The sequence below is a fragment of the Blastococcus brunescens genome (assembly GCF_035320885.1).
Classification (GTDB): Bacteria; Actinomycetota; Actinomycetes; order Mycobacteriales; family Geodermatophilaceae; genus Blastococcus_B; species Blastococcus_B brunescens.
This window is the reverse complement of the sequence record NZ_CP141261.1, coordinates 1,590,463-1,698,892: the sequence shown is the minus strand read 5'-3', so window position 1 is coordinate 1,698,892 and position 108,430 is coordinate 1,590,463. Positions and strand designations below refer to the sequence as shown.

The 108,430-nt window shown below is 73.1% G+C and carries 123 protein-coding genes, 19 pseudogenes and 2 riboswitches (2 of these 144 running past the window's edge); of the genes and pseudogenes, 83 read left to right on the top strand and 59 right to left on the bottom strand.

What is annotated here, in order from left to right; genetic code table 11:
* Window positions 1–208 carry the 5' portion of a hypothetical protein gene (locus tag U6N30_RS11260; protein WP_324277377.1) on the bottom strand. It extends 29 nt beyond the left edge of the window, so 208 of the gene's 237 nt are visible here — the first part of the coding sequence; it begins with the start codon at window positions 206–208; the stop codon falls past the left edge of the window.
* A gap of 126 nt (window positions 209–334) precedes the next feature.
* Entirely contained in the window at window positions 335–457 is a 123-nt protein-coding gene (locus U6N30_RS11255; RefSeq protein ID WP_324277376.1) for a hypothetical protein, read from the bottom strand.
* A 168-nt stretch (window positions 458–625) separates the two neighbouring features.
* Between U6N30_RS11255 and U6N30_RS11250 the strand changes: the two genes are divergently transcribed.
* From U6N30_RS11250 to U6N30_RS11235, 4 genes are all read left to right on the top strand, one after another.
* Entirely contained in the window at window positions 626–1,105 is a 480-nt protein-coding gene (locus U6N30_RS11250) for a YbaK/EbsC family protein (protein WP_324277375.1), read from the top strand.
* Window positions 1,106–1,246: 141 nt separating this feature from the next.
* Window positions 1,247–3,481: a GNAT family N-acetyltransferase gene (locus tag U6N30_RS11245; RefSeq protein WP_324277374.1), complete on the top strand. Its 2,235-nt coding sequence runs from the start codon at window positions 1,247–1,249 to the stop codon at window positions 3,479–3,481.
* Window positions 3,478–4,176, top strand: a complete 699-nt coding sequence (locus tag U6N30_RS11240) for a carotenoid biosynthesis protein (RefSeq protein ID WP_324277373.1) — start codon at window positions 3,478–3,480, stop codon at window positions 4,174–4,176. The genes U6N30_RS11245 and U6N30_RS11240 overlap by 4 nt, the downstream gene beginning before the upstream one ends.
* Window positions 4,177–5,050: 874 nt before the next feature.
* Window positions 5,051–5,401 carry a hypothetical protein gene (locus U6N30_RS11235; RefSeq protein ID WP_324277372.1) on the top strand — a complete coding sequence of 117 codons (351 nt, stop codon included), beginning with the start codon at window positions 5,051–5,053 and terminating at the stop codon, window positions 5,399–5,401.
* Here the strand turns inward: U6N30_RS11235 and U6N30_RS11230 are convergent.
* Window positions 5,376–6,296, bottom strand: a complete 921-nt coding sequence (locus U6N30_RS11230; protein ID WP_324277371.1) for an alpha/beta hydrolase — start codon at window positions 6,294–6,296, stop codon at window positions 5,376–5,378. The genes U6N30_RS11235 and U6N30_RS11230 overlap by 26 nt on opposite strands.
* Window positions 6,297–6,509: 213 nt before the next feature.
* Between U6N30_RS11230 and U6N30_RS11225 the strand changes: the two are divergent.
* A pseudogene (locus tag U6N30_RS11225) lies at window positions 6,510–6,836 on the top strand (flavin reductase family protein); the annotation flags it as partial.
* A gap of 268 nt (window positions 6,837–7,104) precedes the next feature.
* Here U6N30_RS11225 and U6N30_RS11220 read toward each other — a convergent pair.
* The 3 genes from U6N30_RS11220 to U6N30_RS11210 form a co-directional block, all read right to left on the bottom strand.
* Window positions 7,105–7,542 carry a PfkB family carbohydrate kinase gene (locus U6N30_RS11220; RefSeq protein ID WP_324277370.1) on the bottom strand — a complete coding sequence of 146 codons (438 nt, stop codon included), beginning with the start codon at window positions 7,540–7,542 and terminating at the stop codon, window positions 7,105–7,107.
* Window positions 7,539–8,081, bottom strand: a complete 543-nt coding sequence (locus U6N30_RS11215; RefSeq protein ID WP_324277369.1) for a PfkB family carbohydrate kinase — start codon at window positions 8,079–8,081, stop codon at window positions 7,539–7,541. Before U6N30_RS11215 ends, U6N30_RS11220 begins: the two co-directional genes overlap by 4 nt.
* Before the next feature lie 115 nt (window positions 8,082–8,196).
* The gene (locus U6N30_RS11210; RefSeq protein ID WP_324277368.1) at window positions 8,197–8,850 is read right to left on the bottom strand and encodes a CDP-alcohol phosphatidyltransferase family protein; all 654 of its coding nucleotides are present in this window, start codon (window positions 8,848–8,850) and stop codon (window positions 8,197–8,199) included.
* 157 nt (window positions 8,851–9,007) lie between these two features.
* Between U6N30_RS11210 and U6N30_RS11205 the strand changes: the two genes are divergently transcribed.
* Window positions 9,008–9,841: a lipase family alpha/beta hydrolase gene (locus U6N30_RS11205; RefSeq protein WP_324277367.1), complete on the top strand. Its 834-nt coding sequence runs from the start codon at window positions 9,008–9,010 to the stop codon at window positions 9,839–9,841.
* Here the strand turns inward: U6N30_RS11205 and U6N30_RS11200 are convergent.
* The 5 genes and pseudogenes from U6N30_RS11200 to U6N30_RS11180 all read right to left on the bottom strand — a co-directional run bounded on the left by U6N30_RS11200 (window position 9,816) and on the right by U6N30_RS11180 (window position 13,111).
* On the bottom strand, window positions 9,816–10,427 hold the full coding sequence (locus tag U6N30_RS11200) for an ABC transporter permease (protein ID WP_324277366.1): 612 nt from the start codon (window positions 10,425–10,427) through the stop codon (window positions 9,816–9,818). The genes U6N30_RS11205 and U6N30_RS11200 overlap by 26 nt on opposite strands.
* Before the next feature lie 193 nt (window positions 10,428–10,620).
* Window positions 10,621–11,430 (bottom strand): AAA family ATPase, encoded by an 810-nt coding sequence (locus U6N30_RS11195; protein WP_324278247.1) that lies wholly within the window; start codon window positions 11,428–11,430, stop codon window positions 10,621–10,623.
* Window positions 11,396–11,539, bottom strand: a pseudogene (locus U6N30_RS11190) (ATP-binding cassette domain-containing protein); the annotation flags it as partial. The pseudogene U6N30_RS11190 and the gene U6N30_RS11195, both read right to left, overlap by 35 nt.
* Window positions 11,536–12,657, bottom strand: a complete 1,122-nt coding sequence (locus tag U6N30_RS11185) for a transcriptional regulator (RefSeq protein ID WP_324277365.1) — start codon at window positions 12,655–12,657, stop codon at window positions 11,536–11,538. The gene U6N30_RS11185 and the pseudogene U6N30_RS11190, both read right to left, overlap by 4 nt.
* Before the next feature lie 76 nt (window positions 12,658–12,733).
* Window positions 12,734–13,111 carry a hypothetical protein gene (locus U6N30_RS11180; protein ID WP_324277364.1) on the bottom strand — a complete coding sequence of 126 codons (378 nt, stop codon included), beginning with the start codon at window positions 13,109–13,111 and terminating at the stop codon, window positions 12,734–12,736.
* 99 nt (window positions 13,112–13,210) lie between these two features.
* On the opposite strand from U6N30_RS11180, the gene U6N30_RS11175 reads away from it, so the two are divergent.
* Complete coding sequence (locus U6N30_RS11175) at window positions 13,211–13,573, top strand: hypothetical protein (protein WP_324277363.1); 363 nt, start codon at window positions 13,211–13,213, stop codon at window positions 13,571–13,573.
* The gene (locus U6N30_RS11170; protein ID WP_324277362.1) at window positions 13,552–13,878 is read left to right on the top strand and encodes a hypothetical protein; all 327 of its coding nucleotides are present in this window, start codon (window positions 13,552–13,554) and stop codon (window positions 13,876–13,878) included. The genes U6N30_RS11175 and U6N30_RS11170 overlap by 22 nt, the downstream gene beginning before the upstream one ends.
* Here the strand turns inward: U6N30_RS11170 and metF are convergent.
* Window positions 13,868–14,724 (bottom strand): annotated as a pseudogene (gene metF / locus U6N30_RS11165) (methylenetetrahydrofolate reductase [NAD(P)H]). The gene U6N30_RS11170 and the pseudogene metF sit on opposite strands and share 11 nt — an antisense overlap.
* Before the next feature lie 438 nt (window positions 14,725–15,162).
* On the opposite strand from metF, the pseudogene U6N30_RS11160 reads away from it, so the two are divergent.
* The 6 genes and pseudogenes from U6N30_RS11160 to U6N30_RS11135 all read left to right on the top strand — a co-directional run.
* A pseudogene (locus U6N30_RS11160) lies at window positions 15,163–15,854 on the top strand (polyprenyl synthetase family protein); the annotation flags it as partial.
* Between the two features lie 289 nt (window positions 15,855–16,143).
* Window positions 16,144–16,341: pseudogene (locus U6N30_RS11155) on the top strand (FAD-dependent oxidoreductase); the annotation flags it as partial.
* Window positions 16,342–16,403: 62 nt separating this feature from the next.
* On the top strand, window positions 16,404–17,156 hold the full coding sequence (locus U6N30_RS11150) for an FAD-dependent oxidoreductase (protein ID WP_324278246.1): 753 nt from the start codon (window positions 16,404–16,406) through the stop codon (window positions 17,154–17,156).
* Between the two features lie 17 nt (window positions 17,157–17,173).
* A complete protein-coding gene (locus U6N30_RS11145; RefSeq protein ID WP_324277360.1) occupies window positions 17,174–17,383 on the top strand; it encodes a hypothetical protein in 210 nt (69 codons plus the stop codon).
* Window positions 17,344–17,586, top strand: a complete 243-nt coding sequence (locus tag U6N30_RS11140; protein WP_324277359.1) for a hypothetical protein — start codon at window positions 17,344–17,346, stop codon at window positions 17,584–17,586. Before U6N30_RS11145 ends, U6N30_RS11140 begins: the two co-directional genes overlap by 40 nt.
* Window positions 17,587–17,631: 45 nt before the next feature.
* Window positions 17,632–18,513, top strand: a complete 882-nt coding sequence (locus U6N30_RS11135) for a phytoene/squalene synthase family protein (RefSeq protein ID WP_324277358.1) — start codon at window positions 17,632–17,634, stop codon at window positions 18,511–18,513.
* Here the strand turns inward: U6N30_RS11135 and U6N30_RS11130 are convergent.
* From U6N30_RS11130 to U6N30_RS11120, 3 genes are read right to left on the bottom strand one after another with little or no spacing between them, the layout of a single operon-like run.
* A complete protein-coding gene (locus U6N30_RS11130) occupies window positions 18,443–18,790 on the bottom strand; it encodes a lycopene cyclase domain-containing protein (protein ID WP_324277357.1) in 348 nt (115 codons plus the stop codon). The two genes, U6N30_RS11135 and U6N30_RS11130, sit on opposite strands and share 71 nt — an antisense overlap.
* The gene (locus tag U6N30_RS11125; protein ID WP_324277356.1) at window positions 18,787–19,137 is read right to left on the bottom strand and encodes a lycopene cyclase domain-containing protein; all 351 of its coding nucleotides are present in this window, start codon (window positions 19,135–19,137) and stop codon (window positions 18,787–18,789) included. Before U6N30_RS11125 ends, U6N30_RS11130 begins: the two co-directional genes overlap by 4 nt.
* A 43-nt stretch (window positions 19,138–19,180) precedes the next feature.
* Window positions 19,181–19,504 (bottom strand): Rv2175c family DNA-binding protein, encoded by a 324-nt coding sequence (locus U6N30_RS11120; RefSeq protein WP_324277355.1) that lies wholly within the window; start codon window positions 19,502–19,504, stop codon window positions 19,181–19,183.
* A 111-nt stretch (window positions 19,505–19,615) separates the two neighbouring features.
* A riboswitch (ZMP/ZTP riboswitch) is annotated at window positions 19,616–19,699 on the top strand.
* Between the two features lie 22 nt (window positions 19,700–19,721).
* On the opposite strand from U6N30_RS11120, the gene U6N30_RS11115 reads away from it, so the two are divergent.
* From U6N30_RS11115 to U6N30_RS11085, 7 genes are all read left to right on the top strand, one after another.
* A complete protein-coding gene (locus tag U6N30_RS11115) occupies window positions 19,722–20,168 on the top strand; it encodes a hypothetical protein (protein ID WP_324277354.1) in 447 nt (148 codons plus the stop codon).
* Window positions 20,117–20,674, top strand: a complete 558-nt coding sequence (locus U6N30_RS11110; RefSeq protein WP_324277353.1) for a PLP-dependent aminotransferase family protein — start codon at window positions 20,117–20,119, stop codon at window positions 20,672–20,674. Before U6N30_RS11115 ends, U6N30_RS11110 begins: the two co-directional genes overlap by 52 nt.
* Window positions 20,674–21,186 carry a PLP-dependent aminotransferase family protein gene (locus tag U6N30_RS11105; RefSeq protein ID WP_324278245.1) on the top strand — a complete coding sequence of 171 codons (513 nt, stop codon included), beginning with the start codon at window positions 20,674–20,676 and terminating at the stop codon, window positions 21,184–21,186. The genes U6N30_RS11110 and U6N30_RS11105 overlap by 1 nt, the downstream gene beginning before the upstream one ends.
* A 147-nt stretch (window positions 21,187–21,333) precedes the next feature.
* Window positions 21,334–21,786: a protein kinase domain-containing protein gene (locus U6N30_RS11100; RefSeq protein ID WP_324277352.1), complete on the top strand. Its 453-nt coding sequence runs from the start codon at window positions 21,334–21,336 to the stop codon at window positions 21,784–21,786.
* On the top strand, window positions 21,732–22,355 hold the full coding sequence (locus U6N30_RS11095) for a protein kinase domain-containing protein (protein ID WP_324277351.1): 624 nt from the start codon (window positions 21,732–21,734) through the stop codon (window positions 22,353–22,355). The genes U6N30_RS11100 and U6N30_RS11095 overlap by 55 nt, the downstream gene beginning before the upstream one ends.
* A gap of 277 nt (window positions 22,356–22,632) precedes the next feature.
* Window positions 22,633–23,301, top strand: a complete 669-nt coding sequence (locus U6N30_RS11090) for a PASTA domain-containing protein (RefSeq protein ID WP_324277350.1) — start codon at window positions 22,633–22,635, stop codon at window positions 23,299–23,301.
* A gap of 138 nt (window positions 23,302–23,439) precedes the next feature.
* Entirely contained in the window at window positions 23,440–24,192 is a 753-nt protein-coding gene (locus tag U6N30_RS11085) for a deoxyribonuclease IV (protein ID WP_324278244.1), read from the top strand.
* Window positions 24,193–24,240: 48 nt separating this feature from the next.
* On the opposite strand, the gene U6N30_RS11080 is transcribed toward U6N30_RS11085, so the two are convergent.
* Window positions 24,241–24,441: a DUF559 domain-containing protein gene (locus U6N30_RS11080; protein WP_324278243.1), complete on the bottom strand. Its 201-nt coding sequence runs from the start codon at window positions 24,439–24,441 to the stop codon at window positions 24,241–24,243.
* 90 nt (window positions 24,442–24,531) lie between these two features.
* Here U6N30_RS11080 and U6N30_RS11075 point away from each other — a divergent pair, with 90 nt between their 5' ends.
* Window positions 24,532–24,948, top strand: coding sequence for a hypothetical protein (locus tag U6N30_RS11075; RefSeq protein WP_324277349.1), 417 nt, complete (start codon window positions 24,532–24,534; stop codon window positions 24,946–24,948).
* Here U6N30_RS11075 and U6N30_RS11070 read toward each other — a convergent pair.
* The 5 genes and pseudogenes from U6N30_RS11070 to U6N30_RS11050 all read right to left on the bottom strand — a co-directional run bounded on the left by U6N30_RS11070 (window position 24,941) and on the right by U6N30_RS11050 (window position 28,821).
* Window positions 24,941–25,111: a hypothetical protein gene (locus tag U6N30_RS11070; RefSeq protein ID WP_324277348.1), complete on the bottom strand. Its 171-nt coding sequence runs from the start codon at window positions 25,109–25,111 to the stop codon at window positions 24,941–24,943. The genes U6N30_RS11075 and U6N30_RS11070 overlap by 8 nt on opposite strands.
* Window positions 25,112–25,290: 179 nt before the next feature.
* Window positions 25,291–26,292: a threonine aldolase family protein gene (locus U6N30_RS11065; RefSeq protein ID WP_324277347.1), complete on the bottom strand. Its 1,002-nt coding sequence runs from the start codon at window positions 26,290–26,292 to the stop codon at window positions 25,291–25,293.
* Between the two features lie 65 nt (window positions 26,293–26,357).
* Window positions 26,358–27,694 (bottom strand): annotated as a pseudogene (locus U6N30_RS11060) (class II 3-deoxy-7-phosphoheptulonate synthase).
* Window positions 27,695–27,798: 104 nt separating this feature from the next.
* On the bottom strand, window positions 27,799–28,098 hold the full coding sequence (locus tag U6N30_RS11055; RefSeq protein WP_324277346.1) for a 6-phosphofructokinase: 300 nt from the start codon (window positions 28,096–28,098) through the stop codon (window positions 27,799–27,801).
* Window positions 28,099–28,132: 34 nt separating this feature from the next.
* Window positions 28,133–28,821 (bottom strand): annotated as a pseudogene (locus tag U6N30_RS11050) (ATP-dependent 6-phosphofructokinase).
* 86 nt (window positions 28,822–28,907) lie between these two features.
* Between U6N30_RS11050 and U6N30_RS11045 the strand changes: the two are divergent.
* Entirely contained in the window at window positions 28,908–29,783 is an 876-nt protein-coding gene (locus tag U6N30_RS11045; protein WP_324277345.1) for an SDR family oxidoreductase, read from the top strand.
* Here the strand turns inward: U6N30_RS11045 and U6N30_RS11040 are convergent.
* Window positions 29,780–30,286, bottom strand: a complete 507-nt coding sequence (locus U6N30_RS11040; RefSeq protein ID WP_324277344.1) for a DinB family protein — start codon at window positions 30,284–30,286, stop codon at window positions 29,780–29,782. The two genes, U6N30_RS11045 and U6N30_RS11040, sit on opposite strands and share 4 nt — an antisense overlap.
* 140 nt (window positions 30,287–30,426) lie before the next feature.
* Between U6N30_RS11040 and U6N30_RS11035 the strand changes: the two genes are divergently transcribed.
* On the top strand, window positions 30,427–30,825 hold the full coding sequence (locus U6N30_RS11035) for a Cache 3/Cache 2 fusion domain-containing protein (protein ID WP_324277343.1): 399 nt from the start codon (window positions 30,427–30,429) through the stop codon (window positions 30,823–30,825).
* Window positions 30,765–32,576 (top strand): methyl-accepting chemotaxis protein, encoded by a 1,812-nt coding sequence (locus U6N30_RS11030; protein ID WP_324277342.1) that lies wholly within the window; start codon window positions 30,765–30,767, stop codon window positions 32,574–32,576. The genes U6N30_RS11035 and U6N30_RS11030 overlap by 61 nt, the downstream gene beginning before the upstream one ends.
* Before the next feature lie 79 nt (window positions 32,577–32,655).
* Here the strand turns inward: U6N30_RS11030 and U6N30_RS11025 are convergent, their stop codons facing one another.
* Window positions 32,656–33,240, bottom strand: coding sequence for a GNAT family N-acetyltransferase (locus tag U6N30_RS11025; protein ID WP_324277341.1), 585 nt, complete (start codon window positions 33,238–33,240; stop codon window positions 32,656–32,658).
* Between the two features lie 51 nt (window positions 33,241–33,291).
* Entirely contained in the window at window positions 33,292–33,777 is a 486-nt protein-coding gene (locus tag U6N30_RS11020; RefSeq protein ID WP_324277340.1) for a polyadenylate-specific 3'-exoribonuclease AS, read from the bottom strand.
* Between the two features lie 34 nt (window positions 33,778–33,811).
* Here U6N30_RS11020 and U6N30_RS11015 point away from each other — a divergent pair.
* From U6N30_RS11015 to U6N30_RS10985, 6 genes and pseudogenes are all read left to right on the top strand, one after another.
* Window positions 33,812–34,566, top strand: a pseudogene (locus U6N30_RS11015) (FGGY family carbohydrate kinase).
* Window positions 34,563–37,046 carry an FGGY-family carbohydrate kinase gene (locus U6N30_RS11005; RefSeq protein ID WP_324277338.1) on the top strand — a complete coding sequence of 828 codons (2,484 nt, stop codon included), beginning with the start codon at window positions 34,563–34,565 and terminating at the stop codon, window positions 37,044–37,046. The pseudogene U6N30_RS11015 and the gene U6N30_RS11005 overlap by 4 nt, the downstream one beginning before the upstream one ends.
* Window positions 37,043–37,696, top strand: coding sequence for a response regulator transcription factor (locus U6N30_RS11000; RefSeq protein WP_324277337.1), 654 nt, complete (start codon window positions 37,043–37,045; stop codon window positions 37,694–37,696). The genes U6N30_RS11005 and U6N30_RS11000 overlap by 4 nt, the downstream gene beginning before the upstream one ends.
* 97 nt (window positions 37,697–37,793) lie before the next feature.
* Window positions 37,794–37,925 carry a hypothetical protein gene (locus U6N30_RS10995; protein WP_324277336.1) on the top strand — a complete coding sequence of 44 codons (132 nt, stop codon included), beginning with the start codon at window positions 37,794–37,796 and terminating at the stop codon, window positions 37,923–37,925.
* A 157-nt stretch (window positions 37,926–38,082) separates the two neighbouring features.
* Window positions 38,083–38,280 (top strand): hypothetical protein, encoded by a 198-nt coding sequence (locus U6N30_RS10990; protein WP_324277335.1) that lies wholly within the window; start codon window positions 38,083–38,085, stop codon window positions 38,278–38,280.
* A gap of 15 nt (window positions 38,281–38,295) precedes the next feature.
* The gene (locus U6N30_RS10985) at window positions 38,296–38,757 is read left to right on the top strand and encodes a DUF421 domain-containing protein (RefSeq protein ID WP_324277334.1); all 462 of its coding nucleotides are present in this window, start codon (window positions 38,296–38,298) and stop codon (window positions 38,755–38,757) included.
* A 119-nt stretch (window positions 38,758–38,876) separates the two neighbouring features.
* On the opposite strand, the gene U6N30_RS10980 is transcribed toward U6N30_RS10985, so the two are convergent.
* A complete protein-coding gene (locus U6N30_RS10980) occupies window positions 38,877–39,674 on the bottom strand; it encodes a short-chain dehydrogenase/reductase (RefSeq protein ID WP_324277333.1) in 798 nt (265 codons plus the stop codon).
* 237 nt (window positions 39,675–39,911) lie between these two features.
* Between U6N30_RS10980 and U6N30_RS10975 the strand changes: the two genes are divergently transcribed.
* The 4 genes from U6N30_RS10975 to U6N30_RS10960 all read left to right on the top strand — a co-directional run bounded on the left by U6N30_RS10975 (window position 39,912) and on the right by U6N30_RS10960 (window position 42,986).
* Complete coding sequence (locus U6N30_RS10975) at window positions 39,912–41,435, top strand: flavin-containing monooxygenase (protein WP_324277332.1); 1,524 nt, start codon at window positions 39,912–39,914, stop codon at window positions 41,433–41,435.
* On the top strand, window positions 41,432–42,382 hold the full coding sequence (locus U6N30_RS10970) for an alpha/beta fold hydrolase (RefSeq protein ID WP_324277331.1): 951 nt from the start codon (window positions 41,432–41,434) through the stop codon (window positions 42,380–42,382). Before U6N30_RS10975 ends, U6N30_RS10970 begins: the two co-directional genes overlap by 4 nt.
* A gap of 83 nt (window positions 42,383–42,465) precedes the next feature.
* On the top strand, window positions 42,466–42,819 hold the full coding sequence (locus tag U6N30_RS10965) for a TetR/AcrR family transcriptional regulator (protein WP_324277330.1): 354 nt from the start codon (window positions 42,466–42,468) through the stop codon (window positions 42,817–42,819).
* Window positions 42,810–42,986, top strand: coding sequence for a hypothetical protein (locus U6N30_RS10960; RefSeq protein WP_324277329.1), 177 nt, complete (start codon window positions 42,810–42,812; stop codon window positions 42,984–42,986). The genes U6N30_RS10965 and U6N30_RS10960 overlap by 10 nt, the downstream gene beginning before the upstream one ends.
* Window positions 42,987–43,087: 101 nt before the next feature.
* Here U6N30_RS10960 and U6N30_RS10955 read toward each other — a convergent pair whose 3' ends face one another.
* Window positions 43,088–43,561 carry a hypothetical protein gene (locus U6N30_RS10955; RefSeq protein ID WP_324277328.1) on the bottom strand — a complete coding sequence of 158 codons (474 nt, stop codon included), beginning with the start codon at window positions 43,559–43,561 and terminating at the stop codon, window positions 43,088–43,090.
* A gap of 1,836 nt (window positions 43,562–45,397) precedes the next feature.
* On the opposite strand from U6N30_RS10955, the gene U6N30_RS10950 reads away from it, so the two are divergent.
* The gene (locus U6N30_RS10950; RefSeq protein WP_324277327.1) at window positions 45,398–45,547 is read left to right on the top strand and encodes a hypothetical protein; all 150 of its coding nucleotides are present in this window, start codon (window positions 45,398–45,400) and stop codon (window positions 45,545–45,547) included.
* A gap of 113 nt (window positions 45,548–45,660) precedes the next feature.
* Here the strand turns inward: U6N30_RS10950 and U6N30_RS10945 are convergent, their stop codons facing one another.
* The 3 genes and pseudogenes from U6N30_RS10945 to U6N30_RS10935 form a co-directional block, all read right to left on the bottom strand.
* On the bottom strand, window positions 45,661–45,969 hold the full coding sequence (locus U6N30_RS10945) for a hypothetical protein (RefSeq protein WP_324277326.1): 309 nt from the start codon (window positions 45,967–45,969) through the stop codon (window positions 45,661–45,663).
* Window positions 45,970–46,026: 57 nt separating this feature from the next.
* A pseudogene (locus tag U6N30_RS10940) lies at window positions 46,027–46,281 on the bottom strand (hypothetical protein); the annotation flags it as partial.
* Window positions 46,224–46,490 (bottom strand): annotated as a pseudogene (locus U6N30_RS10935) (lysophospholipid acyltransferase family protein); the annotation flags it as partial. The pseudogenes U6N30_RS10940 and U6N30_RS10935, both read right to left, overlap by 58 nt.
* 54 nt (window positions 46,491–46,544) lie before the next feature.
* Between U6N30_RS10935 and U6N30_RS10930 the strand changes: the two are divergent.
* From U6N30_RS10930 to U6N30_RS10910, 5 genes are read left to right on the top strand one after another with little or no spacing between them, the layout of a single operon-like run.
* Complete coding sequence (locus tag U6N30_RS10930) at window positions 46,545–47,036, top strand: alpha/beta hydrolase (protein ID WP_324277325.1); 492 nt, start codon at window positions 46,545–46,547, stop codon at window positions 47,034–47,036.
* Window positions 47,033–47,371, top strand: a complete 339-nt coding sequence (locus tag U6N30_RS10925) for an alpha/beta hydrolase (protein WP_324277324.1) — start codon at window positions 47,033–47,035, stop codon at window positions 47,369–47,371. Before U6N30_RS10930 ends, U6N30_RS10925 begins: the two co-directional genes overlap by 4 nt.
* The gene (locus tag U6N30_RS10920) at window positions 47,368–47,886 is read left to right on the top strand and encodes a hypothetical protein (RefSeq protein ID WP_324277323.1); all 519 of its coding nucleotides are present in this window, start codon (window positions 47,368–47,370) and stop codon (window positions 47,884–47,886) included. Before U6N30_RS10925 ends, U6N30_RS10920 begins: the two co-directional genes overlap by 4 nt.
* Before the next feature lie 2 nt (window positions 47,887–47,888).
* Window positions 47,889–48,050 (top strand): hypothetical protein, encoded by a 162-nt coding sequence (locus U6N30_RS10915; RefSeq protein WP_324277322.1) that lies wholly within the window; start codon window positions 47,889–47,891, stop codon window positions 48,048–48,050.
* A gap of 15 nt (window positions 48,051–48,065) precedes the next feature.
* Window positions 48,066–49,304 carry an ornithine cyclodeaminase, nickel-pincer nucleotide-dependent gene (locus tag U6N30_RS10910; protein WP_324277321.1) on the top strand — a complete coding sequence of 413 codons (1,239 nt, stop codon included), beginning with the start codon at window positions 48,066–48,068 and terminating at the stop codon, window positions 49,302–49,304.
* A gap of 103 nt (window positions 49,305–49,407) precedes the next feature.
* Here the strand turns inward: U6N30_RS10910 and U6N30_RS10905 are convergent.
* The 4 genes and pseudogenes from U6N30_RS10905 to U6N30_RS10890 all read right to left on the bottom strand — a co-directional run bounded on the left by U6N30_RS10905 (window position 49,408) and on the right by U6N30_RS10890 (window position 52,315).
* A pseudogene (locus tag U6N30_RS10905) lies at window positions 49,408–50,321 on the bottom strand (ROK family protein).
* A gap of 70 nt (window positions 50,322–50,391) precedes the next feature.
* Window positions 50,392–50,721, bottom strand: a complete 330-nt coding sequence (locus U6N30_RS10900) for a hypothetical protein (RefSeq protein ID WP_324277320.1) — start codon at window positions 50,719–50,721, stop codon at window positions 50,392–50,394.
* Window positions 50,718–51,863 (bottom strand): ArsA family ATPase, encoded by a 1,146-nt coding sequence (locus U6N30_RS10895; RefSeq protein WP_324277319.1) that lies wholly within the window; start codon window positions 51,861–51,863, stop codon window positions 50,718–50,720. The genes U6N30_RS10900 and U6N30_RS10895 overlap by 4 nt, the downstream gene beginning before the upstream one ends.
* A 20-nt stretch (window positions 51,864–51,883) precedes the next feature.
* Window positions 51,884–52,315, bottom strand: a complete 432-nt coding sequence (locus U6N30_RS10890) for an SRPBCC family protein (RefSeq protein ID WP_324277318.1) — start codon at window positions 52,313–52,315, stop codon at window positions 51,884–51,886.
* Between the two features lie 154 nt (window positions 52,316–52,469).
* On the opposite strand from U6N30_RS10890, the gene U6N30_RS10885 reads away from it, so the two are divergent.
* Both U6N30_RS10885 and U6N30_RS10880 read left to right on the top strand, forming a co-directional pair.
* On the top strand, window positions 52,470–53,972 hold the full coding sequence (locus U6N30_RS10885; RefSeq protein WP_324277317.1) for an AMP-dependent synthetase/ligase: 1,503 nt from the start codon (window positions 52,470–52,472) through the stop codon (window positions 53,970–53,972).
* Window positions 53,888–54,259 (top strand): hypothetical protein, encoded by a 372-nt coding sequence (locus U6N30_RS10880; protein ID WP_324277316.1) that lies wholly within the window; start codon window positions 53,888–53,890, stop codon window positions 54,257–54,259. Before U6N30_RS10885 ends, U6N30_RS10880 begins: the two co-directional genes overlap by 85 nt.
* Here the strand turns inward: U6N30_RS10880 and U6N30_RS10875 are convergent.
* The 6 genes from U6N30_RS10875 to U6N30_RS10850 all read right to left on the bottom strand — a co-directional run bounded on the left by U6N30_RS10875 (window position 54,247) and on the right by U6N30_RS10850 (window position 60,538).
* A complete protein-coding gene (locus U6N30_RS10875) occupies window positions 54,247–55,128 on the bottom strand; it encodes a glycosyltransferase family 4 protein (protein WP_324277315.1) in 882 nt (293 codons plus the stop codon). The two genes, U6N30_RS10880 and U6N30_RS10875, sit on opposite strands and share 13 nt — an antisense overlap.
* A 569-nt stretch (window positions 55,129–55,697) precedes the next feature.
* A complete protein-coding gene (locus tag U6N30_RS10870; RefSeq protein ID WP_324277314.1) occupies window positions 55,698–56,171 on the bottom strand; it encodes a M48 family metalloprotease in 474 nt (157 codons plus the stop codon).
* Complete coding sequence (locus U6N30_RS10865) at window positions 56,111–56,605, bottom strand: M48 family metalloprotease (protein ID WP_324277313.1); 495 nt, start codon at window positions 56,603–56,605, stop codon at window positions 56,111–56,113. Before U6N30_RS10865 ends, U6N30_RS10870 begins: the two co-directional genes overlap by 61 nt.
* Before the next feature lie 408 nt (window positions 56,606–57,013).
* Window positions 57,014–57,310, bottom strand: a complete 297-nt coding sequence (locus tag U6N30_RS10860; RefSeq protein WP_324278241.1) for a C40 family peptidase — start codon at window positions 57,308–57,310, stop codon at window positions 57,014–57,016.
* A gap of 798 nt (window positions 57,311–58,108) precedes the next feature.
* Window positions 58,109–58,290: riboswitch (cyclic di-AMP (ydaO/yuaA leader) on the bottom strand.
* 188 nt (window positions 58,291–58,478) lie between these two features.
* Complete coding sequence (locus U6N30_RS10855) at window positions 58,479–58,805, bottom strand: hypothetical protein (RefSeq protein WP_324277312.1); 327 nt, start codon at window positions 58,803–58,805, stop codon at window positions 58,479–58,481.
* A gap of 176 nt (window positions 58,806–58,981) precedes the next feature.
* Window positions 58,982–60,538: an NlpC/P60 family protein gene (locus U6N30_RS10850; RefSeq protein ID WP_324277311.1), complete on the bottom strand. Its 1,557-nt coding sequence runs from the start codon at window positions 60,536–60,538 to the stop codon at window positions 58,982–58,984.
* A gap of 339 nt (window positions 60,539–60,877) precedes the next feature.
* On the opposite strand from U6N30_RS10850, the pseudogene U6N30_RS33735 reads away from it, so the two are divergent.
* From U6N30_RS33735 to U6N30_RS10830, 3 genes and pseudogenes are all read left to right on the top strand, one after another.
* A pseudogene (locus tag U6N30_RS33735) lies at window positions 60,878–61,332 on the top strand (exonuclease domain-containing protein); the annotation flags it as partial.
* Window positions 61,333–61,523: 191 nt separating this feature from the next.
* Complete coding sequence (locus U6N30_RS10835; RefSeq protein WP_324277310.1) at window positions 61,524–62,636, top strand: hypothetical protein; 1,113 nt, start codon at window positions 61,524–61,526, stop codon at window positions 62,634–62,636.
* 137 nt (window positions 62,637–62,773) lie between these two features.
* Window positions 62,774–62,932 (top strand): hypothetical protein, encoded by a 159-nt coding sequence (locus U6N30_RS10830; RefSeq protein ID WP_324277309.1) that lies wholly within the window; start codon window positions 62,774–62,776, stop codon window positions 62,930–62,932.
* Window positions 62,933–63,150: 218 nt separating this feature from the next.
* On the opposite strand, the pseudogene trpD reads toward U6N30_RS10830, so the two are convergent.
* Both trpD and U6N30_RS10820 read right to left on the bottom strand, forming a co-directional pair.
* Window positions 63,151–64,045: pseudogene (gene trpD, locus U6N30_RS10825) on the bottom strand (anthranilate phosphoribosyltransferase).
* Between the two features lie 7 nt (window positions 64,046–64,052).
* The gene (locus U6N30_RS10820; RefSeq protein ID WP_324277308.1) at window positions 64,053–64,250 is read right to left on the bottom strand and encodes a hypothetical protein; all 198 of its coding nucleotides are present in this window, start codon (window positions 64,248–64,250) and stop codon (window positions 64,053–64,055) included.
* Between the two features lie 442 nt (window positions 64,251–64,692).
* Here U6N30_RS10820 and ctaE point away from each other — a divergent pair, with 442 nt between their 5' ends.
* The 5 genes from ctaE to qcrB all read left to right on the top strand — a co-directional run bounded on the left by ctaE (window position 64,693) and on the right by qcrB (window position 68,895).
* A complete protein-coding gene (ctaE, locus tag U6N30_RS10815) occupies window positions 64,693–65,238 on the top strand; it encodes an aa3-type cytochrome oxidase subunit III (protein WP_324277307.1) in 546 nt (181 codons plus the stop codon).
* A gap of 7 nt (window positions 65,239–65,245) precedes the next feature.
* On the top strand, window positions 65,246–65,893 hold the full coding sequence (gene qcrC, locus U6N30_RS10810) for a cytochrome bc1 complex diheme cytochrome c subunit (RefSeq protein ID WP_324277306.1): 648 nt from the start codon (window positions 65,246–65,248) through the stop codon (window positions 65,891–65,893).
* Complete coding sequence (locus U6N30_RS10805) at window positions 65,887–66,108, top strand: hypothetical protein (RefSeq protein WP_324277305.1); 222 nt, start codon at window positions 65,887–65,889, stop codon at window positions 66,106–66,108. The genes qcrC and U6N30_RS10805 overlap by 7 nt, the downstream gene beginning before the upstream one ends.
* Window positions 66,105–67,214 carry a (2Fe-2S)-binding protein gene (locus U6N30_RS33730; RefSeq protein WP_422678064.1) on the top strand — a complete coding sequence of 370 codons (1,110 nt, stop codon included), beginning with the start codon at window positions 66,105–66,107 and terminating at the stop codon, window positions 67,212–67,214. Before U6N30_RS10805 ends, U6N30_RS33730 begins: the two co-directional genes overlap by 4 nt.
* A 103-nt stretch (window positions 67,215–67,317) precedes the next feature.
* Entirely contained in the window at window positions 67,318–68,895 is a 1,578-nt protein-coding gene (gene qcrB, locus U6N30_RS10790; protein WP_324277304.1) for a cytochrome bc1 complex cytochrome b subunit, read from the top strand.
* 230 nt (window positions 68,896–69,125) lie between these two features.
* On the opposite strand, the gene U6N30_RS10785 is transcribed toward qcrB, so the two are convergent.
* The 4 genes from U6N30_RS10785 to ctaC form a co-directional block, all read right to left on the bottom strand.
* Window positions 69,126–69,278: a BBE domain-containing protein gene (locus tag U6N30_RS10785; RefSeq protein ID WP_324277303.1), complete on the bottom strand. Its 153-nt coding sequence runs from the start codon at window positions 69,276–69,278 to the stop codon at window positions 69,126–69,128.
* Complete coding sequence (locus U6N30_RS10780) at window positions 69,212–70,456, bottom strand: FAD-binding oxidoreductase (protein WP_324277302.1); 1,245 nt, start codon at window positions 70,454–70,456, stop codon at window positions 69,212–69,214. Before U6N30_RS10780 ends, U6N30_RS10785 begins: the two co-directional genes overlap by 67 nt.
* Window positions 70,457–70,626: 170 nt before the next feature.
* On the bottom strand, window positions 70,627–71,031 hold the full coding sequence (locus U6N30_RS10775) for a cytochrome c oxidase subunit 4 (protein ID WP_324277301.1): 405 nt from the start codon (window positions 71,029–71,031) through the stop codon (window positions 70,627–70,629).
* Between the two features lie 51 nt (window positions 71,032–71,082).
* Complete coding sequence (gene ctaC / locus U6N30_RS10770; protein WP_479690593.1) at window positions 71,083–71,967, bottom strand: aa3-type cytochrome oxidase subunit II; 885 nt, start codon at window positions 71,965–71,967, stop codon at window positions 71,083–71,085.
* 313 nt (window positions 71,968–72,280) lie between these two features.
* Between ctaC and U6N30_RS10765 the strand changes: the two genes are divergently transcribed.
* The 4 genes from U6N30_RS10765 to U6N30_RS10750 are packed head-to-tail and all read left to right on the top strand — an operon-like array spanning window position 72,281 to window position 74,927.
* A complete protein-coding gene (locus U6N30_RS10765; RefSeq protein ID WP_324277299.1) occupies window positions 72,281–72,601 on the top strand; it encodes a metalloprotease in 321 nt (106 codons plus the stop codon).
* Window positions 72,591–72,941 carry a DUF3817 domain-containing protein gene (locus U6N30_RS10760; protein WP_324277298.1) on the top strand — a complete coding sequence of 117 codons (351 nt, stop codon included), beginning with the start codon at window positions 72,591–72,593 and terminating at the stop codon, window positions 72,939–72,941. Before U6N30_RS10765 ends, U6N30_RS10760 begins: the two co-directional genes overlap by 11 nt.
* A gap of 55 nt (window positions 72,942–72,996) precedes the next feature.
* On the top strand, window positions 72,997–74,484 hold the full coding sequence (gene asnB, locus U6N30_RS10755) for an asparagine synthase (glutamine-hydrolyzing) (protein ID WP_324277297.1): 1,488 nt from the start codon (window positions 72,997–72,999) through the stop codon (window positions 74,482–74,484).
* Window positions 74,421–74,927 carry an asparagine synthase C-terminal domain-containing protein gene (locus U6N30_RS10750; protein WP_324277296.1) on the top strand — a complete coding sequence of 169 codons (507 nt, stop codon included), beginning with the start codon at window positions 74,421–74,423 and terminating at the stop codon, window positions 74,925–74,927. The genes asnB and U6N30_RS10750 overlap by 64 nt, the downstream gene beginning before the upstream one ends.
* Before the next feature lie 67 nt (window positions 74,928–74,994).
* On the opposite strand, the gene U6N30_RS10745 is transcribed toward U6N30_RS10750, so the two are convergent.
* On the bottom strand, window positions 74,995–75,363 hold the full coding sequence (locus U6N30_RS10745; protein ID WP_324277295.1) for a HesB/IscA family protein: 369 nt from the start codon (window positions 75,361–75,363) through the stop codon (window positions 74,995–74,997).
* A 68-nt stretch (window positions 75,364–75,431) separates the two neighbouring features.
* Between U6N30_RS10745 and U6N30_RS10740 the strand changes: the two genes are divergently transcribed.
* Genes U6N30_RS10740 through U6N30_RS10725 form a run of 4 tightly spaced genes read left to right on the top strand, consistent with a single transcriptional unit; the run spans window position 75,432 to window position 77,949 of the window.
* The gene (locus U6N30_RS10740) at window positions 75,432–76,124 is read left to right on the top strand and encodes a DUF3043 domain-containing protein (protein WP_324277294.1); all 693 of its coding nucleotides are present in this window, start codon (window positions 75,432–75,434) and stop codon (window positions 76,122–76,124) included.
* 21 nt (window positions 76,125–76,145) lie between these two features.
* On the top strand, window positions 76,146–76,490 hold the full coding sequence (locus U6N30_RS10735) for an MBL fold metallo-hydrolase (protein ID WP_324277293.1): 345 nt from the start codon (window positions 76,146–76,148) through the stop codon (window positions 76,488–76,490).
* Window positions 76,487–76,954 (top strand): MBL fold metallo-hydrolase, encoded by a 468-nt coding sequence (locus U6N30_RS10730; protein WP_324277292.1) that lies wholly within the window; start codon window positions 76,487–76,489, stop codon window positions 76,952–76,954. Before U6N30_RS10735 ends, U6N30_RS10730 begins: the two co-directional genes overlap by 4 nt.
* Before the next feature lie 11 nt (window positions 76,955–76,965).
* Complete coding sequence (locus U6N30_RS10725) at window positions 76,966–77,949, top strand: aldo/keto reductase family protein (protein WP_324277291.1); 984 nt, start codon at window positions 76,966–76,968, stop codon at window positions 77,947–77,949.
* 26 nt (window positions 77,950–77,975) lie between these two features.
* Here the strand turns inward: U6N30_RS10725 and U6N30_RS10720 are convergent, their stop codons facing one another.
* Entirely contained in the window at window positions 77,976–78,188 is a 213-nt protein-coding gene (locus U6N30_RS10720) for a hypothetical protein (protein WP_324277290.1), read from the bottom strand.
* 110 nt (window positions 78,189–78,298) lie between these two features.
* Between U6N30_RS10720 and U6N30_RS10715 the strand changes: the two genes are divergently transcribed.
* The 4 genes from U6N30_RS10715 (at window position 78,299) to U6N30_RS10700 (ending at window position 80,735) form a co-directional block, all read left to right on the top strand.
* A complete protein-coding gene (locus U6N30_RS10715; protein WP_324277289.1) occupies window positions 78,299–78,745 on the top strand; it encodes a phage holin family protein in 447 nt (148 codons plus the stop codon).
* Window positions 78,742–79,203, top strand: coding sequence for a DUF3618 domain-containing protein (locus U6N30_RS10710; RefSeq protein ID WP_324277288.1), 462 nt, complete (start codon window positions 78,742–78,744; stop codon window positions 79,201–79,203). The genes U6N30_RS10715 and U6N30_RS10710 overlap by 4 nt, the downstream gene beginning before the upstream one ends.
* Entirely contained in the window at window positions 79,200–79,502 is a 303-nt protein-coding gene (locus U6N30_RS10705) for a DUF4235 domain-containing protein (RefSeq protein WP_324277287.1), read from the top strand. Before U6N30_RS10710 ends, U6N30_RS10705 begins: the two co-directional genes overlap by 4 nt.
* A 345-nt stretch (window positions 79,503–79,847) precedes the next feature.
* The gene (locus U6N30_RS10700; RefSeq protein WP_324277286.1) at window positions 79,848–80,735 is read left to right on the top strand and encodes a YihY/virulence factor BrkB family protein; all 888 of its coding nucleotides are present in this window, start codon (window positions 79,848–79,850) and stop codon (window positions 80,733–80,735) included.
* An 89-nt stretch (window positions 80,736–80,824) separates the two neighbouring features.
* Here U6N30_RS10700 and U6N30_RS10695 read toward each other — a convergent pair whose 3' ends face one another.
* From U6N30_RS10695 to U6N30_RS10685, 3 genes and pseudogenes are all read right to left on the bottom strand, one after another.
* Window positions 80,825–81,043, bottom strand: coding sequence for a glycine cleavage T C-terminal barrel domain-containing protein (locus U6N30_RS10695; RefSeq protein WP_324277285.1), 219 nt, complete (start codon window positions 81,041–81,043; stop codon window positions 80,825–80,827).
* A 125-nt stretch (window positions 81,044–81,168) separates the two neighbouring features.
* Window positions 81,169–81,557: pseudogene (locus U6N30_RS33725) on the bottom strand (glycine cleavage system aminomethyltransferase GcvT); the annotation flags it as partial.
* Window positions 81,558–81,592: 35 nt separating this feature from the next.
* Window positions 81,593–81,910 carry an aminomethyltransferase family protein gene (locus U6N30_RS10685; RefSeq protein WP_324277283.1) on the bottom strand — a complete coding sequence of 106 codons (318 nt, stop codon included), beginning with the start codon at window positions 81,908–81,910 and terminating at the stop codon, window positions 81,593–81,595.
* A gap of 366 nt (window positions 81,911–82,276) precedes the next feature.
* On the opposite strand from U6N30_RS10685, the pseudogene U6N30_RS10680 reads away from it, so the two are divergent.
* Window positions 82,277–82,372, top strand: a pseudogene (locus U6N30_RS10680) (hypothetical protein); the annotation flags it as partial.
* Window positions 82,373–82,464: 92 nt separating this feature from the next.
* A pseudogene (locus U6N30_RS10675) lies at window positions 82,465–83,588 on the top strand (leucyl aminopeptidase).
* A 72-nt stretch (window positions 83,589–83,660) separates the two neighbouring features.
* On the opposite strand, the gene U6N30_RS10670 reads toward U6N30_RS10675, so the two are convergent.
* Window positions 83,661–83,831, bottom strand: coding sequence for a hypothetical protein (locus tag U6N30_RS10670; protein WP_324277282.1), 171 nt, complete (start codon window positions 83,829–83,831; stop codon window positions 83,661–83,663).
* A gap of 368 nt (window positions 83,832–84,199) precedes the next feature.
* Between U6N30_RS10670 and lpdA the strand changes: the two genes are divergently transcribed.
* The 4 genes and pseudogenes from lpdA (at window position 84,200) to U6N30_RS10645 (ending at window position 88,468) form a co-directional block, all read left to right on the top strand.
* Window positions 84,200–85,552 carry a dihydrolipoyl dehydrogenase gene (gene lpdA, locus U6N30_RS10665; protein WP_324278239.1) on the top strand — a complete coding sequence of 451 codons (1,353 nt, stop codon included), beginning with the start codon at window positions 84,200–84,202 and terminating at the stop codon, window positions 85,550–85,552.
* A 47-nt stretch (window positions 85,553–85,599) separates the two neighbouring features.
* Window positions 85,600–86,253, top strand: coding sequence for a biotin/lipoyl-containing protein (locus tag U6N30_RS10660; RefSeq protein ID WP_324277281.1), 654 nt, complete (start codon window positions 85,600–85,602; stop codon window positions 86,251–86,253).
* Window positions 86,250–87,481, top strand: a pseudogene (gene sucB / locus U6N30_RS33720) (2-oxoglutarate dehydrogenase, E2 component, dihydrolipoamide succinyltransferase). Before U6N30_RS10660 ends, sucB begins: the two are co-directional and overlap by 4 nt.
* A gap of 207 nt (window positions 87,482–87,688) precedes the next feature.
* Window positions 87,689–88,468, top strand: coding sequence for a TIGR01777 family oxidoreductase (locus tag U6N30_RS10645; protein ID WP_324278238.1), 780 nt, complete (start codon window positions 87,689–87,691; stop codon window positions 88,466–88,468).
* A 9-nt stretch (window positions 88,469–88,477) separates the two neighbouring features.
* Here the strand turns inward: U6N30_RS10645 and U6N30_RS10640 are convergent, their stop codons facing one another.
* Window positions 88,478–88,711, bottom strand: coding sequence for a hypothetical protein (locus U6N30_RS10640; RefSeq protein WP_324278672.1), 234 nt, complete (start codon window positions 88,709–88,711; stop codon window positions 88,478–88,480).
* 1,048 nt (window positions 88,712–89,759) lie between these two features.
* Window positions 89,760–90,140, bottom strand: a pseudogene (locus U6N30_RS10635) (protein kinase domain-containing protein); the annotation flags it as partial.
* 108 nt (window positions 90,141–90,248) lie between these two features.
* Between U6N30_RS10635 and U6N30_RS10630 the strand changes: the two are divergent.
* From U6N30_RS10630 to U6N30_RS10610, 5 genes are all read left to right on the top strand, one after another.
* Complete coding sequence (locus U6N30_RS10630; RefSeq protein WP_324277278.1) at window positions 90,249–91,133, top strand: protoporphyrinogen/coproporphyrinogen oxidase; 885 nt, start codon at window positions 90,249–90,251, stop codon at window positions 91,131–91,133.
* Window positions 91,130–91,498 carry a hypothetical protein gene (locus U6N30_RS10625; RefSeq protein WP_324277277.1) on the top strand — a complete coding sequence of 123 codons (369 nt, stop codon included), beginning with the start codon at window positions 91,130–91,132 and terminating at the stop codon, window positions 91,496–91,498. Before U6N30_RS10630 ends, U6N30_RS10625 begins: the two co-directional genes overlap by 4 nt.
* A complete protein-coding gene (locus U6N30_RS10620; RefSeq protein ID WP_324277276.1) occupies window positions 91,498–92,232 on the top strand; it encodes a Type 1 glutamine amidotransferase-like domain-containing protein in 735 nt (244 codons plus the stop codon). Before U6N30_RS10625 ends, U6N30_RS10620 begins: the two co-directional genes overlap by 1 nt.
* Before the next feature lie 72 nt (window positions 92,233–92,304).
* Window positions 92,305–92,967: a lipoyl(octanoyl) transferase LipB gene (lipB, locus tag U6N30_RS10615; RefSeq protein ID WP_324277275.1), complete on the top strand. Its 663-nt coding sequence runs from the start codon at window positions 92,305–92,307 to the stop codon at window positions 92,965–92,967.
* Window positions 92,964–93,347, top strand: coding sequence for a PPOX class F420-dependent oxidoreductase (locus tag U6N30_RS10610; protein WP_324277274.1), 384 nt, complete (start codon window positions 92,964–92,966; stop codon window positions 93,345–93,347). The genes lipB and U6N30_RS10610 overlap by 4 nt, the downstream gene beginning before the upstream one ends.
* Window positions 93,348–93,460: 113 nt before the next feature.
* On the opposite strand, the gene U6N30_RS33715 is transcribed toward U6N30_RS10610, so the two are convergent.
* Complete coding sequence (locus U6N30_RS33715; RefSeq protein ID WP_422678104.1) at window positions 93,461–95,224, bottom strand: class I tRNA ligase family protein; 1,764 nt, start codon at window positions 95,222–95,224, stop codon at window positions 93,461–93,463.
* Window positions 95,125–96,378, bottom strand: coding sequence for a class I tRNA ligase family protein (locus U6N30_RS33710; protein ID WP_422678063.1), 1,254 nt, complete (start codon window positions 96,376–96,378; stop codon window positions 95,125–95,127). Before U6N30_RS33710 ends, U6N30_RS33715 begins: the two co-directional genes overlap by 100 nt.
* A 305-nt stretch (window positions 96,379–96,683) precedes the next feature.
* Here U6N30_RS33710 and U6N30_RS10600 point away from each other — a divergent pair.
* From U6N30_RS10600 to U6N30_RS10580, 4 genes and pseudogenes are all read left to right on the top strand, one after another.
* Window positions 96,684–98,983: pseudogene (locus U6N30_RS10600) on the top strand (putative bifunctional diguanylate cyclase/phosphodiesterase).
* Between the two features lie 116 nt (window positions 98,984–99,099).
* Complete coding sequence (locus tag U6N30_RS10590; RefSeq protein WP_324277272.1) at window positions 99,100–99,411, top strand: hypothetical protein; 312 nt, start codon at window positions 99,100–99,102, stop codon at window positions 99,409–99,411.
* Between the two features lie 20 nt (window positions 99,412–99,431).
* The gene (locus U6N30_RS10585; protein WP_324277271.1) at window positions 99,432–100,055 is read left to right on the top strand and encodes a hypothetical protein; all 624 of its coding nucleotides are present in this window, start codon (window positions 99,432–99,434) and stop codon (window positions 100,053–100,055) included.
* The gene (locus U6N30_RS10580; protein WP_324277270.1) at window positions 99,947–101,323 is read left to right on the top strand and encodes a putative bifunctional diguanylate cyclase/phosphodiesterase; all 1,377 of its coding nucleotides are present in this window, start codon (window positions 99,947–99,949) and stop codon (window positions 101,321–101,323) included. Before U6N30_RS10585 ends, U6N30_RS10580 begins: the two co-directional genes overlap by 109 nt.
* Before the next feature lie 6 nt (window positions 101,324–101,329).
* Here the strand turns inward: U6N30_RS10580 and U6N30_RS10575 are convergent, their stop codons facing one another.
* Together U6N30_RS10575 and U6N30_RS10570 are read right to left on the bottom strand one after the other, a co-directional pair.
* Window positions 101,330–101,524: a hypothetical protein gene (locus tag U6N30_RS10575; RefSeq protein ID WP_324277269.1), complete on the bottom strand. Its 195-nt coding sequence runs from the start codon at window positions 101,522–101,524 to the stop codon at window positions 101,330–101,332.
* On the bottom strand, window positions 101,521–102,024 hold the full coding sequence (locus tag U6N30_RS10570; protein ID WP_324277268.1) for a winged helix-turn-helix transcriptional regulator: 504 nt from the start codon (window positions 102,022–102,024) through the stop codon (window positions 101,521–101,523). Before U6N30_RS10570 ends, U6N30_RS10575 begins: the two co-directional genes overlap by 4 nt.
* Before the next feature lie 233 nt (window positions 102,025–102,257).
* Here U6N30_RS10570 and U6N30_RS10565 point away from each other — a divergent pair, with 233 nt between their 5' ends.
* The gene (locus U6N30_RS10565) at window positions 102,258–103,238 is read left to right on the top strand and encodes a class I SAM-dependent methyltransferase (protein ID WP_324277267.1); all 981 of its coding nucleotides are present in this window, start codon (window positions 102,258–102,260) and stop codon (window positions 103,236–103,238) included.
* Window positions 103,239–103,256: 18 nt separating this feature from the next.
* On the opposite strand, the gene U6N30_RS10560 is transcribed toward U6N30_RS10565, so the two are convergent.
* The gene (locus U6N30_RS10560) at window positions 103,257–104,186 is read right to left on the bottom strand and encodes an LLM class F420-dependent oxidoreductase (protein WP_324277266.1); all 930 of its coding nucleotides are present in this window, start codon (window positions 104,184–104,186) and stop codon (window positions 103,257–103,259) included.
* Between the two features lie 103 nt (window positions 104,187–104,289).
* Between U6N30_RS10560 and U6N30_RS10555 the strand changes: the two genes are divergently transcribed.
* The 3 genes from U6N30_RS10555 (at window position 104,290) to U6N30_RS10545 (ending at window position 107,398) form a co-directional block, all read left to right on the top strand.
* Window positions 104,290–105,405: a hypothetical protein gene (locus U6N30_RS10555; RefSeq protein WP_324277265.1), complete on the top strand. Its 1,116-nt coding sequence runs from the start codon at window positions 104,290–104,292 to the stop codon at window positions 105,403–105,405.
* Between the two features lie 75 nt (window positions 105,406–105,480).
* A complete protein-coding gene (lipA, locus tag U6N30_RS10550) occupies window positions 105,481–106,455 on the top strand; it encodes a lipoyl synthase (protein ID WP_324277264.1) in 975 nt (324 codons plus the stop codon).
* A gap of 61 nt (window positions 106,456–106,516) precedes the next feature.
* A complete protein-coding gene (locus U6N30_RS10545; RefSeq protein ID WP_324277263.1) occupies window positions 106,517–107,398 on the top strand; it encodes a DUF4191 domain-containing protein in 882 nt (293 codons plus the stop codon).
* A gap of 96 nt (window positions 107,399–107,494) precedes the next feature.
* Here the strand turns inward: U6N30_RS10545 and U6N30_RS10540 are convergent, their stop codons facing one another.
* Window positions 107,495–107,914, bottom strand: a complete 420-nt coding sequence (locus U6N30_RS10540) for an RDD family protein (protein ID WP_324277262.1) — start codon at window positions 107,912–107,914, stop codon at window positions 107,495–107,497.
* Between the two features lie 162 nt (window positions 107,915–108,076).
* Here U6N30_RS10540 and glnA point away from each other — a divergent pair, with 162 nt between their 5' ends.
* On the top strand, window positions 108,077–108,430 hold the beginning of the coding sequence (glnA, locus tag U6N30_RS10535) for a type I glutamate--ammonia ligase (RefSeq protein WP_324277261.1). Its footprint extends 1,080 nt past the window's final position; the window shows 354 of its 1,434 coding nt (coding positions 1–354); it begins with the start codon at window positions 108,077–108,079; its stop codon lies beyond the right edge, outside the window.

Sequence of the window (108,430 nt, the reverse complement as noted above, 5' to 3'; positions counted from 1 at the left end):
CCTGGATGGCTCGCACCTCGGCGAGGTCGAGCGGGTCCTCCCTGAGGGCGCGGGCTTCTGTGGCCGCGACCTGTCGGCGCTCGTCGCGCCTCATCGCCTCGAGAGCGGCCCGGATGACCTGGTCGGCGCTCTGACGTCGGGAAGCACCCAACTGCAGGAGCATGTCGCGCGTACTGGTCTGAACTTTGACGGTGGTGGTGTCACCCATGTCCATAGTCTACTCACAGTAGACCGACGATCGGGATCGGACGCTCCGCCGAGCAGGGGTACGACGGTGATATCCGCATCGGCTCCCGAAGGGAACGTGGTCAGCTCGGACCACCCGCAAGAAACGTCAGCGCTCGTCCTCGCCGTCCTCGACCCACACCGCCTGGAAGTTGTCCGGGTCGGTCACGGCGGTGGACCCGTGCAGCTCCACCCGGCCGTCCTCGTACACCGCGTACACGTCGATGCTCAACCGGGACCGCTCGTGCGCGAAGGACGGCCGAGCACGAGCGGGCTGCTCCTCGCACGTCGGTAAGCGCAGCATCGACGTCATTGCGCCTCGGTGGGACCGCACGGGGTGCAGCCGTCGCATCGCTGACGCGTCTGGTCGGACGACCACGGCGGCAGGCTCCCTGGCCCGGTGGCAGGATCGGCCCATGCCTCCGCCGACCCCGCCGACCGAGCCGGAACACCCCGGGTCGCCGAGGTCGCGCGCCTCCTGCGCGCTGCCGGTGCCACCGGCACGGTCCGCCACCTGCCCGACAGCGCGCCGACCGCGGCTGCCGCGGCGGCGCAGCTCGGCGTCCCCGTCGGCGCGATCGCCAACAGCCTCGTCTTCGACGTCGACGGCAACCCGCTGCTGGTCCTGACCAGCGGCGCGCACCGCGTGGACGAGGCCGTGGTCGCCACCCTCCTCGGCGTCCCCCGGATCAGTCGCGCGACACCGGAGTTCGTCCGCCGGCACACCGGGCAGGCCATCGGCGGTGTCGCCCCCTCGGCCACCCGGAGCCGATCGGCACCCTCGTCGACGTCGAACTGGCCCGCTACGACCAGGTCTGGGCGGCTGCCGGGCACTCGCACACCGTGTTCCCCACGACCTACGACGAGCTGCTCCGACTGACCGGCGGCACGGCGGCCGAGGTCGGCACCGGACCGGGCGCGGCGCCGACCACCCACCCCACCACCCCGGCAGCCCTCCGATGACCGACACCCGGCCCACCACCCGCATCATCGAGCTGCCGACCCCCGGCTGCGCGAGCACATGCACGAGGCGCTCACCATCTACGGCCTGGCGATGGGGTACGACTCCGCCGTCGTCGCCGGTCGCTACGGCTACGCCGTCCAGCACACCGAGCGGCCGGGGTTCCGGGCCGTCGGTGCCTTCGCCGAGACCGGGGCGGGTGGGGGCGAGACAGCCGAACGGCTCGTCGGCTTCGGCTACGGGTACGTCGTGGCCCCCGGCCAGTGGTGGCACGACCAGGTGCGCGCCGCCCTCGACCGGCGCACGGCGAAGAGGTGGCTGCCCGACGCCTTCGAGGTCTGCGAGCTGCACGTCCACCCCGACCACCAGAGCCGCGGTCTGGGCCGCCGGCTCCTGCACGCCCTGGTGACCGACATCCCCCATCCGGCCGCGCTGCTCTCCACCCCCGACGCCGACACCAAGGCGTTCCGGCTGTACCACGCCGACGGCTTCGTGGACCTGGCCCGCGGCTACCACTTCCCCGGCGACTCGCGCCCCTTCGCCATCCTCGGCGCCCGGCTCCCCTCCGTCCCCGCGAACCGCTGCATCCGGACGACCAGGACCGGGCGAACAGCTGAGCGTGAGCGCTCCCCTGCCGACACCCGCGTCGACGTCGTGGTGATCGGCTCCGGCCACAACGGACTCGTCGCCGCCTGCTACCTGGCGCGCGCAGGGCTGTCGGTGGAGGTCGTGGAGTCCGACGCGGTCCTCGGCGGGGCGGTCTCGACCGTCGAACGCTGGCCCGGCGTCCTGGTCGACCGCGGCTCCAGCGCGCACGTGATCATCCGGCAGAGCGGCATCGTCGAGGAGCTGGACCTGGCCGCCCACGGCCTGCGCTACATCGACTGCGACCCGTGGGGCTTCGCGCCCGCGCCGTCCCCCGGCACGGACGGGCCCGACGGACGCCCGCTGGTGTTCTCCGTCGACCTCGATGCCACCTGCGCGTCGATCGCCGAGGCCTGCGGCTCCGAGGACGCGGAGGCCTACCGCCGTTTCGTCGAGGTCTGGGGCCCGCGCAGCCGCGCGGTCGCCGCGTCCTTCGGCAGGTCCCCCACAGCGGCGGGGCTGCTCCGGTCGTTCTGGCCGCTCGGGGCGCCGGCGGACGGCCGGCCGCGCACTCCCGGCGGCGAGCTCGCCGTCGACTTCCTGGGCTCCGGCGACGCGCTGCTGGACCGCTGGTTCGGCAGCGAGCGGCTCAAGGCGGCCCTGGCCTGGTTCGGTGCGCAGTCCGGGCCTCCGATGTCCGAGCCCGGCACGGCCGCGATGGTCGCCTGGTTCGCGCTGCTGCACGACGTCCCGCCCGGCCACCCCGTCGGCGGCTCGGGCGGGCTGACCGCGGCGCTGCGCCACCGGCTGGAGTCCGACGGCGGGCGGGTGGTGCTCGGCGACGGCGCCGCCCAGCTGCTGACCGCGGACGACGGTGCCGGCGGACGGCGGATCACGGGGGTGCGGACCGTCGGCGGGCGGCGCATCGAGGCCGACGCCGTCGTCGCCGCCTGCCACGTCCTCGTGACGCGGAGCTGGCCGGGATCCACGCACCACCGGCCCTCGCCGACGCCGACCCGCCGGTCGGCAACGGCTTCGGGCTGGTCGTCCGCGCGCTCACCGACGCACCCCGGCCTACCCCGGCGTCGCCCCCGAACAGGCGCTCCAGGGGCTCCAGCTGCTCTGCACCGACCGCGCGGAGCTCGCCTCCGCGCACGGCGACTGGGCCGCCGGGCAGCTCCCGCGCTCCCCGTGCCCCTGGCGATGTGCTTCTCGGCCAGTGACGACACCCTGGCGCCACCCGGTCAGCACGTCGTCACGATCTGGGGCCAGTGGTACCCGTACGCGCTGGCGGACGGCGCCGACTGGGACACCCTGGCCGAGAGCGAGGCCCAGCGGCTGGTGGCCGCGGTCGACCGGTACGCCCCTGGCTTCGCCGACTCGGTCCAGCGGCTGCACGTCCAGACGCCCCTGGCGCTCGAGCGGGAACTGTCCCTGCTCCGTGGCAACGTCATGCACGTGGAGATGGGCCTGGCCAGCATGTTCGCCTTCCGGCCGACGCCGGCACTGTCGGGCTACGCGGTCCCGGGGCTGTCCGGCCTCTACCTGGCCGGCGCCTCGACGCATCCCGGCGGGGGCGTCTCGGGCAACTCCGGCCGGACGTCGGCCCGCGTGCTGCTGGCCGATCGGCGCGCGCTCCCGCGGGCCCGTGCCACGACCGGCCGGGCCCTGCGCCGCGCGGTGACCAGGATGCGGCGGACGTCGTCGTGATCCCGTCGGTCGCCGCGCCGCCGGTGCCGCGCTCGTGGAGGTCCCGCGGGGTCGTGCCGCTGGGCATCGCGGTCGCCCTGGTGCTCACCGCCATCGCCTATCCCCTGAGCTCGGGGACCACCCGCGACGCGATCAGCTGGGCGATCGTCGTCCTCGGCTCGCTGCTGTCAGTGGTGCACGCCTGGCTCAGCCGGGGGCCGCGGACGGCCGTCGGACTGCTCCTCCTGGTCGTAGTCGCCGCTGTCGCCTTCGAGTCGATCGGCCTCGCCACGGGCTTTCCGTACGGCACCTACGAGTACGCCGACGTGCTGGGCCCGACCCTCCTGGGCGTGCCCTTCCTCGTCCCGCTGGCCTGGCTGATGATGGCCTGGCCGAGCTGGGTGCTGGCCGACCGGCTCGCCCGCCCGGTCCGGCCCGGCCGGCGACCGCTCGCCCGCCTCGCGTGGGCCGCCGGGATCTTCGCCGCCTGGGACGTCGTCCTCGACCCGCAGATGGTCCAGGCCGGCTACTGGACCTGGACCCATCCCGAGCCCGGGCTGCCCGGCATCGACACGGTGCCGCTGACCAACCTCGCCGGTTGGCTGTTCGCCGGCCTGGTGCTCATGGCTCTGCTCGGTCTGCTGGTCGCCGGCACCTCCCTGCCGACGCACCCCGGATCGGCGACGCGGCGCCGCTGCTGGCCCTCGGCTGGATGACGCTCGGGGTGCGCTGGCGCACGCCGGATGGCTGGAGCTGCCCGGGTCGGCGGCGTGGGGCGCCGCGCTCGCGGTCCCCGTCCTCGTCGTGCTCGCCGTCCAGCAGCGCCGGGCCGCCGCGGGCCGCCGGTGAGCGGGCGTCTGGTCCGCGTCCTCGCGGGAGTCTCCGTGCTGGGCGCTCTCCATGCGGCGCTCAACGTCGCGCTGCTCCGCCGTCCGCCGGTCGATCCCCGGAGGTCTCCCGACCGGTCACGGTCGTCGTGCCGGCGCGCAACGAGGAGCGGCACATCGGTGGCTGCCTCACCGCCCTGCTCGACCAGCGGGGGTGCCCTCCCTCCGCGTGGTGGTGGTGGACGACGGTTCCACCGACGCGACGGCGGCCGTCGTCGGCTCCGTGGCCGACCCCGCGTCCGGCTGGTCCGGGCGGCCCCTCCCCCGCCCGGCTGGCTGGGCAAGCCGCACGCGTGCGCCACCGGGGCGGCCGCCTCGGGCGACGACGGCGGCGTGCTGGTCTTCGTCGACGCCGACGTCCGGCTCTTCCCGGACGCGATCGCCGGTGCCGTCGCCGTCCTGGAGCGGCACGGCCTGGACCTGGTCTCGCCCTGGCCGCGCCCTCTGGCGCACGGCCCGGCCGAGCGGCTCGTGCAGCCGCTGGCTCCGTGGCTCTGGGCGACGACCCTCCCCTGCGGCTCGCCGAACGCTCCGGCCGGCCGTCGCTGGCCGCCGCGAACGGCCAGTTCCTGGTGCTCGACCGGCGTGGGTACGACCGGGCCGGTGGCCACGGGGCCGTCCGGGGCGAGGTGCTGGAGGACATCGCCCTGCTGCGTGCGGTCAAGCGGTCCGGCGGGCGGGGGTCCCGATCGACGGGTCGCGGTTGGCGGCCTGCCGGATGTACGACGGCTGGCCGTCGCTCCGGGACGGCTATGCGAAATCCCTGTGGGCGGCGGTCGGCGGTCGGCCGGCGGGCAGTGTCGCGGCGGCGGCCGCCCTCACCGCGGTGTGGGTGGTCCCGCCCGTCGCCGCGCTCCGCGGCTCGCGGGCCGGGCTCGTCGGGTGGCTGGCGGGCGCGGCCGGTCGTGCCGTCGTCGCCTCGGTGACCGGTGGCCGCAGCTGGCCGGATGCCCTGGCGCACCCGCTGTCGATCCTGGTGTTCGACGCACTGATGGCCCGGTCGGTCGTCGGCCACCGCCGCGGCACGCTCACCTGGCGGGATCGGCCCCTGTAGGTCGGCCCAGCGGCGTTCCGGCCACCGTCGCGACGATCTCGCGGGCCGCGGCCCGGCCTTCCGGCGCCGGGACCAGCGGGTAGACGTGCACGGCTCCCTCGCAGACCACGAGGCGGAGTGCGGCGCCCGCCGCCTCGGCGCGGTCGCGCAGGAGGTGCGCGTCGGGCAGGCAGATGTCGCGGGTGCCGACGTACAGGTCCGTCGGCGGGAGCCCGGCGAGAGATCCGTTGATCGGGCTGAGCCGCGGGTCGGTCGGATCGTCACCGTCGGCCCACGCCTTCGCCGCCTCGTGCAGGCCGGCCGAGCTCAGCCAGGGGTCGCGGGCCTCGACCGCCGGAAGACCCGGGTTGCCCAGGGTCAGGTCCAGCCACGGGGCGACGAGGACCACCCGGCCCGGCTGTGGCAGCCCGGCCGCGCCGAGGAGCTGCACGAGTCCCAGTGCCAGGCCGCCGCCGGCCGAGTCGCCCACCACGCTCACCTGGGATGCCGGTACGTCGGCGACGAGCTCCCGGTAGACGTCGGTCAGGAAGGGATAGGCGTCCCGGTAGGTGTACTGCGGCGCCAGGCCGTAGCTGGGCACCTCCACGCGGACGCCGGCGTCGGCCATCCGGGAGATCAGCGTCCAGTGCTGCGGGGAGATCTCGCTGATGTAGGCGCCGCCGTGGAGGTAGATCGCGGCGCGTCCGGCCTCCCCACCCCTCGGTGCCACGGTGTGGCAGTCGAAGCCGCCGACGCGCCGGGTGCTCACGTCGTGCCGCGTACGCAGCGACCGGGGCGGCCCGGACGGGCCCTTCGGCGCCGCCACCCGGCGGCGACCCCTCTCGGCCGTCGCCATGCCGCGCTTGCGGGTCAGTCGCAGGACCGCCACGATCACGCGCATCTGCAGGCTGGTCATGTCCGCGCGCGCACCTCTCCGCCACCGGCTCTCGGCGGCACCGACACCCTAGGCGCCCCCACTCTCACGCCCCGGCTGCGCACCCGGGCGGGAGTCCGGCGACGATGGCGCGGTGACCGATGCCGACGAGCGCGTGCAGTTCGACCCCACCGAGATGGAGACGCGCGCGTTCTACCGCGTGCTGAACTCCGTCGTCGTCCCCCGCCCGATCGCGTGGGTGTGCAGCCGTTCGGCCGAGGGGTCCTCAACCTGGCGCCGCATTCGTTCTACACGGTGGCCTGCGTCGACCCGCCGGTCGTCCAGTTCACCTCGGTCGGGCGCAAGGACTCGTTGCGCAACGTCGAGGCGACCGGCGAGTTCACGATCAGCCTGACGCCCGAGGCGCTCTTCGAGCAGATCAACGCCACGGGCACCGACTTCCCCGCCGGTGTGAGTGAGGCAGAGCAGTGCGGCGTCCGGCTGGAGCCGAGCGAGCGGGTCTCCGTCCCCCGGGTCGCCGACTCCCCGGTGTCGGTCGAGTGCACCCTGCACTCGACCGTCCGGCTGGGCGACAGCACGGTGGTGTTCGGCCGCGTGCGGCTGATCAGCGTGGCTGCGGGCGCCGTGCGCGACGGCCGGCCGCGCATCGAGCACCTCCGGCCGCTGGCCCGGCTGGGCGGGAACGAGTGGTCGACGATCGGCGAGGTGAAGGAGATCCCCGGATCCCCTTCACCCGCTGGGCCGAGGACCCGACGATCGGCGAGGCCATCCGCGGCGACTGATGGGGCTCACCGGGCTCTGACGAGGGGTGTCGAGGCGCCGGTCGCGCTCACCCGGGCAGGTGCGGGGCCACCTCGCCGGCGGCGTCGGCGCCGAACGCCTCGGCGAACCGCGCCAGGAAGCTCTCGCGCGGCAGGTCGTACTCCTGGGTGCCGATCACCTCGACGGCAGCGGTCGCGACGGCGGACCCGAGCTGGGTGGCCCGCTCGAGACCCAGGCCCCACATGCGGCCGGCGATGAACCCGGCGCGCAGCGCGTCGCCGCCGCCGGTCGGCTCGACCGGCTTGGTCTCCGGGACGGCGATCACCGAGATCGGCTCCGCGTCTGCCTGCCGGACCAGCACCCCGTCGGCGGCGCGGGTGGTGACCCAGGTGCCCACCCGAGCGAGCACCTCGGTCTCGTTCCACCCCGTCTTCTGCTGGAGCAGGTGCGACTCGTACTCGTTGGTGAACAGGAGGTCTGCGCCGTCGACCAGGGTGCGGATCATGTCGCCGTCGGCCCACGCCAGCTGCTGGCTCGGGTCGGCGGCGAACGGAGGCCGCGCTGCCGGCACTCCTGGGTGTGCCGCACCATCGCGGTGGGGTCGTTCGGGCCGACGACCACGAGGTCGGGGACACCGACGCGGTCCACGACGGGGCCGAGCTCGATGGTGCCCGCTTCCGACATGGCGCCGGAGTAGAAGGACGCGATCTGGTTGTTGGCGGCGTCGGTCGTGCACACGAATCGGGCCGTGTGCTTCAGCTCCGACCAGTGCACGCTGCGGGTGTCCACCCCGTGCCGGGTCAGCCAGGCGTCGTACTCGGCGAAGTCGCTGCCGACCGACCCCACCAGGACCGGCTGCAGGCCGAGCAGACCCAGCCCGTAGGCCATGTTCGCGCCCGCACCTCCACGGTGCTGCACGAGGTCGTCCACGAGGAAGGAGAGCGAGACGTTCTCCATCTGGCCCTCGACGAACTGCTCGACGAACTTCCCCGGGAAGGTCATCAGGTGGTCGGTGGCGATGGAGCCGGTGACGGCGACGGGCACGGAGCGCTCCCTGACTGCTGGATCGGCGGAACGGCCGCACGATGCCGGGTGCCCTGGCGCGGTCCAGAGCACCCGCACACCTTAGGAGCCTGGCCGGCGCTCGGCTCGCCGGGAGTCAGTCGCCGAGCATCCGCCGGAGCGAGATGCCCAGCTGCACGACCGCCACGGCGCCGAGCAGCGCACCGACGCCCGCTCCGGCCGTGACCACCAGCTCGCCGGCTCCCGTGCCGGCGACCACACCGGCGCCACCGAGCGTCATCCCCGTCATGGCGACGCGGGTGGGGCGCTCCCACACCGACAGCGCCCCGGTCTCGTCGACGCCTGCCTGGCCGGCCCGCGCCCGCAGGTAGTCGGGGAGCCAGCACAGCGCCCCGAAGACGACCGCCAGCCAGCCCGGTGCCCCGGCTACCCACAGCGCACCGGCGTAGGCGGCCTCGCTCACCCGGTCGACGGCGGAGTCGAGGACGAAGCCACGGCGGGAGGCGCGGCCGGTCCCGATGGCGATCGCGCCGTCCAGGGAATCCAGGAGGCCCGACAACCCGACGAGGACGCCCGCAGCGATCAGCCACGTGCCGCCGGCTGCCGCCGGGAGGAGCGCGGCGGCAGCGACGAGCAGGCCGAACGCCGTGGCCACCAGCGGGGGCAGACCGGCCAGCGGCCGCGCCAGGGTCCAGGCGGCGGTCAGCCAGCCGCGTACGAGGGGACGGTCGGTCGGGGTGTCACCGTGCCACCGGGACCACTCGGCCAGGTACTCGTCCCTGCTCAGCACGCCCGCACCTCCACCTGCGCAGTCCACCAAACGGAGCCGCGCGCGCCGACGGCAGGGCTCGCGCCCGGGACCGGTGGAGGGCAGCGCAGCCGGGGCGTCCGGCGCCGATTGCCGGCCCGCCCGCCCCCGGAGCGGCGCCACCAGGGACAGTAGGACCGTGCTGGCCGGCCTCGCTCCCGCGCGGCGCCGTGTCGTCCTGGCTCTGCTGACGCTCGTGGTGGCGGCCGCGGCGGCGCTGACCGCCGTGGTGCTGGCGCGGTCGTCGGACCTGCAGACCGGCCCGGTGGCCCAGGACCGCCCCGGCCCGGTGCTGCTGATCCCCGGGTACGGCGGCGGAACGGGCACCCTCCGGCCGCTGGCCGACCAGCTGAGCGCGGCGGGACGCGACGTCACCGTCGTGCGGCTGCCCGGGGACGGCACCGACGACCTGACCGCCTCCGCCGACGCCCTCGACGCAGCCGTGGCCGCCGTCCTCGAGCGGACCGGCGCGGAGACGGTGGACCTCGTGGGCTACTCCGCCGGTGGGCTGGTCGCCCGGCTCTGGGTGGCCGACGGCCATGCCGGCTCGGTGCGCCGGGTGCTGACCCTCGGCACGCCGCACCACGGGACGTCGCTCGCCGACCTGGCGGGGGCGCTCGCGCCGGGCGAGTGCCCCGCGGGTTGCCGGCAGCTGGCCACCGGCAGCGAGCTGCTGGCGCAGCTCAACGCGGGCGACGAGACACCGGAGGGCCCGACGTGGGTCTCGATCTGGACCACTCAGGACGAGACGGTCACCCCGCCCGACTCGGCCCGGCTGGACGGCGCACTGAACCTCCCGGTGCAGTCCGTCTGCGCCTCGGCGCGCGTCGGCCACGGCGACCTCCCGCGCGACGCGCTGGTCCGCGCCCTGGTGCTGGCCGAGCTCGCTGCAGGCGAGCCGGTGCCCTCGGGCCCGAGGACTGCGCACGGCTCGGCGGCTGAACCGCTCAGCTGGTCACGTCCTTGGTGGTGAAGTTGGCCCACGCCGCGGCGAGCAGGACCCCGACGTAGACACCCTGCAGGGCCACGCCGCGCACGACGTCACGCCAGAGGATCGGGTCGCGGAAGAAGTCGACGAAGGCCAGCCAGTAGCGGGTCGGCAGGTACGGGGCGATCGGCGACGCGGCGTCGAGGGTGAACAGCAGGGACGACGCGACCAGCACCGCGAGCGCGCCCATCGTCGCGCCCAGCGGGGAGTCGGTGAGCGTCGAGAAGAACAGCGCGAAGGCGGCCACCCCGAGCATCGACACCGCCACGTAGCCGATGGCCAGCATCGTCCGCCCGGCGATCTGGGTCGGTGTCAGCGCCGTCCCGGAGACCGAGGTGCCCGCGATCGGCTCGGCGTCGAAGAGCGTCGTCCCGATGACGTAGCCGACTCCCGCGACGACCAGGACGGTCACCAGCACGAAGGCCATCACCGCGAGGAGCTTGGCGACGAGCAATCTCGTCCGCCCGGCCGGACGGGCCAGGAGGTAGCGCAGCGTGCCGGCCTGGGCCTCACCCGCGACAGCGTCCCCCGCGACCACGGCGACCGCGATCGGGAGGAACAGCGGCAGCACGATGGCGAGGGCGGCCAGCGGGTACAGCGTGCCGTTGCGCAGGACGGCGGAGAGGAACGGCGGCCCCTCCCCGGCCGGGGCGCCAGGTCGGTCAGGACCAGCAGGACGGCGACCAGGATCGGCAGTGCGTTGAGGACGGCGATCGTCGCCCAGGTCCGCGGGCGCCGGAACATCTTGCGCAGCTCGACGACGATCACCGGATCGCGTCCACCCGGTCGGGGCTGGCCCCGGCGGCGGCCAGGACCACCTCCTCGAGCGTCGGCCGCTCCAGGGCGAGCCCGGACACCGGCACCCCGGCGGCGACCAACCGGGCGTTGACGGCCACCGGGTCGTCCCCGCGGACCACCAGCCGGTGCCCGTCCACCGCGACCACCCGCCCGTCGAGCACCGCCCGCACGCGCTCCGGTTCGGGGCTGTGCACGACGGTGGCCCCGGTCGGTGCGGTCAGGGTCGCCAGCCGGTCCTGGAGCACCAGCCGGCCCCGGTCGAGCACGCCGACGCGGGTGCACAGCTGCTCGACCTCGGCCAGCAGGTGGCTGGAGAGGAAGACCGTCGTCCCGCCGCGGTTGAGGTCCAGGAGCAGCTCCCGGATCTCGGTGATGCCTTGGGGGTCCAGGCCGTTCGTCGGCTCGTCGAGCACGAGCAGCTCCGGGCGGCGCAGCAGCGCACCGGCCAGGCCCAGCCGCTGCCGCATGCCGAGCGAGTAGTTCTTCACCGGGCGGCGTCCCACGCCGCCGAGGCCCACCTGGCCGAGCACGTCGGTCACCCGCTGCTTCCGGGTGCGCCAGGAACCGCCCCGGCCGGAGGCGTCGAGCAGCGCGAGGTTCTCCCGGCCCGAAAGGTGCCCGTAGTGCGCGGGCCCTCGATGAGGGCACCCACGCGGGGCAGCACCCGCCGGCCGGCCCGCGGCATGCGCTCCCCAGCAGCTCGATCTCGCCGCTCGTGGGCAGCACCAGGCCCAGCACCATGCGGACCGTGGTCGTCTTGCCCGACCCGTTGGCACCGAGGAAGCCGTAGACGTCACCGGCCTGCACGTCGAGGTCGATGCCGTCGACCGCGCGCAACCGGCCGTACTGCTTGACCAGGCCGCGCGTCGCGAGGACGGCGCTCACCGCTGGTCCCCGAGGTCGGGCAGCTCCGCGGCGGCCGACGCGAGGGCGTCCAGGCTGACCGTGCCGGTGAGCAGGTAGGACCCGCTGCCCGGTTGCCGGACCACCATGAGGCCGACCGGGCCCGCGGCGGCCCGCAGGCCGGCGTCGTCGTCGACGGCGTCCGGGCTGGCCGACAGCGTGTTCTCCAGGGCGGCCGCCAGCCGGCGCGGAACGGGCGCGACCGCCAGCAGGGTGATCCCGCGCCCGTACAGGCCGATCCCCGCGGGGACGCCGTCACCGGTGCGGCGAGGGAGACCATCGAGGGTGGCGGGGAGCGCGGTCGGGCGCAGCCGCTCGGCGGCCTCCCGGGCGATGTCGGCCTCCTGCGCCTCCCGCACCCGGGCGCCCTCGGGCGGGCGGAACGCGATGACCCCTGCCTCGGGTCCGGCGATCTCGAGGTCGAGGAACCGCGTGTCGACCGCCGGGATCCCACCGTCGTCCCCGACGATCTGCACCTGGAGCGGCAGGCCGCTGTCGGCGTCCACCCAGACGTCGGCCCGGGCGACGGAGCTCGCCTCCTCGGCCGGCGTCACCCGCAGCCCGAGGGCCGGCCGGCCGGACACCCGCCGGGCGCCGATGCGGCTGAGCTCCGCGTCGGTCGCCTCCGACACCAGGCGCCGGCCCAGCGTGTTCGGCAGCAGGTCGGGCGGACCGGGGAGCGCGAACGGCTCGCCTGCGGCAGCGGCGTCGGCCCGGGTGGCGGTCGCGGACTCGTACTCCCAGATCCACTGCCCCGCCGGGTCGCGGTGGTACCCGGTCTCCCCAGCGGCACCGAGCACGTCGACGCGGTGATCGGCCCCACCGCGCCACCACACGCGCATCGTCGTCCGGTCGCTGAACAGGTCGGCGACCGCCGGGAGCTGGTCGCCGACCGGGAGGGCGAGCCCACCGGCGGACTCCGCGTGCCCCGAGAACCCGATCCCGTCGGCGGCCAGGACGGCGTCGCGGAGGTCGGCGGCCGACACGTCGGAGTCCTCGGCAGGCAGGGCGCCGAGGAACGGGGGCAGCGCGAGGAGCACGGCGACCAGGACGCCCACCCCGGCCCAGCGCGGCGCCGCCGCCCGTCGCCCTGACGCCATGGCGGTCACGGTACGTGCGGCGCGGCGTCCCGGCCCGATTCCTCGGACCTTCACAGCCGCTTTCCAGCGTGGCGGCCTACTGCAGCGCGAGCACCAGGCAGCAGAGGGCGAGGAGCAGGGCGATCGGGGTCATCACCAGCCGCTCGGGCCGGCTGCGGGAGATCCCGTTCATCAGCACGCCGAGGGCGAAGTAGCCGGTCAGCACCCACATCCCGACGTCGACGACGGCATCCGGCAACAGCGTCAGCGCGCCGGCCGCCTGCAGGACCACCACGGCGACGACCGCGTAGACGACGACGGAGACCGCGCTGCCGATCCGCAGCCCCCTCGGCAGGACGTCGTGCTGCCCGCCCCAGGCGAACCGCCCCAGCGGCCGGCCCGCGACGAGCAGCAACTGGAAGACGGCGAGCCCGGCCAGGAGGAGGCAGGCGACGACGCCCGCGGTGACGACCACGCCGCGGAGAGTAGCGAGCAGCGCGGTTCGCCCCGTCCAGCTCACGGGACCTCGAGGACCGCGCCCCTCCCGCGGCGGGGGCGCAACGAGGACCTGGGGGTGAACGCGCTCGTCCCGGGGCACTCCGGCCCCATGGCACCGATCAGTGACGCCGTCGTCGTCGACGTCCTCCGCCGGGTCGACCGGCTGACCCGGCCCCTGGTGCGGCGGCTCGGCCGCCCACCGGTCCTCCCCCAGGAGGAGCGCGACGCCTGGTGGGCCGACCGCGTCTCCCGGGTGGCGGCCGGCGTCTCCGCGGTTCCGCGGTTCGCCGGGAAGCTCGCCGACCTCCTCCCCTGCAGAACACCGTCGGCACCGCGGTCCAGTCCGTCGTCGTCCTCGGAGTGGCGTCCGAGCACGACGTCGAGGAACCGGCCGCGCGGATCTCGCTGCTCACGAAGGTGCTGCTGCGTCGCGACCTGACCGCCGAGCAGGTCGAGCCGCTGCTGGAACACGCTCGCGGCACCTACCGGGAGGAGGCCCTGGGCGCTCGGGAGCAGCGCGGCGGGGTGCGCGGGAACCTGCGCACCCTGTGGCGGGTCGCCGGCCTGCTGGGCCGGATCGACGACGCGCTCGACGCCCGGCCGAAGGGCAAGCTGCGTCACCGCGCCCTGTCGAACCTGCCGGTGGTCGGTGTCCTCGGCGGTTACGCCGCCGAGCGCGAGGGACTGCGCCGGGCCGCCGCCGACGCCGCGGCGGTGCTGGAAGGCCGCCCGCTCACGAGGTGACGGGCAGCTGCGCCAGGTTCGTGTAGACCTCGCGCGTCGCGGTCGAGCGGTTCATCGTGATGAAGTGGATGCCGGGAACACCCTCGGACAGCAGCGTCCGGCACAGCTCCGTGGCCACCTCGACCCCGAAGGCGCGGACCGCGGCCTTGTCCTCCGGCCGGTCGCCGTCCAGGGCGGCGAACCGATCGGCGAGGTCGGCCGGGAACGCCTGACCGGACAGCTCCACGATCCGGCTGATCTGGCCTGCACTGGTGACCGGCATGACCCCGGCGATGATCGGGACGTCACAGCCGTGGCGGGCCACCCGGTCGCGCAGCCGCAGGTAGTCCTCGGCCCGGAAGAACATCTGGGTGATGGCGAAGTCGGCACCGGACCGGCACTTGTCGACGAACCGGGCGATGTCGGTCTCGAAGTCCGGGGAGCGCGGGTGCTGCTCCGGGAAGGCGGCGACCCCACGGAGAAGTCGCCCATCGACTTGATCAGCTCGACCAGCTCGGCGGCGTAGTTCAGCCCCTCCGGGTGCGCCCGCCACTCCGCCTGCGGGTCGAGGCCGGGCGGATCGCCGCGCAGCGCCAGCAGGTTGCGCACCCCGGCGGCGGCCAGCCGGCTGACGACGTGCCGCAGCTCGGCGACGCTGTGGTCGACCGCGGTCAGATGGGCCATCGGCGTCATCGTCGTCTCGGCGGCGATGCGCTCGGTGATCGCGACCGTGCCCTCGCGGGTGGAGCCACCGGCCCCGTAGGTGACGGACACGAAGGACGGCTGGAGGCGCTCCAGCTCGCGCAGGGCCGTCCAGAGCTGCGGCTCGGCCTCGGGCGTCTTCGGGGGAAGAACTCGAACGACCACGTGGGCCGCTCGGCGGCGAGGAGCTCACTCACGGTCCGGGTCACGGCCTCTCAGCGTACGGACGATCGCCGGACGGGCAGAGGCCGACGACCTACGACATTTCTCACGCCCGCGCATCCAGGCGGACGATGCCGGCGGAAGAAGGGGTCGGCGGCGGCTTCGGTCGTTCCCGCCGGGGGTGCCGCCCGTCGCTCCCGACCTACCGTCGCGTGCTGCGCGAGAAGGGTGGACAACCATGAGCCGGAGTCCGGGCCCTGCCCTGCTGCCGAGGTCGCGCACCATCGGGTTGGGCAATACTGGGCCCGTGACCGCAGCCCGGACCCAGCACCTCGAGGCCGCGGCTCCCCGCTGGGTGCGGCCGACGTCGACGGGCTCCGGAACGCGGTCAGCGCGGCCCTGACCGAGTTCCTCGACCGCCAGCGGGAGACCCTCGCCGCGATGGACGCCAGTCTGGCGCCGGTCGTCGACGAGGTCTGCGCCCTGGCCGAGGGCGGCAAGCGGTTGCGTCCCGCCTTCGCCTACTGGGGCTGGCGCGGCGCCCGCGACGCAGCGACCGGCGAGGACGACGCGGCCGTGCTCCGCGCCGTCGCCGCGCTGGAGTTCGTCCACGCCAGCGCCCTCGTGCACGACGACGTGATGGACGGCGCGACCACCCGGCGCGGCCGGCCCGCCACCCACATCGGCTTCGCGTCCCGCCACGTCTCCGAGGATCTCGACGGTGACCGGGACCTGTTCGGCACCGGTGCGGCGATCCTCGTCGGCGATCTGGCCCTCGTCTGGTCCGACGAGCTGCTGCGGCGTTCCGGCATCTCCGTCCCGGCACTCATCCGTGCACGGGCGGTCTGGGACACGATGCGCACGGAGGTCACCGCGGGGCAGTACCTGGATCTGCTGCGGGCCGCTGGGGGCCTGCCCGGGCCGGACGGCGCCATGAAGGTCGCCCGCTACAAGAGCGCCGGCTACACCGTCCAGCGCCCGCTGCAGCTCGGTGCCGCGCTCGCCGGCGCCGGACCGGAGACCGCCGAGGCCTACACATCGATCGGGCTCCCCTCGGGGAGGCCTTTCAGCTGCGCGACGACGTCCTCGGCGTGTTCGGCGACCCCACCGTGACCGGCAAGTCCGCCGACGACGACCTGCGCGAGGGCAAGCAGACCCTGCTCATCGCCCTCGCCGAGGAGGGGCGGACGCCGACGGCCGGCGCCTGCTCGACGACCTGCTGGGCAATGCCGAGGCCGGTCCGGAGGAGTTCGACGCGCTGCGCGGGCTGCTGGAGTCCACCGGCGCACGTGCCCGTGTCGAGGAGCGGATCACCGAGCAGACCGCGCTGGCCCGCCGGGCCATCACGCGCGCCCCGATCGCCGACGACGCCCGCGCCGCCCTCGACGCCCTCGCGGTGGCCGCCACGTCCCGCACCGCCTGATGGTCCGCACCGTCCCCGGGCGCACCGAGCGCGTCGTCGTCGTCGGGGCCGGCCTCGCCGGCCTGGCCACCGCGCTGCGCCTGCGCGGCGCCGGACGCGAGGTCACGGTCGTGGAGCGCGCCGCGGGCCCGGGCGGCCGGGCCGGCCGGGTCGACCGGGACGGCTACTCCCTCGACACCGGGCCGTCGGTCTTCACCGCACCCGAGATCGTGGCCGACACGCTGGCCGCGGTCGGCGAGAAGCTGGAGGACCGGCTTCCCTGGTCCCGCTGGAGACCACCTACCGCGCGCAGTACGCCGACGGCTCCCATCTCGACGTCCACGCGGACCCCGACGCGTTCGCGGCCGAGGTGGCGGCCCTGTGCGGTCCGGCCGAGGCGGTCGCCCTGCGCCGGTACCTGGCCGACCTCGCCGAGCTGTACCGGCTGCAGCTGACCACCTTCATCGACCGCAACCTCGACTCCCCGCTGGACCTGCTCGGTCCCGAGCTCGTCGCCCTGGCGCGCCGCGGCGGCTTCGGCCGGCTGTCCCGGCACGTCGAGAGTTACTTCGCCGACGACCGGCTGCGCCGCCTCTTCAGCTTCCAGGCGCTCTACGCCGGCGTCTCCCCGTTCCGGGCCATCGCCGCCTACGCGGTGATCGCCCAGCTCGACATCGGCGCCGGCGTCTGGCATCCCGTGGGCGGGATCGCCGCCGTCCCGAACGCTCTCGCCGCCGCCGCGGCCGCCGCCGGTGTCGCCTTCCGCTACGGCGCGACCGTCGAGGAGCTCGAGACGTCCGGGCGGCGGATCTCCGCCGTCCGGCTGGCCGACGGCGACCGGCTGCCCGCCGACGCCGTGGTCGTCACCACCGACCAGCCGTGGCAGCTCGTGCCGGGGCTCCGGCCGCCTCGGCGCCCGGTGTACTCCCCGTCCTGCGTCGCCCTGCACGTCGGGGTCCGCACCGAGCTGCCCGGTCAGGCGCACCACACCATCAGCTTCGGCGGGTCCTGGCGGGGGTGTTCGACGAGCTGACCCGCGACGGGCGCCCGATGACCGACCCGAGCCTGCTGGTCAGCATGCCTTCGCGCACCGACCGCAGCCTCGCCCCCGACGGCGGCCAGGTGCTGAGCATCGTGGCTCCGACGCCCAATCTCGACCGGCGCAGCGGCGGCAACCCCGACCTGGACTGGACGACGCTCGGCCCCGCTACCGCGACGAGGTGCTGGCCACCCTGGAGGCCCGTGGCTGGACGGGGCTGACCGGCGCCATCGAGGTGGAGGAGATGGCGACGCCGGTGGACTGGGCGGCGCAGGGCATGGCCGCGGGCACCCCGTTCGCGCTGGCCCACACCTTCGGCCAGACCGGGCCCTTCCGCCCCTCCACGCTCCCCGCCGCGGTCCGGAGAACGTCGTCCTCGCCGGCTCCTCGGTGCAGCCGGGCGTGGGCGTGCCCATGGTGCTGATCAGCGGGCGGCTGGCCGCCGAGCGCATCACCGGGGTGCTCCCCGATGACGAACCTGCGGATGCCGCCGACCCAGGCCGCGCGGCAGGCCACCCTGGACGCGGCCTACCGGCACTGCGCCGCGATCGCCGCCCGGCACGGGAAGAGCTACCACCTGGCGACCCGGCTGCTCACCCCCGACCGGCGGCCCGCAGTGCACGCGCTGTACGCCGCCGCCCGCACCGCCGACGACCTCGTTGACCTGCCCGGGCCCGATCCCGAGGGCGACCTCGCCGAGTGGTCCCGGGCGGCGCTGGCCGAGCTGGAGGCCGGCTGGTCCGACGACCCGGTCCGCCTCGCGCTGGTGCACACCTACCGCCGGTACGACATCCCCGTCGAGCACCTGGTCGACTTCCTCGCCGCGATGACCAGCGACCTCGACGTCGACGCCTATCCCGACATGGCGGCGCTCGACCGGTACATGTGGGGCTCGGCGTCGGTCATCGGCCTGCAGGTGCTGCCGGTCCTCGGCACCGCGCCCGGGGTGGCCCGCGAGGAGGCCGCGCCGCACGCCATCGCCCTGGGCGAGGCCTTCCAGCTGACCAACTTCCTGCGCGACGTCGCCGAGGACGTCGACCGCGGCCGGGTCTACCTGCCCGAGGACGCGATGGCCGCCCACGGCGTCACCCGCGAGCAGCTCACCGAGAAGCGGCACGACGAGCGGTTCGCGGACCTCATGCGCGAGATGGTCGCCGTCGTCCGCCGCCGGTACGACGACGCCGCGCCCGGCACTCCCTGCTCGCGCCCGAGTCCCGCGACTGCGTGCGGGCGGCGACGGCGCTCTACGGCGGGATCCTCGACGAGATCGAGCGGGCCGACTACCGGGTGCTCGACGGGCGGGTGTCGGTGTCCAAGCCGCGCCGGCTGGCGGTGTTCGCCCGCCGGTTGACCGCGGCCCAGCTCGCCAGGGTCAGGGTGACCATGGCGAAGCCGAAGAGCAGGTCCTCGACCGGCGCGTAGGCGATGCGCGGGCCCCAGATCGTGTCGGGGTCGTAGGTGACGACGTCCAGGCCGGTGAGGACCCCGTTCATCAGCAGCTGGAAGAACACGATGATCGCGTAGGCGGTCCAGAAGAGCTTCCGGGTGACCATGCGGGTGCGGTAGACGGCGAGGTCGACGACGAGGACGCCGATCACCGCGAGGACCGCCAGCGTGGAGTAGCTCATCGCGTCCGCTCCGCCTCCTCGGCCGGGTACCCGGCGTCCCACCCGGTCACCCGGCGCACCGCCTCCAGGGCCAGCACCGAGCACAGCGGGACGACGAGGAAGAACAGCACCTCCTCGACCGGGATGCCGCCCGGGAACCGCACGCCGAGGGTGAGCTCGTCGCTGTAGGCCCAGTGCTCCTGAGCGATCGCGTAGAGCACCCAGACGACGAAGACGACGAACTCCGGCAGGACCGCCAGCAGGAGGCGGCGCCAGCGGGCGTAGACGCGCACCCGCAGGACGATCTCCAGCGGCGCGGTGACCACGAGGCAGCCGACGAGCAGCGCCAGGTACGTCAGGGAGCCCACGGGATCAGCTTCTCCCGCGTGCCACCGTCCGGATGCATCCGGCTCAGAACGCCAGGGCCTGTGCCCGCCGGGTGACCTCGGTGTGCCGGTCGTCGCGCAGCGCCTGCACCGGCGTGCCCGGCAGCGTGTCGTCGTCCCGGAACAGCCAGTCGAAGGCCTCCTCGTCGGTGTAGCCGCCGTCCTTGAGGACGGTGAGCAGGCCCGGCAGGTGCTTGAGGATCACGCCGTCCTGCACGAAGTCGGCGGGGATCTTGCTGTTGCCGCTGCCGGGGACGGCCATCAGCTTCCGGTCGCGCAGCAGCTGGCGGACCCGGTTGGGCGAGGTGCCCAGGAGCTGGGCGACCTCCGTGGGGGTGAGCGTGTCCATAGATCGCCAGCCTATGGGCACCCGCCACAGCGCACGCAGCGCGGCCGGCGCCAGGGGTGCCCGACGTCCGGTCGGTGCCGCGCGACGCGGTCCCGCCCGCGCGATAACCTTCTGGCAGGCCGTGACTGGCGCGTCGAGGTGGGCCACCACCGGGGAGCGGCCCGGAGGACCCCGCCGTGCGCCTGGGCACCTTCCCGACGTCTCGCGAGGAGCCCCGATGACCCAGCCGCCCGCAGGAACCCACTCGTTCGACGGCGCCGCCGCCTCGACCGCCTATCGCAGCGCCCTCCAGGTGATCGGCGCCGTGGAGCCACGGATCGCCCAGGCGATCGGCGCCGAGCTGACCGACCAGCGCGCCTCGCTCAAGCTCATCGCCAGCGAGAACTACGCCAGCCCGGCCGTGCTGCTCACGATGGGCAACTGGTTCAGCGACAAGTACGCCGAGGGCACCGTCGGGCACCGCTTCTACGCCGGCTGCCAGAACGTCGACACCGTCGAGGCGCTCGCCGCCGAGCACGCCCGCGAGCTGTTCGGCGCCCCCACGCCTACGTCCAGCCGCACTCCGGCATCGACGCCAACCTGGTCGCCTTCTGGGCCGTCCTCGCCCAGAAGGTGGAGCTGCCGGCGCTGGAGAAGGCCGGCGCGAAGCACGTCAACGACCTGACCGACGACGACTGGGCGCAGCTGCGCCGGGCCGTGGGCGACCAGCGGATGCTGGGCATGTCCCTGGACTCCGGTGGTCACCTCACGCACGGCTTCCGGCCCAACATCAGCGGCAAGATGTTCGAGCAGTCCTCCTACGGCACCGACCCGGCCACCGGACTGCTCGACTACGCCGCCGTCCGCGCGCGGGCCAAGGAGTTCCGCCCGCTGATCATGATGGCCGGCTACTCCGCCTTCCCGCGTCGCGTCGATTTCGCGACGATGCGCGAGATCGCCGACGAGGTCGGCGCGACGCTCGTCGTCGACATGGCGCACTTCGCCGGCCTGGTCGCGGGCAAGGTGCTCACCGGGGACTTCGACCCGGTCCCGCACGCCCACGTCGTCACCAGCACCAGCCACAAGTCGCTGCGCGGACCGCGCGGCGGTTTCGTGCTCGCCCAGCCGGAGTTCGCCGACGCCGTCGACCGCGGCTGCCCCATGGTGCTCGGCGGACCGCTCCCCACGTGATGGCCGCCAAGGCCGTGGCCTTCGCCGAGGCCCGGCAGCCGGCGTTCGCGACGTACGCCCAGAACATCGTCGACAACGCCGTGACGCTGGCCGACGGCCTGCGCAAGCGAGGCGTGCGCCTGGTCACCGACGGCACCGACAACCACCTCGTGCTGCTCGACGTCACCTCGTTCGGGCTGACGGGACGGCAGGCGGAGTCCGCCCTGCTGGACGCCGGCATCGTCACCAACCGGAACTCCGTGCCGGCCGATCCGAACGGCGCCTGGTACACCTCCGGCGTCCGGATCGGCACGCCGGCCCTCACCACCCGCGGCTTCGGCGCCGACGAGTTCGACCAGGTCGCGGAGCTCATCGCCGGTGTCCTGGACGGGACGACGCCGACGACGACGTCCTCGGGCGAGCCGTCGCGCGCCAAGTACACGCTGACCGACGGACTCGTGGAGCGCACCCGCGACACCGCGGCGGAGCTGCTGAGTGCGCATCCGCTCTACGCCGGCCTCGACCTCGGCTGAACGGGGGCCGGCCGCCGGGGCCGGGTGACGAAGCGCACCCTGCCCCGCGGCGGACCATTGGCACCAGCCGCCACGGCGGCCCCTGTACCGCGTGGTTGGCCGACCCTCGCCCAACTCCTACCTACACTCGCTCGAGTGGACACTGCCGTGACCGACCCCGTCGTGGGACTGGTCCTCGAGGGGCGCTACCGCCTCGAGGAGCGTCTCGCGCGTGGCGGCATGTCCACCGTCTACGCCGCCACCGACCTCCGCCTGCACAAGACGGTCGCGGTCAAGGTGATGGCCGAGCACCTGGCCCACGACCCGACGTTCGTCGACCGGTTCACCCGCGAGGCACGGGCCGCCGCGATGCTCAGCCACCCCAACGTGGTGGGCGTCAGCGACCAGGGCAGCGACCAGGGCCTGGTGTTCCTGGTCATGGAGCTCGTCCGGGGCCGCACGCTCCGCGACCTGCTCACCGCGCGGGGCCGGCTGACCGTCGCCGAGGCGTTCGCCGTGCTCGAGCCGACCTCGCCGGGCTCACCGCCGCCCACCGGGCCGGCATCGTGCACCGCGACATCAAGCCGGAGAACGTCCTCATCGGCGTCGACGGCGTCGTGAAGGTGGCCGACTTCGGTCTGGCCCGTGCCGTCGTCGGCACCGGCCAGACCAGCCAGACCGGTGGCGTGCTCATCGGCACCGTCGCCTACCTGTCCCCCGAGCAGCTCGAGCGGGGCCGCGCGGACGCCCGCAGCGACATCTACGCCGCCGGCATCGTGCTCTACGAGATGCTCACCGGCCATCCGCCCTTCGGCGGCGACACGCCGCTGGCCGTGGCCTACCAGCACGTGCACCACGACGTCCCCGCCCCGTCGGCGGAGGTCCCGGGCCTGCCGTGGGCGGTCGACGAGCTCGTCGCCCGCACCACCCGCCGCGATCCGGCCGGCCGCCCCTGGACGCCGGCGCCTTCCTCGCCGAGCTCGGTCACGTCCGCAAGGACCTCGGCATCGAGCCGGTGCCGGTGCCCACCGGCCGCAGCACCGCCGGCCCGGACACCCTCCGGCCGACCAACCGGCCCACCCGGCCGCGGCACCCCAGCGACCCGGGCACCGCCGTCCTCGGCAGCCAGCGCACCGACCGGGCGGGACGCACCAGCATGCTCCCGGCCGTGGGCGCCGGCCCGACGATGAACGTCAACGGCCGCCGCCCGGCCGGGCTGGAGCGGCCGCGCCCCGGCGTTCCGCAGCACATCCGACGCCGCCGGGCCCGCTTCGCGGTCGCACTCGTCCTGCTGCTCGTCATCACCATCGGCGCCGTCGGCTGGTGGCTGGGCAGCGGGCGCTGGACGCAGATCCCGGAGCTGGTCGGGCAGGACCAGGCCGCCGCGATCGACCTCCTGCAGGGGCGGGGCTCGACCCCGACTGCTGCGAGGAGGTCTGGAGCGAGGAGTTCGCGGCGGGCATGGTCATGTCCACCGAACCGGAGCCGGGCGAGGCCATCCGCGGGACCGACGTCCGACTCACCGTCTCCAGGGGTCCGGAGCGTTTCGAGGTCCCGACGGACCTGGTCGGCCGGCCCTACGACGAGGTCGTCGCCCAGCTGCAGGAGACGGTGCCGGTCCAGCTCACCCGGGTCGACGCGCACGACGACGCCGTCGGCGCGGGACTCGTCATCGGCTTCACCCCGGCCGCGGGCACCGAGCTGCGCCGCGACGAGGTCGTCACGGTGACGGTCAGCCTCGGGCACGCGCCGGTGGCCGTGCCGGACGTGACCGGGCAGAGCCCCGAGCAGGCGCAGGCCAACCTCGAGGCGCTCGGCTTCAGCGTGGTGCGCGGAGAGGACGGCCGCAGCGCCGCCGTCGACGCCGGCGAGGTCATGGCCGTGAGCCCTGGACCCGGCGACGGTCCCGCGGCCTACGGCAGCGCGGTGACCATCGTCGTCTCCGCCGGGGTGCCGCTCGTGGCCGTCCCGGACGTCGTCGGGATGAAGGAGGAGGAGGCGGCCGCCGCGCTCCAGGCCGCCGGTCTCACCGTCGACTCCACCAAGTTCTTCGGCAACAAGGTGCGCCAGCAGCAGCCCGCCGCGGGCGAGAGCGTCGAGCAGGGGACGTCGGTCAAGATCCTGGTGGCCTTCTAGCGGTGCTGTCGCGGTCCGCGCCCCGGTCGGGGCGCACATCCAGATCAAGGGCGGCCTCGCCAAGGGCGGGCTCGCCTACACCGACGCGGTCGGCGCCCGCGCCGTCCAGGTGTTCGTCGGCAACCCCGGGGCTGGAAGCTGACCGACGGCGACCCGGCGCAGGACGCGCTGTTCGTCGAGGGCTGCGCCGAGCGGGCGGTGCCCTCCTTCATCCACACGCCGTTCCTCGTGAACGTCGGCTCCCCCACCGAGGCGACGGTGGAGCAGTCGATCGCCTCCATCGCGCACAACCTGCGGCGCGGGGCGGACCTCGGCTGCGCCGGCGTGGTGGTCCACGCCGGTTCGGCCGTGGGCGAGGACCGCTACGAGGCGGCGCTGCGCCAGCTGCACGAACGGCTGCTCCCGGTGCTCGACGCGGCGCCCGCCTCCGGTCCACGGCTGCTCATCGAGCCGACGGCCGGGGGCGGCAGGGCGCTCGCGGCCACCGTCGAGGACCTCGGCCCCTACTTCGCGGCGCTGGAGGACCACCCGCTGGTCGGCGTCTGCTTCGACACCTGCCACGCCTGGGCCGCCGGGCACGACCTGGTCACCCCGGGCGGGATGACGGCGACGCTGGACGCGCTGACGGCGACCGTGGGGCCGGGACGGCTCGGTCTGGTGCACGCCAACGACTCGCTCGACGACTGCGGCTCCAAGCGCGACCGGCACACCACGATCGGCGAGGGCTCGATCGGGGTCGCGCCGTTCGCCGAGCTGCTGGCCCACCCGTCGACGTCCGGCGTCCCGGTGGTCGTGGAGACGCCCAGCGAGCGCGACGGGTCGCCGTCGCTGGGCCACAAGGCTGACATCGCCCTGCTCAACTCGCTCGTGGCGATCCCAGCCGCCGCCTGAGTCCAGCGCTGTGCGCTGATGCGCAGTTCCTCGGCCCGAAAGTGTGCATCAGCGCACAGCGCCTCCCCGAAGGAGGCGGAGCCGGGCGGTGTGGACGGCGAGGATCTCGCGGCGGCACGTCTCCGGTGAGCGCGTCAGGCGGGCGAAGCTGAAGCGCAGAGTCTGCCAGCCCGCCGTCGCCACGAGAGCGTCCCGCCGGATGTCCGCCTCCCGCTGGGCGCGCGATCCGTGCCAGGCGGCGCCGTCCATCTCCACGGCGAGCATGGACTCCTCGCACGCGGCGTCGAGCACGAAGGTCTCCCTCCCACCGCCACGCGGCGCTGCTGCACGAAGGTGGGCATGCCGGGCGCCCGCAGGACGTGCAGGCACGCCCAGATCTCCAGCTCGCTCTGGCACCCGTCGGCCAGCAGGTCGACGAGGCGGGACAGCTCGGCGCGACCGCGAAGGGCAGGGTTCCTCGACAGCTCGTACCGCAGCTCGCGAGCCGAGCAGATGCGACGGCGGACGCCGGTGATCGCCGCCGCGCGGATGCCCGCGATCGCCCCTGGCGGGGTGATCGCCCAGGCATCCAACACGGCCCGCTCGGCGGAGCTGACCGCGAGTCCTTCGACCCGACGCCTGTCCGCCCAGGCCCGGGCGGCGCGGTGCACCACCACTCCCGCCGGACCGCGACCGCTGCGCTGCGGGTCCACGCTGATGTGGACGGGACCGGGCGGGTGCTGCGTCAGCTCCCACAGGGCCAGCGCCGTCACGTGACTCGCGACGGCGTCGCGACCGTGGAGTGCCGAGGCCAGCCGGGTCCGCCAGTCCCCGCGGCGCCGGGGAGCGCAAGGACGCCCGGCTGCAGGCGCACGAGCTTTCCGGCGGCCACCCAGTTGCGCAGCGTGCTCCGGCTGACGTGCGCGAGCAGCTCAGGCACCGTGGCCCAGCCGGTCTCTCCCACCAGTCGCCGAAGGTCCCGCGCCACGCCCTCAGCCTGGCGAGCGGCCGGCTCCCGTGGCTGGCTCGTGCGACATCTGTGGACGGCGGTCAGCACTGTGCGCTGATGCGCAGTTCCGAACCGGGGAAGTGCGCATCAGCGCACGATGCGGCCGCGGATCAGCGGGCGAGGAGCTCCGCGAGGACGTCGGCGGCGCGGTCGATGCCTGCACGGTCGACGTCCAGGTGCGTGACCAGGCGGATCTTGCGCGCGCTGACCTGCGACACCAGCACGCCCTGCGCCTTGGCGGCCTCGGCGAGCATGGGCGCGGGGACGTCGTCCAGCACGACCATGTTGGTCTCCACCGTCGACGGGTCGACCCCGAGCCGCTTGGCCAGCAGCTGGGCGTGCTCGTGGTCCTCGGCCAGCCGGGGCAGGTTGTTCTCCAGCGCGTAGGTGCAGGCGGCGGCGAGGACGCCGACCTGGCGCATGCCGCCACCGAGCCGCTTGCGCCAGAGCCGCGCGGTCGCGATCCGCTCCGCCGACGACACCAGCACCGAGCCGACCGGCGTCCCGAGGCCCTTGGAGAAGCAGACCGATGCGGTGTCGGCCAGCCGGCCGTAGGTCGACAGCTCCGTCCCCGAGGCGACGGCGGCGTTCCAGATGCGGGCGCCGTCCAGGTGCACGGCGACACCGGCCTCGCGCGACCAGTTCCAGAGCTCCTGCAGCTCGCCGAGCGGCTGGACCAGCCCGCCGCCGCGGTTGTGCGAGTTCTCGACGGCGACCGCGGCGGTCGCCGTCAGGTGCCAGTTGTCCTTCGGGCGCACCTGGTCGATCAGCTGCTGCGCGTCCAGCCGGCCGCCGGCCGAGACGACCGTGCGCGTCGAGATCCCGAAGATCGCCGCGGCCGCGCCCATCTCGTAGGTGACGACGTGCGCGTCGGCGTCGCAGAGGATCTCCTGGCCCGGCTCGCAGACCAGCCGCATGCCGATCTGGTTGCCCATCGTCCCCGACGGCACGAACAGCGCGGCCTCGTGCCCGAACAGCTCCGCCACCCGCTCCTCGAGCGCGCGGACCGAGGGGTCCTCCTCGTAGACGTCGTCGCCGACCTCCGCCTCGGCCATGGCCCGGCGCATCGCCTCGGACGGCCGGGTGACGGTGTCGGAGCGCAGGTCGACCACGTTGTCACGGCCCCTTGCAGGGACCCGCCGCGAGCCTGCGAGTGGTGGGGGAAAGGGGTCCTTACTCATCCCCGCAGCATCTCCGCCACGAGGAACGCCAGCTCCAGCGACTGCCCGGTGTTCAGCCGCGGGTCGCAGGCCGTCTCGTACCGGCTGTTCAGGTCCTCGTCGCTGATCTCCATCGCGCCGCCGAGGCACTCGGTGACGTCCTCACCGGTCAGCTCGACGTGGATGCCGCCCGGCCACGTGCCCAGCGCCCGGTGGACGTCGAAGAACCCCAGCACCTCGTCGACGACGCGGTCGAAGTGCCGGGTCTTGTAGCCGGTGGAGGACTCGTGGGTGTTGCCGTGCATCGGGTCGCACTGCCACACCACCTGGTGACCGCTGGCGGTCACCTTCTCCACGATCGCCGGCAGGACGTCGCGGATCTTGCCGTTGCCCATCCGGCTGATCAGCGTGAGCTTGCCGGGCAGGCCCTCGGGGTCGAGGCGCTCGACCAGCTCGGTCGCCTGCTCCGGCGTGGTCGTGGGGCCGATCTTCACGCCGATCGGGTTGGCCAGCTTGGAGGCGAACTCGATGTGCGCGCCGTCCATCTGGCGGGTGCGCTCCCCACCCACACGAAGTGCGCCGACGAGGCGTAGGCCCGGCCGTCGTGCACCCGCAGCAACGCGCGCTCGTAGTCGAGGATGAGCGCCTCGTGCGAGTTGTAGAGCTCGACACCGCGCAGGGCGTCGGAGTCGATGCCGCAGGCCTTCATGAACGCCAGGGCACGGTCGATCTCACGGGCGATGACCTCGTACCGGACACCGGCAGGCGAATTCGCGACGAAGTCCTTGTTCCAGTCGTGGACGGCGTGCAGGTCGGCCAGGCCGCCGCGGGCGTAGGCGCGGATCATGTTCATCGCCGCGGCCGAGTTGGCGTACGCGCGGACCAGGCGGTGCGGATCGGGGATCCGCTTCTCCAGCACCGGCTCGAGGTCGTTGACCATGTCGCCCCGGTAGGAGGGCAGGCCGAGGGCGTCGGTGTCCGACGAGCGCGGCTTGGCGTACTGCCCGGCCACCCGCCCGACCTTGACCACCGGCACGCTGGCGCCGTAGGTCAGGACTACGGCCATCTGCAGCAGCGTGCGCGTGGTGCTCTGCAGGTGCGGCTCGGTGTTGAGGTCGAAGGTCTCGGCGCAGTCGCCGCCCTGCAGCAGGAACGCCTTGCCCTGGGCGACGTCGGCCAGCTGCGCGCGCAGACCGTCGATCTCGGCGGGGGCGACGATCGGCGGCACGGTCGACAACGTGCCGAGGACGGCGTCCAGGGCGGCACGGTCGGGCCACTGCGGCTGCTGAGCGGCGGGAAGGTCCTTCCACCGGTCGAGACCGGGTACCAGCTCAGCAGGTTCGGGGAGACTCACACGGCCCAGAGTACGGCGCGGGCGGCCCCGTCCCTGCGGAGCCGGCTCGGCCCCTGCAGGGGCTCGCCGCGAGCGTGCGGGCGGTGGGGGCAGGCGGTCCTTCCTCAGCCGAAGAACACCCCGGCCTCGGCGTACCGCTCCGCCGGGACCAGCTTGAGCTGCGCCGTCGCGGCGCTCAGCGGCACGCGCACGATGTCGGTCCCCTTCAGCGCGACCATCACCCCGGACTGCCCGTCGTGCACGGCGTCGACGGCGGCCAGCCCGAACCGGGTGGCCAGCACCCGGTCGAACGGCGACGGCGTGCCACCTCGCTGGATGTGGCCGAGGACCACGGCCCGCGCCTCGCGACCCGTGCGCTCCTCGATCAGCGCCGCGAGGGCCGCGCCGATCCCGCCCAGGCGCACGTGGCCGAAGGCGTCCTTCTCCCCGTGGACAGCATCAGGTCGCCGTTCCTGGGCTTGGCCCCTCGGACACGACGACGATCGGCGAGTACCCGGACTCGAAGCGGTGCAGGCAGTGGGCGACCACGCCGTCGACGTCGAAGGGGTTCTCCGGGATGAGGATGACGGTGGCCCCGCCCGCCATGCCGGCGTGCAGGGCGATCCAGCCGGCGTGCCGGCCCATGACCTCGACGACCAGCGTGCGGTGGTGGCTGTCGCCGGTGGTGTGCAGCCGGTCGATCGCCTCCATGGCGACGCCGACGGCGGTGTCGAAGCCGAACGTGTAGTCGGTGGAGTCCAGGTCGTTGTCGATGGTCTTGGGGACGCCGACGACAGGGATGCCCGCGTCGGCGAGGCGGGTCGCCACCCCCAGGGTGTCCTCCCCGCCGATCGGCACGAGCGCCTCGATGCCCAGGCGCTCGATCGTCGCCATCACGCGCTCGGGGCCGCCCTCGACGGCGTAGGGATTGGTCCGGGACGTGCCGAGCACCGTGCCGCCGCGCGGCAGGATCCCCGGACGGCGGCCAGGTCCATCGCGACCGTGTCGCCGTCGAGGACGCCGCGCCAGCCGTCGCGGAACCCGACGATCTCGTCGCCGTGCTCGCCGATGCCCTTGCGGACCACGGCCCGGATCACCGCGTTGAGCCCCGGGCAGTCACCGCCGCCGGTCAGGATGCCGATCCGCATGTGCGTTCCTCCGGGAAGGAGTCGAGGTGGCGCGAGGTTGTCGGCGTCATGATGCCGCAGGTCACGGCCGTACAGGCGGGTTCAGCATGATCGCTCTCACCGGAGTCACCGGGACCCTGGGCGGCCGGGTCGCCGCCCGGCTCGCCGCGAGCGGCGCCGGCCCGCTCCGGCTGGTGGTCCGTGACGCCGCCCGGGCGCCTCGCCTGCCGGGCGCCGAGGTCGCTGAGGTTCCTCGTGGATACGCGGACGGTGAGGGTCTCCGGGACGCGCTCCAGGGTGTGGACACCCTCTACCTCGTCTCCGCGGCGGAAGCGGAAGACCGGCTGCTGCAGCACGTCATGGCCGTCACGGGCGCAGCCGCAGCCGGGGTGCAGCGGATCGTCTACACGTCCTTCCTGGCAGCGTCGCCCGACGCGGTCTTCACCCTGGCACGCCAGCACTACTGGACCGAACAGGAGCTCGCAGACACCGGCGTCCGCTGGACCGCCTTGCGGCACTCCATGTATGCCGACTTCGTCCCGTTCTTCGCGACGCCCACACCCGACGGCGCCGTGATCGCAGCGCCGGCACGGGACGGCCGCGCGAGCTTCGTCTCGCGCGACGATCTGGCGGACGTCGCCGCGTCCGTCCTGATGGACACATCCACGGAGCTCGACGGGCAGTGCGTCGACGTGACCGGACCGGAGGCTCTGACGATGGCCGAGGCGGCCTCCGTGCTGGGCGACATCATCGGGCGCCCGGTCCGGTACGAGCACCAGACGGTCGAGGAGGCGTGGGCGACCCGCCGTCCCTCCGGGCATCCGGACTGGGAGATCGAGGGCTGGGTGACCAGCTACCTGGCCATCGCCGCCGGCGAGCTCGCCCCGGTCTCCGACGTCGTCCCCCGGCTGACCGGACGGCCGGCCCGCACCGTCGCCGAGCACCTACGGGGCCACCCGGAGGACTGGGCGCACCTGCGCTAGACGCCGACCACGCCGTCGATGCCCTCGCGGAGCAGGTCCGCGTGCCCGTTGTGGCGGGCGTACTCCTGGATCAGGTGCAGCATCACCAGCCGGAGGGAGTAGGCCGTCCCGTCGCGCCGGTCGACCCCGGTCACGTCGAGGGACGGCGCCGCCTGCTCGATCCGTCGGGCGTGCGCCATCTCCTCCTCCCAGGCGTCGAAGGCCTGCGCCCGATCGGCACCGTCGGCGTCGAAGGCGGCCTGGAAGTCACCGTCGGCCGACCACACCAGCGGGACGTCCTCACCGGCGATCACACGGCGGAACCACGAGCGCTCCACCTCGGCCATGTGCCGCACGAGGCCGAGGAGGGAGAGGGTCGACGGCGGCCTGGAACGGCGTCGTAGCTCCTCGTCGGACAGCCCGGCGCACGTCAGCACCAGCGTCGCCCGGTGCCAGTCGAGGTAGCCGCGCAGCGTCTCCCGCTCGTCACCGGTGAGCGGTGGCTCTATCCGTTCGTCGGTCACGTCCCCATCCTGGCGGGCCGGCCGCGCCGGGTGTCGGTCCGGTCACGAATCGCTCGCTCCGTACGGGCGCTGCTCGCGGCTGCCGAGAGACGGAACGACAGCAGAACAACCGCGGCAATGACACGAAGGACGAACGCGACATGCGCAGGACCGCGATGCCGGGCTGGGCCGACCCCACAGGCTGGGGCATCAGGACGAAGGTGGTGGCGCTCGCCGTGGCCAGCGTCGCCGTGACGGGCGTCGCCATGGGCGGGGTCAGTGCCTGGCAGAGCGGCATGTTCGCCGACGACGCCGAGACCGACGTCCGGGCGCTCGTCGAGCAGGACATCTCCCGCACTGCCGCCGGGGTCTACGACGTCGTCTCCACCCAGGGCGCGTCCACCGCGGCGAAGGTCGACTCCGACCTCGCCGCCGCGCAGTACGTGCTGCAGCAGGCCGGCGGCTTCTCCATCGACGACCCCGACGAGGGGCTGGTCACGTGGGAGGCGAAGAACCAGATGAGCGGCGAGGTGACGCCGGTGGCCCTCCCCGCGTCCTGATCGGCGACGCGTGGCTCGGCCAGAACAGCGACGTCGCCGTCCCGACGCCGGTGGTCGACACGATCAAGTCCATGGTCGGCGCGACCGTGACCATCTTCCAGAAGACCCCGGAAGGCAACTTCCTCAGGGTGGCCACCAATGTGCAGGCAGCCTCCGGCGCCCGCGCGATCGGCACCTTCATCCCCGCGGTCAACCCTGACGGCACACCCAACCCGGTCGCGGCCGCCGTGAGCAGCGGGCAGACCTTCCGCGGCAACGCGTTCGTGGTCAACGCCTGGCTCGTGTCCGCCTACGCCCCGCTGACCAACCCGGCCGGCGAGGTGATCGGCGTGCTCTACGTCGGCGTCAAGCAGGAGAACCTGCCCGCCCTGCGGGAGAGCCTCGACGAGACCGTCGTCGGCGACACCGGGCACATCGAGGTCTACGGCGGCACCGGCTCGATCGCCGGCAGCGTGCTGATCAGCCCCGACGGCGTGCGGGACGGCGAGAACATGCTGGCGGCCACCGATGCCGAGGGCACGCCCTACGTGCAGCAGATGGTCGAGGCGGCCGTCGGCCTGGCGGACGGTGAGCAGGCGACCGTCCGGTACCTCGACCCCGACGCCGGGCCGACGACGGTGCGCCTCAGCTACTACGCCCCGTGGGACTGGGTGATCGCCGCCGTCGCGCGCGACGGTGACTTCTCCGGCCCGGTGGACTCGCTGGCGGACGGCCGGTCGTCGATGCTGATGGCCCTGCTCGTGGCCGGCCTGGCGATCGCCGCCCTGGGCGCTGCGGTCGCCTACTGGATCGGTCGCCGGCTCACCGGCCCGCTGCACCACCTGCGCGACCGGATGGCCGAGATCGCCGACGGCGAGGGTGACCTGACCCAGCGGATGGACGACTCGCGCTCCGACGAGGTCGGCCAGCTCTCGGCGGCGTTCAACCGGTTCGTCGACAAGGTCGCCGGGACGGTGCGCGACATCGGCCGGTGCGCCCAGGACGTCGCCGCCTCGGCGGCGGGGGTGTCCACGGTCGCCGACGGCCTGGCCCAGCGTGCGGCCCGCAGCCGCGACCAGGCGCAGGGCGCGCACTCGTCGGCCGCCGAGATCAGCACGAGCGTCTCCGCCGCCGCGGCGGGCGCCCAGGAGATGGGTGCCTCGATCTCCGAGATCGCCCGCAGCGCGGCCGAGGCCGCAGACGTGGGCCGTCAGGCCGCCGACCTGGCGCAGCAGACCGAGGCCACCATCGCCGCCCTCGGGGCCAGCTCGGCCGAGATCGGCGACGTGGTCAAGGTGATCTCGGGCGTGGCCGAGCAGACCAACCTGCTCGCGCTCAACGCGACCATCGAGGCCGCGCGGGCCGGTGACGCGGGCAAGGGCTTCGCCGTCGTCGCCAACGAGGTCAAGGAGCTGGCCCAGGAGGCCGGCAAGGCCAGCGAGGAGATCGCCCAGCGGGTGCAGGGCATCCAGGGCGAGACCACCGCCGCGGTGCGCGCGATCGCCCAGATCGCCGAGGTCGTGCGGGCGATCAACGACCACCAGACGACGATCGCCAGCGCCGTCGAGGAGCAGACCGCGACCACCAGCGAGCTGACCCGCAGCGTGGCGGCCGCGGCCGACGGGGCCGGCTCCGTGACGACGACGCTGACCTCGGTGAGCCAGGACGCCGACGACAGCGCCGCCGACGTGGAGCGGGCGCGCACGGCCGCGCAGGAGCTGGACGGCCTGTCCCGCGAGCTCAACCGCCTGCTCGGGGTCTTCACCGTCTGAACCCGGGAGCGGCCGCCGTCGTGCGCCGGTCCACCTCATCGCTCGCCGATGACGTGGACCGGCGCACGGTCGCGGCGCCTCAGCCGGTCGCCATGGACCAGACGGTGGGCCCGTCGCCGGCGAGGCGGACCTCGTGCCGCACCGACAGCCCGTGCGCCTCGTAGAACGGCACGTTGGCCGGGTTCATGGTGTCCAGGCACGCCACGAGGCCCTCGCCCCGGGCCGCAGCGACGCCCTCGTCGAGCAGTCGCCCGCCGAGCCCTTCACCCCGGCACGCGGGATCGACCCCCAGCAGGTGGAGGTAGGCGTGCGGCTCGGCCGGCCGCAGCTCCCCGAGCACCGCCATGGCGCCGCCGATCTCCGCCGCGCGGCCGGCACCCATCACTGCCGTCATGAGCCCGCCGAGCGTGGGCAGCTGCTCCGGCTCTGCCGCGCCGCCGTCCTCCTGGCCGGGCCGCTGCCACATGGCGACGGCGACCGGATGGTCGCGCCGGACGACGTCGACCCGGCCGACGGCCAGGTAGTGCTCGGCGAACAGACCGAACATGACGGCGCAGGCGTGCGGTCGCACCTCGTCGTCCGGGAAGAACCAGACCATCAACGGGTCCTGGACGAACGCCCGGGCGAGGAGGGTGCGCGCCTCGACGGCGCTGAGCTCGGCCACGGCGGGCAGCCTGTCGGAGGTCCCTCCCGCCGCCAAGGCCTCCGGCCGCGGTCAGCGGCGGGCCGCCTCCATCGCGTTCCAGCGCTCGAGGTTGTAGCGGGCGTCGACCAGCGCGTCGTGCGTGCCGGTGGGCTTGGGCGGCAGGACCGGCTGCCCGACGTCGTCCCACCGCTGGCGCAGCTCGCGGGTGAACCGCGGGATCGGCCGGGGCAGCGCCGGCATCGCGCCCCACAGCTGGCACAGCGCGACGTGGTCGTAGGCGCCGAACCAGGCCCAGAGCTCGATCTCCTCGCCCGGTCCGGTGAGGAAGGCGAGCAGGTCCTCGCGGATGCGCTCGCGGCTGCGCCAGGCGTTGTCGGCCGGGGGTGGCAGCTGGTCCAGGACGTTGCGCCGCACCCACGGGATGGCCTTGTCCGGGTCGAACTGGGTGCTGACGGCGTAGAACTCCCGGCCCGCCTCGTCGACGACGCCGATGGAGACGAGGTCGATGGTGGTGCCGTCCTCGATGAACTCGGTGTCGTAGAAGAAGCGCCGCACGACACCCACCGTAGGTGGCGTTAGGTTCGCCCCCATGCCGGTTCTCGCCATCGACGCAGGTACGACCGGGGTGACCGCGCTGGTCGTGGGCGAGCAGGGCGACGTCCTGGCCCGCGGCTACCGCGAGTTCGCGCAGCTGTTCCCCCGCCCCGGCTGGGTCGAGCACGAGCCCGACGACATCTGGACGGCGACGGTCGCGGCGTGCCGGGAGGCGCTGGCCGCCACCGACCTGGAGCCGACCTGCATCGGGCTCACCGACCAGCGGGAGACCGCCGTCGTCTGGGACCGCCGCACCCTGCACTCCCCGCGGCCGGCGATCGTCTGGCAGGACCGCCGCACCACCGGCATCTGCGACCGGCTGCGCGCGGACGAGGAACGGGTCTCCCAGCTGACCGGCCTGCGCCTGGACCCCTACTTCACGGGCACGAAGTTCGCCTGGCTGGCCGAGCACGAGCCCCGGGTGTGGTCCGGCGTCCGCGACGGCTCGCTCGCCCTGGGCACCGTCGACTCCTACGTCATCGCCCGGCTCACCGGCGGGGCGGCGCACGTCACCGACCCGAGCAATGCCAGCCGCACGCTGCTCTACGACCTGGAGAAAGGGGCTGGTCCGACGAGCTGTGCGACCTGTTCGACGTCCCCCGGGCCGCCCTGCCGGACCTCGTGCCGAGCTCGGGCGTCGTCGGCACCACCGACCCCGACGCCTTCCTCGGGCTGACGCTGCCGATCGCCGGGATCGCCGGTGACCAGCAGGCCGCGCTGTTCGGGCAGGCCTGCTACTCCCCGGCATGAGCAAGTGCACCTACGGCACGGGTTCGTTCGTGCTCACCAACACCGGATCCGAGGTCATCCGCTCGGATGCCGGCCTGCTCACCACCGTCGCCTGGGATCTCGGCGACGGGCTGGTCTACGCCCTCGAGGGCGCGATCTTCGTGACCGGCGCCGCGGTCCAGTGGCTGCGCGACGGGCTGGGCCTCATCGACTCCGCGAACGAGATCGAGGGGCTGGCGCGCACGGTGCCCGACTCCGGCGACGTCGTCTTCGTGCCGGCGCTGACCGGCATGGGTGCCCCGCACTGGGATCCGCACGCCCGCGGCGCGATCCTCGGCATCACCCGCGGCACCACGCGGGCGCACCTCGCCCGGGCCACCCTCGAGGCGATCGCGTTCGAGGTGCGCGACGTCGTCGACGTGATGGTCGACGAGGCCGGGCTGGAGGTACCGGAGCTCTCGGCCGACGGCGGGGCGAGCGCCAACGACCTGCTCCTGCAGTTGCAGGCCGACCAGCTCGGCGTGCCCGTCCGCCGTCCGAAGGTCACCGAGACGACGGCGCTCGGCGCGGCCTTCCTCGCCGGCCTGGGCACGGGCGTGTGGGGCAGCACCGACGAGCTGGCGCAGACCTGGGCGCTGGACCGCCGGTTCGAGCCCGAGGACGGCCGCCGCGACGACGGCCGGCACGCCCGCTGGCGTGCCGCCGTCCCCGTGCCGGCGGCTGGACCAGCTGAGCCCGCCCGGCCGGGGGCCGGGGCTCGGCGATCAGCAGTTCTCCTCCTCGAACGCCAGGATCCGCTGCTCGGCCGCGGACGCGGCCCCGGCGTCGGTGCTCTGCCCGGTCGAGGCCCGTGCCCGCATGTCGTCGAGGAACACCGGGACGTCGTCGGCGATCGCGTCGGGGGCCACCTCGACCAGTTCCTCGAGCTGCGCCGACCCCTGGTCCAGGAGCTGCTGCTCCCGGCGCATGTACTCCTCCGGCGGAGCATCCTGCGGCACGTCGGCGAAGACCTGCTCGCCGAGCGCCTCCAGCTCGGCGACCAGCTCGCAGTAGCGCTCGGCGTCCCCTCCCTCCGGGGCCGAGGGGCCGCCGAGGTCGACGGGTCCTCCGCCGAGGCGGTCGCTGCAGGTTCGTCGTCGCCACAGCCGGCCAGGGCGAGCGCGAGGCCGGCGGAGAGGACGACGGGGGCGAGGCGGGACAGGTTCACGGTGGTCCTCCGGGTGCTCTGGTGGGTGCACCGAGAGTGGGTCCGGCGCAGGCCCCGCGTCGTCGGCCGCGGGAACCGTTCCGGGGTCGTTCCCGGGGAGGACGTGCACCGGCCCGCAGGACGATGTGCGGGATGGCCCGCGCTCGGTACGTTCCGCGCCGTGAGCGCCGTCGAGCAACGCTGGCCGCGGTGGGCCGACCCCGCGATCGCCGCGGCCGTCGCGGTGATCGCGGTGGTGGAGCTCGGCGTGATGGATCCTCCGCCGCCCCTCTGGCAGTACCCGCTCGCTCTGCTGATGGCAGGGGCGCTGGCCGTGCGACGGCGCATTCCGAACATCGTGCTCGTGGCGGTGCTGGGAGCCATCCTGGTCATGCAGTGGAACCGCCTCGATCTGGACGGCGCGTACGTACCGCTCACCCTCTACCCGGCCTTCTACTCCGTGGGCGCCCACCGGCCGCTGCGTCCGGCCGTGGCGGGGCTCGTGGCCGGGCTCGCGCTCCTCGCGATCGGCGCCCGGCTCGAGGACGTGCCGATCGGTGACTACGTCTTCATCGGGGTCATCGGCCTGGCCTTCTGGGGCGCCGGGGCGGCGATCCGCGCCCGCATCGCCGCCGCGGTCGAGGCGCAGAAGCGGGCCACGCTGGCAGAGGAACGGCAGCAGCACACGGCCGCGGAGGCCGTCGTCGCCGAACGCGCCCGGATCGCCCGCGAGCTGCACGACGTGGTGGCGCACTCGGTGAGCGTGATGGTCATGCAGGCCGGTGCGCTGCGGCGGATGCTGCCGGCCGAGCAGCTCCGAGAGCTCGGCGTCGCCGCGACGGTGGAGCGCACCGGGCGGGAGGCGCTGGTCGAGCTGCGCCGGATGCTGGGGCTGCTGCGCGACGACGACGACCGGGTTCCGCTGGCGCCCCAGCCGGGGCTGGCGCGGGTCCCAGAGCTGGTGGAGAGCACCGAGGCCGCAGGGGTGCCAGTGACGCTGCGGATGGACGACCCGCCCACGGTCCTCAGCCCGGGCGTGGACCTGTGCGCCTTCCGCATCGTGCAGGAGTCGCTGACCAACGTGATCAAGCACGCCGGGCCGGCCTCGGTGCGCGTCGACGTCCGGTTCCCGGCCGGGGAGGTGACCGTCGACGTGGTCGACGACGGGCGCGGAGGGACGCCGGCCGCCGACGGCGGGCACGGCCTGCTGGGCATGCGGGAGCGCGTGGCGGTGTTCGGCGGCCTGCTCTCGGCCGGCCCGGAGCCGACCGGCGGGTTCGGCGTCCGGGCGACGCTGCCCCTGGAGCCCCGGTGACCCGGGTGCTCCTGGCCGACGACCAGGCGGTCATCCGCTACGGGCTGCGGCTGATCCTCGAGGGCGAGCCGGACCTGGAGGTCGCCGGCGAGGCCGCCGACGGGGAGGCGGCCGTCGCCGCGGTGCAGCGGTTGCGGCCGGACGTCGTCCTCATGGACATCCGCATGCCCCGGCTGGACGGGATCGGGGCGGTCCGCCGCATCGTCGCCTCGGGGGTGCCGACGCGCGCGCTGATGCTGACGACCTTCGACCTGGACGACTACGTCTTCGACGCCCTCCGCGCCGGCGCGAGCGGATTCCTGCTCAAGGACGCACCTCCGGAGGAGCTCGTCACCGCCGTCCGGCTCGTCGCCGCCGGCGAGGCACTGCTGGCGCCCTCGGTGACCCGGCGGGTGATCGAGGAGTTCGCCCGCCGTCCGGCGCCGGCCAGGGACGGCGGCACCCACGAGACCCTGACCGCCCGGGAGCTGGAGGTGCTCCGGCTGGTCGCCCGGGGATTGACCAACGACGAGATCGCCGCCGAGCTCTTCCTCAGCCGCACGACCGTGAAGACCCACGTCGCCCGCGTCCTGGCCAAGCTGGGCCTGCGCGACCGGGTGCAGGCGGTCGTGCACGCCTACGAGCACGGCCTGGCGTCCGGCGATCGCTGACGGCGCAGTGGGACCGCCACGCCGATGGGTGACCCGCTCCCGTCCACTGGTGTGATCGACTGCTGCCGGGTGAGGCTGCCCGGAGGAGGTGCTCCCCATGGGCCTGCAGGTCGCTGATCACGACGCGTTCCAGCGCCGCGAATGGAAGGCCGAACGCATCGGCTGGGTGCTGATGGTGCTCCTCGTCGTCGCGGCACTCGTCGGCCTGCTCGGGGGCCAGGACTGCTGAGCTGGGCCACGACGACGGGGACCGACGGCCTGGTGCAGGTGGACTACCAGCGCTTCGGCCATCACGAGGCCGACGACTCGGTGACGGTCACCGTGGCACCGGGGGCGTCACCAGCGACTCTGTCGACGTCGAGCTGGCCGGGAGCTGGGTCCAGGCGATGGACGTCACCGGCATCAGCCCAGAGCCCCAGGAGCAGGTCATGACCCCGTACGGGCTGCGCCTCACCTTCGCGACCGAACCCGGTACCGAGCTGTCGGCCGAGATCGCCTTCCGCGCCCATGCGTACGGCAGCGTCGAGGGCGGCGTGCGGTTCGACGGCCGGACGGTGTCGTTCGACCAGTTCGTCTACCCCTGACCCGAGGAGCCTCCTGTGGATGCGGTCCTGCGCGCGCTGGCCATCTATCTGATCCTCATGCTGCTCTTCCGTCTGTCGGGCAAACGGACGCTGGGACAGGTCACGACCTTCGACTTCGTGTTGCTGCTGGTCGTCGGCGAGGCCACCCAGCAGGCCCTGCTGGGCGAGGACTTCTCCATCACCCAGGCCGCCGTGGTGATCGCCACCCTCATCGGTCTGGACCGGGCGTCGGACTACTTCTCCTGGCGGTTCGGACCGTTCAAGCGGGTCACCGAGAGCGTGCCGGTCGTCCTGGTGAACAAGGGCAAGCTGCTGCACGACGTTCTGCGGCGGGAGCACATCTCCGAGGACGACATCATGTCGTCGGCGCGCGCCACCCAGGGCCTGGAGAACCTCGACCAGGTCAAGTACGCGATCATGGAGACCTCCGGCGGCATCAGCATCGTGCCGACCGACGAGGCACGGCGCGGTTCCTGACCAGCCCGTCGCGGCCCCCTGCAGGGTCCCGCCACCGGCCCCGTCCAGAGGCTCGCCCCGAGCGTGCGAGGGCTGAGGAGGACGAGGTCCTTCCACGGTGGGGGGCAGGGGGTCCTTGCTCAGGCGGCGGGCCTGTCCTTGCGCTGGGCACCGACGGAGTTCGTGCCGAACTCCTGGCCGTTCAGCGCCGCGATGTCCCGCTCGAGCTGGGGCACCCGCTTGGCCGACACGGCCAACGCCACCTTCTCGGCGACGACGCCCGTCACCAGCTGGCGCAGCGCCGAGACGACGCCGACCGAGCCGGGGACGAAGACCCGCCGCCCGCGGGTCTCCAGGTTCTCCACGAGCGCGTCGGCGCAGGCCTCGACCGAGGTGAAGGCGCCCAGCGGGCCGGGCAGCTGCTTGCGGGTGGCCTTGAACGTCGGCAGCGCCGCCTCGGTGTCGCGCACCATGTCGGTGTCGATCCATGTCGGGTGGGCGCTGGCCACGGTGACACCGCGGTAGGCGACCTCCAGGCGGAGCGCGTCGCCGAACCGCTCGACCCCGGCCTTGGATGCGCAGTACGCGCTCATGCCCGGCAGCACGGTGAAGGCGGCCGCGGAGCTGATCAGCTGCACGTGGCCCTTGCGCTTCGCGATCTCCGGCAGCGCCGCGTGCGCCGTGAGCATCGTGCCGATCAGGTTCACCTCGATGGTGCGCGCGAGCGCGTGCGCCGACGACGTCATCACGGTGGTCAGCGGGGCGATGCCGGCATTGGCGACGACGATGTCCAGCCCGCCGAAGGTGTCCACGGCGCGCTGGACGGCCGCCTTCAGCGCGTCGGGGTCGGTGACGTCGGCCTCCACCCACAGGTGCTCGGGGCCGAGCTCGTCGGCGACCTTCGCCAGTTGCTCCGGCTCCAGCCCGACGAGCGCCACGCGCGCCCCCGCGCGGCGGCGCGCCGCGCCAGCTCCGCACCGATGCCGCGGGCCGCTCCGGTGATCAGCACCGCCTTGCCGACCAGGGGGTGCGGGGACGCTGCCTGCGGAATGACGCCATGGGTGCTCCTCGATCGGGACGGCCGGTTGCCGGGCTCGAGATTGAGCCTGCTCAGAGGCCGTTGTAGCTTGTTGAGCGTTGCTCAGCAAGCCGGGGGACAGCGAAGGAGCCGATCGGTGACCAGCACGCTCGAGACCCAGTCCGCCGCAGCGGCCGGAGCCGTCCGGGAGGTGGGCATCGCGATCATCGGGTCGGGGTTCGCCGGCCTGGGCATGGCGATCGCGCTGAGGCGCCGCGGGGAGACGGACTTCGTCGTCCTGGAGCGGGCCGACGACGTCGGTGGCACCTGGCGGGACAACACCTATCCCGGTGCGGCGTGCGACGTGCAGTCCAACCTGTACTCCTTCTCCTTCGCGCAGAACCCCGACTGGGGCCGCTCCTACTCCGAGCAGCCGGAGATCCAGGCCTACCTCCAGCGGACGGCGGACCGTTTCGACGTGCGCCGGCACTGCGTCTTCGGCGCCGACGTCAGCTCCGCGCGCTGGGACGACGCGGCGCAGCGGTGGCTGGTCTCGACCTCCGCCGGTGAGTTCCGGTCCCGCGTCCTGGTCTCGGCCGCCGGCGCCCTGGCCGATCCGACCTACCCCGACATCCCGGGGCTGGACTCGTTCGCCGGCACGGTCATGCACTCGGCCCGCTGGGACCACATGCACGACCTCGCCGGTCAGCGGGTGGCCGTCGTCGGCACCGGCGCCTCGGCGATCCAGGTGGTGCCGGCGATCCAGCCGGTCGTCGGCAGCATCGCCGTCTACCAGCGCACACCGGCCTGGGTGGTCCCGCGCACCGACCACCCGGTCAGGCCCCTGCTGCGCCGGCTCTACCGGCTGGTGCCCGGTCTGCAGAACGCGATCCGCGCCGTCCTCTACCTCTTCCGCGAGTTCCTGGTCATCGGCATGGCCAAGAACCGGCGCTTCCTCAAGCCTGTCGGCAAGCTCGCCCGGGCCCATCTGCACCGCCAGGTCCGCGACCCCAAGCTGCGCAAGGCCCTGACGCCGGACTACACGATCGGCTGCAAGCGGATCCTGATCAGCAACGACTACTTCCCGGCGATCGCGGCGCCCAACGCCGAGCTGGTCACCGCCGGGATCGCCGAGATCCGACCGACGTCGGTCGTGACCACGGACGGCGTCGAGCGCCCCACCGACACCATCGTGCTGGCCACCGGCTTCCACGTGACCGACCTGCCGATCGCCGAGAAGATCTGCGGCCGCGACGGGCGTTCGCTGGCCCAGGTCTGGGCGGACGGCATGGTGAGCAACCGCAGCGCCGCGGTCGCCGGATTCCCCAACATGTTCCTGCTTGTCGGCCCCAACGTGGGGGTCGGCCACACGTCGATGGTCTACATGATCGAGTCGCAGGTGGCCTACGTCGACGACGCGCTGCAGACCATGGACGCCGAGGGGCTCGCCGTCCTGGAGACGACCCCGGAGGCGCAGGAGACCTGGCGCTCGCTGATCGCCGAGAAGTCGAAGGGCACCGTGTGGCTGGCCGGCGGCTGCGCCAGCTGGTACCTCGACAAGCACGGGCACAACACCACGCTGTGGCCGGACTTCACCTTCCGGTTCCGGAAGCTGACGAAGAAGCTGGATCGGGAGAACTACGTCGGCGTCCCGGCGGAGCGCCCGGAGGTGGCGGCATGAGCGCCGGAACCGTGCTCCGCCAGGTGGCCGCCGTCCGGACGACCGACGGCGCCGTCCTGCACGCCGTCGTCGACGGCGCCGAGAACGCCCCGGTCACCCTGGTCCTCGCCCACGGCTGGACCCTCGCGCAGGCGGCCTGGGACGACGTCGCCGAGCTCCTCGCTCCCCGGGTGGCCGCCGGTGAGCTCCGGCTGATCCGCTACGACCAGCGCGGCCACGGGCGCTCGACGTGGGGCCGCTACGCCGACGACGTCGCCGAGCTCTCCATCGACCAGCTCGGCGCCGACCTCGGCGAGCTGATCGACGAGCTGGCCCCCGACGGTCCGGTGGTCCTGGCAGGCCACTCCATGGGCGGCATGACCATCATGTGCCTGGCCGCGGCCCGGCCGGAGCTGTTCGGCGACCGGGTGCGCGGCGTCGCGCTGGTCTCGACGTCGGCCGGCGACCTCGCGCCTGCGGGCGCGACGCTGACCGAGCGGCTGCAGCTGAAGCTGGCCCCCGGCATGGTCTCCGTCGCCATCGGTGGTGCGCGCGCGTTCGAGCGGGTCCGCCAGCTGCTGCCGCCGACGCACCCGCGCCACCGGAAGATCGTCCGCGAGCTGCTCTACGGCGCGGACGCGACCGACGACATGGTGGTGACCGGCGCGGAGATCATGCATGCCACGACGGTGCGGGCCTTCGCCGCCTTCTACCCCGCCCTCGGCGAGCACGACAAGCGCCAGGAGCTGACGGCGCTGAACAGCGTGCCGGTCGAGATCCTCGTCGGCGACAGCGACAAGCTCACGCCGAAGCGGCACAGCCGGCAGCTGGCCGAGGCCATCCCCGACGCGGCCCTGCACGTGGCCGAGCGGACGGGACACATGCTGCCCCAGGAGCGGGCGCAGCTGGCGGCCGACGCCATCGAGCGGCTGCTCGCCCGGGCCACCGCCGACCGGCTCGCGGCCTGAGCGGATCGCCAGCGGTGACGGCGTCCTCCCGCCCCGGCCCGCCCCGCCTGCGGCGTTCTGCCGGTGACCGGCGGGCGCAGCTGGTGCAGATCGGGCTGGAGCTCCTGCCGACGACACCGGTGCAGGAGCTGACCATCGACGAGGTGGCCCGGCGGGCCGGGATCAGCCGCAGCCTGCTGTTCCACTACTTCGCGAACAAGCGGGAGTACTACACCGCCGTCACGCGGGCGGCGGCCGATCTGCTCCTCGAGCACCTCCTCCCCGCACCCGGCACCCCGGCCGAGCAGCAGGTCACGGGCATGCTCGACCGCTACGTCGGCTGGGTGGAGACGTTCCCGGAGAGTCACCTGGCGTTCGTGCGCGGCGCCGGCGGGGCGACCCGTGGGTGTCGGAGGTCTACGAGGAGACCCGCGGCCGGCTCGTCGAGGTGGCACTGACCACCTTGGACCTGCCCGACGACGCGCTGCGCCGTCAGCTCGTGCTGGCGTGGTTCGCGTTCACCGAGGACCTGGTCGGCTCCTGGGTCCAGGAGCCGACGATGACGCGCGACGAGCTGCTGCGGCTCCTTCGCGACGTGCTGGACCGCCTCGTCGCGCACAGCTAGGCAGCCGGGCCCGCACTCCGCACTGCCATGACGTGTCCCTGAAGGCGGCCTATGGGACAGCACCGCACGGTAGCGATCACACCTCAGCTGCGCCGCAAACCTCAGTGGTCCTTGCCCCGTCGCATACCCCGCAGGCTGAACCAACGAGGCGTCTGGGATGGCCTGCGCTCCTGTGGCGACGCTGGCGGGGATGGGAGCGCGGCGACCATGCCCGGAAGTCGAGGAATTCGGCCAGGATGGGATTCAGCGGTTCCCATAACGGAGTCGTAGATCTCGCGTTCCCGTGTGACCTCATGAAGCCGTTGCCCGATCTCCGGCATGAGGTCTTCCAGGCCGTACGCGTCGGCAACCTCCAGAGCTGCGTACACCCCTCCCTCTATTCGGGGCCAGTAATGCACGGGCTGGAACCTCCCGCGCAGCAAGGCTCGGCCTAGCTCGGCCGGATCGGTCAGGTCGAGCAGCGGGACCGTCACAGCGAAGAAATCACGCTCGCACAGCTCCTGGGCCTCCTCGGGCTTGCTGAAGTCGTAGTGCATTTGCCCACCGGCCGACAGGCGCTGGCCGACAGTGACCACGCCGCCCTCATCCCTGGCGAGCCGTTCCCCCGGCCCCCAAGACTGACCCCAGGCCGAACCATGGACCCCAGGGATTCTTGTCCTGGTAAATGACGGCAGGCAGCACTGGCCGATCGAGTCTCCGCACGTTGCCGTCGCGGATGAAGCCGCGCTCCTTAAGCGCCTGCTCCATCCGAGGCGTGAGCGTCTTCATGCCGGACAGTCTTTCGACGGGCGCCACCCGCCGCCACGGCTGCCCAGACCGGCATGGGCGGACTGTCCCGTAGTGGGCCGCTCTGGGACACCGGCCGGCTCGCCGTGAAGGCGGCTTTAGAGACGGACCTAGTGACAACCCGCGGACGTCACGGACGCTTCTTCCTCCTCTTCGCAAGCTTCGTGATCAGCCCGTACTTGGCGAAGATCAGAACCATGACCAGGAGCCCCAGTCCGACCACCAGCAGCGTCTCCATCGGTGCAGGCGCTCCAGCGGCGTTGGGGGATACGGTGCGACCCGTTCCAATAACGGCGAATCAGCGTGAGCCGTGCTCGTCGCTTACCCGCTGAACCGCTTCGGCGTGCCGCCCTCGCCCCAGGTACATGGTGCGGAAGTTCAAGGCTTCGATGGCAACGATGCCCAGAGTCCAGAGGACGAGAAATGCCAGCCCCCTCCGGTAGACCCCGTCCCTACTCGCGTCCATCCGAACCAGATGAGGCACGCCGCTACGGGGAGGCTGACCAGCCACATGACCCTGCTAAACCGACTACCAGGGCGCATCCACTTCCGCCCTACCCAGACCCACATCGCGGCCTCCCGCAGTCACCGCTCAAGATCGTTCCCGTAACGGAGACCTCAGCAGACGGCATCCATCTGCGCCATCGCGACGAGCCACTCCACCCACGTGGGTGTCCCCGAGTGGGCCGCTCTGGGACACAGGGCGGTTTGAGGGACAGTCGAGGGAGAGTGCTTGTCCGACGTCTAGGGACTCGCGGACCCGTCCGAGTCCCGTCCGAACCGCCGCCTCTCCTGTAGGTAACGGAAGGCGATCACTAGCGTGGAAGCGGTCATGAATACGGCGATCCACCAGCTCAGCCCGGTCACCAGCGCCAGGACGACGACCGTCACGGTTGCGAGTCCGGCTGCGCCAGCGGAAACAAGCAACGTGTCCTTCACGCGGGGGTCGGCCACGCCGCCAAGGTAACCGTTGAGAACCGCCGGGGGTGTCCCTAAATGGGCCGCTCAGTGACAGGATCGAATCGCGGGCAAGCCTGAAGGGACCAGGTCTTACATGCCGCGCTTGCGTTCCCGTCGACTTGGATGCCGGTGCTGCGCCTCGTCGGGCTCCTTCAACCATTCGCTCCGGCACAGTGCCTCGACATCGCCCGCCGTCGGACACCGCAGCCCGTCGGCCTTCTCGGCACGTCGCCGCGCAGCAAAGAGATCGCGGTAGCGCATGTGAGTCGCTCGCGAGTGCTCGAGGTCGTTCAGGGCGCGAAGCAGCTCCTGCTCTGTCCACCGACGCGTGCTCTTGGTACCGAGTCTCTCGTTGAGGTGCTCCAACGTGCCTTGGAAGCCGAACGGAGCATGGTGATTGGCCACGAGGGAACGCAGTGCCCGAATTCGCTGATGCAGTGGTACGTCTGCGTCGCGCGCTCGACGCGCCAATGCCGACCAGCTCACCTGCGGACCGTATCTCGCCTCGGTATGGCGAGGCTTGTGGCGAACGTAGATGTCCCGTAGTGGGCCGCTTGGAGACCGACACCTTTTGCGCGGTGAGATGTTCTCGCCGGTCGCCTCGGGGTAGTCGCATCGCCTTGGCCGACCGGACTCCCGAAGGCGGCCCTCGACGGAAGGTCAGCATGGCCAAGGAGAGCGGTAAGGGCAGCGCCACGGCCAAGAAGGCGAACGCCAAGGCGAAGAAGGAGGGCGAGAAGAACCCGCGGAAGAGCTCGGCCGCCCAGAGCGAACTCGGGAAGAAGGGCGGCAAGACGAAGGGCAAGAAGTCCTGACCGTGCAGATCTGTCGACAGCGGGCGGTGGTCGATACGGCACCCGGTCAGGAACGGGACGAACCGTGCGGGCGACCGATGACGAGCGGATGAGACCGGTGACGGTCCCGCGGGTCAGCCGGCGAGAGACGTGGGGGCGCGGTCGGCGGCCTCGTCCGGCGGCGGCTGCAGCCGGGCGACGACGTCGGGCGCACTGGCGCCGGTCGCGTCCATCGACTTCTTGACCGTCGCGCCGTACACGTCGACGTACTCCTGACCCGACAGCGTCATGATCTCGTACATGATCTCGTCGGTGATCGACCGCTCCACGAAGCGGTCCCCCGACATGCCCTCGTAGCGGGAGAAGTCCAGCGGCTCGCCGATCCGCACGGTCACCCGGGTGATCTTCTTGCCGAACGGCAGCTTCCTCTTGCGGTAGACCATCGCGACCGGGATGACCGGGGCGCCGGTCTCCAGCGCCATGCGGGCGACGCCGGTCTTGCCGCGGAAGAGCCGCCCGTCCGGCGAGCGCGTGCCCTCCGGGTAGATGCCGAGGACCTTCCCTCGCGCAGGGTGCGGATCCCGGTCTGGATGGCGTTCTCGGCGGCGGAGGCGCTGGACCGGTCGATGGGCACCTGCCCGGCGCCGGAGAAGAAGGCGCGCTGGGCCGCTCCCTTGATGCCCGTGCCGGTGAAGTACTCGGCCTTGGCGAGGAAGGTGACGCGACGCTTGAGCTGGAGGGGCATGAAGATCCAGTCGGCGGCGGACAGGTGGTTGCTCGCCAGGATCGCGGCACCCGTCGCCGGAACACTCTCCGTACCCTCGATGCGCGGGCGGAAGACGGCGTGGACCACCGGACCGATCGCGACGAACTTGAGGAACCAGTAGAACAACACGCCTCCACTCGTGGGCTGCCAGACTAAGGAGCCTGACGGCCGAATCACAATCGGCCGGAGATGTGACATGTTCCGAGCACCCCTGCCGGTCGGCACCGCCACCGGACGCCGAGGAGGATCCCTGTGTCTGGACCGACCGCGCCGCCCGACGTCATGCCCGGCGCCGAGCCGTTCACCTTCCCCGGCGCGGACGGTCCCGACGGCCGGACCGGTGTCCTCCTGGTGCACGGCTTCACCAGCACCCCGATGAGCATGCGGCCGTGGGGCGAGCACCTCGCGGCCGAGGGCTTCGCCGTGCGCTGCCCGTTGCTGCCGGGCCACGGCACCCGCTGGCAGGACTGCAACGCCAGCACCCACGACCAGTGGACGACGACGGTCGAGCAGGCGTTCGACGAGCTGTCCGCCGAGTGCGACCGGGTGTTCGTCGCGGGGCTGTCCATGGGCGGCACGCTGGCCACCAGGCTGGCCCAGGTGCGCCCGGACGACGTCGCCGGGCTCCTGCTGGTCAACCCCGCGCTGCTGACCCAGCGGGTGGATGCCAAGCTGCTGCCGCTGATCGCCCGGGTCACCCCAGCTGGGCGCCGATCGCCAGTGACATCAAGAAGCCCGGCGTGACCGAGCTGGCCTACCCGAAGCTGCCGACCCGCGCCATGATGCAGCTGCGCGGGCTGTGGGCGGCCACCCGCGCGGACCTGGGCACGGTCACGGCGCCCGTCATCGTGTTCCACAGCACGGAGGACCACGTGGTCGAGCCGATCAACAGCACGATCCTGCTGGCCGGTGTGGGCAGCACCGACACGACCGAGGTGCTGCTCGAAGACAGCTACCACGTCGCCACGCTGGACAACGACGCCCCGAGGATCTTCACGGGCTCCGTCGACTGGATCCGTGCGCACGTGCAGGCCGGGGAGACCCCGGGGACCGGCACGTCCACGGCGGAGACACCGTGAATCTCCGCCGCGGGCGCGGCCGGCGCGACAACGGCCTGGAGGCGACGCTCTGGAGCCCGTTGCGCGACGTCGATCCGCGCGTCGGCGAGCACCTGCTGGACCTGCTGCAGGCGGTCGGCATCGCCGCCTACCTCGAGCCGTCGGCCGACGTGGAGCCCTACACGCGAACCGTGAGCCTGCCCAGCCCGCCGTCGGACCGGCTGTTCGTCGACCGGTCCCGCCGGGCCGAGGCGCGCGCGGTCGTGGACCAGCACGTGCCCGCCGCGGAGGTGCCGCCCGCGCCCGAGCCGGTCACCGCGCGCAGGGAGGTCGACGAGGACGCCGAGTGGGCGCGGATCGTGTCGGCGTTCGAAGCCGAGCACGGCCGGGCCGTCGCCCAGGACGAGCCCGCGGACCTGCCTTCGCCTCCCCGCACGAGCTGCCCGTGCTCGACCGGCCGGACGAGCACTTCGAGCCACCGCCGGCTCCTCCGATCCCGGCGCCCGCTCCGGCCTCGCTCTACGCGGTGCTGCTGATCGTGGCCGGCGTGCTGCTCATCGGCGTACCGGGGATCCTGAACCTGTCCGCCGATCTGGGTCTGGTCATCGGCGTCGCGGGCATCGCCGGCGGCGTCGCCCTGCTGGTGTCGCGGATGCACGACCGCTCCGATGACGACGGCGACGACGGCGCGGTCGTCTGAGCTAGGTTGCGGCGGGTGACCTCCTCCGCTGCGCACTCCGCCACCGTCACCGTCACGGGCCACCTCCTCGACACCGGCATCCTCGCCCGGATCCTCGACGACGTCCTCGAGTACGGCGGGGACTACCGCATCGAGACACTCGACCTCGGCCGCCAGCACGAGGACGAGTCCCGCGCGCTCATCGAGATCAGGGCCGCCGACAGCGACCTGCTCGACCGCATCCTGATGCGCGTCCAGATCCACGGGGCGAACGCCGTGGACCCGGGCACGGCGCTCACCCGCCCCGCGCCGGCCGACGGCGTCTTCCCCGAGGACTTCTACTCGACCACGAACCTGGAGACCCTCGTCCGGCTGGACCGGGAGTGGCTGCGGGTGCGGCAGCCGGAGATGGACTGCGGCCTCGTCGTCACCGAGGCGGGCGGGCAGGTCGTCGTCCGGACCGTCCCGGTGAGCGACGTGCATGCCGGCGACGCCGTCGTCTGCGGCGCCCACGGGGTGCGGGTGGAGCTGCCGGTGCAGGCGCCGCGCGGCGAGGAGGACGACTTCGGGTTCATGTCCTCGGCGGTGTCCAGCGAGAAGCCGCAGGCGTTGCTGGTCCGCCAGATCGCCGAGCGGATGCGCGAGGTGAAGGCCGAGGGCAAGCGGATCCTCTGGGTCGGGGGTCCGGCGGTCGTGCACACCGGGGCGGCACCGGCGATGGTCCGGCTGGTCCGCGCCGGCTTCGTCGACGTCCTGTTCGCCGGCAACGCCCTGGCCACGCACGACATCGAGTCCGCGTTGTTCGGCACCTCCCTCGGCGTGGACCTGGCGAAGGGATCGGGTGTCCCGCACGGCCATGAGCACCACATCCGCGCCATCAACACCATCCGGGCCGCGGGTTCGATCGCGGCCGCCGTGGAGTCCGGCGTCCTCACCGGTGGCGTCATGCACGCGATGGTGGAGGCGGGCAAGCCCTTCGTCCTGGTCGGCTCGGTGCGCGACGACGGCCCGCTGCCCGACGTCCACACCGACGTGATCGAGGGTCAGCGCGCCATGCGGGCCGAGCTGCCGGACGTCGGCTTCGCGATCATGGTCGCGACGATGCTGCACTCCATCGCGACCGGCAACCTCCTCCCGGCGTCCATCCCGCTGGTGAGCGTGGACATCAACCCGGCGACGGTCACCAAGCTCGCGGACCGCGGCAGCGCCCAGGCGATGGGCATCATCACCGACATCGGCCTGTTCCTCGAGCAGCTCGCCCGGGAGCTCTGCTGATCGTCGGCCTCCGGCCGACACCGCGGCCACGAGCCGTCCCGATTCGCGTCGAGCCGCTGCGTCGCGCCTGCGCGAACCCCTCCGGGGCCCACTCGGCGCGACCTCAGGCGTCGCCTTCTCGGACGGACTGACGGACGAGGTCGGCCGCCCCGACGATGCCCGCCTGCGGGCCCAGCTCGGCGACCACCACGCGTGGGCCGGGTCGGAAGCCGCGGCCGGGCAGCGCCCGGTCCAGCCGGTCCCGCGCGGGGCCGAGCACCATCTCGCCGAGCTTGCTCACGCCACCGCCGATGACGACGACGTCGGGGTCGAGCACGGCGGACAGGTCGGCGATGCCCTGGCCGAGCCAGACGCCGACCTCGGTGATCAGCTCCAGGGCCAGCGGGTCGCCGTCGGCGGCGGCCCGGGCGACGTCCTCGCCGGTGAGCCGATCGGGCTCGCAGTCGACCCGCTCCAGCAGCCGCGCCGCGGCTGCCGGCGAGGTCCGGGCCACCTCGCGGGCCGTCTGGCCGAGCGCCGTGCCGCTGGCGTACTGCTCCCAGCAGCCGCGGTTGCCGCAGGCGCAGAGCCGGCCGTCGGGGACGACGCGCATGTGCCCCCACTCCCCCGCCACCCCGTGCGAGCCGCGCCGCAGGCGCCACCCAGGACGATGCCGCCGCCGATGCCGGTCCCGAGCGTGATCATCAGCGCCAGGTCCGCGCCCCGGGCCGCGCCATAGCGGTACTCGGCCCACGCCGCGGCGTCGGCGTCGTTGCCCACCCAGAGCGGCCGCTGCAGCCGGGCGGCGAGTTCCTTGCGCAGGGACGCGTTGCGCCAGGCCAGGTGCGGGCTGAACAGCACCGTGTCGCCGGTGCGGTCGAACCACCCCGCGGCACCGACGCCGACGCCGACCAGTTCGCCGCCGTGTCCCTCGGCGAGCTCCTCCACCACGGCGGCGATCGCGTCCTCGGTGTCGGAGACCGATGCCCCTGGCGTCGCGCGCCGGGCGGTGGCGACGATCGTCCCGTCGGCCGCCACCACTCCCCGGCGACCTTGGTGCCGCCGATGTCGATGCCGAGCGCGGCGAGCCCCGCCGCTGCCGGGTCGGTCACGCGATGTCGATCTGCTGCACCGGCGCGGGCGGCTCGTCCTCCTGCCGGGTCTCCGCTTCCGGCTCCGCCGGCCGTCCGGTGGCGGCCACGGTGCGCAGCGCCGTCGCGGCCGCGGTGAGCAGATCGGCGAGGGCCTCGTTCACCTCCGGACGCTCCCCGCGCACGACAGCGGCCGCCTGGCAGATCGGGCACCACCGGCAGTCGGCGGAGTGCGCGCCGGCGGCGGGATCGTCGGTGTGAGCCGCATCGGTCACGGAGGCGAGACCACCGCGCAGGGCCTCGACGAGGCGCTGCGCCTGGTCGATCCAGTCGGTTCCGGGAGTCATGAAGGCCTTTCCACGGCGCTGAGGAGATCGGCGGGCCAGAGTTGGGGGTCGGGACGGAAGCCCACCTCGAGGCGGGCGTCGGCGGTGCCGGGATCGGCGAGCCGGCCGCCGGTCACCTCGCACCGGCGGAGCAGCGCGTCGAGCCGGACCGACCGCCGGATGCCCCCGACGGTGAGCACGAGGTCGTCGACCCACCGCGTCAGCGTGACGGCGTCGCGCGCGGCGAAGGGCAGTGGGAGGGTGAGCCGCCATGCGCCGTCGTGACGCTCGGGAGCAGGTACCGGGACGCCGGCGCTCTCCGGCAACTCGTCGTCCAGGAGCGCGCACACCCCGTCCACGTCAGCGGGAGCCACGGACAGCTCCGGTACGCGCAGCACCGGGGCGACGGCGACGAGCGCGGTCAGTGCCGCCTCCTGCTCGGCGGCGCGGGCCGTCGTCCACTCGTCGTCCCCGGGAAGCGGGAGCACCCGGCTGAGGACGGCGCCGGCACGGAGCCCGTGCAGGCCCAGGACGGTCGCCGCGGCGCGCAACGCCGACACCGACGACGCCCGCGGCGCCGCGACGAGGTGCACCCCCGTACCGGCCGGGTCGGCCAGCCGGTCGCGGGCGAGGAGCGCCTCCACGACCGGGACGGCGGCCAGCGCGGCGTCCACCGGCCCGCGGCGGGCCGCGCCCGAGGCGACCGCGGCGGTCCGGACCGCCCCGAGGGCGCGCATGCCCGGCGGCATCAACTGCTCCAGCCACCACCGCAGGGTCACGGGCAGGGTGACCAGGGCCAGCGCGGACTCGATCGGGCCGGCGTCGACGACCACGAGGTCGGCGTCGGCTCCGGCCAGCGCGGCGAACAGGGCGAGATCCGCGGCGCCCGGGAGCGGGACGACGGAGGTCGCCGGCGGAAGGGTCAGCTGCGGCAGGACCGCGCCGGCCGCACGGGCCGCCCCGGCCCACAGGCCCTCGACCGCCGTCTGCGGGTCGACCGTCGTGACGGTCAGTCCCGGTTCGGCGTCCAGCTCGGGGACGGCGGGTGCCTGACGCGAGAGCAGGACGGCGCGGCGCCCGTTCCGGGCGGCACGGATCGCCGCGGCCGCAGCCAGGGAGGAGGTCCCGGCCCCGCCCGGGCCGGTGAGGAGCAGCGTGCGCACGGCTGGGCTCGTTCCTGGCATCAGCCCTCGACGCGCTTCTTGAGCTCCTTGAGAGCCGTGTCCAGGATGACCTTCTCGGCCTTGCGCTTGATCATCCCGAGCATCGGGATGGACAGGTCGATGGTGATCGCGTAGGTGACCTCGGTGCTGCCGTCCCGCTCGGTGAGCGTGTAGGAGCCCTCCTGGCGCTTCTGCATCTGGCCCTTCACGAGGGTCCAGGACACCTTGCGGTCGTCGTCCCAGGTGTAGTCGAGGACGTAGTCGTCCTTGACCGCCCCGGCGTCGAGCACGAAGTGCACCCGCTTCGCCCGGCCGTCGGGACCGGCCTCGACGACCTCGACCTTCTTCGCGGAGGCGACCCACTGGGGGTAGGCGGGAAAATCGGCGATGACCGCCATGACGTCGGACGCGGGAGCGTCGACGACGATCGACTGGGTGGACTGGTCAGCCATGGGCAGCAGGCTAGCCGTTCCTCGCCGTCCGGCGAGCCGTCGGCCCGGCTCTCTGCTACTCACGGGTAGCCACAACAGCTAGATTCCTTCCGACGTCCCTGGCCGGGGCCGTGGGCGACGGTGCCCTCGGGCGGCAGGGAAGAGAGGACCAGGCGTGCGCGAGTTCAGCGTTCCTGCGACCAGCGAGGTGGGTCCGGACGAGGCCCTGACCGACATGCTCGCCACCAACGTCGCCGAGCACGGCGCCGAGGTCGGCCTGCGGGCACGGCGGAACGGCCAATGGCAGGACGTCACCTGGAAGGAGTTCGGCGCCCAGGTCGACGGGGTCGCCAAGGGGCTCATCGCCGCCGGTGTCGCCGCGGGTGACCGGGTGGCCCTGCAGGCGAAGACCCGCTACGAGTGGACCGTCTTCGACTTCGCCATCTGGACCGCAGGCGCTGCGGTCGTCCCGATCTACGAGACCTCCAGCCCCGACCAGGTGGCCTGGATCCTCTCCGACTCCGGCGCGACGGCGATCGTCGTCGAGAAGGACGAGCACGCCTCGGCCGTCGAGTCCGTCCGCGACCAGGCCCCTGACCTCCGGTCGGTCCACGTGATCGACGACGGCGCGGTCGACCAGCTCATCCAGGCCGGCAAGGACGTCCCCGACAGCGAGCTCGCGGCGCGCCGGGCGACCCTCACGGCCGACAGCCTGGCGACGCTGATCTACACCAGCGGCACCACCGGTCGCCCCAAGGGCTGCGAGCTCACGCACGGCAACTTCCTGTTCGAGATCAACAACGGGATGAGCCTGCTGGGCCGGTTCATGAACGTGCAGGGCTCGCTCCTGCTGTTCATCCCCTGGCACACGTGCTCGCCCGCGTCCTGCAGGTCGGCGCCGTCAAGACCCGCACGGTCATCGGGCACACCCCCGACGTCTCGAACCTGGTGGAGGACCTCGGCGAGTTCCGGCCGACCTTCGTCCTCGCCGTCCCGCGGGTGTTCGAGAAGGTCTTCAACAGCGCCAAGGCCAAGGCCGAGGGCGACGGCAAGGGCAAGATCTTCGACAAGGCCGCCCAGGTGGCCATCGACTGGTCCCGCGCCCAGGACACCGGCGGCGCCGGTTTCGGCCTCAAGGCCCAGCACGCGCTGTTCGACAAGCTCGTCTACGGCAAACTCCGGGCCGCCCTCGGTGGCCGGTGCCTCGGCGCCATCTCCGGCGGCGCTCCCTGGGCGAGCGACTGGGCCACTTCTTCCGCGGCATCGGCGTCACGGTCTACGAGGGCTACGGCCTCACCGAGACCACCGCCGCGGCGTCGGTCAACCACGACGACGCCCTGCGCATCGGCACCGTGGGCCGCCCCTGCCCGGGGTCGAGTTCCGCATCGCCGACGACGGCGAGGTGCTCATCCGCGGCGGCATCGTGATGCGCGGCTACTGGCGCAACGAGGACGCCACGAAGGAGGCCATCGACGCCGAGGGCTTCTTCCACACCGGCGACCTCGGCGAACTCGACGGCGACGGCTTCCTCAAGATCACCGGGCGCAAGAAGGAGATCCTGGTGACCGCCGGCGGGAAGAACGTCGCCCCGCGGTGCTGGAGGACCGGCTGCGCTCGCACCGTCTGGTCAGCCAGTGCATCGTCGTCGGCGACCAGCGCCCGTTCATCGGCGCGCTGATCACGCTGGACGAGGAGGCCCTGCCGCAGTGGCTGGAGTCCAAGGGCAAGCCCGCGGACCAGACGGCCGAGCAGGTGCGGGAGGACCCGGAGCTCAAGGCGGAGATCGACGCGGCGGTGAAGGACGCCAACAAGGCGGTGTCGCAGGCCGAGGCGATCAAGAAGTTCACGATCCTCGGCACCGACTTCACCGAGGACAACGGCATGCTCACCCCGAGCCTGAAGCTCAAGCGCGCCGTCGTCATGAAGGAGTTCGGCAACGAGGTCGACGGGCTCTACGCCCGCTGAAAAACCCGCCCGCTGAGCCCCGACCCGCCGCGCGCGGGACGGGGCTCAGTGCCGAGCGGGGGTGGTTCGAGGAGCTCGGCGAAGGCCGCCGCGATGTGCGTCCAGGACCAGCGCTCCTCCACCCACCTGCGCCCCGCGGCCCCCATGGCGTGGGCGCGGTCGGGATCGGCGAGCAGGTCGCCGAGGATCTCGGCCACGGCCGCCGGTGACCGCGGGTCCACCACGTGCCCGGTGACGCCCTCCCGGACCGTTTCAGGAGCCCCGCCCGACGTGCCGGCGACCACGGGCCGGGCGCAGGCGGCCGCCTCGAGGAAGACCATCCCCAGCCCCTCGACGTCCAGGCCGGCCCGCCGGGTCCGGCACGGCATGGCGAAGACGTCCCCGGCGGCGTAGTGCCCTGGCAGCTCCGCCGGGTCGACCGGGCCGGTGAAGACCACGGAGCCGGTCAGCCCGCGCGCGGCCACGGACCGACGCAGCGCGGCCTCCGCCGGACCGGCTCCCACGAGCAGCAGCCGGGCGTCCGGGTGGCGGGCCAGCACCCGCGGCCACCCGGCCACCAGCACGTCCTGGCCCTTCCGCGCGACGAGCCGGGAGACGCACACCACGACCGGCGCCGCCCCGAGGCCGTAGCGCTCGCGGACGGCCGCACCGTCGGCGTCCGGCGTGAACCGCTCCACGTCCACACCCGGGGAGAGCTGGGCGAGGCGGGTGCGCCCGCCCAGGGCGGGAGCCAGCCGGCCGCGGGTGTAGTCGCTGATGCAGGTGACCACGTCGAGCCCCGAGGCGATCCGCTGCATGAGCTGCCGGCCGCCCGGGACCGCCACCCACCCCGTCTCGTGCCCGTGGGTGGCCCCGACCAGGTGCCGCACGCCCGCCGCGCGCAGGGCCGGCGCCAGCAGGCCCAGGGCGCGGCGGCGCCGAAGAAGGCGGTGTCGCAGCCGTGCCGACGGACCAGGTCGACGGCGGCACGGGCGGCGGAGCGGGTGGGCAGCAGCATGCCGGTCGGCAACCGGACCACCGGGTACGGCAGCGCTGCGTCGTGGTCCTCCCACCCGGGCGAGCGGGAGGCGAGGACCACGACCGAGTCCGGTGGCCGCCGCGCCAGCAGCGCGGCCACGAACGTCTGGATGCCGCCCTGCCGCGGCGGGAAGTCGTTGGTGACGACGAGGGTCCGGCCCGCCGCCCTCACGGCCGCTCCAGCCGGGCCCAGTCCTCGGCCATGGCCAGGCGCTGGGCGACGGTCGGGTGGGAGCCGAAGAACCAGTGCCACGCGTCCGGGGGGCGGGGTCGCTGAGGTTGGCGCCGGCGAGGTCGCGCTGCAGGTCGATGAACGCCTCGGGGTCCTCGGTGAGGTCGAGGGCGTGCACGTCCGCCCGCTGCTCGACCTGCCGGGACACCAGGTTCTGCACCGGAGTGGAGAGCAGCGTGCCCACGGCCATCAGGAACAACAGCAGCGGGACGACGCGGGGATCGCCCGCGGAGTCCGCGCCCGCCCGACGCAGCAGTCGCGGCGACGTGAGCAGCCAGCCCAGGGCCGCCACGCCGCCCCCGCCCCCAGGGCGCCGATCAGGGTTCCGGAGAGGACGTCGTCGGTGGCCACGTGCCCCAGCTCGTGGGCGACGATCGACTCGATCTGCGGATCGGGCAGCCGGTCCAGGACGGTGTCGTAGAGGACGATCCGGCGGGTGGAGCCGAAGCCGGAGACGTAGGCGTTCAACGCCGTCGTCCGCCGGGAGGCATCCGACACGAGCACGTCCTGCACCGGCGTGCCGTTCTCGTCGGCCAGTTCCAGCAGGTCGGTGCGCAGCTGCCCCGCAGCGAGCGGCTCGAACCGGTTGAAGGCGGGCTCCATCAGGACGGGCCACAGGAACGACCCGACGACCACCAGCGCGGCGGCGCCGGCCCTGCCCACGCCCACCACGTCCTCGGCAGGCGTCGGGCCAGCAGGACCAGGGCGAGCACCCCGGCGGCGGTGAGTCCGGCGTCGATGGCGGTGGAGACGCCGACGTCGCGCAGCCAGAGCCCCCAGCTGCGCGTGGACAGCCCGTACCGGTGCCGCACCACCTCGCCGAATGCCGAGATCGGGAGCGTGGCCAGCCGGCCCACCACGGCGAGTGCGAGGACGCCGAGCAGCACCTGCCAGATCCAGCCGCCACCGAGCGGCGCGGCGACCGCCCGCACCAGGCGGCCACCGGCCCGGGTGAGGCCCAGGAACGCCGAGACGGTGAGCCCGAGCAGCAGCGACGCCAGCGACGCCGGCCGCAGCGCCGCCACGAACGCCTCCGCGCGATCCACCTGCGCCGGCGACAGTCCTGCGGTGGGGTCGACCGGGGTGCGCCCGCCCACCGGTTCGGGCAGCGGCGTCCAGGGGTGGTGACGGCGATGACGACGGCGAGCGCGAAGAGGAGGACCACCGCGGTGACCAGGGCGGCTCGGGCACCGTCCCGACGCACCGCGCTCCCCGCCCACCCATCTGCCGGATCCTATGCGGCAGCCTGCACCCCGCCGGTCGACGCCGGTCGACGAGCCATACGAACTCGTGGCGATCAGGCACTGATGGCCACGAGTTCGTATGACTCGGCGTCGCGAGCCCCTGTTCTCGGCCTGTGGGGCAGACAGTCGGGCTGACGATCAATGCGCAGGCCCCGCCCGACGACGAGGGCCGGTGACCCGTTCGGGGTCACCGGCCCTGGCCGCGGCCCCTCCCGGGTCCCGCCCTGAGCTTACGAAGGGTGGGGAGGAGGGGGTCCTTTCTCAGCCGGCGATGCGACGGGCGTGGGTGAAGCCGCTCATCGAGTTGAAGTCCACGACCATGACCGGCTTGCTGGAGGTCGAGGCGTGAACCATCTTGCCGTTGCCCACGTACATGGCCACGTGGCTGGTCGGGCTGTAGTAGAAGAGCAGGTCACCGGGCTGCAGGTTGCCGACGGACACCGGCGAGCCCATCTGGGACTGGCTGCGGCTCGAGTGCGGCAGGCTCACGCCGGCCGCGGAGTAGGCGTACTGCGTGAGACCTGAGCAGTCGAAGGCGTTCGGCCCACCGGCCCCCAGACGTAGGCGTCGCCGACCTGCGCCAGCGCCGTGTCGACCGCGACCTGCGCCGCGCCGCTCGGAGCGACGACACCGCTGGGGACCGCCTGCGCCTCCGTGCCCCCGTGGGCCCGAGCGACCTCCTCCTGCTGGGGGCGCTCAGCGCCGCGTACTGGGCCTGGAAGTCGGCGATCTGCGCCTCGAGGTCCTCCTGCTGGGTGGCGATCTCGTCGACGGCGCGCTGCGCCTCGGCCTCCGCCTCGTCGGCGGCGGCCTGGGCCTGCTCTGCCGCAGCGGCTGCCTCGGCCACCTCGGCGAGCTGCTGGTTGGTGTGCCCGGCGATGGCGTCGAGCGTGCCGAGCTGGTGCATCAGCTCGTCGGCCGAGTCGCTGGTGAGGATGACGTCGAGCCGGGAGAAGCCCTCGCTGGTGTACGCGGAGCGAGCCAGCTGGCGGACCTGGCCGTCGAGGGATTCCAGCTGCGCCTGCGCGTCAGCTGCGGCCTGCTCGGCGGCGGCGACGGCTGCGTGCTGCTCCTCGAGCTGGACCTTCGCCTCGTTGAGCTCCTCGGTGACCACCTCGAGCTCGTGCTCGGCCTCGGCGACGAGCTGGGCGGCCTGGGCGGCGCTGGTAGCGTCGGTCGGGTCGGCGGAGGCGGTGCCCGGCAGGACGGTGAAGGTCAGCGCCGCGGTCACTCCGAGCAGGAGGCCGGACCGGAGCCAGCCGACGTGCCCCGCACCTGCGGGACGGGCGGTGGCGGACTGATCAAGGGCGTGCGGCAGTACGGCGTGTGGGGTCGCCACGAGCGGCGGCTCTCCGTTTCTTCCTCGACTACCGCCTACCGAGTTAGCTGACGGGTTCGGGCTGGGAAGACTGGCCCTATCCCCTGCGAACCGGCGAACCGGCCCAGCAGGAGAACTCACCCCAGGACTGCGGTGGGTCCCCGGCTCGCCGTCGGAACACCTTCGTAGGCGCCGTCAGGCGATTAGGCGGTGCCCGTCCGAGGTCACCCTCTGCGGGCGACGACCACTCGGTCGGACCGGGAGACCCTACGACCGTGACGATCATGTGACAACTGGAACGTCCTGTGACGAGTGTGACGACGGCCGGTCCTGGGAGCGTCGACGCAGGTCAGCACCCGCGCCGGGTGCCCATGTGACATGGAGCGGACCGTTCCGTCCGGACCGCCCTCAGCCCGTCCTGCGGCTGCTGTTCCCCGCCTGGTCCGAGGGGTTCCGGTGACGCAGCGGTGGCACCAGGCCGACCTCCGCGAGCGCGCGGACGGCCCGCCGCTCGACCTCGTCGAACTCCACGACGACCCCGGGCGGCGGCACGACGACGTCCTCGGCCGAGATCTCCGGCGCGGACGCGTCGCCCACCGGCGCACTCCGTGCGGTCATCGGGATGACGACCGGATCGGTGCCCTGCCAGCCCGGTGGCGCTCCGAGCAGGACGGTGACGACGCAGTCGGCGCAACCCGTCGGGCGCGCGGTGCAGGTGTCGCAATCGATCAGCATGGCTCTCTCCTCCGTGAGTCATCCGCACGGTAGGAGCGGCCACCGACAATTCCGCCGCGTGCTGGGCCGGGCGTCGCCTCAGGTGCCGGCGAACTCCCAGTGCCAGGGCTCCTCGCGCCCTCTCCCGGGTTCCGCCCAGTCCGGGTGGAGGAAGCCGAACCGGCCGGCGTTGGCCTTCATCCAGGCGTACTGCGCGGTGCCGAACCGCTCGATCCCCCGCAGAGGTCCACCGCCAGGCCCCACCCGTGATTGCTGGTGCCCGGCACCGCCGCCAGGGCGGGCTTGCGCCCGTACAGGTTCACCTGGCTGGCGTAGGTCCGGTAGGAGTCGGTGATGCAGATCGGCCCACCGAAGGCGCCGGCGTACGCGGCCGACATCGCCCGGTAGGCCGCCGCGGCGTCACAGCGCAGCGTGTGGGATCCCGCTCCGACGGGGCACATCGCGCTCGGTGGGATCAGGCCGTTGGGGTAACCGCCCCAGGCGCGGGCCCCGTCGTAACTGGGCGGGTAGATGCTGTTCCCGCACTCCACCCGCAGGGCTCCGCCGGTGAGACCGGGAGCGGCGACCGGCGACCGCTGGCCGAGGCTCGGGCGCCCGATCCCGAGCACCTGGTCCGCCGGGAGGGTGCGGACCACGACCGCCCCAGCTCGCGCGTCGGCGGCCAGCATCGTTTTCGGGTCGAGGGCGATGCCGACATGGCCGAGCCCTGCCTCCGCGGTGCCCAGGAACACCAGGTCGCCGGGGAGCACGTCGGCCGGCGCCACCGGTGCGGCGACGGCGAAGAGGTCGGCCTGGCTGCCGGGGAGCGGCACGCCGGCCGATCCGTAGACCGACTGGACCAGCGAACCGCAGTCCCACGAGTCGGGCCCCGCGGTCCCGGGCGCGTAGGGGCGTCCCAGGGCGTCCATCGCCGCGGTGACGGCGGCCAGCGTCTCGGCCGGCAGGACCAGCAGGGAGGCCGGCTGCCGGGGCAGCTGAGCCGCGCCGCGCTGGGCGCCACCCTCGCTCGCCCCCACCGGGACGAGTCCGGCCGGGAGCCCGGCTCCCGGGTCCAGGAGCGCGGCGGCGGGCGGCGGAGCGACACCCGCCGCCGTCAGCTGCTCGACGTAGGCACGCCAGTTGGCCGCTGTCCGCGCGTTGACGGCGAGCTGCTCCTGCTGGAGCTGTGCCAGCTGCCGGTCGACGACGCTGAGCGCCTCGTCCAGCTCGTCGGTGACCGCCGCGGCGGCGGCCTCGAGCTCGGCCACCTTCGCGGCGACCGCGTCGGCACGCTCGCGGGCCTGCGCCAGCGCGGTCGTCGCCCGCTGCCGTTCGGCGAGAGCTCCCTGGCGGAGTTCCTCAGCAGCGCCGATGACCTGGGCCGCGTGCGCGTCCACGACCTCGAGGAAGCCCAGGGCCGCCACGACGTCGCCGGGGTCACCGCCGGACAGCAGGAGCGTCAGTGGGCTGATCGCCCCACCGTCCCGGTAGACCGCGGCCGCGTACCGGGCGACCGCTCGCTGGTGCACCGCCAGCTCGCTCTCGGCGTCGGACACCACCGCCTCGGCGGCCGCGACGGCTTCCTGGGCGCGCGCCTGCTCCTCCCGGGCGGCGGCCACCTCGGCCTGCTGCTCCTGGAGCCCGGTCTGCACGTCGGCGGCCCGCTGCTGCAACTGGTCCAGCGCCCGGCTGTCGAGCACCGCCGTGGTGCCGCCGGGCTGGTCGCTCGGTGCTGCCGAGGCCGGCGCGGCCACGGCGGTCGTGAGGCGGCGAGGACCGCCACCGCGAAGGCCGCCCGCGCCGCCGTCCCACCTGTGCGCCACCGGCAGCGCGGGAGCATCGGACCACCTCTACGTGACGGGGCCGCACTCCTCCACGGGTGCGACCGACCGGGGAGATGTTGTCCTGATCACCCGCCTTCCGCCAGGTGAAACGGCCCGGAACGCCCGCTCGGGCGACACCTGGCACCCCGACGCCCGGCGCGGCAATCACAGGAGTGTCATTACCCCGATCTACCGTCCGCCCGTGCCCTTCTCCCCCGCGCTCCCCGCACCGCCTCCCGGCGGCAGGATCCCCAGCGGTACGAGCAGGTCATGATCGAGGAGCTCGGCACGCCGCTGGCCGACGTCACGTTCGTGGTGGTGGACCTCGAGACGACGGGCGGCTCACCCAAGGACAGCGCGATCACCGAGATCGGCGCGGTGAAGATCCGTGGCGGCGCCATCCTGGGCGAGTTCCAGACACTGGTGGACCCGGGTCGGGAGATCCCGCCCTACATCAGCGTCCTGACCGGCATCACCTCGATGATGGTCGCCGCGGCCCCCGGATCGGCGGCGTCCTCCCCGGTTTCCTCGAGTTCGCCCACGGGGCCGTCCTGGTCGCCCACAACGCGCCGTTCGACCTGGGCTTCCTCAAGGCGGCGTGCGCCGAGAACGGCATCGCCTGGCCGGCGGCGGCGTCGGTGGACACCGCCGTGCTGGCCCGCCGGCTGCTCACCCGCGACGAGGTGCCCAACTGCAAGCTGGCCACGCTCGCGCCCTACTTCTCCGCCACCACCTCGCCCACCCACCGGGCCCTGGACGACGCACGCGCCACCGTGGACGTCCTGCACGGGCTCTTCGAACGGCTCGGCCCGCTGGGCATCACCTCCCTGGAGGAGCTGACCGGGCTGACCCGCCAGGTCGACCCCGAGCGGCTGCGCAAGCGGCACCTCGCCGACGACGTCCCCGGGGGCCGGGCGTGTACCTGTTCCGCGGCCCGCGCGACGAGCCCCTGTACGTCGGGACGTCGAACGATCTCCGCAGCCGGGTGCGCAGCTACTTCTCGGCGAGTGAGCAGCGCAGCCGGATCACCGAGATGGTGGCGCTGTCCCGACGGGTCGACGCGATCCCCTGCGCCCACGACCTCGAGGCCGCGGTCCGCGAACTGCGGCTGATCGCCGAGCACAAGCCCCGCTACAACCGTCGCTCCCGCTTTCCCGAGCGGGCCCTGTGGATCCGGCTGACCGAGGAGCCGTTCCCCCGGTTGTCGGTCGTGCGCCGGGTGCGCCCCGGCGCGGGCGTCTTCCTCGGCCCCTTTCCCGATCGTCGGGCGGCCGACGCGGCTGTCGCCGCCGTCCACGAGGCCCTGCCCCTGCGGCAGTGCACCACCCGGATCTCACCCCGCGTTCCCACCTCGGCCTGCGTGCTCTTCGGCATGGGCCGTTGCGGCGGCCCCTGCACCGGCGCCCAGTCGGTCGAGGAGTACGCCTCGATCGCGGCGGTGTTCCGGGCAGCCGTCGACCACGATCCCCGTGACCTCGTCGCCCCGCTGCTCGCCCGCGTCGACCGGCTGGCCGCCGACGAGCGCTACGAGGACGCCGCCGTCCTGCGGGACCGGGCGGCGGTCCTGGTGCGGGCCGTGCGCCGGCGGCAGCGCCTGGAGTCGCTCGCGGCGGTGCCCGAGCTGGTCCTCGCCCGGGCGGACGGCTCCGGCGGATGGCACCTCTCCGTCGTCCGGCGCGGGCGCCTGGTCTCCGCGGGCGGCGCCCCGCGGGGCACGTCGGTGCGCGCCACGCTGCCCGGCCTGCTGGCGACGGCCGAGACGCCCGTGGGACCGGACGACGAGCTCGCGGCGACCGTGGACGAGACGGAGCTGGTCCTGCGGTGGATGGAGAAGCCAGGGACCCGCCTCGTCGAGCTCACCGGCACGCTGGCCTGCGCGGCGCCGGGCACGGGGGCGTTCTCCACGTTCCTGACCCGGGTGGAGACCGGACACACCGGTCGCGATCCCTTTGCCGACGACCGGTCGCTCGGCACCCGAGCCCGCCCGGATCGGGTCGCGGCCGGGGCGGGCGGACGTGGTCCCCGCTAGGCTCCCCGCGTGATCACCGCCATCGTGATGATCGACGCAGCCACCGACGCGATCCCCGAGGTGGCGGCGGCGATCGCCGACCTCGAGGGGTCAGCGAGGTCTACTCGACCGCCGGCGAGGTCGACCTGATCGCCATCGTGCGAGTCCGCGAGTTCGAGCACATCGCCGAGGTGATCGCCGGGCGGATCAACAAGGTGCCCGGCGTGCTCGAGACCGAGACGCACATCGCCTTCCGCGCCTACTCGCGCCACGACCTCGACGCCGCGTTCTCGATCGGCTTCGAGACGGCCGACTGAATAAGGACCCCGCTGCCCCCACCGCTCGCACGCTCGCGGCGGGCCCCCGCAGCGGGGCCATCAGGAACGGGCGGCTCGGCTGACCTGCACCCAGCGGTCGAGCTGAGCCTTGGCGCGGCCGTCGTCGATGGCGGCCGACGCCCGTTCCATGCCGGCCCCGATGGCGTCGTGCAGCCGGGCGGATCGCTCGTCGAAGGCCGCCAGCGCCGCGGCCGCGTTCAGGACGACCGCATCCCGGACCGCCCCTTCTCCCCGTCGAGCACACGGCGGAACACGTCGGCGTTGACCTGTGCGGAGCCGCCTCGGAGCGCGTCCGGCGTGGACGCGGGGATCCCGAGCGCCGCGGGGTCCAGGCGGTCGGGCTCGACCTCGCCGTTCCGCACGACCCACACCGACGACGTCGTCGCCGTCGTCAGCTCGTCCAGCCCGTCGTCCCCCGGAAGACCAGCGCACGCCCTCCGCGAGCGGCCAGCACGTCGGCCATCACCGGTGCCATGCGTGCGTCGGCGCAGCCGATCGCAGCCGCGACGGGCCGGGCAGGGTTGGTGAGCGGACCGAGGAAGTTGAAGACGGTGGCGATGCCCATCTCCCGGCGCGCCGGACCGGCGTGCCGCATGCCGGGGTGGAAGACCGGCGCGAAGAAGAAGCCGATCCCGGCTTCGTCGACGCACCGGGCGACGCCATCCGCGGAGAGGTCGATGACCACTCCGAGCGCCTCGAGCACGTCGGCGGACCCGGACGACGACGACGCCGCGCGGCCACCGTGCTTGGCGACCGGCGCCCCGCGGCGGCGGCGAGCACCGCCGCCATGGTGGAGATGTTCACGGTGTGCGCACCGTCTCCACCGGTGCCGACGATGTCGACGCAGTCCCGGGAGAGGTGCACGGGAGTGGCCTGCGCGATCATCTCGGCGGCGAGACCGGCCACCTCCTCGGCCGACTCGCCCTTGGCCCGCAGGGCGACGGCGAACGCCGCCACCTGCACCGGCGTGGCCTCGCCGGTCATGATCTCGCGCATCGCCCACGCGGTGTCCGACGACGACAGGTCCGCCCGCGCGAGCAGCCGGTTGACCAGCTGCGGCCACGACAGCGATCCGGCCGCGGGCGCGCTCATCGGCGGCTCACCGACGGACGACGGGGCGCTGCGCATGGGCGCGCAGCAGGTCCGCGACCACCCCGGGAGCGGTGAGCGGGTCGACCGGCAGGGGCAGCGTCCCCTCGGCGCGGGACCAGTGCGCCAGCCAGCGGTCGGGCTGCCGGGCGATGAGCACGCACACCGCCGGCCGATCGACGACCTCCTGGTCCAACTGGCGGGCCACCGCCAGACCGCCCGTCGGCTGCGCCTCGCCGTCGAGGATGCAGAGGTCGACACCCCGGCGTCGACCGTGGCGACGACGTCGTCGCCGGTCTCGCACTCCAGCCAGGTCACGGGTCCGACGTCGGAGGCCGGACGGCGTCCGACAGCGGTGCGCACGGCGGCGCGAACCTCTGGCCGGTGGCTGTAGACCACCACGGTGGCGGGCATCGCGGCGGTACGGGTGGCGTCGGAGACGGAACTCACCCGACTGAGCCTAGTGCCAGACCGGGACAAATCCTGAGCGGGCAGCCGTATCGGTAAAGAGCTGATCACTTTGCCGCCACGCCCATCGCACCCGCAGTCGTGACGGCCCTCGGCGATGCCATGATGACCCTCGTGACAACGGCCCCCGTCGCGAGCAGCACCTTCGACACATCGCGGGTGCACTCCTGACCCGACCGAACATGGTCAGCGTCGGCACGATCATCTGGCTCTCCAGCGAGCTGATGTTCTTCGCCGGTCTGTTCGCCATGTACTTCACGGCGCGAGCCCGGGCCACCGAGGGGTGGCCGCCGGAGCCGACCGAGCTGAACCTGCCCTACGCCACCGTCTTCACGGTCATCCTGGTGCTCTCCTCGGTGACCTGCCAGTTCGGTGTGTTCGCGGCGGAGAACGGCAACGTCTACGGCCTCCGGCGCTGGTTCACCATCACCTTCGTCATGGGGTTGGTGTTCGTGCTGGCCCAGGCCAACGAGTACCGCGTCCTGGTCATGGACCACGGGACGACGATCTCGTCGTCGACGTACGGGTCGGTCTTCTACATCACGACCGGTTTCCACGCCCTGCACGTCATCGGTGGCCTCGTCGCCTTCGTCTATCTGCTCATCCGGTCCACCATGGGCCGGTTCACGCCCGCACAGGCGACCGCCGCCATCGTGGTCTCCTACTACTGGCACTTCGTCGACGTCGTGTGGGTCGGGCTCTTCGCCACGATCTACCTGATCCGCTAGGGAACCGGTGTCCACCACGAACCCGCAGTCCGAGGCCCCGTCCCCCGAGGACCGGCCGTCCGCAGCCGGGCCCGACGGCAACCCTGCCGGCCGGGCCCGCGCCCGGCGCCGCTCCAAGCACCGCCGGCGGCTGGCCAACGTCGCCGGTCTGCTGACCGCTCTGGTCCTCACCGGCGCGCTGTACTCCGTCTTCGCTCCGGCGCAGGCCGCCGACGAGACCACGGAGTCCGCCGCCGAGGCCGCCGGGCGCGAGCTGTACTCGCGCAGCTGCATCACCTGTCACGGCGAGAACCTCGAAGGCGTGCCCGACCGCGGCCCGTCCCTGATCGGGGTCGGCGAGGCAGCCGTCTACTTCCAGGTGCACACCGGCCGCATGCCGCTGGCCCGCCAGGAGGCCGATGCCGCCGACAAGCCGGCTGTCTTCTCCGACGAGGAGATCGACCAGCTCATGGCCTACGTCCAGGCCAACGGCGGCGGGCCCACCCTCCCGTCGGGCGACCTGCGCGACGGCGATCTCGCCGAGGGCGGTGAGCTCTTCCGGCTCAACTGCGCCTCGTGCCACAACTTCGTCGGCGAGGGCGGCGCGCTCTCCTCGGGGAAGGCGGCGCCGAGCCTCGATGACTCCAACGACCTCGAGATCTCACGGCGATGCTGACCGGCCCCGAGAACATGCCGGTGTTCGGTGACAACCAGCTGACGCCGGAAGAGAAGCGCTCGATCATCAACTACGTCCAGACCATCAACGCGCAGGCCGACCCCGGCGGCGCCGGCATCGGCCGAACCGGCCCGGTCGCGGAGGGTCTGGTGATCTGGGTGGTCGGCATCGGCGCCCTGATGTTCGGCATCTTCTGGATGGGGAGCAAGGCGTGAACACCCGCGACACCCGCCCCGGTTCCACCGGCGGCGCCGACGTCCCCGACACGCTGTACGGCGGGCCGGACGACGACTACACCCCCGAGCAGCTCGCGGCGATGAACCGCCAGGAGCTGGACCGCCTCGGTGCGCGGTACGACGGCGTGGAGATCATGCACGTCGACCCCGGCCCCGAGCCGGGCTCCGCCATGGAGCAGCGCGCCGTCCGCCAGGTCGGCATGGTGTTCGGCCTCGCGGGCCTGTTCGCCTTCCTCTTCATCGTCGTCTACGTCGGCTCCGGCTGGTTCCTGCCCGACTGGCAGTGGGACGTCACCGAGGGCGGCTGGAGCGCGCTCTTCACGCCGATGCTGGGCCTCTTCATGGGCCTGTCGCTGCTCTGCGTCGGCGTCGGCCTGGTGCTGTTCACCAAGAAGCTCCTGCCGCACGAGACGGCCGTCCAGGACAAGCACGACGGCTCGCACTTCGACCGCGTGACCGCCGGGGCGACGCTCGTCGGCGGCTGGCACAACAGTGGACTGGCCCGGCGCAAGCTGATCACCCGCTCCCTCGCCCTCATGGGCGGAGGCGTGGGCCTGATGCTGATCATGCCGCTCGGCGGCCTGATCAAGAACCCGAACAGGGGTGACCCCTCGGCACCACGGCCTGGGCCGAGGGTGTCCGGCTGCTCCGGGACGACGGCACGCCGGTCCGCCCCGGCGACCAGGAGCCGGGCTCGCTGGAGACCGTCTTCCCGGCCGTTCCGGGTGGGAACCGCCAGGCCGACGCCGCCACGATGCTCATCCGGCTCCGGCCCGAGCAGGTCGACAACCTGGAACCCCGCGAGGGGCAGGCCGACTTCGCGTACGGCGAGTACGTCGCCTACTCGAAGATCTGCACGCACGCCGGCTGTCCGGTCTCGCTCTACGAGCAGGAGACCAGCCGGATCCTCTGCCCGTGCCACCAGTCGCAGTTCGACGTCACGCAGGGGCCAAGCCGGTGTTCGGTCCCGCCACCCGTGCGCTCCCCAGCTGCCCCTCGGTGTCGACGACGAGGGCTTCTTCGTCGCGCGCAGCGACTACATTGAGGCCGTAGGGCCGACCTACTGGAACCGGGAGCGCATCTGATGGCTCGTACCGCCACCGCACCGGGTGCCCCCACGACGAGGCTGGGCAAGGCGGGTCACGCCGTCGACGAGCAGCTGACCTCGCGCCGTGGCTGCGCCGGACGATGAACAAGGTCTACCCCGACCACTGGTCGTTCCTGCTCGGGGAGATCGCGCTCTACTCGTTCCTCATCCTGCTGCTGTCGGGCACCTACCTGACGTTCTTCTTCGACGCCTCCATGCGCGAGGTCGTCTACGAGGGTTCCTACGCGCCACTGCGGGGCGTGGAGATGTCGGCGGCCTACAACTCGGCGCTCAACCTCTCCTTCGACGTTCGCGGCGGCCTCTTCATGCGGCAGTTGCACCACTGGGCGGCCCTGCTGTTCGTGGCGTCGATCGTCGTCCACCTGCTGCGCATCTTCTTCACCGGCGCCTTCCGCCGCCCGCGGGAGACGAACTGGCTGATCGGCGTGGTCATGCTCGTGCTCGCCCTGTTGATGGGCGTGACCGGCTACACCCTCCCGGACGACCTGCTGTCGGGCACCGGGCTCCGCATCATCAGCGCGATCCTGCTCTCGATCCCGGTCATCGGTACGTGGGCGCACTTCGCGGTGTTCAACGGCGACTTCGTCGGCACGGAGATCATCGGTCGCTTCTACATCCTCCACGTCCTGCTGATCCCGGCGATCCTGCTCGCGCTGATCGCGCTGCACCTGATCATCCTGGTCAAGCAGAAGCACACCCAGTTCCCCGGCGCCGGCCGGACCGAGCACAACGTCGTCGGCAACCGGCTCTTCCCGACCTTCGCGGCCAAGGCCACCGGGCTCATCTTCATCGTGTTCGGCGTGTGTGCCGCGCTCGGTGGGCTGGTCCAGATCAACCCGATCTGGCTGTGGGGTCCGTACAACCCGGCGCAGGTCTCCGCCGGGTCGCAGCCCGACTGGTACATCGGCTTCCTCGACGGGTCGACGCGCATCTTCCCGCCGTGGGACATCAACCTGCCGGGCGACTACAACATCCCGGCCCTCTTCTGGCCGACGGTCGTCATCGCCGGCCTCATGTTCACAGTGCTGGCGCTGTACCCGTTGATCGAACGCAAGATGACCGGGGACACGGCCCCGCACCACCTGCTGCAGCGCCCGCGCGACGTCCCGGTGCGCACGTCGCTCGGTGCGATGGCGCTGGCGTTCTACCTGTGGTTGATGGTGGCCGGCGGGAACGACGTCATCGCGGACAAGTTCGACATCAGCCTGAACGCGATGACGTGGGTCGGCCGTATCGGCGTGATCATCCTTCCGGCCATCGCCTACGTGGTCACCTACCGGATCTGCCTCGGCCTCCAGCAGCACGACCGCGAGGTGCTCGAGCACGGCATCGAGACCGGTGTCATCCGCCGGCTGCCGAGCGGCGAGTTCATCGAGGTCCACCAGCCCCTGGGCCCGGTGGACGAGCACGGCCACGGCCAGCTCGCCTACGGGGGCGCCCCGGTGCCGAAGCGGATGAACCACGTGGGTGGCGCCCGACGGGCCGTCCGCGGCTTCTTCTCCCCGATCGAGGAGCCCACCCAGGTGGAGCTCGAGCAGCGCGGTGAAGGCCGGGGCCTGGCCGCCGGCGAGGCAGACCGCGAGCTCACGTCGTCCGGTCGGCCCTCCGAGGGTGGGCGCCCCTCAGAGGGTGGCCGTCCGCAGGAGCCGCGCGACTGAGATCGGGCCCCTGCAGGGCTGCGCAGAAGGGCCCCGGTGGATTCCACCGGGGCCCTTCTGCATGCCGGGCGATGCCGCCGCGGTGCGCGGCCACGGTGCCGACCGGCCGCTCATCCCGCAGGGTCCCGGTCGCGCCGGCCGCCTCCAGGGTCCAGCGGCGGACCGGGTGGCGACGGTAACCGGCCGGCGCGCCCGTTCTGGCTCACCGGGGCGCCCTGCGGGCAGCGTTCTCACCTGGTAGCCCCCGCTCGGCTCGGCGGGATGTTCTGGTTGAGGTGGAAGACGTTGGCGGGATCGACCGCATCCTTGAGGGCGGTCAACCGGGCCAGCGTGGCGGGTGGGTAGGCGCGTCGTACACCGGCGGCGCCGTCGTTCCCCAGCACGTTGACATACGCGCCGCTGGCGAACGGCTCCAGCATGGCGGCGCTCGCCCGGGCCGTGGCGATCTGGTCCTGGTCCTCGCCCGGGTCCGTCCACCGCGCAGCACCGACGTACTCGAGGACGGTCCGGCGCTGGCTGAACGCGGACGCCTCGTCCGGCACCTCGGCGATCGCGCCGCCATAGGCCTGCAGGCTGGCGGCCACGGCGGGATGGTGCTCGAGCAGCGCCTCGATCGCGGTGCCGGGCATGTTCCGCAAGTAGTGGCCCTTCCAGTAGCGGCGCACCTCGTGCCCCTGGAGCGTGTCCTCGCGTCGCTGGAGTGCGAGGTAGGACATCTCCTCCACGCGTCGTGCGACGGGTCGCCCGAGAGAGGTGAGGGCCCGGGCATGCGCCCGCCCTCGTCCGGGTCGCCGACCCAGACGAAGCCCAGGGTCGCCACGCCGCCGAGGACGGTTGCGGTGTACGTCGCCTGCCGCGGCGCGGACGCGCTGACGTCGCGCCAACGGGCTACCACCGGCGAGGCGTCCGCGGCGCGGAAGTCCAACCCGATGCTGAGGGCCCGGGTCCCGGCGGGATGGAGCCGGAACTCGAACTCGGTCACCACTCCGAAGTTGCCGCCGCCGCCCCGCAGGCCCCAGAACAGCTCGGTGTTCTCCCCGGCGGAAGCGCGGACGACATCGCCGTCAGCGGTGACCAGCTCGCACGACAGCAGGTTGTCGCACGTCAGGCCGTACTGGCGAGCCAGCCACCCCATGCCCCCGCCCAGAGTGAGGCCGCCGACGCCGGTGTGCGAGACGTTGCCGGCGGTCGTGGCCAGTCCGTGCCTCTGGGCGACGAGGTCGAGCGCGCCGAGCAGGGCACCGCCCCGGGCCCACGCCTTCCGCTGGTCCGGGTCGACCCGCACCCCGTTCATGGGCGTCAGGTCGATCATCAGCCCGCCGTGAGGCACCGCGAGCCCGACGACGCTGTGCCCGCCGCACCGGACCCCGATCTCCAGGCCTTCCCGACGGGCCAGGCCGACGGCGGCGACGACGTCGGAGGTCTGCCGGCAGCGGGCGATCAGGGCCGGTCGGTGGTCCACGGCGGCGTTCCACACCCGGCGCGCGTGGTCGTACCCCGGGTCCCCGGGGCGCAGCAGATCGATGGCCGGCGTCGTGGTCGGGCGCGACAGGTCGGCCATCGGCTCCTCCTCGTTCTCGCGTGGTCCTGACCGGTGGACCGGCCGCCACGGCGGAACTCATCGCCACCACCTCCTCAGGCGGCGGGGAACACCCACGGGGAGCATCCGGCCGTCGACGACCGAGGGCCCCTCCGCGTGGTGCGGAGGGGCCCTCGGTGACGCGGGGTGGGTCAGCTCTGGGTGGCGTTCTGTCCCACGTAGTACTCGAACAGCAGCCCGCCGATGGTGATCAGCAGCGCCGCGGCGGCGATGAGGATCAGCCAGGAGTAGAAGAACGCCAGGCCCAGCCCCATGAGGGCGGCCGACAGCGCCAGGGCGAACGGCCAGTAGCTGGCGGGCGGGAAGAAGCCGAGCTCCCCGGCCCCGTCGGCGATGTCGGCGTCCTTGCGGTCCTCCGGGCGGGCGTCGATGCGGCGGGACACGAACCAGAAGAACCCGCCGATGAGGCCCGTCAGGCCGCCCGACAGCGCCAACGCCGTGGTCCCGATCGGCTCGCGGGCCCAGAAGCCGTAGACGACCGCGGCGATGACGCAGAACAACGCGATGATGTTGAAGATCAGCGCCTCGACCTTCACGGCCGCGCCTCCTCGTTCCTCGGTCCGATCAGGGGCTGGAGGGTAGGCACGTCAGCCACCGGCCGTCGTCTGGTCGACGTTCTTGTTCTGCAGGTAGTCGAACGGTGTCGTCGTGGACGACAGCCCCGGCTGCCCGATCTCCTCGAGCGCCTCGTAGGTGTCCAGACCGGATTCCCGCGCCTCGAGGTAGGCGTCGTACTCCTCACCGGAGACGGCGCGGACCTCGAAGTTCATGTACGCGTGGTACGTGCCGCACAGCTCGGCGCAGCGCCCGACGTAGGCACCCTCCTCCTGGACGGTCACCTCGAAGACGTTGTCCCGGCCGTTCTCGTTGCCGGGGATGACGTCGAGCTTGAAGAGGAACTCGGGCACCCAGAACGAGTGGATGACGTCGGCCGAGGCGAGCTCGAACCGGATGGTGCGCTCGGTCGGCAGCACGAGGATCGGGATCTCGGCCGTCGTCCCGATCGTGTCCACCGGCTCGCCGTCGGGCCCGGCGGTCTCGGGGTAGACGAACTGCCAGTTCCACTTGAAGGCGTTGACCGCGATCGTCTCGTCGGGATCCTCGCTGCGTTCCATCACGCTGTTCTGCACGACGATCGTGTAGAAGAACAGGCCGGCGATGATCAGGAACGGGACGATCGTGTAGACGATCTCCAGCGGCAGGTTGTACGCCGTCTGCTTGGGAAGTTCGTCGCTGCGCTTGCGGTGCCGGACGACCGACCAGCCGATCAGCGCCCAGACCGCGAAGCCGACGATGAGCGCCGCGATCACCGAACCGGTCCAGAGTTCGCGCATCTCCTGGGACTGCTCGGTGATGCCCTCCGGCCAGCCGAACCGCCAGAACTCGTTGTTCGGCATGGAACATCCGGTGAGGGTCACGACCCCCAGGAGACCGAGCGCGGCCAGCCGCGCGAGCCTGCTGCGTCGAGCCACTGCTCGCTGCCTCCTCGTTCTCCGTCCAGGGTGTCCGGACGGTCCTCCCAGCGCGACGTCCACCGGCGTGCGGCGGACGGCATCCTGCCGATCACAGTGTGGGGCGAGACTAGCCGACCGCGCTCGGCGGCTGACCACCGGAGACACCCCACCGGCGCGTCCCCGGGACCTCGGCCGGTCTACCCGGGCGTCCCGGACCCCGGCACCGGATCGGGGGCGCCCCGACGTCGCCCGGCGCCGCCGGGCCGACGGTTAGAGTCAGGAGCGTGTTCTCCCGGCTGCTGACCCCAAGTGGCTGCTGCTGCACCTGCTGGTGGCCGCCCTGTTCGTGGCCACGTTCTTCCTCGGCTACTGGCAGCTCACCAAGGCCGAGGCCGGCGGCGGCGCCGTCAACTGGAGCTACGCGCTCCAGTGGCCGCTCTACGGCTTCATGGGCCTGTGGTTCTACGTGCGCATGCTCAAAGTGGAACTGAGCCGCGACCCGGACGAGGGCGCCCCGAGCGCCGCCGTGGTGCTGTACCAGCGCCCCCGCATCGACACGTCAGGAGACCCCGAGCTGGCCGCCTACAACGCCTACCTGGCCGAGCTCAACGAGCGCGCCCTCGGTCAGCGGAGCGCCGGCGATGGCCGCTGACCGCACCGCTCCGGCCCGCGACTCCGAGCAGGCGATCGCGGCGGCCCTGCAGCGCTACCGCGTGATGGCCACGGTGGTCGGCGTCCTCCTCGTCCTGCTGTTCGCCGTGGCCGTGCCCCTGAAGCACCTGGCCGGCATCCCGGAGCCCGTCACGGTGCTCGGGACGGCGCACGGCTGGCTGTACGCGTTGTTCTTCCTGTCCACCGTCGACCTCGCGCTACGGGCCAGGTGGACCCTGAAGGGCGCGGTGGTCGCCCTGGTCCTGGGCACCATCCCGTTCCTCTCCTTCTACGGCGAGCGCACCGTGACGCGGAAGATGCGCGCCGGCGAGCGCGTGTGACCGCCGCACCGCCCTCCTCCTCCGACCCCTCCCCCACCCCGAGGACCTGCGCCTGATGTGTGGCCTGCTCGCCTACTTCTCCTCCGACGCCGACCGGGTCGACGACGCGACCGTCGACGCGGTACGCGGCGCCCAGCACTGCCTGCGCCACCGCGGCCCCGACGAGAACGAGGCGTGGTGGGACGACCGGGCGGTGTTCGGCTTCAACCGGCTGTCCTTCATCGACATCGAGCACAGCCACCAGCCGATGCCCTACGCCGACGGCCGCTACCGGATCGTCTTCAACGGCGAGATCTACAACTACCTCGAGCTGCGGGCGGAGCTGGCCGCCCAGGGCGCGCAGTTCGCGACCGAGGGCGACACCGAGGCCATCGTCGCCGGCTACCACCTCTGGGGCGAGGACGTGGTGCACCGCCTCCGCGGCATGTTCGCGTTCCTCATCTGGGACACCGAGAAGCGGACCGTCTTCGGCGCCCGTGACCCCTTCGGCATCAAGCCGCTGTTCACCGCCCGCCTCGCCGACGGCGGCATCGTCTTCTCCTCGGAGAAGAAGGCGCTGCTGCAGCTGCTCGGCGGCAGCGCGGCCGCCGGCGGGGTGGACGGCGCCTCGCTGCAGCACTACCTGACCCTGCAGTACGTCCCGGAGCCGGCGACGCTGCACACGGGGATCCGCCGGATCGAGAGCGGGACCAGCTTCACCGTGGTCGACGGCGAGCTGACCACGTCGCGGTACTTCCACCCCACGTTCCCGATCCGACCCGTCGCCAAGGACGAGCAGCAGGCCCTGTACGACCGGATCGCCGACGTGCTCGACGACTCGGTCCGGATGCACATGCGGGCCGACGTCACGGTCGGGTCGTTCCTCTCCGGCGGCATCGACTCCACGGCGATCGCCGCGCTGGCCAAGCGGTACAACCCGGACCTGCTCACCTTCACCACCGGCTTCGAGCGGCAGGGCTTCTCCGAGATCGACGTGGCAGCGGAGTCCGCCGCCGCGATCGGCGTCGAGCACATCACCAAGGTGGTGACCCCGGAGGAGTTCGCCGAGGCCATACCGCTCGTCGTCTGGTACCTCGACGACCCGGTCGCCGACCCGGCCCTGGTACCGCTCTACTTCATCGCCCGCGAGGCCCGCAAGCACGTGAAGGTGGTGCTCTCGGGCGAGGGCGCCGACGAGCTGTTCGGCGGCTACAACATCTACCGCGAGCCACTCTCGCTGGCGGCGTTCGACCGCATGCCGGCTGCCCTGCGCCGCGCCCTGGGGACGCTGTCCACCCGGCTGCCCGACGGCATGCGGGGCAAGGACCTGCTCCGTCGCGGCGCGATCCCGCTGGAGCAGCGCTACTACGGCAACGCCCGCATCTTCCGCGACGACGAGCTCGGCTTCCTGGAGCGCCGTGATCCGGACCTGTCGCACGTCACGGTCACGCAAGACCTCTACGAGCGCACCGCGCCGCGGGCTACGACGACGTCACGGCCATGCAGTACGTGGATCTGTTCACCTGGCTGCGCGGCGACATCCTGGTCAAGGCCGACAAGATGACCATGGCCAACTCGCTCGAGCTGCGCGTGCCCTTCCTCGATCCGGAGGTGTTCGCGGTCGCCGGCACGCTGCCGGTCGACCAGCGGGTCACCAAGGAGACCACGAAGTACGCGCTGCGGAGGGCGCTGGAGCAGATCGTGCCGCCCCACGTGCTCAACCGCCGCAAGCTCGGCTTCCCGGTCCCCACCCGGCACTGGCTCGCCGAGACGCTGCACGACTGGGCCCGGCAGATCATCGAGGACAGCCAGACCGACGAGTGGCTGGACAAGAAGCAGGTGCTGGCCATGCTGGCCGCGCACCGCGAGAACCAGCGCACCGGCTCGGCGGTCGACTACTCGCGCAAGCTCTGGACGCTGCTGGTCTTCATGGTGTGGCACGGCGTCTTCGTCGAGGAGCGCATCAAGCCCGAGATCCCGGAGACGGTCTACCCCGTCCGCCTCTGAGAACTGAACCAGTGAGGCCCGGAATCGACGCGATTCCGGGCCTCACTGGTTCAACGCTGGCGAGTTGTCAGCTGAAGCTGTCCCCGCAGGCGCAGGAGCTGCCGGCGTTGGGGTTGTCGATCGTGAAGCCCTGCTTCTCGATAGTGTCGACGAAGTCGATCGTGGCGCCGCCCAGGTACGGGCCGCTCATGCGGTCGACGATGACCTCGACCCCGCCGAACTCGTAGGTCTGGTCGCCGTCCAGGAACCGCTCGTCGAAGAACAGCTGGTAGCGCAGGCCCGAGCAGCCGCCCGGCTGGACGGCGATGCGCAGGCGCAGGTCGTCCCGGCCCTCCTGGTCCAGCAGCGCCTTGACCTTGCCGGCCGCCTGGTCGCTGAGCACGACGCCGGTGACGCCGGCCCCGCCGTCGAGGGTGGTGGTGTCCTGCACCGACATGTTGTGTCCTCCCAGATCCGAGGTGCCCGCTGCGGCACATCCTTCAGCGGGCCAACACCGCCGTTGCGGTGGCTCTTCCCCTGCTGCGGACCACTGTACGGCGCTGGGGAGCTTCCCGAGGTCTCCTTCCCCACACACGTAGACTTCGAGCCCGTGAAGCTCCGCCTCCCCGGCCGCCGGAACCCAGCCGAGACCACCGACACCGCGCCCTCGGCAGATCTCACCGAGCAGCTGGTCAAGGCGTCCGGCAAGGGCCGTCCCACCCCAAGCGCAACGAGGCGCAGGGTCGCCGTGCCGGGCCGCCGCCGCCGCCGCCGACCACGCGCAAGGAGGCCTACAAGCGGATGCGGGCGCAGCAGGCCTCCCGGCGCGCCGAGACGCGACAGGGCGCGGCCCGCGGCGACGACGCCTACCTGCCCGCCCGCGACCGGGGGCCGGTGCGCAAGCTCGTGCGCGACGTCGTCGACTCGCGCCGCAACATCGGCAGCTTCTTCCTCGCCATCGCCGGCGTCGCCCTCATCGGCACCGTGTACCCGAGCATCGCCGTCAAGAGCTACGCGACCATGCTAATGATCGGCTTCTTCCTGCTCCTCATCGTCGACTCGGTGGTACTCGGCCGGAAGATCAAGCGCACCGTCCTCGAGCGCCACCCCGAGACGACGAAGACCCGCGGGCTGGTCTGGTACGGCGTCAGCCGGGCGACGATGATCCGCCGCTGGCGCTTCCCCAAGCCCGATGTCCCCCTGGGTGCCCAGGTCTGATCGCGACCTGATCGCCGCCTGGTGGAGGTCACCCTCCTGGGCACCGGCGCCGCCGACGGCTGGCCCAACCCCTGGTGCTCCTGCGCGTCGTGCGCCGACGCGCGGGAGCGGCACGAGCAGCGACGGCCGACGTCCGCCCTGCTCGACGGCGTCCTGTTGCTCGACCTGGCGCCGGGGCTGCCGCCGGACGGCATCTCCCTGGGGTGCGTGCACACGGTCCTCGTGACGCACGCCCACCCCGACCACTGCTCACCGTTCGCCCTGCTCTGGCGGCACTGGGCGGCGCTGCCGGGCCCGCTCACCGTCGTGGGGCCGGAACCGGTGGTCGAGGAGTGTCGCCCTGGCTCGCCCCCGAGGACCCGGTGACCCTCGCGGCGGTCGAGCCGGGCGACGTCCTCGACCTGGCCGGCTACCGGGTCCGGGCGCTGGCCGCCGACCACGAGGTGCCCACCGTCCTGTACGACGTCACGGGGCCCGACGGCGGCCGGCTGCTCTACGCGACCGACAGCGGGCCGCTGCCGGTCGCGACCGTGGAGGCGGCGCGCGGCGCCGACTACGACCTGGTGCTCCTCGAGCAGACCTTCGGCGACCTGCGCGACCACGCCACGTCGCACCTGGACCTCGGCACATTCCCCGACCAGCTCGCGCGGCTGCGCGCCGTCGGGGCGATCACCGAGACGACCGACGTCGTCGCGGTGCACCTGAGCCACCACAACCCGCCGATCGCGGAGCTGGACCGCCGGCTCGCCGAGCACGGCGCCCGCACCGTCCCGGACGGCTCGACCGTGATCGCCGGGCCCGGAGGAGCGGTTCTCCTCCGCGGCGCCTAACGTCGCGGCACGTGGAATTCCGACGCCTCGGCCGCTCCGGCCTGACCATCTCCGAGATCGCCTACGGCAACTGGCTCACCCACGGTGGCCAGGTCGAGGAGGACGCCGCATCCGCCTGCGTGCGCGCCGCCCTCGACGCCGGCATCACCACCTTCGACACCGCCGACGTCTACGCCGGCACGCGGGCCGAGGCCGTCCTCGGCCGCGCCCTCGAGGGGCAGCGACGCTCGTCCTACGAGCTGTTCACCAAGGTGTACTGGCCCACCGGCCCCGGGCGGAACGACCGCGGGCTCTCCCGCAAGCACATCATCGAGAGCTGCCACGCCTCGCTCCAGCGGCTGAAGACCGACTACGTCGACCTCTACCAGGCCCACCGCTACGACCCGACGGTGCCGCTCGAGGAGACGATGACCGCCTTCGCCGACCTGGTGCGGGCGGGCAAAGCCCTCTACATCGGCGTCTCGGAGTGGAACGCCGAGCAGATCGCGGCCGGTGCCGCCCTGGCCCGCGAGCTGAACGTCCAGCTGATCAGCAATCAGCCGCAGTACTCCATGCTCTGGCGGGTCATCGAGTCCGAGGTCGTGCCCACCTCGGACAAGGAGGGGCTGTCGCAGATCGTCTGGTCCCCGCTCGCCCAGGGCGTGCTCACCGGCAAGTACCTGCCGGGCCAGCAGCCGCCGGCCGACAGCCGCGCCGGCCACGCGGAGGCCGGCAACTCGATGCGCGGATTCCTGCGCGACGACATCCTGACCGCGGTCCAGGGGCTGCGCCCGATCGCCGACGGCCTCGGTCTGTCGATGGCGCAGCTGGCGATCGCCTGGGTGCTGCAGAACCCGAACGTGGGCGCCGCGATCGTCGGTGCCACCCGGCCCGAGCAGGTACATGACAACGTCGCGGCGGCCGGCGTCCGGCTCGACGACGACGTCATGAGGCGGATCGACGAGGTGCTGGGCGACGTCGTCGAGCGCGACCCGGCCAAGACCGCCCGCGGCTGAGCGGACGGGCCTCGTCGCTCCCCTGCTCAGGGGGCGGCGAGGCCCATCGGGCCGTAGACCTCGTCGTCGCCGTCGATGAGGGTCACCGTCGCGACGCCCTTGTCCAGCAGCTCGCGCCAGTTCTCACCGAGCCAGGACTCCGCGTCGCCCTGGTTGTCGGTGCCGGGCACCTCCACACCGATGGTGGAGGGCTCGACGGCCGCTCCGGAGGAGTCCTCGAGACGCCAGGTCCAGGTCATGGTCCGCAGGCTAGTGACCGCACCGTCACCCCGCTGTGACCGACCCGCCCGGTTACGGTCCGGCGAGCGCGGGCATGGCAGTCCATCGACCCGTCCCATCCGGAGGACCGATGACCGCACCCGTTCCCCAGACCACCACCGGCGCCACCCGTGCCGACGAGCAGCCGGTATCCGAGAACGCATCGACCGGGCAACTGATCAGCCAGCTCACCGAGCAGATCAGCCGCCTGGTCCGGGACGAGGCCCGCCTCGCCCAGGCCGAGGTGACCCAGAAGGCCAAGAAGCTCGGGGTCGGAGCCGGGCTCTTCGGCGGAGCCGGCCTCGTCGCCTTCTTCGGGCTCGCCGCACTCATCACCGCGGTGATCCTCGCCCTGGCCCTGGTGCTTCCCGGCTGGTTGGCCGCGCTGATCGTCGCCGTCGTCCTGTTCGCCGTCGCCGGTGTGCTCGCCCTGATCGGCAAGAAGGACGTCGAGAAGGGCTCCCCGCCAGTGCCGACCGAGGCCATCTCGAGCGTGAAGACCGACATCGCGACAGTGAAGGAGAGTGCGCGCCGGTGAGCACACCGAGTGGACCCGGAGACGGACAGGACGCGGCCGCCAACGGCCCCACCGACCCGGACGCGATCAGGGCGGACATCGAGGCGACCCGCGAGCAGCTCGGCCGCACCGTCGACGAGCTCAGCCAGCGCCTCGACGTCCCGGCCCGGGCCAAGGAGAGCGCGACGCGGGCGAAGGACACCGCCGTCGAGACCTACCGCGAGAGCCCTCCGGCGGTCGTCGGTGCGGGCGGCGCGGTCGCGGCCCTGCTCGGGCTCGTCCTCTGGCTCCGGCGGCGGAAGCGGCGGCGGGCCAGCACCGAGGAGCTCCTCGTGGGGGCACGAGTGGGCCGCAGGCGCGAGGCGAAGCGGGCGCGCAAGGAACTGGCCGCCCGGCGCACCGCAGCGGAGAAGCAGCGGAAGCGGGCCGTGAAGAATGCCAAGATCGAGGCCCGCCGCACCGCGAGGAGGAAGCGTTGAGCAAGCGCAACAAGGGTGAGGCCAAGAAGAACACCGGCGCCAAGATCGCCTACCGGCCGATCGGCCTGATCAGCGGCCTGGTGGCCGGCTCCCTGAGCGGGATCGTGTTCAAGCAGGTCTGGAAGGTCGTCGCCAAGGAGGAGGAAGCTCCCTCGGCTCTGCAGAGCGAGTACCGCATGCGCGAGGTCGTGCTCGCCGCGGCCATCCAGGGCGCGATCTTCGCCGCGACGAAGGCCGCCGTCGACCGGGCCGGGGCTCGCGGATTCAAGCAGCTCACCGGCGCCTGGCCGGGCGACTGACGAGGCCGCTCCTGCCCAGCACCGCCCGCGGCGGGCTCCTGTGCGAGGGCCGCACGTCGTCACCAGCGCACCATCGAGGAGCACGCACATGACCGGCACGAGACGACGCGAGAGCGCCGTCGACCGGATCCGCGAGCGGGTCGAGGAGAAGGCCGCCCGGAGAGCCGCAGCCGCCCGCGCGGCCGACGGCGCGCCCCGGGACCAGGACGATCCGCTGCTGCGGTCGCCGGCCCTTCCGGCTCCCGACCGGTTGCCGGGGATCGGGGCGAACTCCCCACCCAGATCCCGCCGGGTGGCTGGAAGCAGATCCTCAAGCGCGCGTGGGCGGAGAACAACGCCGACAACATGCCGATCATCGCGGGCGGTGTCGCGTTCTTCGGCTTCCTGGCGATCTTCCCCGCGCTGCTCGCGCTGGTCTCCATCTACGGGCTCGTCGCGTCCGAGGCCGAGGCCGCCCGTCAGGTGGCGGAGTTCACCACGGGCCTGCCCGAGGAGGCGCGCCGCCTGGTCGAGGACCAGGTCACCGCCATCACGGCCAACGCCGGCGGGGCGCTCACCCTGAGCCTGATCATCTCGATCCTGGCCGCGCTGTGGAGCGCCTCCGGTGGGGTCAACAACCTCGTCAAGGCGGTCAACATCGCCTACGACGAGGTGGAGACCCGCAACTTCATCAAGCTCCGGGCACTCTCGCTGGGGCTCACCCTGGGCGCGATCGTCTTCGTCATCCTCACGATCGGCCTGGTGGCCGTGCTGCCGGTGGTCCTGGATGCGCTGCCCCTGGGCGGTGTCGGCACCGTCCTCGCCGAGATCGCGCGCTGGGTCGCACTGCTCGCCGTCGTCGCGGGTTCGCTGGCCGTGCTCTACCGCGTCGCCCCCGACCGGGACGCGCCCCGATTCCGGTGGGTCAGTCTCGGCTCGATCGTGGTCACGGTCGTCTGGGCTTTGGTGAGCCTCGGCTTCACGCTCTACGTGAACAACTTCGGGTCCTACGACAAGACCTACGGCGCCATCGCCGGCGTGATCGTGCTGATGCTGTGGCTGTACCTGACCTGCTACCTCGTGCTGCTCGGCGCCGAGATCAACTCGGAGACCGAGCACCAGACGGCCCAGGACACCACCGACGGCGAGCCGCAGCCGATGGGACGACGGGACGCGGTGAAGGCCGACACGCTGCCGGCGAAGGCGGAGCCCGACAAGGGGGACGGCGACCCCACCCGCAAGAACGCGGACTGAGGAAGGACCCCGTCCTCCCCACCCTTCGCGAGCTCATGGCGGGCCCCTGGACGGGGCCTAACGCACGTGGGACTCGACGAACGGCGGCTTCACGACCTCCACGGACTGGGGCGGCCCCGGACGTCGACGGTGAGCGTCGCGCCGGCGGCAGCGCCCGAGGCCGCGTCGACGAGCGCGAGCGCGATCCCGGTGCGCAGGGTCGGCGAGAAGGTTCCGCTGGTGACCTCGCCGACACGCTCGCCCGCGCCGTCGAGCACCGACATGCCGGGCCGCGGGATGCCCCGGCCGTCGGCGCGCAGTCCCCACACCAGGCGGGCGGGTCCGGCATCCTTCTCGGCGAGCAGGGCCGACCGTCCCCAGAAGGCCGGCTTCCCCAGCCGACCGCCCAGCCGGCCCGCGCCTGATTCGGCGTGATGTCGGGCGACAGCTCGTGCCCGTGCAGCGGATAGCCCATCTCGGTCCGCAGCGTGTCCCGGGCGCCGAGCCCGCAGGGGCGGATGGCCTGGTCCTGCCCGGCCTCCAGGACCGCGTCCCAGAGGTCGACGGCGTGCTCGGCGTCGACCAGCAGCTCGTAGCCGTGCTCCCCGGTGTAGCCGGTGCGGCAGACGGTCACCTGGGCGGCCCTCGCGCGCCGGTACCGGATACGAACGACATGTAGTCGAGCTCGCCGGGCAGTCCGAGGAGCTCCAGCACCTGCAGCGAGCGCGGCCCCTGCAGGGCCAGCACCGCCACCTCCGCGTGCCGGTCGGTGACGGTCACGCCCACCGGAGCGGCCTCCGCCAGGCGCCGGACGACGTCGGCAGCGTTGGCCGCGTTGGGCACGAGCAGGACGTCGTCCGGGCCGTGCAGGTAGACGATCAGGTCGTCGACCACGCCCCCGCCTGCGGCTCGCCGTCCGGCAGGCAGCAGAGCGTGTACTGCGCCTGGCCGGGGCCGATCCGGGACAGGTCGTTGGTCAGGCAGGAGTCCACGAACGCCGCCGCCCCGGGGCCGCGCACGGTCACGGTGCCCAGGTGCGAGACGTCGAACAGCCCCACGCCGGACCGCACCGCGCCGTGCTCGGCCAGCACCCCACCGCCCGCATACTCGATCGGCATCGACCAGCCGCTGAAGTCGGCGAGCTTCGCGCCGGCCGCCACGTGCCGGTCGTGGAGCGGGGAGGTGAGCGGGCTCATGCAGGCCACGCTAGTGCGGCCCTCCGCGGTGACGTGAGGGAACGGCCCGCCGTCGGCCCCGTCCCGAGGGTCGCTCCGAGCCCGGCGAGATTATGGGACGGCCCCTCTGCAGGGACCCGCCGTGAGCCTGCGAACGGTGAGGGGCAGAGGGGTCCTTCTAGGATCGACCGGTGCCGCAGACGATCACAGCCACCGACCACCCGCTGGAGAAGCTGACCGGGGACGCCGTCGTCGTCGCCGTCGGCAAGGGCCCCGACGGGCCGCTCCCGACACCGGGGGCCGAGGCGGTCGACCGGCTGCTGGGGGCCGTCTCCTCCCCGCGCTCGCGGACCTCGGCGCCCGGGGGCCGAGGACGAGGTCACCCGGATGCCCACCTTCGGGCAGGGTCCCTTCCCCGTCGTCGCCGTCGCCGGGCTGGGTGCGCCCGACACGGCCGGCGCCTACCGGCCCGAGGCCGTGCGGCGGGCCGCCGGTGCCGCCAGCCGGGCGCTGGGCGGTCGCCGGTCCGTCGTCAGCCTGCTGGCCGCGGTCGGGGGACGCCGGACGCCGACCGGCTGCACGCCGTCGGTGAAGGCGCGCTCCTGGGGGCCTACGAGTTCACCGCGTACAAGTCCGACCTCCCGGCCGGTCGTCCGGTCCCGCCGAGCGAGTTCACCATCGTCGTCCCGGACGTCAGTGCCGCAGAGCATGCGCTGCGCCGCGTCCGGGCCGTCGCGGACGCCGTCGCCCTGGTGCGCGACCTGGTGAACACCCCGCCCAACGACCTCCACCCGGCCGAGCTGGCCGCCCGGGGCGCCGCGGCCGGTGAGAAGGCCGGGCTCGCGGCCGAGATCCTCGACGAGGACGCGCTGTCAGCCGGCGGGTACGGCGGCATCCTCGCCGTGGGCCAGGGATCGACCCGCAAGCCCCGGCTGCTGCGGCTGTCCTACACCGGCGCCGGGGCGCGCACGAAGATCGCGCTCGTGGGCAAGGGCATCACCTTCGACAGCGGCGGCCTCTCGATCAAGCCCGCGCTGAAGATGGAGGACATGAAGAGCGACATGGCCGGTGCCGCGGCCGTGATCGCGACCGTCTGCCTGGTCGCCCAGCTCCGCCTGCCCGTGGACGTGGTGGCCACCGTGCCGATCGCCGAGAACCTGCCCAGCGGAACCGCGTACCGGCCCGCCGACGTGGTGACCTTCCGCAACGGCAAGAAGGCCGAGATCACCAACACCGATGCCGAGGGCCGGGTCGTCCTGGCCGACGCGATCGCGCGCGCCGCGGAGGACCAGCCGGACTACCTGCTCGAGACCTCGACGCTCACCGGTGCGCAGCTGGTGGCCCTCGGGTCCCGCACCGCCGGTGTCATGGGCAGCGACGACCTCAGGGACGCGGTCGTCGCCGCCTCCGAGCGCAGCGGCGAGGGGATGTGGCCGATGCCCCTGCCGCCGGAGCTGCGGCGGGGCCTGGACTCCCCATCGCCGACTTCGTGAACGCCAACGCCGATCGGATGGGCGGCATGCTCGTCGGCGGGCACTTCCTGAAGGAGTTCGTGCCCGACGGTCTGCCGTGGGCGCACATCGACATCGCCGGCCCGAGCTACAACACCGGCTCACCGTGGGGCTACACCCCCAAGGGCGGCACCGGCGTCCCCGTGCGGACCCTGCTCGCGACGATCGAGGCCCTCATCGCCGACTGAACTGTCCGAGGCAAAGGAACCTATACCTGCGTTCTACGGCTCGATACGCAGGTATAGATTCCTTTGCCTGGGTCATTCAAGGCGGTTCGTCTTCTGCTTCGCGCTCCAGTCGCGCATGCGCTGGGGGTAGCCGGTCACCTGCGCGTCGTACACCGGGATGGCGAGGTCCTTGGAGAGCCGGCGGGCGACGTCGGGGCCGTCGATGCGCCGCCGCGTCCACTCGCCGTCGGCGGCGACGAGCACGATCGTCGTCTCCGTGACCGCGGTCCGTGGCTCGACGTATCCCTCGACCCCCGGCGGCTGGCCACGAACTGCTCGAGGTGGGTCAGGTCCTTGCGCTGGGAGGCGCGATCGAGGGTGGCCCGGCGCCCGTCGTCCCCTCGGAACGGCGGCCTCGGCCGCGCAACCGGTCGAACAGCCCCATGGCGCCTCTCCCTCGTCCGTGCCGTCCGTCAGCGGCTCGTGATCATCGGCGCGCTCGGGAAGGCAACGGCGCTCCGGGCCGGGTCGTTCCCGGAGTGGCAGGATGAGCCCAAGCCCCCGCCCGCACGAGCGGGAGCCCGACGACTGCATCGAGGAGATCTCGTGAGCTCACCCACCTCCCCGCCGACCTGGTCATCCTCGGTGGTGGCTCCGGTGGCTACGCCGCGGCCTTCCGCGCGAGCGAGCTGGGACTGAACGTCGTCCTGATCGAGCGGGACAAGGTCGGCGGCACCTGCCTGCACCGCGGCTGCATCCCGACCAAGGCGCTGCTGCACGCAGGTGAGGTCGCCGACCTGGCCCGCGAGGGCGAGCAGTTCGGCGTGAAGACGTCGCTGGCCGGCATCGACATGGACGGCGTCAACGCCTACAAGGACGGCGTCATCGCCAAGCTCTACAAGGGGCTGCAGGGCCTGGTGAAGGCCCGGAAGATCACCTACGTGGAGGGTGAGGGGCGGCTGACCTCCCCGACCACCGTCGAGGTGGACGGCCAGACCTACGAGGGCAAGCACGTCCTGCTGGCCACCGGCTCGTACGCCCGCAGCCTGCCCGGCCTCGAGGTCGACGGCACGAAGGTCATCACCAGCGACCACGCCCTGAACCTGGACCGGGTGCCCGCCTCGGCGATCATCCTGGGCGGGGGCGTCATCGGCTGCGAGTTCGCCAGCGCCTGGAAGTCCTTCGGCGTGGACGTCACCATCGTCGAGGCGCTGCCCCACCTCGTCCCGCTCGAGGACGAGTCCTCGTCGAAGCTGCTCGAGCGCGCGTTCCGCCGCCGCAAGATCGCCTTCGAGCTGGGCAGCCGCTTCTCCGGCGTGCAGAGCACCGACAACGGCGTCAAGGTCTCCCTCGAGAACGGCAAGGAGATCGAGGCCGAGCTTCTGCTCGTGGCCGTGGGCCGCGGCCCGGTGAGCGAGGGCCTCGGCTACGCGGAGGCCGGGGTGCAGATGGACCGCGGCTACGTCCTCGTCGACGAGTACTGCCAGACCAGCGTCCCGACGATCTCCGCCGTGGGAGACCTCATCCCCACCCTGCAGCTCGCGCACGTCGGCTTCGGCGAGGGGATCCTCGTCGCCGAGCGGGTGGCCGGCCTGTCGCCCGCCCCGATCGACTACGCCGGCGTGCCGCGCATCACCTACTCCGACCCCGAGGTCGCCTCGGTCGGGCTGACCGAGGCCCAGGCCAAGGAGAAGTACGGCGAGATCAAGACGCTGACCTACGACCTGGCGGGCAACGGCCGCAGCCAGATCCTGAAGACGACGGGCGCGGTCAAGCTGATCCAGGCCGAGGACGGTCCGGTCGTCGGCATCCACATGGTGGGTGGCCACGTCGGCGAGCTCATCGCCGAGGCCCAGCTGATCTACAACTGGGAGGCCGAGGCCGACGACGTCGCCAGCCTCATCCACCCGCACCCCACGCAGAGCGAGGCGCTGGGCGAGGCCCACCTCGCCCTCGCCGGCAAGCCCTTGCACGTGCACGGCTGATCGACCTCTCGTCCCCTCTCCCCCACGCCAGAAGGAGCACCGCCCCGATGCCGACGTCCGTCACCATGCCCGCCCTGGGCGAGAGCGTCACCGAGGGCACGGTCACCCGCTGGCTCAAGCAGGAGGGTGAGCAGGTCGAGGCCGACGAGCCCCTCCTCGAGGTCTCGACCGACAAGGTCGACACCGAGATCCCGTCACCGGCCGCGGGCGTCCTGACCAAGATCCTGGTCGCCGAGGACGAGACCGTGGAGGTCGGCGCGGAGCTGGCCGTCATCGGTGGGGACGGCGGTGGCGGTGGCGGTGGCGGCGCTGACGAGGAGTCCGAAGAGGGGTCGGCGGAGGACGCGGACACCTCGCAGACCCCCGACCAGCAGGTCGAGGACGCGGACCCCGAGCCGCAGCAGGAGCAGGAGGCGCCGCAGGAGGAGCCGGCGTCGGCTGACAGCGGTTCCGACGCCGGTTCCGGTGGCGGCGGCGAGGGCACCCCGGTGACCATGCCCGCCCTGGGCGAGAGCGTCACCGAGGGCACGGTCACCCGGTGGCTGAAGTCCGTCGGTGACGAGGTGGCGGCCGACGAGCCGCTGCTCGAGGTCTCGACCGACAAGGTGGACACCGAGATCCCTCCCCGGTCAGCGGCACGCTGCTGGAGATCACGGTCAACGAGGACGAGACCGTCGATGTCGGAGCTCAGCTGGCCGTGATCGGCGGCGGGGGCTCCGGTGGCGGGTCTGCTCCGGCCCCGGACCGGGAGGCGCCGCACCAGGAGGCGCCCGCTCAGGAGGCTCCCGCTCAGGAGGCTCCGGAGAAGGAGGCGGCCGAGGAGGAGCCCCAGGCCGCCCCGGAAGCCAAGCCCGCCGCGGCCGAGACCGCGCAGCCCGGTGGCGACTACGGTGCCAGCGGCGCCCAGCCCGCCGAGTCCCCCACGTCGGCGCCCCCGCCGCAGGTGGCCCCGCAGGCACCGGCCGGCCAGCAGCCCTCGGGTGGCGACGGGTCCGGCGCCTACGTGACGCCGCTGGTCCGCCGACTGGCCGCGGACAAGGGCGTGGACCTCTCGAGCGTGACCGGCAGCGGTGTCGGCGGACGGATCCGGAAGCAGGACGTGCTCGCAGCGGCGGAGAAGCCGTCCGCTCCGGCCGCCGCCTCGCCGTCTGCCGGTGCAGGCGCGCCGCGGACGCCGTCCCCCGCTGCCACACCGGACACGTCGCTGCGGGGCCGCACGGAGAAGATGTCGCGGCTGCGCACGGTCATCGCCAAGCGCATGGTGGAGTCGCTGCAGGTCAGCGCTCAGCTGACCACCGTGGTCGAGGCCGACGTCACCCGCATCGCCAACCTGCGGCAGCAGGCGAAGAACGACTTCGAGGCGCGCGAGGGTGTCAAGCTCTCGTTCCTGCCGTTCTTCGCCAAGGCCTCCATCGAGGCGCTCAAGGCGCACCCTCGGTGAACTCCTCGATCGACCAGGAAGCGGGCACGGTCACGTATCACGACGCCGAGAACCTCGGCATCGCGGTGGACACCGAGCGCGGCCTGCTCGTCCCGGTCATCCACGACGCCGGTGACCTCAGCCTCGGAGGCATCGCCCGCAAGATCGCCGACCTGGCCGAGCGGACCCGGACGAACAAGATCACCCCGGACGAGCTGGGTGGTGGCACCTTCACGCTCACCAACACCGGCAGCCGCGGGGCGCTCTTCGACACCCCGATCATCAACCAGCCGCAGGTAGCCATCCTCGGCGTGGGGTCCGTGGTCAAGCGTCCGGTCGTCGTGAACGACGCGGAGCTCGGCGAGGTCATCGCGGTCCGGTCGATGGTCTACCTGGCCCTCACCTACGACCACCGCATCGTCGACGGCGCGGATGCCGCCCGGTTCCTCACGACCGTCCGGGAGCGGCTCGAGGCCGGCCAGTTCCACGGCGAGCTCGGCCTCGCCTGATCGAGGACAGCCTGCCCCCACCACCCGCAGGTGCGCGGCGGTCCCCACGGGGGCCGCCGCCGCCGGCTCCCTGAGGAGTGCCAGTGAAGGTCGCCGTGTCGGGCGCCTCGGGTCTGATCGGGGCGCACTCCTGCCCGCCCTCCGCTCGGACGGTCACGAGGTCCTCACCCTCGTCCGGCGGACCCCGCGGACCGCTGACGAGCACCGCTGGGACCCGCAGCACCGGCGGATCGACCCGGCCCTGGTCGCCGACGTCGATGCCGTCATCAACCTCGGGGGACGCCGATCCGCCCCCGCCCCTTCACCGCGTCCTACAAGGAGAAACTGCTCTGCAGCCGCCTGGACGCGACGACCACGCTCAGCCAGGCGCTGGCGGTCGCGGCGGCGGCCGACCCCGGCCGTCCCCGCATCCTGCTCTCGGCGTCGGCGGTGGGCTACTACGGCGACACCGGAGCCCGGACCGTCACCGAGCAGGACCCGGCGGGGACGGACTTCCTCGCCCAGCTGTGCGCGCAGTGGGAGGCGGCGACCGGCCCCGCGGAGGCGGCGGGCGTCCGCGTGGTGCACCTGCGCACGGGCCTGGTGCTCGATCGCCGGGCCATGCTGGTGCAGATCCTGGGCCGGGTGTTCCGCCTGGGCCTCGGCGGCCGGATGGGCACCGGCCGGCAGTACTGGCCCTGGATCAGCCTCACCGATCAGGTCGGGGCGATCCGTCACCTGCTCGCGGTCGACGTCTCCGGTCCGGTGAACCTGACCGGACCGGCGCCGGCGACCAACGCGGAGTTCACCCGCGAGCTCGCGCGGCAGGTGCACCGGCCGGCGGTCCTGCCCGTGCCGGCGTTCGCGATCAACCTCGCGCTCGGCGAGTTCGGGCGCTCCAGCGTCACCGCCGGGCAGCGCGCCATGCCGGTGCGCCTGGAGGAGTCCGGCTACCGGTTCACCCATGCCGACCTCGAGTCGGCGCTGCGGGCGGCCACCGCGCGCTGACGGCGGGTCTCACGCCAGGCGCCGCGCGGCCTCGATCCGCCAGCCGTCGTCGCTGCGCACCAGCACCATGCGCACGGTCGTCTCCGGACGCCCCGGGACCGTGCGCAGCGCCAGGCCGTCGGGGGCACCCGCGGGGACGACGTCGTAGGCCGGCCACCGATCGACCAGGTCCAGCTCGACCCGGTCCGTCCCCTCGCCCACCCCTGTGACGGCCACGACCGTCGGCGCGAAGTTCCGCAGCACCTCCCCGCCCCCGCCAGATCGCGGGCATGCCGCTCGTCCGCGGCCCGCAGTGGGCTGCCGGGGCTGTAGACCTGCGCCACGGCGTCCGGAGAACCCGCCGCGAACGCGGCGGCGCGGCGCTCGTACAGATCGGCAACGACCGCGCGCCAGCCCTCGACGGACCCCGGGGCGCCGACTCGGTCGGCAGGCCGGCCGTCCCCGGGAGGAACGACACCTGGGTCGTCCGTGGCGCCGGCGTTCGAGGCTTCCGCCCGCGCCTCCGGCTTCCCGGGCCGGCGCCGTCGAGGTCGGAGCCGACCGCGGCCTCCACCGTCCGGGCGCCGTCGCCCGCCGCCGCGTCGCCGTCCGCCCAGCGCACCCCCAGCCAGCCCACCACCAGGAGCGCGGCCAGCAGCGCCGCGAGCACCGCCGTCCGGGGCCCGGTCCACTCCTGCAGCCGCGCGCGCACCCGTGCACCCCGACGTGGTGCCTCGACGACGACCGGAGCGGGGCGGGCGCGACGACCGGGCACCTGGTGGGTCAGTTCCGTGCGCGGCCCACGACCGGTGCGGGACAGGTCCGCGTCGGGAACACCGTCGACGGGGAGCCGGACGGGTTCGGGGCGGCAGGCGTGCCGCAGGTCCAGGGCGAAGGCCGCCGCCGAGCCGCGGTCGTGCGGGTCGTCGGCCAGGCCCCGGCTGATGACGGCGACCAGCTCCGGCGGCGCGTCAGGTGCGAGCTCGGCCAGGTCGGGCAGCATCCCGACCGCCGCGACGGCGAGGGTGTCCGCCGGCGTCGCGGCGTTCCACGGGGCGATCCCGGTCAGGGCGTGGAAGGCCGCCGCCGCGATCCCGAAGACGTCGGAAGCGGGCCCGGTGCGCCGCCGCGGGCGACGGTCGGGTCGACGTAGGGCGGTGTCACCTCTGCCGCCGCGACCTCCCCAGGACCCGGGCCACGCCGAGGTCGGTGAGGACCGGGCGTCCTTCTCCGGTGAAGACGATGTTGCCCGGGAGAGGTCGCCGTGGACGACCCCGCTGCCGTGCGCGTGCGCCAGTGCGGCGGCCACCGGCGCGACCGCGGTCACGACCTCGCCGGGTCGCAGCCGTCCGCGCCGGGCCAGCAGCGTCGCCAGGCTGCCACCGGCCAGGAGCTCCAGCACGAGGGCGACGCGCGTGGCCCCGCCGCGCTGCGGTTGGTGGACCACCTCGATGAGCCGCACCAGGTGGGGGTGGTCCAGACCGCCGAGCAGGGCGGCCTCCCGTGCCTGCCGCTCCGGATCACCCGCGACGAGCACCTTCACGGCGACCGGCTCACCGCCCCGCCGCGGCACCGCCCGCCAGACCTCACCGGAGCCACCGCGCCCGAGCAGCGTCTCCAGCGTGTACCCGGGGACGACGGGCGGCCGGACGACGGCACCGGCTCCGTCGGCGGGTCGCGCAGCAGCAGGCATGGACGGGACGGTAGGACGCGGAGCGCCTCGCCCGCTCCCGTTGTCCACAGCCCTGCCGACCGGGGACCGAACGGTCGGCACCGCCTTGCCCCCGGCTACCGTCGGGCGATGTCGTCGCGCGTGGAGGTCGTGGTCGTGGGGGCCGGGTTGGCCGGCCTGTCCGCCGCCACCCGGCTGGCCGGGGAGGGCCTCGACGTGCACGTGCTCGAGGCCGGCGCGCACGCCGGCGGGCGGCTGGCCACCGAACGCATCGACGGGTTCGTGGTGGACCGGGGTTTCCAGGTGCTCAACACCGGCTACCCGCGGGCGGCCGACCTCGACCTCGAGGCGCTCCGGCTCGGCTGGTTCCAGCGCGGCGCCGTGCTCCGGGTCGACGGGAAGGCCCACCATGTCGTCGACCCCCGGCAGCGTCCGGCCGCCGTGGTGGGAACGGCCACCGCCCCGCTCGGCTCGCTCCGGGACAAGGCGGCGCTGGTCCGCTTCTCCCTCCGGGCCGGGTACCTGCCCGTCGAGCAGCTCCTGAGAACGCCGGAGCGCACCGCGGAACAGGCCCTCCGGACAGCAGGCGTCGGGGACACCGCCCTGGACCGCTTCTTCCGGCCCTTCCTGGCCGGCGTGCTGCTCGAGGACGAGCTGACCACCTCCAGCCGATACCTGGACCTGCTCTGGCGCAGCTTCGTCCGCGGAGCGATCGGTCTGCCCGCCGACGGGATGCAGGCCGTCGGGGAACAGCTGGCCGCGCGGCTGGACGAGGGACGCCTCCACCTGCACACCCCGGTCCGCACCGTTGCGCCCCGAGCCGTCGTCACCGACACCGGCACCTGGACCGCCGACGCCGTGGTCGTCGCCACGGACCCGGAGACCGCAGCGCGGCTGCTGCCGGTCGTCCAGGCCTCCGCCCCCGACACGTCACGACCCACGTCCACGTGCTGCCCGCGTCCCCGTGGGACTCGCCGCTCATCGTCCTCGGAAAGCCGCAGGGCCGGCTGGTGAACACCGTGGTGCTGTCCGACGCCCAGGCCCGCTACAGCCCCGACGGCCGGGCGCTCGTGGCGAGCTCGACGTTGGCGCGGACCACGGAGGCCGAGGTCCGCGCCGAGATCGCCGCGGCGCACGGCGTCCCGGCCGCCGACCTCGACCACCTGACGACCGTCACCGTGCCGGGCGCCCAGCCGGCCGCCGTCCCGCCGTTGCAGCTGCGCCGGCCGGTCGACCTCGGGGACGGGCTGTACGTGTGCGGCGACCACCGCGACACCCCGTCGATCCAGGGCGCGATGGCCAGCGGCGCCCGCGCCGCCCGCGCCGTCCTCCGCGCCTTGCGCCCCACCCCTCCCGCCGCCTCCGAGAGAGCGTCCTGATGCCCACCTCCCAGCCGACGATCCTCGCCACCAGCATGGGCTTCGCCTCCCGCGGCCGGGGGCCCTACGACTGGCGCCCGGGGCCGGTGTTCGACCTCGCCGTCGAACTGGCCGGGGCGCCGGAGCGGCCCAGGCTCTGCTACCTCGGCACCGCCACGGGCGACGACCCGGTGCGCGTCGCCGGCGTCTACGGCGCGTTCGCGGGCAGTGCTGTCCAGGTCAGCCACCTCAGTCTGTTCACGATGCCCACCGTCCCGGACGTGCGGGCCCACCTGCTCGCCCAGGACGTCGTCTGGGTGGGCGGCGGCAGCGTCGCGAACCTGCTGGCGGTCTGGCGGGTGCACGGGCTCGACGAGGTCTTCCGCGAGGTGTGGGAGGCCGGGGTCGTGCTGGGCGGGGTGTCCGCGGGCTCCCTGTGCTGGCACGTCGGCGGCACCACGGACTCCTACGGTCCCGACCTGCGGCCGGTCACGAACGGCCTGGGCCTCATCCCGACGTCGAACGGCGTGCACTACGACTCGGAGGAGCAGCGCCGGCCGCTGTACCACCGGCTGGTCGCCGACGGCACGCTGCCGGGCGGACACGCGACGGACGACGGCGTCGGGCTGGTCTACCGGGGCACCGAGCTCGTGGAGGCGGTGTCCGACCGGCCCGGGGCGGCCGCCTACCGGGTGGAGCGCGGTCCAGACGGCACCGCGGTGGAGACCCGGGTGGAGCCCCGCCGGCTGGCGTGAGGCCCCGTCTCGGGTCCCGTCCGAGCCCGCGAGGGACGAGGAGGGCGAGGTCCTGTCACTAGGCTGGTGTCCGTGAGCGAGCTGCGCATCATCCGGGCGGGCACGGTCCCCTACGAGGAGGCCTGGGCGCAGCAGCGCGAGCTGCACGCCCAGCGGGTGAGCGGCGAGGCACCCGACACGCTGCTCCTCCTGGAGCACCCGCCGGTCTACACCGCCGGCAAGCGCACCGAGCCCCACGAGCGCCCGTTCGACGGCACACCGGTCATCGACGTCGACCGCGGCGGGAAGATCACCTGGCACGGCCCGGGGCAGCTGGTCGGCTACCCGATCGTGGCGCTGGCCGACCCCGTCGACGTCGTCGCCCACGTCCGCCGGCTCGAGGAGGCCCTCATCGAGGTGTGCTCCGGGTTCGGTCTGACCGCCGGACGGGTGGAGGGGCGCAGCGGCGTCTGGGTGCCCGCCGACGAGCCGGGCCAGGGCGTCCGGCCGGAGCGGAAGGTCGCCGCGATCGGGATCCGCGTGGCCCGCGGCGTGACGATGCACGGCTTCGCGCTCAACTGCGACCCGGACATGACGGCGTTCAGCAACATGGTCCCCTGCGGGATCCCCGACGCCGGCGTCACGTCGCTGTCGGTCGAACTGGGCCGGGACATCACCACGGCCGAGGCGCTCGACCCGGTGCAGGCCGCGATGACGACGGTGCTCAGCGTGCAGCCTGCCGCTTTCCCGGCATGACGGCGCTGCCCCGCAGCGAGTACGTCAGCCTCACCACGTACCGGCGGACCGGCGTGCCGGTCGCCACCCCGGTGTGGGCGGCACCCGACGGCGACTCGCTGGTGGTGTGGACCCGTGCCGATTCCGGCAAAGTGAAGCGCCTGCGGCACACGTCGCGCGTGACGGTGGCGCCCTGCGACGTCCGCGGGCGGGCTCAGGGCCCGCCGGTGGAGGCGGAAGCGGGATTCGTCCCGCCCAGTGAGCACCCCGGCGCCCTCTCCGCGCTGCGCCGTTCCTACGGACTGAAGTTCACCGTCGGCAACGCGACGTCCCGGCTCTGGCACCGGCTGCTCCGCCGCCACGGTGACCGCCACGAGCTGATCCGCATCCGCCCGGCCTGAGGCAGGGTCGTGCCGAGTGGGCCCCGGAGGGGTCCTCGCAGGCGCGACGACAGGGCTCCGCGCGTCAGGGGTACGGCAGGTGGCCGCGGTGCGGTCCGGAGGATCGCGGTGTCCTAGCCGAGCACGAAGTTGACCAGCCGGCCGGGCACGGCGACGACGCGCCGCACGGTGGCGCCGTCGAGGTAGCCGGCGATCTTCTCGTCGGCCCGGGCGGCCGCCTCCAGGGCTGCGGCGTCGGCGTCCGCCGGCACGCTCACCGACGACCGGACCTTGCCGTTCACCTGGACGGCGACCTGCACTGTGTCGTCGACCAGCCACTCCTCGTCGGCCACCGGGAAGGCGTGCCAGGCCGACGAACCGTCGTGGCCCAGCCGCGTCCACAGCTCGTCGGCCAGGTGCGGGGCCAGCGGCGCCACCAGCAGCACCAGCGTCTCGGCCGCCTGTCGCGGCACTGGCGCCGTCGCCCCGTAGGCCTGCGTCAGGTGATTGGTCAGCTCGGTGATCCGGGCGATCGCGATGTTGAACCGCAGGGTCGCGAAGCCGTCGCGCACGCCCGCGATGGTGCGGTGCAGCGCGCGCAGCGTCTCCTCGGCGGGCTCGACCTCGTCGGAGGCCCGCACCTCTCCGGAGGCCTCGTCGACCACCACGCGCCAGATGCGCTGCAACAGCCGCTGGGAGCCGACGACGGCCTTGCTCTCCCACGGGCGCGACTGGTCCAGCGGACCCGTCGACATCTCGTAGACCCGGAAGGTGTCGGCCCCGTACGCGCCGATCATCTCGTCGGGCGTGACCATGTTCTTCAGGCTCTTGCCGATCTTCCCGTACTCGCGGTTGACCGGCTCGCCCTCGTAGAAGAACTGCCCGTCCTTCTCCACCACGTCGGCCGCGGGCACGTAGAAGCCGCGCTCGTCGGTGTAGGCGAAGGCGGAGATGTAGCCCTGGTTGACCAGCCGGCGGAACGGCTCCTCGCTCGAGACGTGACCGAGGTCGTGCAGCACCTTGTGCCAGAACCGCGCGTACAGCAGGTGCAGGACGGCGTGCTCGACACCCCCGACGTAGAGGTCGACCCCGCCGACGTCACCGGCCTCCCGCGGACCCAGCCAGTACTCCTCCAGCTCCGGGTCGACCATCCGCTCGTCGTCGGCGGGGTCGAGGTAGCGCAGGTAGTACCAGCAGGAGCCGGCCCAGTTGGGCATCGTGTTGGTCTCGCGGCGGTACTTCTTCAGGCCTTCGCCCAGGTCCAGCTCGACCGTCGTCCACTCGGTCGCCCGCGACAGCGGCGGCTCCGGCGCGGAGTCGGCGTCGTCGTCGGCGAACGTCTTCGGCGAGTAGTCGTCGACCTCCGGCAGCAGCACCGGCAGCATCGACTGCGGGACGGCGACCGGCAGGTCGTCCTCGTCGTAGACGATCGGGAAGGGCTCGCCCCAGTAGCGCTGCCGGCTGAACAGCCAGTCGCGCAGCTTGTAGGTGGTGGTCGCCTCGCCGTGGCCGTGCTCCACGAGCCAGTCGGTGATGCGGGCGATCGCCTCGGTCTTGTCCAGCCCGTCCAGCGAGATCTCGTCGTTGGCGGAGTTGATCATCGGCCCGGCGCCGGTGTACGCGCCGCCCTCGAAGTCCGCCGGCGGCTGGACCGTCCGCACGACCGGCAGGCCGAAGGCCTCGGCGAAGTCGAAGTCGCGGGTGTCCTCGCCCGGCACGGCCATGATCGCGCCGGTGCCGTAGCCGGTCAGCACGTAGTCGGCGATGAAGACCGGCAGCTCGGCACCGTTCACGGGGTTCACCGCGGTGATCCCCAGCCAGACACCGGTCTTCTCGCGGCCGGCGTCCTGGCGGTCCAGCTCCGAGCGGCGAGAGGCCTGCCGCTGGTAGCCGCGCACCGCCTCGGCCGGCGTCGCCGCTCCCCGGTCCACCGCGGATCCGTGCCGTCGGGCCACGCGTCGGCCGTCAGGGCGGCGACCAGCGGGTGCTCCGGCGCCAGCACCATGTACGTAGCACCGAACAGGGTGTCGGGCCGGGTGGTGAAGACCTCGATCGACTCGCTGGCTGCGTCGTCCACCCGCCCCGCCACCCCGACGGCGAACCGGACCTTCGCGCCGGTGGATCGGCCGATCCAGTTGCGCTGCATGAGCTTCAGCGAGTCCGACCAGTCCAGCCGGTCCAGGTCGTCGATCAGCCGGTCGGCGTAGGCGGTGATCCGCATCATCCACTGCTTCAGCGGCCGCCGGAACACCGGGAAGTTGCCCCGCTCCGACCGACCGTCGGCGGTGACCTCCTCGTTGGACAGCACCGTCCCCAGGCCGGGGCACCAGTTCACCGGGGCCTCGTGCAGGTAGGCCAGCCGGTAGGCGTCGACCACCTTCCGCCGGGCGACCTCGTCCAGCTCGGCCCACGGTCGGCCCGACGGATTGGTCTCGGGCGCCGGCGTGCGCGTCCCGGCGTCCAGCTCGGCGACCAGCTCCTCGATCGGCCTGGCCTTGCCGGCCGTCTCGTCGAACCAGGAGCCGAACAGCTGCAGGAAGATCCACTGGGTCCACTTGTAGTAGCCCGGGTCGATCGTGGCGAAGCTGCGGCGGTCGTCGTGGTCGACCCCGAGTCGCCGCAGCTGGGCCTTGATCGCCGCGATGTTGGCCTCGGTCGTGACCCGCGGGTGCTGCCCCGTCTGGACGGCGAACTGCTCCGCGGGCAGGCCGAACGCGTCGTAGCCCATCGGGTGCAGCACGTTGTCGCCGTCCATCCGGCGGAACCGGCTGGTGACGTCGGTGCCCAGGTAGCCCAGCGGGTGGCCGACGTGCAGGCCGGCGCCCGAGGGATACGGGAACATGTCCATCAGGAAGTACTTGGGCCGGTCGGCGACCCGGTCGAAGCCTTCGCTGAGCCGGCCGGTCGGGTTCGGCGTGTGGAAGGTGCCCTCGGACTCCCAGCGGTCCTGCCAGGCGAGCTCGATCTGCTGGGCCAGCGCAGGCGTGTAGCGGTGCGGCGGCACGTCACCGGACGCCTGCTCGACGTTCGGCTGGTCGGCGGTCTGGCTCATCGCTGGTGCTCCCGGGTGATCGCAACGCTCGTTCCGGCGGCAGACATGAAGAAACCCCTCACGCAGGAGGGGTCGCCGTGCTGTCTGAACGTCTCAGGTCAGCACGGCCGGTGAAGCAGGAGCCGCCCGGTCACGCCGCGAGCCTACCGCGACGTGCCGGGCGCCGGTTCGGCTGGGCGGGGCCGTGATCGGCGGCCTCCTCTCCTCCCTCCGGGTCAGGTCGTGCACCCGCTCGACTGCGGCTCTGCCGCGATTGCGCCGATGACGCTCCCGTGGAACAGGTCCGGCCGACGGGGCGCGCACGCATGCCGTCGTCCCGTGCGCTGTTGTACGCGGCCTGCGCCCTCGTCCTGGCCTATGCGTGCGGGATCGTCGCGCGGCCGGAGGGTGTGGTCTGGGACCGGTTCCTCGATGCCATCCTGCGGAACGCCGTCTACCTGCCGACCGCCCTGGCCTGCTGGCAGGCTGCCCGGCGGGTGCCCCACGAGCGGCTCGCCTGGCGGGCGCTCACCGTCTCCCTGGTGCTCAACGCGATCGCCAACGCCGGCCGCACCCTCGTCGCAGGACCGGATGCGGTCGGCTCACTTCCGCTGCTGGCCGTGGATGCACTCGCACTCGGCGCCTACCTGATGCTCTGGGTCACCCTGGTCGGCCTGGTCCGCGCCCGTGTCCCCCGCTTCCATCCGAGCATGTGGCTGGACGGCCTGATCGGCGCACTCGGGACGACGGCGGTGGGCCTGGCCTTCCTGCTCGGTCCCTATCTGACGCCCGACGACGGGCGGGAGCCCGTGCCGCTCGTCCAACTCGCCCTGCCGACCACCGACGTCCTGCTGCTGGCCCTGCTGTTCGCGATCGGCTCGATCCTCGGCCTCCGGCTGGATCGCACCGCGCTGTTGCTGACGGCGGCCCTCGGGTGCGTCATGGTCGGCGACGTCATCCTCTTCTCGGTCAGTGTGCGGAGCACCTATGTCGACGGCGGGCCACTCGAGCTGACCTGGCTGACCGGCGTCGTGCTGGTCGCCCTCGCCGCGCACCTGGCCCGGCCACGGCCGGCGCCCCGCGACGACCTGGAGGGCACCCGGGCCCGGCTGGGCTGGCGGCTGCTGGCCCTGCCCTTGGCCGCGAACGTGGCGAGCCTGGTGGTCCTCGCCGTGGGCTGGGGCGACTCCATGCCGCCCGCCGCCGCCTGGCTGGCCATCGGCTGCGCGCTGGCCACGATGGCCCGCACGGCGATCACCTTCCGCGAGGTGCGCGCGTTCAACGAGGTCAGCGAGCAGGCCCGTACCGACGAGCTCACCGGCCTGGCCAACCGCCGGGCGCTGCTGGAGAAGGCCGAGCGCGTCCTCGCGTCCGCCACGGCACGTGCTCCCGCCGCCCTGCTCCTCCTCGACCTCGACGGGTTCAAGGAGGTCAACGACAGCCTGGGGCACACCGCCGGCGACCAGTTGCTGCGCCAGATCGGGCCGCGGCTGCTGCCCGCGCTGCGCCCCGGTGAGGTGCTGGCCCGGTTGGGTGGCGACGAGTTCGCCGTCCTGCTGCCCGAGGCGTCCCTGGACGAGGCGCAGGACCGCGCCGAGCGGCTCCGCAAGCTGATCCTGCAGCCGTTCCCGGTGGAGGACATCCGGCTGCACGTCGGCGTCAGCATCGGCGTCGCGACCGCACCCGTCCCGGCGGCGACCGTGCAGGAGATGCTGCGCTGCGCGGACGTCGCCATGTACGCGGCCAAGGCCGCCCGCGAGGGCGTGCACGTCTACGTCCCCGATCCGCACGGCGGCAGCGGCGACCGGCTGCGCACCATGGAGGAACTCCGGACGGCGTTGCAGGACGGCGAGCTCCTCGTCCACCTGCAGCCGCAGATCGACCTCGCCGATGGGCGGCCGGTCGGTGTCGAGGCACTCGTGCGCTGGGAGCACCCGACCCGCGGACTGCTCTTCCCCGGTGACCTGCTGCCGGCGGCGGAGCAGGCAGGTCTGCTGCGCCCGCTCACGGACACCGTCCTCGAGCTGGCGCTGACCGCGGCGGCCCGCTGGTGGCCGGCCGATCCGGTGCCGGTGTCGGTCAACCTCGCCGCCGCCAACGTCAACGACCTGGACCTGCCCAGCAAGGTGCTCGCCGCCCTCGGCCGGCACGGCCTGCCCCGGCCGCGCTCACCCTGGAGCTGGTCGAGGACACCCTCATGGCCGATCCCGAGCGCGGGCGGCAGGTGCTGGCCGAGCTGCGGCACCTCGGCGTCCGGACGTCGATCGACGACTACGGCACCGGCTACAGCTCCCTGGCCTACCTGCGCCACCTGCCCGCCGACGAGCTGAAGCTCGACCGGAGTCTGACCGCGGACGTCGGCGACGACCCACGCGCCGCGGCCATCGTGGAGCACACCGCGGCCCTGGCGCACGCGCTCGGCCTGCGGCTGGTCGCCGAGGGCGTGGAGGACGACGCCACCGGCGAGACGCTGCGGCGGCTCGGGTGCGACATCGCCCAGGGCTACGCCATCGCCCGCCCCATGCCCGTCGCGGACTTCCTCCGTTGGCTGGAGGGCCCTCGGACCCCGGGGCGCCCCAGGGCGGTGGCGACCGGCGCCTCCGGGAGCCCCGCGCCCCACCCCTGAGGGTGAGGTCCCGTCCCGAAGCGGTCCTGCCCATCCGCTTCGCAGCCGATGGAGGTGGCGTGCAACCGAATGCGACGTCGAACCGTCGATCGAGCGCGTCCGGGCTGGCGCTGACAGTGACCGTCGTCGGCCTGGGTCTGTTCGTCACGGGCGTGGGGCCCCGTCCCGCCGGCGCCATCTGGGCGAGCGTCTACGACCTGGGTCTCTACAACGTCGTCTACGCCGGTGCAGCTCTCGTCTGCCTGCTCGCAGCCCGACGACCAGGGCCCGACCGGCTGGCGTGGGTCTCGCTCACGATCGCCATCCTGCTCGGCGTCGTGGGCAACCTCGTCTACACGCTGGTGGTCGCGCGGCTGGACGAGGAGCCCTTCCCTCGATCGCCGACCTCTTCTACCTCGGCTACTACCTGCCGCTGTACGTCGCCCTGATCGCCCTGATCCGCGCCAGGGTGTCGCGCTTCCACGCGAGCATGTGGCTGGACGGCGTGGTCGGGGCGCTGGGTGCCGGCGCCGTGTCCGTCGCTGTGATGCTCGGACCGGCGCTGGAGTTGACCGAGGGCGACCTGGCCGCCGTGATGACGAGCCTGGCCTACCCGATCGCCGACGTCGTCCTGCTCGCCCTCCTCGTGGCGGTGGGTGCCATCCTCGGCGTCCGGAGTGACCGCATCCTGCTGTTGCTCGCAGCCGCCATCGTCGCCAACCTGGTCGGCGACATCGTGTTCCTCGACCTGGCCACCCAGGGGATCTACGTCGAGGGCGGCCCGCTCGACCTCACCTGGCTCGTCGCCGTCACGCTCATGGCGGCCGCCGCACACACCGGCCGGCGCCACGCCCGCCCCCGCCGCCAGGAGGCGCAGACCACCCGCGTCGGCTGGCGGGTGCTGGCGGTCCCGCTGGCCTGCAACGTCGCCAGCCTGATCGTGCTGGGCTTCGACGCGGGCAGCCGCTTCAACCCCGCCGCCGCGTGGCTCGCCGTCGGCTGCGTCCTCGCGGCCCTGGCGCGGGTGGCGATCACCTTCGGGAGGTCCGCGCCTTCAACGAGGTCAGGGAGCAGGCACGCACCGACGAGCTGACCGGCCTGCCCAACCGCCGGGCGCTCTTCGAGCAGGCGACGACGGTGCTCTCGACCGCCACGGCCGCCCGTCCGGCAGCCCTGCTCCTGCTCGACCTCGACGGTTTCAAGGAGGTCAACGACAGCCTCGGCCACCATGCCGGCGACCACCTCCTGCGCCAGATCGGACCTCGGCTGCAGCCTGCGCTGCGCAGCACGGACCTGCTCGCCCGCCTGGGCGGCGACGAGTTCGCCGTCCTGCTGCCCGAGGTCGCGCTCGACGAGGCCGAGTCGCTCGCCGGGAGGCTCCGGGAACTCATCCTGCAGCCGGTGACGGTCGAGGGCATCCGGCTGCACGTGGGGGTGAGCATCGGTGTCGCGAGCGCTCCGGTGCCGGCCGCGACGGTCGAGGAACTGCTGCGCTGCGCGGACGTCGCCATGTACTCGGCGAAGTCGAGCCGCGCCGGCGTGCAGGTCTACGTCCCCGATCCCCGCGGCGGCGCGGGTGACCGGCTGCGGATCATGGCTGATCTGCGGACCGCGCTGGACCGTGACGACCAGCTCGAGGTGCACCTGCAGCCCCAGGTCGCGCTACCCGGCGGAGAGGTCGTCGGCGCCGAGGCCCTCATCCGTTGGCAGCATCCGGGCAGAGGACTTCTCTCCCCGGCTGAGCTGCTGCCGGCCGCCGAGCAGGCCGGCCTGCTGCGTCCCCTCGCCGACGTGGTGCTCGAGCTCTCCCTGACCGCGGCGGCGGGCTGGTGGCCGGAACGCGAGGTCCCGGTGTCCGTCAACCTGTCGGCCGCGAACGTCACCGACCTGGACCTGCCGGGAAAGGTCGCGCAGGCGCTGCTCCGCCACGGCCTGCCGGCACGCGCGCTCACGCTCGAGCTCGTCGAGGACACGCTCATGACCGATCCGGAGCGCGGTCGCCAAGTCCTCGGGGAGCTGCGCCGGCTCGGCGTTCGAACCTCGATCGACGACTACGGGACCGGTTACAGCTCGCTGGCCTACCTGCGGAACCTGCCCGCCGACGAGCTCAAGCTCGACCGCAGTCTCACCCACGACGTCGGGACCGACCCGCGGGCCGCGATGATCGTCCGGCACACCGTCGCGCTCGCCCACGACCTGGGAATCTCCCTCGTCGCGGAAGGCGTGGAGGATGACGAGACGGCTGAGGTGCTCACCGCCCTCGGCTGCGACGTCGCCCAGGGTTATGCGATCGCCCGCCCCATGCCGGTCGCCGACTTCATGTCCTGGCTGCGAGCCCCGCGCCCGGTGCTCGGCCGATAGCGGTCCTCAGACGAGAACGGCGTCGCGCCGGGTTGGCCGCGGGGTCTGCGCGAGGCTGGTGAGCTTCAGCCACCGCGGCAGGGCCCGGCACGCCTGGGGCTCCCCGTGCAGCACGAGGTCACCCGACCGCAGCGCCGTCGCCCAGTCGACGTCCCCGCGCCAGAGGCGGGTGAGGGCCAGCAGGTCGGCCTCCACGGTCACGCGCGGCGGGAACCCCGGGTCGACGTCGCACAGGTCCACGCCCTCGTCGGTGACCACGATCCACCAGCGTCGTGCCGCGGCGAGGCGGGGAAGACGAACGCGATCGCGGTGCGTCCGTCCGGCACCGCCTCGAGGTCGACGTTGCGGTGCATGTCCCACAGCAGCAGGTGCGGATCGAGGTCGGCGTCCCCGAGCTCCGGGATCCACCGCACGCCCCAGCGACCCAGGGCCTCGACGATCGGCTCGAGCTCCCGGCCGGCCTCGGTCAGCTGGTAGCTGATCCGGTTCCCGTCCTCCCACCGCTCGACGACGCCGGCGCGGACCAGCGTCTGCAGCCGCTTCGACAGCAGCGCGGGCGACATCCTCGGCACCCCGCGGCGCAGCGCGTTGAAGTGCCGGCTGCCCAGCATCAACTCCCGGACGACGAGCAGCGTCCAGCGTTCGTCCAGCAGCTCCATGGCCTTGGCCACGGGACAGAACTGCCCGTACTGCGAGGGCATGGCGGCTCCTCCGGCGATCGGCGTCCGTTCTCGAACGGTAGGGCCACCCCGGGCGGCCCGGTAGTGGTACAGACGCAGTACCGGCCCGCTACAGATACGGCACTGGAGCGAGGGGTCACGCGGCGACAACCTCGGGGGCGTCCCTACTCCTCCTCCGTCCTGGAGCCCCCGATGACCCTCACCGCCCCGAGCCCCTCCCCGACGCGCCGACCCTGGCCGACACCGCCCCCAAGGTGCTGTCGCTGATCGCCGGGTACGTCGGGCACCGCACCGTCGCCATCGGCCTGCGGACCGGTCTGGTCGCGACGCTCGCCGACCGCCCCGGCGCCGACGCCGACGACCTGGCCGACGCCTGCGGCCTCGATCTCTTCTACGTCTCGGTGTGGTGCCGCGCCGCGGTGGGTGCCGGGATCGCCGACCGCGCCGGAAACGGCTTCCGCCTGGTGCCGCACGTTGCCACGCTGCTGCTGGACACCTCGTCGCCGGCGTACGTCGGCGGCGTCTTCGGCGTCCTGGAGGCGCCCGAGGTGTTCGGCCGCTTCGAGGAGGCCTTCGCCACCGGTGAGCGGATGTGGTGGGACGACACCAGCCCCGCGTGGATCGCCGCGGTGTCCGGGACCGGGACGCCGTTCTACACGCGGCTGGTGCCGGGCGGGCTGGAGCGCGTCCCGGGCGTCGCCGATGCGCTCACGGCCGGCTGCCGCGTCGTCGACACCGCCTGCGGTGCGGGCATCGGCGTCGTGCGGCTGGCCACGACCTACCCGCGGGCGACGGTCGTGGGGGTGGACGGGGACGCCCACTCGGTCGAGCGGGCCCGCGAGCGGGTGTCCGGCGCCGGTCTCGCCGACCGGGTGGAGCTGGTCCACAGCGCCCTCGAGGACATGCACATCGACGTCCCGGCGCGGGTCGTGATCAACAACATCTCGATGCACGAGTGCCGCGACATCGACCGCGTCACCGACAACGTGATGGCCGCCCTCGAACCGGGTGGCTGGTTCGTGATCTCCGACTTCCCGTTCCCCGACACCGACGAGGGCCTGCGCACCGTACCCGGCCGCATCATGAGCGGGATCCAGTTCTTCGAGGCGCAGATCGACGACCAGCTGCTCCCGCGCGCGGCCTACGACGACCTGCTGACCCGCCACGGCTTCATCGAACTCGGAAGCGCGCAGCTCACCCCGATGCACGCCCTCACCTGGGGCCGGCGACCGTAGCCGCGCGGCGGTGGCGCCTCAGCGGAGCTGGGGCGCCACCTCACCGGCCACCAGGTCCAGGTGGTCGAGGTCGGACAGGTCGAGCACCTGCAGGTACACCCGCTCGGCTCCGGCCTCGGCGTAGCGGCCGAGGACGTCCACCGCCTCGGCCGGCGTGCCGGCGACACCGTGCTCGCGCAGCTCGTCCACCTCGCGCCCGATCGCCGCGGCGCGACGGGCGAGCTCGGCCTCGTCCTTCCCCACGCACAGCACCAGGGCCGAGCTGTACACCATGGACGCCGGGTCACGACCGGCCTGCTCGCACGCTTCCCGGACCCCGGCGAAGAGCCGGGCGTTGTCGTCGGCGGGCATGAACGGCACGTTGAACTCGCTGGCGTAGCGCGCGGCCAGCCGCGGCGTCCGCTTCCTGCCCTTGCCGCCGACGAGGATCGGGATGCCGTCCTCCTGGACGGGCTTCGGCAGGGCCGGCGACTCCGTCAGTCGGTAGTGCTGCCCGTCGAAGTCGAAGGTCTCCCCGGCCGGGGTGCTCCACAGCCCGGTGACGACGGCGAGCTGCTCCTCGTACCGGTCGAAGCGTTCGCCCAGCGACGGGAACGGGATCCCGTACGCGGTGTGCTCCTCCTCGTACCAGCCCGACCCGAGGCCGAGCTCCACGCGCCCGCCGCTCATCCGGTCGACCTGCGCGACCGAGATGGCCAACGGCCCGGGGAGCCGGAAGGTGCCCGCCGTCATGAGGGTGCCCAGCCGGATGCGGCTGGTCTCCCGCGCGAGCCCGGCGAGGGTGACCCAGGCGTCGGTCGGCCCGGGCAGTCCGTCCCCGCCCATGGTCAGGTAGTGGTCGGACCGGAAGAAGGCGTCGAAGCCCGTCTCCTCGGTGCGTCGGGCGACGGCCAGCAGGTCGTCGTACGTCGCGCCCATCTGGGGCTCGGTGAAGATCCGCAGCAGCACACCGCGACGCTAACCACACCGGGCCCGACCCGCTGCCCGGGCCCTCCGGGGTGTGTTCTCGGGCCGGACCGGGCAGGATGATCGCCAGACGATCAACTCGGAGGTGCAGCTCGTGTTCCGCAAGAAGACGCGTGGTCAGGTCATCGGCGCCGAGCTTCAGGAGGGCTTCGCCCACATCGGGGTGGCGGCCACCGAGGCCGGGCGCCTCGCTGCCGAGCAGCTGGGGCCGCGCGTCGCCGCGGCCCGTGAGGCTGCCGGCCCGGCTCTCGACGCCGCCCAGAAGGCTGCCGCCGTCACGGTGGCACCGAAGGTCGCTGCCGCCGTGGCTGCCGCCGCGCCGGCCGTGGCCTCCGCCCGCGACACGCTCGCGCCCCGCGTGGACGCCGCGCGTGAGGCGCTCGCTCCCCGCGTGGAGGCCGCCCGGGGCGCCGCCGCCCCTCGCGTCGCTGCCGCGCAGGCTGCGGCAGCGAAGGCGGCCGCCGACCTGGGCCCCCGCGTGGAGGCGGCTCAGAAGGCGGCACAGAAGGCGCTGCACGACGACGTCGTCCCGCGCCTCGAGGCCGCCCAGGTGGCCGCGCTCGCCTACGCCACGCCGCGCGTGGCCGCCGCTCGGGGCGCCATGACGCCGGCGCTCGAGAGCGCCCGCGAGACGTTGGCCGCGGGCGTGGACAGTGCGCGCAGCGAACTCGACGCCCGCCGGGCGGAACTGGCGGCCACGGCGGAGAAGTCGACGCGCAGAGCTCGGAAGGCGGCGAAGCGGGCCCGCAAGACGGCGGGCAAGAAGCGTCGCGAGTTCGAGAAGTCGGCCGCTGCGACCGCGAAGACGGTCCGGCTCAAGGCCGGCGTCGAGAAGGAGCCGCGGCGGTGGCCGTGGGTGTTCCTGGCCTTCGCGCTGGGTACCGCGGCGTTCGTCCTCTTGCGCCGCAAGAAGGACGACGCCTGGACCCCGGCCCCCGCGGGCGACGGTCCGGTGCCCAGCTACCGAGAGGACCCCGTGCCCACCTCCGACAGCACCTCCGGAAAGACCGTGTCCACGGCGTCGACGACGAGCGACTCCGCACCGGCGGAGTCCGACATGGGCGTGCGCGACGCACAGCTCGCCGACGGCGACGGCCCCGACGACGCCACGGTCAACGGCTCCGACGCCCCCGAGCCGTTCAGCTCCGGTGGCGGCGCCGACGAGGGACCGACCGCAGGACCGGCCGACAAGCAGGTCTGAGCGCCTCATCACATCCGACGCCCCCGTTCCTCCGAGGAACGGGGGCGTCGTGCGTCCGGGAGTACCGTGGAGATCATGAGTGAGCCGGCTGTTCCGACGACCTCGACGGGATCCACGATCGAGCCGGCCGGCCGCAAACTCCTCCGCCTCGAGGTGCGCAACAGCCGGGTGCCGATCGAGCGGAAGCCGGAGTGGATCAAGACCCGGCTGAAGACCGGCCCGGAGTACACCGAGCTGAAGTCGCTGGTCCGCCGCGAGGGTCTGCACACCGTCTGCGAAGAGGCCGGCTGCCCCAACATCTACGAGTGCTGGGAGGACCGCGAGGCCACCTTCCTCATCGGCGGTGACCAGTGCACGCGGCGGTGCGACTTCTGCCAGATCGACACCGGCAAGCCCGCCGACTTCGACGCCGACGAGCCGCGCCGCGTCGCCGAGAGCGTCGCCACCATGGGGCTGAGGTACGCCACGATCACCGGCGTCGCCCGCGACGACCTGCCCGACGGCGGGGCCTGGCTCTACGCCGAGACCGTCCGGCAGATCCACGCCCAGCTCCCCGGCTGCGGCGTCGAGCTGCTCATCCCCGACTTCAACGCCGACCCTGCCCAGCTCGCCGAGGTCTTCTCCTCCCGCCCGGAGGTGCTGGCGCACAACGTGGAGACCGTCCCCCGGATCTTCAAGCGCATCCGGCCAGGTTTCCGGTTCGACCGCTCGCTCTCGGTCATCACCGCGGCGCGCGAGGCCGGCCTGGTCACCAAGTCCAACCTGATCCTGGGCATGGGTGAGGAGCCGCACGAGGTCGTGGAGACCATGCAGGCGCTGCACGACGCCGGGTGCGACCTCCTGACGATCACCCAGTACCTGCGCCCCTCGCCGCGCCACCACCCCGTGGTGCGCTGGGTGAAGCCCGACGAGTTCGTCCAGTTCCAGAAGGACGCCGAGGGGATCGGCTTCCCGGGCGTCCTCGCCGGTCCCCTGGTGCGCAGCTCCTACCGCGCCGGCCGGCTCTACCAGCAGGCCGTGGAGGCCCGCGGCCTCACCCACCAGGGCTGACTCGGGCCGTTCACGTCGGTGCGTGCGGGGTCAGCGGCCAGACCGGCCCTATCCTGGTGCCATGGCACGCAGCAAGCCCACAGACGCGACCGCTCCGAGCGGCAAGGCCGGCCGCGGTCCGAAGGACGGTGGGCGCGGGCGCAGCTCCGGGTCCACGGCCGTCGGCGCCGAGCCGGTCAAGCTGAACCGGAGGGGCAAGCCGAAGAAGCAGCGGCTGAAGAAGCTCGGCGGCCAGGCCCGCATGATCAAGCAGGCCTACACGCTGACGCGCAAGAACGACCCCAAGCTGCCGTGGATCATGCTGATCTGGTTCGTGGCGGTCGCCGCCGTCATCGAGCTGGTCGGCATCCTGTTCAACTCCCCGTTCCTGTTCCTGCCGCTGGCCCTCATCAGCGGTGCGCTGGCGGCGCTGATCGTGTTCGGCCGGCGCGCGCAGGGCTCGGCCTACCGCCAGGTCGAGGGGCAGCCCGGCGCCGCCGCCTGGGTGCTCGAGGGCATGCGCGGTGACTGGCGGGTCACCTCCGGGGTCGCCGGCAGCCAGCAGATGGACGCCGTCCACCGCGTCCTCGGCCGTCCCGGCGTGATCCTGGTCGCCGAAGGAGTGCCGGCGCGGGTCCGCGGACTGCTCGCCCAGGAGAAGAAGAAGGTCGCCCGGGTCGTGGGCGACGCCCCGATCTACGACATCGTCGTCGGCGACGACGAGGGGCAGATCCCGCTGCGCAAGCTCAGCACGCACGTGATGAAGCTTCCCCGCAACCTGAGCGCCGCCGAGGTCAACGCCCTGGGCCGGCGCATGAGCGCCCTGGGTGGTGCCCGCATGCCGGTGCCCGGCGGTCCCTTCCCGGCGGGCGGCAGATGTCGATCAGCCAGCGCCAGGTGCGCCGCCGCTCCTGAGCTCCCGCTCGCGTCGCCCCGTCGCCCCGTCGCCCCGTCGCCCGCCTGACGATCAGGTGACCTGATCGTTCAGGGTCCTCCCCCACCGTCGACCGCGAGGGAGGACACCCGATGACCAGGTCACCTGATCATCGGGGCGCGCGGCTCAACCCTTGACGACGGCGGTATCGGTGAGCCTGTCGTGCATGCCACGGCCGTCGGCGTCGACGACGAGCGCCGGGACCAGCAGGCACAACAAGGCGGTGCGGACGACGGCACGCCACGGAGCCAGCCGCTCCCTCGGCCGCGGATGCGCCAGCCGCAGGCCGAGCAGCCGCATGCCCGGGGTCTGCCCGAAGGCCACCAGAGTGACGACGGTGAGCCCGGCGAAGGCCACCAGCGCCCAGTTGCCCGGCAGATCCGGCGCGGTGAAGAGCCCCGCGACCAGTGCGGAACCGAGCGCGTCGACGAGGAAGGCGCCGATCCGGCTACCGAAGGTCGCGAGCGCTCCGGGTCCGCCGGCGGGCAGCCCCAGGGAGGCGCCGCGGACGCGGTCCTGAGAGGGTGGCTGCACGTCATTCACCATGCAGCCAGCGTAGAACCAGGCTCGGGCAGTGCCCGGGGGCCACGGGAACGTTGCCGGCGACACGCCGGACAGCGTTGTTACGCCTCCGAAACACTCGGGACACCGGGGGCAACCCCCGCTCGTAGCGTGCGGTTCGGTAGTTCGCCCAATCCCGGAGGATCGATGTTCACCAGCCCCGACGAGGTCGCCGCCTACATCCGCGACAACGACGTCGAGTACGTCGACGTCCGTTTCTGCGATCTCCCCGGCGTCATGCAGCACTTCACCATCCCGGCGTCGACGTTCGGCGAGGACACGTTCTCCGAGGGCCTGGGCTTCGACGGTTCGTCGATCCGCGGTTTCCAGGCGATCAACGAGTCGGACATGCTCCTGCTGCCCGACGCCAACAGCGCCTTCCTCGACCCGTTCCGCCGGCACAAGACGCTGAACATCAACTTCTTCATCCACGATCCGATCACGCGCGAGGCCTACAGCCGCGACCCGCGCAACGTCGCGAAGAAGGCCGAGGCCTACCTG

Coding starts and splice junctions, on each gene's coding strand:
- U6N30_RS11245 (WP_324277374.1), top strand. CDS start 1,247: ATGCACGAGGCGCTCACCATCTACGGCCTGGCGATGGGGTACGACTCC.
- U6N30_RS11230 (WP_324277371.1), bottom strand. CDS start 6,296: ATGACCAGCCTGCAGATGCGCGTGATCGTGGCGGTCCTGCGACTGACC.
- U6N30_RS11220 (WP_324277370.1), bottom strand. CDS start 7,542: ATGATCCGCACCCTGGTCGACGGCGCAGACCTCCTGTTCACCAACGAG.
- U6N30_RS11185 (WP_324277365.1), bottom strand. CDS start 12,657: ATGGCGTCAGGGCGACGGGCGGCGGCGCCGCGCTGGGCCGGGGTGGGC.
- U6N30_RS11145 (WP_324277360.1), top strand. CDS start 17,174: ATGACCGACCCGAGCCTGCTGGTCAGCATGCCTTCGCGCACCGACCGC.
- U6N30_RS11135 (WP_324277358.1), top strand. CDS start 17,632: ATGACGAACCTGCGGATGCCGCCGACCCAGGCCGCGCGGCAGGCCACC.
- U6N30_RS11130 (WP_324277357.1), bottom strand. CDS start 18,790: ATGAGCTACTCCACGCTGGCGGTCCTCGCGGTGATCGGCGTCCTCGTC.
- U6N30_RS11120 (WP_324277355.1), bottom strand. CDS start 19,504: ATGGACACGCTCACCCCCACGGAGGTCGCCCAGCTCCTGGGCACCTCG.
- U6N30_RS11115 (WP_324277354.1), top strand. CDS start 19,722: ATGACCCAGCCGCCCGCAGGAACCCACTCGTTCGACGGCGCCGCCGCC.
- U6N30_RS11105 (WP_324278245.1), top strand. CDS start 20,674: ATGGCCGCCAAGGCCGTGGCCTTCGCCGAGGCCCGGCAGCCGGCGTTC.
- U6N30_RS11090 (WP_324277350.1), top strand. CDS start 22,633: ATGTCCACCGAACCGGAGCCGGGCGAGGCCATCCGCGGGACCGACGTC.
- U6N30_RS11080 (WP_324278243.1), bottom strand. CDS start 24,441: ATGGACGGCGCCGCCTGGCACGGATCGCGCGCCCAGCGGGAGGCGGAC.
- U6N30_RS11075 (WP_324277349.1), top strand. CDS start 24,532: ATGCCGGGCGCCCGCAGGACGTGCAGGCACGCCCAGATCTCCAGCTCG.
- U6N30_RS11045 (WP_324277345.1), top strand. CDS start 28,908: ATGATCGCTCTCACCGGAGTCACCGGGACCCTGGGCGGCCGGGTCGCC.
- U6N30_RS11035 (WP_324277343.1), top strand. CDS start 30,427: ATGCGCAGGACCGCGATGCCGGGCTGGGCCGACCCCACAGGCTGGGGC.
- U6N30_RS11005 (WP_324277338.1), top strand. CDS start 34,563: ATGAGCAAGTGCACCTACGGCACGGGTTCGTTCGTGCTCACCAACACC.
- U6N30_RS10995 (WP_324277336.1), top strand. CDS start 37,794: ATGGGCCTGCAGGTCGCTGATCACGACGCGTTCCAGCGCCGCGAATGG.
- U6N30_RS10990 (WP_324277335.1), top strand. CDS start 38,083: ATGGACGTCACCGGCATCAGCCCAGAGCCCCAGGAGCAGGTCATGACC.
- U6N30_RS10970 (WP_324277331.1), top strand. CDS start 41,432: ATGAGCGCCGGAACCGTGCTCCGCCAGGTGGCCGCCGTCCGGACGACC.
- U6N30_RS10950 (WP_324277327.1), top strand. CDS start 45,398: ATGGCCAAGGAGAGCGGTAAGGGCAGCGCCACGGCCAAGAAGGCGAAC.
- U6N30_RS10945 (WP_324277326.1), bottom strand. CDS start 45,969: ATGGTCTACCGCAAGAGGAAGCTGCCGTTCGGCAAGAAGATCACCCGG.
- U6N30_RS10900 (WP_324277320.1), bottom strand. CDS start 50,721: ATGACTCCCGGAACCGACTGGATCGACCAGGCGCAGCGCCTCGTCGAG.
- U6N30_RS10890 (WP_324277318.1), bottom strand. CDS start 52,315: ATGGCTGACCAGTCCACCCAGTCGATCGTCGTCGACGCTCCCGCGTCC.
- U6N30_RS10855 (WP_324277312.1), bottom strand. CDS start 58,805: ATGCTGATCGATTGCGACACCTGCACCGCGCGCCCGACGGGTTGCGCC.
- ctaE (WP_324277307.1), top strand. CDS start 64,693: ATGGTCAGCGTCGGCACGATCATCTGGCTCTCCAGCGAGCTGATGTTC.
- U6N30_RS10805 (WP_324277305.1), top strand. CDS start 65,887: ATGCTGACCGGCCCCGAGAACATGCCGGTGTTCGGTGACAACCAGCTG.
- qcrB (WP_324277304.1), top strand. CDS start 67,318: ATGAACAAGGTCTACCCCGACCACTGGTCGTTCCTGCTCGGGGAGATC.
- U6N30_RS10780 (WP_324277302.1), bottom strand. CDS start 70,456: ATGGCCGACCTGTCGCGCCCGACCACGACGCCGGCCATCGATCTGCTG.
- U6N30_RS10760 (WP_324277298.1), top strand. CDS start 72,591: ATGGCCGCTGACCGCACCGCTCCGGCCCGCGACTCCGAGCAGGCGATC.
- asnB (WP_324277297.1), top strand. CDS start 72,997: ATGTGTGGCCTGCTCGCCTACTTCTCCTCCGACGCCGACCGGGTCGAC.
- U6N30_RS10750 (WP_324277296.1), top strand. CDS start 74,421: ATGCAGTACGTGGATCTGTTCACCTGGCTGCGCGGCGACATCCTGGTC.
- U6N30_RS10745 (WP_324277295.1), bottom strand. CDS start 75,363: ATGTCGGTGCAGGACACCACCACCCTCGACGGCGGGGCCGGCGTCACC.
- U6N30_RS10720 (WP_324277290.1), bottom strand. CDS start 78,188: ATGACCTGGACCTGGCGTCTCGAGGACTCCTCCGGAGCGGCCGTCGAG.
- U6N30_RS10715 (WP_324277289.1), top strand. CDS start 78,299: ATGACCGCACCCGTTCCCCAGACCACCACCGGCGCCACCCGTGCCGAC.
- U6N30_RS10700 (WP_324277286.1), top strand. CDS start 79,848: ATGCCGATCATCGCGGGCGGTGTCGCGTTCTTCGGCTTCCTGGCGATC.
- U6N30_RS10685 (WP_324277283.1), bottom strand. CDS start 81,910: ATGAGCCCGCTCACCTCCCCGCTCCACGACCGGCACGTGGCGGCCGGC.
- U6N30_RS10660 (WP_324277281.1), top strand. CDS start 85,600: ATGCCGACGTCCGTCACCATGCCCGCCCTGGGCGAGAGCGTCACCGAG.
- U6N30_RS10630 (WP_324277278.1), top strand. CDS start 90,249: ATGTCGTCGCGCGTGGAGGTCGTGGTCGTGGGGGCCGGGTTGGCCGGC.
- U6N30_RS10620 (WP_324277276.1), top strand. CDS start 91,498: ATGCCCACCTCCCAGCCGACGATCCTCGCCACCAGCATGGGCTTCGCC.
- U6N30_RS10610 (WP_324277274.1), top strand. CDS start 92,964: ATGACGGCGCTGCCCCGCAGCGAGTACGTCAGCCTCACCACGTACCGG.
- U6N30_RS33710 (WP_422678063.1), bottom strand. CDS start 96,378: ATGAGCCAGACCGCCGACCAGCCGAACGTCGAGCAGGCGTCCGGTGAC.
- U6N30_RS10570 (WP_324277268.1), bottom strand. CDS start 102,024: ATGCCCTCGCAGTACGGGCAGTTCTGTCCCGTGGCCAAGGCCATGGAG.
- lipA (WP_324277264.1), top strand. CDS start 105,481: ATGAGTGAGCCGGCTGTTCCGACGACCTCGACGGGATCCACGATCGAG.
- U6N30_RS10545 (WP_324277263.1), top strand. CDS start 106,517: ATGGCACGCAGCAAGCCCACAGACGCGACCGCTCCGAGCGGCAAGGCC.
- U6N30_RS10540 (WP_324277262.1), bottom strand. CDS start 107,914: ATGGTGAATGACGTGCAGCCACCCTCTCAGGACCGCGTCCGCGGCGCC.